At 59.8% G+C, this 115,343-nt stretch carries 98 protein-coding genes and 2 pseudogenes (1 of these 100 running past the window's edge); 48 read left to right on the top strand and 52 right to left on the bottom strand.

What is annotated here, in order from left to right; genetic code table 11:
- A protein-coding gene (locus AC1RQB_RS13985) for an AAA family ATPase (RefSeq protein ID WP_063343495.1) crosses the window boundary here: on the top strand, window positions 1-516 show its end. 3,126 nt of this gene lie to the left of the window's left edge; only the last 516 of its 3,642 coding nucleotides appear in the window; its start codon lies beyond the left edge, outside the window; the stop codon is at window positions 514-516.
- Window positions 513-1,109, top strand: coding sequence for a glutathione S-transferase (locus tag AC1RQB_RS13980; protein ID WP_207267315.1), 597 nt, complete (start codon window positions 513-515; stop codon window positions 1,107-1,109). Before AC1RQB_RS13985 ends, AC1RQB_RS13980 begins: the two co-directional genes overlap by 4 nt.
- A 118-nt stretch (window positions 1,110-1,227) precedes the next feature.
- On the opposite strand, the gene AC1RQB_RS13975 is transcribed toward AC1RQB_RS13980, so the two are convergent.
- The 9 genes from AC1RQB_RS13975 to AC1RQB_RS13935 all read right to left on the bottom strand — a co-directional run bounded on the left by AC1RQB_RS13975 (window position 1,228) and on the right by AC1RQB_RS13935 (window position 8,200).
- Window positions 1,228-1,485, bottom strand: coding sequence for a hypothetical protein (locus AC1RQB_RS13975; protein ID WP_063343494.1), 258 nt, complete (start codon window positions 1,483-1,485; stop codon window positions 1,228-1,230).
- Window positions 1,482-1,694: a hypothetical protein gene (locus AC1RQB_RS13970; protein ID WP_063343493.1), complete on the bottom strand. Its 213-nt coding sequence runs from the start codon at window positions 1,692-1,694 to the stop codon at window positions 1,482-1,484. The genes AC1RQB_RS13975 and AC1RQB_RS13970 overlap by 4 nt, the downstream gene beginning before the upstream one ends.
- A gap of 115 nt (window positions 1,695-1,809) precedes the next feature.
- Window positions 1,810-1,935: a hypothetical protein gene (locus tag AC1RQB_RS13965; RefSeq protein WP_007901166.1), complete on the bottom strand. Its 126-nt coding sequence runs from the start codon at window positions 1,933-1,935 to the stop codon at window positions 1,810-1,812.
- A gap of 207 nt (window positions 1,936-2,142) precedes the next feature.
- The gene (locus AC1RQB_RS13960) at window positions 2,143-2,322 is read right to left on the bottom strand and encodes a hypothetical protein (protein ID WP_007901164.1); all 180 of its coding nucleotides are present in this window, start codon (window positions 2,320-2,322) and stop codon (window positions 2,143-2,145) included.
- A gap of 156 nt (window positions 2,323-2,478) precedes the next feature.
- Entirely contained in the window at window positions 2,479-3,654 is a 1,176-nt protein-coding gene (locus AC1RQB_RS13955; protein WP_207267317.1) for a lactonase family protein, read from the bottom strand.
- Window positions 3,641-3,937: a DUF5629 family protein gene (locus AC1RQB_RS13950; protein WP_007901160.1), complete on the bottom strand. Its 297-nt coding sequence runs from the start codon at window positions 3,935-3,937 to the stop codon at window positions 3,641-3,643. Before AC1RQB_RS13950 ends, AC1RQB_RS13955 begins: the two co-directional genes overlap by 14 nt.
- A gap of 199 nt (window positions 3,938-4,136) precedes the next feature.
- Window positions 4,137-5,717 carry an aldehyde dehydrogenase (NADP(+)) gene (locus AC1RQB_RS13945; protein ID WP_063343492.1) on the bottom strand — a complete coding sequence of 527 codons (1,581 nt, stop codon included), beginning with the start codon at window positions 5,715-5,717 and terminating at the stop codon, window positions 4,137-4,139.
- Window positions 5,718-5,727: 10 nt separating this feature from the next.
- Window positions 5,728-6,720 carry an AraD1 family protein gene (gene araD1, locus AC1RQB_RS13940; RefSeq protein WP_063343491.1) on the bottom strand — a complete coding sequence of 331 codons (993 nt, stop codon included), beginning with the start codon at window positions 6,718-6,720 and terminating at the stop codon, window positions 5,728-5,730.
- Window positions 6,721-6,877: 157 nt separating this feature from the next.
- Window positions 6,878-8,200 carry an MFS transporter gene (locus tag AC1RQB_RS13935; RefSeq protein WP_063343490.1) on the bottom strand — a complete coding sequence of 441 codons (1,323 nt, stop codon included), beginning with the start codon at window positions 8,198-8,200 and terminating at the stop codon, window positions 6,878-6,880.
- Between the two features lie 194 nt (window positions 8,201-8,394).
- Between AC1RQB_RS13935 and AC1RQB_RS13930 the strand changes: the two genes are divergently transcribed.
- From AC1RQB_RS13930 to AC1RQB_RS13920, 3 genes are all read left to right on the top strand, one after another.
- The gene (locus tag AC1RQB_RS13930) at window positions 8,395-10,131 is read left to right on the top strand and encodes an IlvD/Edd family dehydratase (RefSeq protein ID WP_063343489.1); all 1,737 of its coding nucleotides are present in this window, start codon (window positions 8,395-8,397) and stop codon (window positions 10,129-10,131) included.
- 186 nt (window positions 10,132-10,317) lie between these two features.
- Window positions 10,318-11,034, top strand: a complete 717-nt coding sequence (locus tag AC1RQB_RS13925; RefSeq protein ID WP_032830095.1) for a FadR/GntR family transcriptional regulator — start codon at window positions 10,318-10,320, stop codon at window positions 11,032-11,034.
- Window positions 11,035-11,160: 126 nt separating this feature from the next.
- Window positions 11,161-15,966 (top strand): dermonecrotic toxin domain-containing protein, encoded by a 4,806-nt coding sequence (locus AC1RQB_RS13920; RefSeq protein WP_207267319.1) that lies wholly within the window; start codon window positions 11,161-11,163, stop codon window positions 15,964-15,966.
- A gap of 79 nt (window positions 15,967-16,045) precedes the next feature.
- On the opposite strand, the gene AC1RQB_RS13915 is transcribed toward AC1RQB_RS13920, so the two are convergent.
- The 8 genes from AC1RQB_RS13915 to AC1RQB_RS13880 form a co-directional block, all read right to left on the bottom strand.
- Window positions 16,046-18,430 (bottom strand): efflux RND transporter permease subunit, encoded by a 2,385-nt coding sequence (locus AC1RQB_RS13915; RefSeq protein ID WP_007901145.1) that lies wholly within the window; start codon window positions 18,428-18,430, stop codon window positions 16,046-16,048.
- A gap of 28 nt (window positions 18,431-18,458) precedes the next feature.
- Window positions 18,459-19,526, bottom strand: coding sequence for a WD40/YVTN/BNR-like repeat-containing protein (locus AC1RQB_RS13910; RefSeq protein ID WP_063343488.1), 1,068 nt, complete (start codon window positions 19,524-19,526; stop codon window positions 18,459-18,461).
- 1,246 nt (window positions 19,527-20,772) lie between these two features.
- Window positions 20,773-23,430: an aminopeptidase N gene (gene pepN, locus AC1RQB_RS13905; protein WP_063343487.1), complete on the bottom strand. Its 2,658-nt coding sequence runs from the start codon at window positions 23,428-23,430 to the stop codon at window positions 20,773-20,775.
- Between the two features lie 10 nt (window positions 23,431-23,440).
- The gene (locus AC1RQB_RS13900) at window positions 23,441-24,271 is read right to left on the bottom strand and encodes a DUF2797 domain-containing protein (RefSeq protein WP_063343486.1); all 831 of its coding nucleotides are present in this window, start codon (window positions 24,269-24,271) and stop codon (window positions 23,441-23,443) included.
- Window positions 24,268-24,528: a YeaC family protein gene (locus AC1RQB_RS13895; RefSeq protein ID WP_008074411.1), complete on the bottom strand. Its 261-nt coding sequence runs from the start codon at window positions 24,526-24,528 to the stop codon at window positions 24,268-24,270. The genes AC1RQB_RS13900 and AC1RQB_RS13895 overlap by 4 nt, the downstream gene beginning before the upstream one ends.
- Before the next feature lie 30 nt (window positions 24,529-24,558).
- Window positions 24,559-25,431: a rhomboid family intramembrane serine protease gene (locus AC1RQB_RS13890; RefSeq protein ID WP_063343485.1), complete on the bottom strand. Its 873-nt coding sequence runs from the start codon at window positions 25,429-25,431 to the stop codon at window positions 24,559-24,561.
- Window positions 25,428-26,402 (bottom strand): metallophosphoesterase, encoded by a 975-nt coding sequence (locus AC1RQB_RS13885; protein WP_207267455.1) that lies wholly within the window; start codon window positions 26,400-26,402, stop codon window positions 25,428-25,430. Before AC1RQB_RS13885 ends, AC1RQB_RS13890 begins: the two co-directional genes overlap by 4 nt.
- A complete protein-coding gene (locus AC1RQB_RS13880) occupies window positions 26,399-27,289 on the bottom strand; it encodes an NAD(+) kinase (RefSeq protein ID WP_007906781.1) in 891 nt (296 codons plus the stop codon). Before AC1RQB_RS13880 ends, AC1RQB_RS13885 begins: the two co-directional genes overlap by 4 nt.
- Before the next feature lie 124 nt (window positions 27,290-27,413).
- On the opposite strand from AC1RQB_RS13880, the gene AC1RQB_RS13875 reads away from it, so the two are divergent.
- The gene (locus tag AC1RQB_RS13875; RefSeq protein WP_207267321.1) at window positions 27,414-28,364 is read left to right on the top strand and encodes a DUF1853 family protein; all 951 of its coding nucleotides are present in this window, start codon (window positions 27,414-27,416) and stop codon (window positions 28,362-28,364) included.
- A gap of 229 nt (window positions 28,365-28,593) precedes the next feature.
- Here the strand turns inward: AC1RQB_RS13875 and AC1RQB_RS13870 are convergent, their stop codons facing one another.
- The gene (locus AC1RQB_RS13870) at window positions 28,594-29,154 is read right to left on the bottom strand and encodes an NADPH-dependent FMN reductase (protein ID WP_063343483.1); all 561 of its coding nucleotides are present in this window, start codon (window positions 29,152-29,154) and stop codon (window positions 28,594-28,596) included.
- 184 nt (window positions 29,155-29,338) lie between these two features.
- Here AC1RQB_RS13870 and AC1RQB_RS13865 point away from each other — a divergent pair, with 184 nt between their 5' ends.
- Both AC1RQB_RS13865 and AC1RQB_RS13860 read left to right on the top strand, forming a co-directional pair.
- A complete protein-coding gene (locus tag AC1RQB_RS13865) occupies window positions 29,339-29,575 on the top strand; it encodes a hypothetical protein (RefSeq protein WP_052964268.1) in 237 nt (78 codons plus the stop codon).
- 88 nt (window positions 29,576-29,663) lie between these two features.
- The gene (locus tag AC1RQB_RS13860; RefSeq protein ID WP_008074399.1) at window positions 29,664-30,557 is read left to right on the top strand and encodes a LysR substrate-binding domain-containing protein; all 894 of its coding nucleotides are present in this window, start codon (window positions 29,664-29,666) and stop codon (window positions 30,555-30,557) included.
- Here AC1RQB_RS13860 and AC1RQB_RS13855 read toward each other — a convergent pair.
- From AC1RQB_RS13855 to AC1RQB_RS13835, 5 genes are all read right to left on the bottom strand, one after another.
- On the bottom strand, window positions 30,523-31,137 hold the full coding sequence (locus tag AC1RQB_RS13855) for a GNAT family N-acetyltransferase (RefSeq protein ID WP_008074397.1): 615 nt from the start codon (window positions 31,135-31,137) through the stop codon (window positions 30,523-30,525). The two genes, AC1RQB_RS13860 and AC1RQB_RS13855, sit on opposite strands and share 35 nt — an antisense overlap.
- Window positions 31,138-31,151: 14 nt before the next feature.
- Window positions 31,152-33,407, bottom strand: a complete 2,256-nt coding sequence (locus AC1RQB_RS13850) for an Orn/Lys/Arg family decarboxylase (protein ID WP_008074395.1) — start codon at window positions 33,405-33,407, stop codon at window positions 31,152-31,154.
- 294 nt (window positions 33,408-33,701) lie between these two features.
- Window positions 33,702-34,460, bottom strand: coding sequence for a DNA polymerase III subunit epsilon (gene dnaQ, locus AC1RQB_RS13845; RefSeq protein ID WP_008074393.1), 759 nt, complete (start codon window positions 34,458-34,460; stop codon window positions 33,702-33,704).
- Between the two features lie 228 nt (window positions 34,461-34,688).
- Window positions 34,689-35,141 (bottom strand): ribonuclease HI, encoded by a 453-nt coding sequence (rnhA, locus tag AC1RQB_RS13840; RefSeq protein WP_003180633.1) that lies wholly within the window; start codon window positions 35,139-35,141, stop codon window positions 34,689-34,691.
- Window positions 35,142-35,233: 92 nt separating this feature from the next.
- Window positions 35,234-35,992 (bottom strand): methyltransferase domain-containing protein, encoded by a 759-nt coding sequence (locus AC1RQB_RS13835; RefSeq protein WP_008074391.1) that lies wholly within the window; start codon window positions 35,990-35,992, stop codon window positions 35,234-35,236.
- 65 nt (window positions 35,993-36,057) lie between these two features.
- Between AC1RQB_RS13835 and gloB the strand changes: the two genes are divergently transcribed.
- From gloB to fabI, 8 genes are all read left to right on the top strand, one after another.
- Window positions 36,058-36,825, top strand: a complete 768-nt coding sequence (gloB, locus tag AC1RQB_RS13830) for a hydroxyacylglutathione hydrolase (protein WP_063343482.1) — start codon at window positions 36,058-36,060, stop codon at window positions 36,823-36,825.
- A gap of 99 nt (window positions 36,826-36,924) precedes the next feature.
- Window positions 36,925-38,379 carry a transglycosylase SLT domain-containing protein gene (locus AC1RQB_RS13825; RefSeq protein ID WP_063343481.1) on the top strand — a complete coding sequence of 485 codons (1,455 nt, stop codon included), beginning with the start codon at window positions 36,925-36,927 and terminating at the stop codon, window positions 38,377-38,379.
- Between the two features lie 282 nt (window positions 38,380-38,661).
- On the top strand, window positions 38,662-40,494 hold the full coding sequence (locus AC1RQB_RS13820) for an extracellular solute-binding protein (protein ID WP_063343480.1): 1,833 nt from the start codon (window positions 38,662-38,664) through the stop codon (window positions 40,492-40,494).
- Window positions 40,491-42,332: an extracellular solute-binding protein gene (locus AC1RQB_RS13815; RefSeq protein WP_063343479.1), complete on the top strand. Its 1,842-nt coding sequence runs from the start codon at window positions 40,491-40,493 to the stop codon at window positions 42,330-42,332. The genes AC1RQB_RS13820 and AC1RQB_RS13815 overlap by 4 nt, the downstream gene beginning before the upstream one ends.
- 4 nt (window positions 42,333-42,336) lie before the next feature.
- The gene (locus AC1RQB_RS13810) at window positions 42,337-43,410 is read left to right on the top strand and encodes a microcin C ABC transporter permease YejB (RefSeq protein ID WP_063343478.1); all 1,074 of its coding nucleotides are present in this window, start codon (window positions 42,337-42,339) and stop codon (window positions 43,408-43,410) included.
- A 1-nt stretch (window position 43,411) separates the two neighbouring features.
- On the top strand, window positions 43,412-44,431 hold the full coding sequence (locus AC1RQB_RS13805) for an ABC transporter permease (RefSeq protein ID WP_008074378.1): 1,020 nt from the start codon (window positions 43,412-43,414) through the stop codon (window positions 44,429-44,431).
- A 1-nt stretch (window position 44,432) separates the two neighbouring features.
- Window positions 44,433-46,043, top strand: a complete 1,611-nt coding sequence (locus AC1RQB_RS13800) for an ABC transporter ATP-binding protein (protein ID WP_008074366.1) — start codon at window positions 44,433-44,435, stop codon at window positions 46,041-46,043.
- A gap of 21 nt (window positions 46,044-46,064) precedes the next feature.
- Window positions 46,065-46,859, top strand: a complete 795-nt coding sequence (gene fabI, locus AC1RQB_RS13795; protein ID WP_090282903.1) for an enoyl-ACP reductase FabI — start codon at window positions 46,065-46,067, stop codon at window positions 46,857-46,859.
- Window positions 46,860-47,039: 180 nt separating this feature from the next.
- Here the strand turns inward: fabI and AC1RQB_RS13790 are convergent, their stop codons facing one another.
- Window positions 47,040-47,906, bottom strand: coding sequence for a LysR family transcriptional regulator (locus AC1RQB_RS13790; RefSeq protein ID WP_063343476.1), 867 nt, complete (start codon window positions 47,904-47,906; stop codon window positions 47,040-47,042).
- A 112-nt stretch (window positions 47,907-48,018) separates the two neighbouring features.
- On the opposite strand from AC1RQB_RS13790, the gene AC1RQB_RS13785 reads away from it, so the two are divergent.
- The gene (locus AC1RQB_RS13785; protein ID WP_063343475.1) at window positions 48,019-48,444 is read left to right on the top strand and encodes a VOC family protein; all 426 of its coding nucleotides are present in this window, start codon (window positions 48,019-48,021) and stop codon (window positions 48,442-48,444) included.
- Window positions 48,445-48,479: 35 nt separating this feature from the next.
- Here AC1RQB_RS13785 and AC1RQB_RS13780 read toward each other — a convergent pair whose 3' ends face one another.
- From AC1RQB_RS13780 to AC1RQB_RS13765, 4 genes are all read right to left on the bottom strand, one after another.
- Complete coding sequence (locus AC1RQB_RS13780; protein WP_063343474.1) at window positions 48,480-49,088, bottom strand: GGDEF domain-containing protein; 609 nt, start codon at window positions 49,086-49,088, stop codon at window positions 48,480-48,482.
- Window positions 49,089-49,161: 73 nt separating this feature from the next.
- Window positions 49,162-49,740, bottom strand: coding sequence for a hypothetical protein (locus tag AC1RQB_RS13775; RefSeq protein WP_063343473.1), 579 nt, complete (start codon window positions 49,738-49,740; stop codon window positions 49,162-49,164).
- A 1-nt stretch (window position 49,741) separates the two neighbouring features.
- Complete coding sequence (locus AC1RQB_RS13770; protein WP_063343472.1) at window positions 49,742-51,910, bottom strand: xanthine dehydrogenase family protein molybdopterin-binding subunit; 2,169 nt, start codon at window positions 51,908-51,910, stop codon at window positions 49,742-49,744.
- A 24-nt stretch (window positions 51,911-51,934) separates the two neighbouring features.
- Window positions 51,935-52,390, bottom strand: a complete 456-nt coding sequence (locus AC1RQB_RS13765; RefSeq protein ID WP_008014528.1) for a (2Fe-2S)-binding protein — start codon at window positions 52,388-52,390, stop codon at window positions 51,935-51,937.
- 501 nt (window positions 52,391-52,891) lie between these two features.
- Between AC1RQB_RS13765 and AC1RQB_RS13760 the strand changes: the two genes are divergently transcribed.
- From AC1RQB_RS13760 to AC1RQB_RS13740, 5 genes are all read left to right on the top strand, one after another.
- A complete protein-coding gene (locus tag AC1RQB_RS13760) occupies window positions 52,892-53,416 on the top strand; it encodes a sigma-70 family RNA polymerase sigma factor (protein ID WP_007906918.1) in 525 nt (174 codons plus the stop codon).
- A 4-nt stretch (window positions 53,417-53,420) separates the two neighbouring features.
- On the top strand, window positions 53,421-54,407 hold the full coding sequence (locus tag AC1RQB_RS13755; protein ID WP_063343471.1) for a FecR domain-containing protein: 987 nt from the start codon (window positions 53,421-53,423) through the stop codon (window positions 54,405-54,407).
- Window positions 54,408-54,513: 106 nt separating this feature from the next.
- Entirely contained in the window at window positions 54,514-57,003 is a 2,490-nt protein-coding gene (locus AC1RQB_RS13750; RefSeq protein ID WP_063343470.1) for a TonB-dependent siderophore receptor, read from the top strand.
- A gap of 131 nt (window positions 57,004-57,134) precedes the next feature.
- The gene (locus AC1RQB_RS13745) at window positions 57,135-57,638 is read left to right on the top strand and encodes a VOC family protein (protein ID WP_063343469.1); all 504 of its coding nucleotides are present in this window, start codon (window positions 57,135-57,137) and stop codon (window positions 57,636-57,638) included.
- A gap of 34 nt (window positions 57,639-57,672) precedes the next feature.
- Window positions 57,673-58,506 (top strand): AraC family transcriptional regulator, encoded by an 834-nt coding sequence (locus tag AC1RQB_RS13740; RefSeq protein ID WP_063343468.1) that lies wholly within the window; start codon window positions 57,673-57,675, stop codon window positions 58,504-58,506.
- A 144-nt stretch (window positions 58,507-58,650) separates the two neighbouring features.
- Here the strand turns inward: AC1RQB_RS13740 and AC1RQB_RS13735 are convergent, their stop codons facing one another.
- Entirely contained in the window at window positions 58,651-59,238 is a 588-nt protein-coding gene (locus AC1RQB_RS13735; protein WP_063343467.1) for a LysE family translocator, read from the bottom strand.
- 242 nt (window positions 59,239-59,480) lie between these two features.
- Between AC1RQB_RS13735 and AC1RQB_RS13730 the strand changes: the two genes are divergently transcribed.
- The 3 genes from AC1RQB_RS13730 to AC1RQB_RS13720 all read left to right on the top strand — a co-directional run bounded on the left by AC1RQB_RS13730 (window position 59,481) and on the right by AC1RQB_RS13720 (window position 61,182).
- Complete coding sequence (locus AC1RQB_RS13730; protein WP_008074349.1) at window positions 59,481-59,693, top strand: DUF1059 domain-containing protein; 213 nt, start codon at window positions 59,481-59,483, stop codon at window positions 59,691-59,693.
- A gap of 283 nt (window positions 59,694-59,976) precedes the next feature.
- Complete coding sequence (locus AC1RQB_RS13725; RefSeq protein WP_063343466.1) at window positions 59,977-60,267, top strand: hypothetical protein; 291 nt, start codon at window positions 59,977-59,979, stop codon at window positions 60,265-60,267.
- A gap of 294 nt (window positions 60,268-60,561) precedes the next feature.
- Window positions 60,562-61,182, top strand: a complete 621-nt coding sequence (locus tag AC1RQB_RS13720) for a LysE family translocator (RefSeq protein WP_207267323.1) — start codon at window positions 60,562-60,564, stop codon at window positions 61,180-61,182.
- Window positions 61,183-61,185: 3 nt separating this feature from the next.
- Here the strand turns inward: AC1RQB_RS13720 and AC1RQB_RS13715 are convergent, their stop codons facing one another.
- Window positions 61,186-61,599: a VOC family protein gene (locus AC1RQB_RS13715; RefSeq protein ID WP_063343464.1), complete on the bottom strand. Its 414-nt coding sequence runs from the start codon at window positions 61,597-61,599 to the stop codon at window positions 61,186-61,188.
- Window positions 61,600-61,725: 126 nt separating this feature from the next.
- Between AC1RQB_RS13715 and AC1RQB_RS13710 the strand changes: the two genes are divergently transcribed.
- The 4 genes from AC1RQB_RS13710 (at window position 61,726) to AC1RQB_RS13695 (ending at window position 65,043) form a co-directional block, all read left to right on the top strand.
- Window positions 61,726-62,808, top strand: coding sequence for a bifunctional transcriptional activator/DNA repair enzyme AdaA (locus AC1RQB_RS13710; RefSeq protein ID WP_207267325.1), 1,083 nt, complete (start codon window positions 61,726-61,728; stop codon window positions 62,806-62,808).
- A gap of 45 nt (window positions 62,809-62,853) precedes the next feature.
- A complete protein-coding gene (locus AC1RQB_RS13705) occupies window positions 62,854-63,666 on the top strand; it encodes an isocitrate lyase/PEP mutase family protein (RefSeq protein ID WP_492571487.1) in 813 nt (270 codons plus the stop codon).
- Between the two features lie 75 nt (window positions 63,667-63,741).
- Complete coding sequence (locus tag AC1RQB_RS13700) at window positions 63,742-64,359, top strand: DNA-3-methyladenine glycosylase family protein (protein WP_063343462.1); 618 nt, start codon at window positions 63,742-63,744, stop codon at window positions 64,357-64,359.
- Window positions 64,360-64,554: 195 nt separating this feature from the next.
- On the top strand, window positions 64,555-65,043 hold the full coding sequence (locus AC1RQB_RS13695) for a GFA family protein (RefSeq protein ID WP_008067850.1): 489 nt from the start codon (window positions 64,555-64,557) through the stop codon (window positions 65,041-65,043).
- A 107-nt stretch (window positions 65,044-65,150) separates the two neighbouring features.
- On the opposite strand, the gene AC1RQB_RS13690 is transcribed toward AC1RQB_RS13695, so the two are convergent.
- The gene (locus AC1RQB_RS13690) at window positions 65,151-65,759 is read right to left on the bottom strand and encodes a MiaE family protein (RefSeq protein ID WP_007906324.1); all 609 of its coding nucleotides are present in this window, start codon (window positions 65,757-65,759) and stop codon (window positions 65,151-65,153) included.
- Between the two features lie 161 nt (window positions 65,760-65,920).
- Here AC1RQB_RS13690 and AC1RQB_RS13685 point away from each other — a divergent pair, with 161 nt between their 5' ends.
- The gene (locus tag AC1RQB_RS13685) at window positions 65,921-66,784 is read left to right on the top strand and encodes a universal stress protein (RefSeq protein ID WP_063343461.1); all 864 of its coding nucleotides are present in this window, start codon (window positions 65,921-65,923) and stop codon (window positions 66,782-66,784) included.
- A 119-nt stretch (window positions 66,785-66,903) separates the two neighbouring features.
- Here the strand turns inward: AC1RQB_RS13685 and AC1RQB_RS13680 are convergent, their stop codons facing one another.
- Window positions 66,904-67,374, bottom strand: coding sequence for a DUF1289 domain-containing protein (locus AC1RQB_RS13680; protein ID WP_007906319.1), 471 nt, complete (start codon window positions 67,372-67,374; stop codon window positions 66,904-66,906).
- Window positions 67,375-67,781: 407 nt separating this feature from the next.
- Between AC1RQB_RS13680 and acnB the strand changes: the two genes are divergently transcribed.
- Window positions 67,782-70,382 (top strand): bifunctional aconitate hydratase 2/2-methylisocitrate dehydratase, encoded by a 2,601-nt coding sequence (gene acnB / locus AC1RQB_RS13675; protein WP_063343460.1) that lies wholly within the window; start codon window positions 67,782-67,784, stop codon window positions 70,380-70,382.
- A 52-nt stretch (window positions 70,383-70,434) separates the two neighbouring features.
- On the opposite strand, the gene AC1RQB_RS13670 is transcribed toward acnB, so the two are convergent.
- Both AC1RQB_RS13670 and AC1RQB_RS13665 read right to left on the bottom strand, forming a co-directional pair.
- The gene (locus AC1RQB_RS13670; RefSeq protein WP_063343459.1) at window positions 70,435-72,111 is read right to left on the bottom strand and encodes a SulP family inorganic anion transporter; all 1,677 of its coding nucleotides are present in this window, start codon (window positions 72,109-72,111) and stop codon (window positions 70,435-70,437) included.
- Between the two features lie 206 nt (window positions 72,112-72,317).
- Window positions 72,318-73,598 (bottom strand): serine/threonine transporter, encoded by a 1,281-nt coding sequence (locus tag AC1RQB_RS13665; RefSeq protein ID WP_063343458.1) that lies wholly within the window; start codon window positions 73,596-73,598, stop codon window positions 72,318-72,320.
- 275 nt (window positions 73,599-73,873) lie between these two features.
- Between AC1RQB_RS13665 and AC1RQB_RS13660 the strand changes: the two genes are divergently transcribed.
- On the top strand, window positions 73,874-74,452 hold the full coding sequence (locus AC1RQB_RS13660; RefSeq protein ID WP_178076720.1) for an NAD(P)H-dependent oxidoreductase: 579 nt from the start codon (window positions 73,874-73,876) through the stop codon (window positions 74,450-74,452).
- Between the two features lie 184 nt (window positions 74,453-74,636).
- Entirely contained in the window at window positions 74,637-75,020 is a 384-nt protein-coding gene (locus AC1RQB_RS13655; RefSeq protein ID WP_063343456.1) for a MerR family transcriptional regulator, read from the top strand.
- A 129-nt stretch (window positions 75,021-75,149) separates the two neighbouring features.
- Here AC1RQB_RS13655 and AC1RQB_RS13650 read toward each other — a convergent pair whose 3' ends face one another.
- The 12 genes and pseudogenes from AC1RQB_RS13650 to AC1RQB_RS13595 form a co-directional block, all read right to left on the bottom strand.
- Window positions 75,150-77,759 carry an efflux RND transporter permease subunit gene (locus AC1RQB_RS13650; RefSeq protein ID WP_063343955.1) on the bottom strand — a complete coding sequence of 870 codons (2,610 nt, stop codon included), beginning with the start codon at window positions 77,757-77,759 and terminating at the stop codon, window positions 75,150-75,152.
- Window positions 77,760-77,791: 32 nt separating this feature from the next.
- Entirely contained in the window at window positions 77,792-78,628 is an 837-nt protein-coding gene (locus AC1RQB_RS13645) for an outer membrane lipoprotein-sorting protein (RefSeq protein ID WP_063343455.1), read from the bottom strand.
- 82 nt (window positions 78,629-78,710) lie between these two features.
- Window positions 78,711-79,994, bottom strand: coding sequence for a DUF1302 family protein (locus tag AC1RQB_RS13640; protein WP_063343454.1), 1,284 nt, complete (start codon window positions 79,992-79,994; stop codon window positions 78,711-78,713).
- A gap of 2 nt (window positions 79,995-79,996) precedes the next feature.
- Window positions 79,997-80,761 (bottom strand): SDR family NAD(P)-dependent oxidoreductase, encoded by a 765-nt coding sequence (locus AC1RQB_RS13635; RefSeq protein ID WP_063343453.1) that lies wholly within the window; start codon window positions 80,759-80,761, stop codon window positions 79,997-79,999.
- On the bottom strand, window positions 80,758-81,495 hold the full coding sequence (locus AC1RQB_RS13630; protein WP_207267327.1) for a 3-oxoacyl-ACP reductase family protein: 738 nt from the start codon (window positions 81,493-81,495) through the stop codon (window positions 80,758-80,760). Before AC1RQB_RS13630 ends, AC1RQB_RS13635 begins: the two co-directional genes overlap by 4 nt.
- 9 nt (window positions 81,496-81,504) lie before the next feature.
- Entirely contained in the window at window positions 81,505-84,375 is a 2,871-nt protein-coding gene (locus tag AC1RQB_RS13625) for an aminotransferase class III-fold pyridoxal phosphate-dependent enzyme (RefSeq protein WP_063343452.1), read from the bottom strand.
- 46 nt (window positions 84,376-84,421) lie between these two features.
- Window positions 84,422-85,639: a beta-ketoacyl synthase N-terminal-like domain-containing protein gene (locus AC1RQB_RS13620; protein WP_063343451.1), complete on the bottom strand. Its 1,218-nt coding sequence runs from the start codon at window positions 85,637-85,639 to the stop codon at window positions 84,422-84,424.
- Window positions 85,639-86,934, bottom strand: coding sequence for a beta-ketoacyl-[acyl-carrier-protein] synthase family protein (locus AC1RQB_RS13615; RefSeq protein WP_063343450.1), 1,296 nt, complete (start codon window positions 86,932-86,934; stop codon window positions 85,639-85,641). The genes AC1RQB_RS13620 and AC1RQB_RS13615 overlap by 1 nt, the downstream gene beginning before the upstream one ends.
- On the bottom strand, window positions 86,931-88,013 hold the full coding sequence (locus AC1RQB_RS13610; RefSeq protein ID WP_063343449.1) for a beta-ketoacyl-[acyl-carrier-protein] synthase family protein: 1,083 nt from the start codon (window positions 88,011-88,013) through the stop codon (window positions 86,931-86,933). Before AC1RQB_RS13610 ends, AC1RQB_RS13615 begins: the two co-directional genes overlap by 4 nt.
- Window position 88,014: 1 nt before the next feature.
- Complete coding sequence (locus tag AC1RQB_RS13605) at window positions 88,015-89,283, bottom strand: beta-ketoacyl-[acyl-carrier-protein] synthase family protein (protein WP_063343448.1); 1,269 nt, start codon at window positions 89,281-89,283, stop codon at window positions 88,015-88,017.
- A gap of 10 nt (window positions 89,284-89,293) precedes the next feature.
- A complete protein-coding gene (locus AC1RQB_RS13600; protein ID WP_063343447.1) occupies window positions 89,294-89,863 on the bottom strand; it encodes an acyl carrier protein in 570 nt (189 codons plus the stop codon).
- Window positions 89,864-90,386: 523 nt separating this feature from the next.
- Window positions 90,387-90,500: pseudogene (locus AC1RQB_RS13595) on the bottom strand (NIPSNAP family protein); the annotation flags it as partial.
- Between AC1RQB_RS13595 and AC1RQB_RS13590 the strand changes: the two are divergent.
- Both AC1RQB_RS13590 and AC1RQB_RS13585 read left to right on the top strand, forming a co-directional pair.
- A pseudogene (locus AC1RQB_RS13590) lies at window positions 90,492-90,746 on the top strand (IS66 family transposase); the annotation flags it as partial. The pseudogenes AC1RQB_RS13595 and AC1RQB_RS13590 overlap by 9 nt on opposite strands.
- A gap of 458 nt (window positions 90,747-91,204) precedes the next feature.
- Entirely contained in the window at window positions 91,205-92,176 is a 972-nt protein-coding gene (locus AC1RQB_RS13585) for a 2-hydroxyacid dehydrogenase (RefSeq protein ID WP_008067857.1), read from the top strand.
- A gap of 8 nt (window positions 92,177-92,184) precedes the next feature.
- Here the strand turns inward: AC1RQB_RS13585 and tssA are convergent, their stop codons facing one another.
- From tssA to AC1RQB_RS13560, 5 genes are all read right to left on the bottom strand, one after another.
- The gene (gene tssA, locus AC1RQB_RS13580) at window positions 92,185-93,273 is read right to left on the bottom strand and encodes a type VI secretion system protein TssA (protein WP_207267336.1); all 1,089 of its coding nucleotides are present in this window, start codon (window positions 93,271-93,273) and stop codon (window positions 92,185-92,187) included.
- Window positions 93,270-97,106, bottom strand: coding sequence for a type VI secretion system protein (locus tag AC1RQB_RS13575; RefSeq protein WP_207267337.1), 3,837 nt, complete (start codon window positions 97,104-97,106; stop codon window positions 93,270-93,272). The genes tssA and AC1RQB_RS13575 overlap by 4 nt, the downstream gene beginning before the upstream one ends.
- Entirely contained in the window at window positions 97,103-97,870 is a 768-nt protein-coding gene (locus AC1RQB_RS13570; RefSeq protein ID WP_063343446.1) for a DotU family type IV/VI secretion system protein, read from the bottom strand. Before AC1RQB_RS13570 ends, AC1RQB_RS13575 begins: the two co-directional genes overlap by 4 nt.
- An 18-nt stretch (window positions 97,871-97,888) precedes the next feature.
- Entirely contained in the window at window positions 97,889-99,220 is a 1,332-nt protein-coding gene (tssK, locus tag AC1RQB_RS13565) for a type VI secretion system baseplate subunit TssK (protein ID WP_063343445.1), read from the bottom strand.
- Window positions 99,221-99,356: 136 nt separating this feature from the next.
- Entirely contained in the window at window positions 99,357-99,806 is a 450-nt protein-coding gene (locus AC1RQB_RS13560; RefSeq protein ID WP_063343444.1) for a hypothetical protein, read from the bottom strand.
- Between the two features lie 228 nt (window positions 99,807-100,034).
- On the opposite strand from AC1RQB_RS13560, the gene tssB reads away from it, so the two are divergent.
- The 11 genes from tssB to AC1RQB_RS13505 all read left to right on the top strand — a co-directional run bounded on the left by tssB (window position 100,035) and on the right by AC1RQB_RS13505 (window position 112,431).
- Window positions 100,035-100,583, top strand: coding sequence for a type VI secretion system contractile sheath small subunit (gene tssB / locus AC1RQB_RS13555; RefSeq protein WP_007906307.1), 549 nt, complete (start codon window positions 100,035-100,037; stop codon window positions 100,581-100,583).
- A gap of 28 nt (window positions 100,584-100,611) precedes the next feature.
- Window positions 100,612-102,099 (top strand): type VI secretion system contractile sheath large subunit, encoded by a 1,488-nt coding sequence (tssC, locus tag AC1RQB_RS13550; protein ID WP_008067879.1) that lies wholly within the window; start codon window positions 100,612-100,614, stop codon window positions 102,097-102,099.
- A gap of 74 nt (window positions 102,100-102,173) precedes the next feature.
- Window positions 102,174-102,671: an Hcp family type VI secretion system effector gene (locus AC1RQB_RS13545; RefSeq protein WP_007906301.1), complete on the top strand. Its 498-nt coding sequence runs from the start codon at window positions 102,174-102,176 to the stop codon at window positions 102,669-102,671.
- A gap of 15 nt (window positions 102,672-102,686) precedes the next feature.
- Window positions 102,687-103,130, top strand: coding sequence for a type VI secretion system baseplate subunit TssE (gene tssE / locus AC1RQB_RS13540; protein ID WP_063343443.1), 444 nt, complete (start codon window positions 102,687-102,689; stop codon window positions 103,128-103,130).
- Window positions 103,114-104,907: a type VI secretion system baseplate subunit TssF gene (tssF, locus tag AC1RQB_RS13535; RefSeq protein ID WP_063343442.1), complete on the top strand. Its 1,794-nt coding sequence runs from the start codon at window positions 103,114-103,116 to the stop codon at window positions 104,905-104,907. The genes tssE and tssF overlap by 17 nt, the downstream gene beginning before the upstream one ends.
- Entirely contained in the window at window positions 104,871-105,896 is a 1,026-nt protein-coding gene (tssG, locus tag AC1RQB_RS13530; protein ID WP_008067883.1) for a type VI secretion system baseplate subunit TssG, read from the top strand. Before tssF ends, tssG begins: the two co-directional genes overlap by 37 nt.
- A 2-nt stretch (window positions 105,897-105,898) precedes the next feature.
- Window positions 105,899-108,442, top strand: a complete 2,544-nt coding sequence (tssH, locus tag AC1RQB_RS13525; protein WP_063343441.1) for a type VI secretion system ATPase TssH — start codon at window positions 105,899-105,901, stop codon at window positions 108,440-108,442.
- Window positions 108,443-108,515: 73 nt separating this feature from the next.
- The gene (locus AC1RQB_RS13520; protein ID WP_063343440.1) at window positions 108,516-109,184 is read left to right on the top strand and encodes a hypothetical protein; all 669 of its coding nucleotides are present in this window, start codon (window positions 108,516-108,518) and stop codon (window positions 109,182-109,184) included.
- A gap of 98 nt (window positions 109,185-109,282) precedes the next feature.
- On the top strand, window positions 109,283-109,768 hold the full coding sequence (locus AC1RQB_RS13515; RefSeq protein WP_063343439.1) for a hypothetical protein: 486 nt from the start codon (window positions 109,283-109,285) through the stop codon (window positions 109,766-109,768).
- Window positions 109,769-109,866: 98 nt separating this feature from the next.
- Complete coding sequence (locus AC1RQB_RS13510; RefSeq protein WP_063343438.1) at window positions 109,867-111,876, top strand: type VI secretion system Vgr family protein; 2,010 nt, start codon at window positions 109,867-109,869, stop codon at window positions 111,874-111,876.
- A 12-nt stretch (window positions 111,877-111,888) separates the two neighbouring features.
- Window positions 111,889-112,431 (top strand): toxin-antitoxin system YwqK family antitoxin, encoded by a 543-nt coding sequence (locus AC1RQB_RS13505; RefSeq protein ID WP_063343437.1) that lies wholly within the window; start codon window positions 111,889-111,891, stop codon window positions 112,429-112,431.
- Between the two features lie 336 nt (window positions 112,432-112,767).
- Here AC1RQB_RS13505 and AC1RQB_RS13500 read toward each other — a convergent pair whose 3' ends face one another.
- Entirely contained in the window at window positions 112,768-113,163 is a 396-nt protein-coding gene (locus tag AC1RQB_RS13500) for a DUF4280 domain-containing protein (RefSeq protein ID WP_007899527.1), read from the bottom strand.
- Window positions 113,164-113,353: 190 nt separating this feature from the next.
- On the opposite strand from AC1RQB_RS13500, the gene AC1RQB_RS13495 reads away from it, so the two are divergent.
- Together AC1RQB_RS13495 and AC1RQB_RS13490 are read left to right on the top strand one after the other, a co-directional pair.
- Window positions 113,354-114,421: a phosphotransferase family protein gene (locus AC1RQB_RS13495; protein ID WP_063343436.1), complete on the top strand. Its 1,068-nt coding sequence runs from the start codon at window positions 113,354-113,356 to the stop codon at window positions 114,419-114,421.
- Between the two features lie 24 nt (window positions 114,422-114,445).
- Window positions 114,446-115,213: an SDR family oxidoreductase gene (locus AC1RQB_RS13490; RefSeq protein ID WP_063343435.1), complete on the top strand. Its 768-nt coding sequence runs from the start codon at window positions 114,446-114,448 to the stop codon at window positions 115,211-115,213.
- Window positions 115,214-115,343 lie beyond the last annotated feature (130 nt).

Genomic DNA, 115,343 nt, shown 5'->3' with positions numbered 1-115,343 from the left:
GATGCCTACGCCGAGTATCAGCGTTGGGCACGTCTGAATGCACTGATCGGTTCGGCCACCGGCGACACCTTCCGCAAGATCGCCCAAGCCTACAACCTCGACCTGCTGGTGCATCACGCCAACGTCCAGTTGCGGCAACTGGTGCGGCGCTATCGGTTGAAACGTGGCGGCAGCATGCTCGGGTTATTGGTGATGGACACCGAGATGGGCGATGAACTGCGCTCGGTGCATTCGCTGTCCGGCGGCGAGACGTTCCTGGTGTCACTGGCCCTGGCGCTCGGCTTGGCGTCGATGGCGTCGAGCACACTGAAAATCGAATCGCTGTTCATCGACGAAGGCTTTGGCAGCCTCGATCCGGAATCCCTGCAACTGGCCATGGACGCCCTCGACGGTCTGCAAGCGCAGGGACGCAAGGTCGCGGTGATTTCCCACGTGCAGGAAATGCATGAACGGATCCCGGTGCAGATCCAGGTTCACCGTCAAGGCAACGGCCTGAGTACGCTGGAGGTGAAATGAATACGCTGTATTCGTTCCGCCGCTGCCCCTACGCCATGCGCGCACGCATGGCCCTGCGCTATTCGGGCGTTGCGGTGCAGATCGTCGAGGTCAGCCTCAAGGCCAAACCGGCCGAAATGCTCGCACTGTCGAGCAAAGGCACGGTGCCGGTGCTGAGTGTGGATGGGCGGGTGATCGATGAAAGCCTGGACATCATGCGCTGGGCGCTGGCGCAGAACGATCCGCAGGACTGGCTGCTCAAGGATGATCCACAAGCACAGCAACACTGCGCCGCGTTGATCGAAGAGAACGATCAAGTGTTCAAGGTGCACCTGAATCGCTACAAGTACGCCGAGCGTTATCCCGAGCAACCGATGGCGTTTTACCGCTCAGAGGGCGAGGTGTTTTTGCGCAAGCTGGATGAATTGCTGGAGGGGCGTGACTACTTGCTGGCCGATCACCCGAGCCTGACGGATATCGCCGTGATGCCGTTCGTGCGGCAGTTCGCCCACGTGGATCGCGAGTGGTTCGGGCAGACGCCTTATGTGCGATTGCAGGCCTGGTTACAGCGCTTCATCGAGTCAGACCTGTTCACATCAATAATGAAGAAATAACCAGGCCCCCTGTAGGAGCGAGGCTTGCCCGCGAAAGCGGTGTGTCAGTCAATATCTATGCTGAATGTTATGGCCTTTTCGCGGGCAAGCCTCGCTCCTACAGGGGTGGGATGAACATTCACGCCAACACCGCGCACATCCCTAATGCCGAGCAATCCACCTGGAATGGCCCGAAGAATTCACCATTGGGTTTGATCGGCGGATTGCCCACCAACAGCTCCAGAGCCTTGGCGGTCTGAATGTTGTGGGCGATGTTGTGGTTGCATTCGATGGCCCGTGCCACTGACCCCGCCGAGCCCTGCCCGATCCCAAGCAAAGAAGCGCCATTGGTCATGAACGCCAGGAAGGCGATGACCCAGAGTTTGCGTCCTTTCATGCCCCCACCACTCCCGCCACGTCGGCGTGATCGACCATTACGCTTTGAGCTTGGTGTTCGAATTGAATGGCGGGATAAGCGACCTGAATCGGTGTTTGAAGGCTTTGTTGCGATTGAGCCGAAAGGCTGACGACCAACACCATGGCCACGTAAAGACCAATGGCCAGGTAGGCGCCGTATTTGGCAGAAGTAATGATTGCGCTGGCCATGGTGTTCTCCGTGGGCATGTTTCAGTGCCCACAGAATCGATCAAAAAACAGAAGTTAACTAGCAACCTTTATGCATAGTCGCTATCAGTTTTATTGATCCTGAACCCAGCGTGTTTCAGTCCTCGATAAAGCTCATCAAACGCTCGCGGGCCGCATCCGGCTCGTTGGGAACGGGCTGGGCAGCCGACAGAATCGGGGTGGAATAGAGAAACAGGAGAACCACTGCCAGACGCATCGCCATGCTGTCGATCCTATTAGGGAAGGAGTCAAAAAATCAGCGTCAAATTTAAACTCATGGCTATGTGATATCAAGCAATACATTGATAGCAATATGATGCTGTCGTAAACGCGTTATGCAGGAGCGACATCACTTCGATGCTTTTCGATGCGTTACAGCTCGATCGGCAAGTGACTTCGCTCCTGCATAAAAAGGTGCAGGGTCTACATTTCAGTGTTGGGTTTTGTGATCCAGCGCGGCGTAGAAGTTGGCGCTCTGTTGCAGGTATTTCTGGGTATAGCTTTGGGCGTGGGATTTTTTGTCGCTGATTTCAACGTTGGCGCTGGCAGGCAGTGCAACAGTGGCAGAGATAGCGGAAGCGGCGATGACGGAGAAGAGATTGAAGTTCATGGCGGTATTCCTCGGATTCAGTTGGCTTGCTTGCCCGGTGGGGCCGTGAAGCAAACTTAACGCCCGAGGGTCGGCGCCTTGAAATGCTTTGTAGCATTAGCCGATATCAGCCTCATTAATAGAAGGTTGCAGGCCCCATCAACCGGGGCCTGCGGTCTATTGACGCACCAGGAACTTGAGATCGCTCGGGGCATCCATCGGTAGTTTCTGCACGGTTTTACCCAACAAACCGGTCTTGGCATCGCGCTCGACGACGACAATCTGGTTGCTCTTCTGGTTGGCAATCAACACGAACTTGCCACTCGGGTCGAGGCTGAACTCGCGCGGGTGATCACCGTCCACGGAGCGACGCTGAAGCTCCTTGAGGTTCCCGGTCGCCGGGTCGATAGCGAACACCAGCAACTGATTGGTGGTGCCACGGTTGCTGACGTAAAGAAACTTACCGTCGGCCGAGGCGTGAAGCGCAGCCGCAGCCTTGCCCGACGTCGGCAGACCCGCCGCCAGATCGACCAACTGCGTTTGCTCGAGTTTGCCATCGCGGTAATCGAACACCGCGACCTGCGCGCTCATTTCCATGGTCAGCCAGGCGTGCTTGCCATCGGCACTGAACAGCAGGTGTCGCGGCCCGCTGCCAGGTGGCAACTGGACGGACGCGGGTTTGGCGGCGGTCAGCGGCAGTTCCGGATTGGCCTTGGGATCGAAGCGATAGACGAAAATCTTGTCTGCACCCAAATCGTTGGAAAACACGTATTGGCCGTCCGGCGATGAAACCACCGAATGCACGTGCGCCGACTTCTGCCGTTCAGGATTGACCCGGCTGGACGGATGACTGCTCATTTGCACAACGGGTTTTAGCTTGCCATCGGTGCCCACCGGTAACACTGCCAGGGTGCCACCCGGGTCTTCAGCCACCGAGTAGTTGCTGACAAACACGTGACTGGCATCACCGCTGACGCTCGAGTGCGTCGGCTCGTTGCCCAGGGTTTGCACCTGACTGATCAGGCTCAGCTCATTGGTTTTCGGATCGATTGCGTAACTGCTGACACGCCCTACCGGATCGGCCTGACCCGGGCCGTTTTCGTTGACCGCGAACAGGCGATGTTGATCCTTGGACACGACCAGCCAGGACGGGTTGGCGCTCTTCACCACTTGCAGGGGTTTGGCGTCGATCTGCCCGGTGCGGCTGTCGAAGTTCAGACGATAAATCCCTTGGCTCTGGCCGGCGGTGTAAGAGCCCACCAGCAATTCGTAACTGTCGACCGGGGCCGCTTGCACGCCCATCGCGCCGACGCTGCCGGCCATCAACAGTGGCCAGAAGTTACGCATCCTCATTCGTTTCGTCCTCGTCATCCTGACCACCGAATGCTTCCATAGGCACCAGCCGGTGCTCGCCGGAATCACCGGTAATGATCCAGCTCTTCAAGTCGGGATCGAACGTCGCCGCCGCGATCTGGGCCATGCTGAACTCCCAGCGCTTGAGCGCCCGACCGTCCATGCATTCGATGTGCAGGTTATCGTCTTCATCGAGGGAAAAGTCGAACGCGTGCAGCCCGTCGATTTCAAGCATGTCGCAGACTTCGAGGGCGCTGAGCAAGGTGTTGGTTACGGCAGTCATGGCAGTCAATCTTTGAATGGGAAAGGCGCAATGATAGCTCATCACACCGCAATGATCGTTCCCACGCTCCGCGTGGGAATGCAGCCAGTGACGCTCTGCGTCACATCAACAGCCGAACGCAGAGCGTCCGTTGAGGCATTCCCACGCAGAGCGTGGGAACGATCAGTTCCAGCGGACCGAGCCAATCAGTTGTGGGCGGCTAGAGAGCTTCGCGCGATGGCTTGCCATCGACCAAGCGCTGGATGCGCAGCGGATTACCATTTTTCAGCGCTTCCGGCAGCAGGCTGTCGGGGTAGTTCTGGAAGCACACCGGGCGCAGGAAACGATCGATGGCCAGGGTCCCCACCGAGGTGCCTCGTGCATCGGAAGTCGCCGGATACGGCCCGCCATGAACCATCGAGTCGCAGACTTCCACGCCGGTCGGATAGCCGTTGAGCAGGATCCGCCCGACCTTCTGTTCCAGCAATGGCGTCAGCTCGCCGAATTGTTCGAAGTCCGCCGGCTCACCGATGATCGTTGCCGTCAGCTGCCCATGCAGACCGTTCAACGCGGCACTGAGTTGCGCCTGATCCGCCACTTCGACGAACACCGTGGTCGGGCCGAATACTTCCTCTTGCAGTACTTCATCGCCATCGAGCAACAGGCTGACATCGGCCTTGAACAGTTGCGGTTGCGCCTGATTGCCTTGTTGCGGGTTGCCGGCCAAATGCTCGATTTTCGGATGTGCGAGAAGCTTCTGCAGGCCCTTGCCATAGCTGCTCAAGGTGCCAGCATTGAGCATGGTTTGCGCCGGTTGATCGCCAATCAGCCCCGCCACTTGCTGCACGAACCCGCTGAACTGCGGCGAACGAATGCCGATCACCAACCCCGGATTGGTACAGAACTGCCCACAACCCTGGACCACCGACGCCGTGAGGTCTCGGGCGACGCTTTCAGCACGAGCTTCCAGCGCTTGAGGCAGCACGATCACCGGGTTGATGCTCGACATCTCGGCAAACACCGGAATCGGCTGCGCACGTGCCGCGGCCATGTCGCACAGCGCACGGCCACCTTTGAGCGAACCGGTAAAACCGACCGCCTGAATCGCCGGATGCTTGACCAGCGCTTCACCCACCCCGCCGCCGTAGATCATGTTGAACACCCCGGCCGGCATGGCGGTTTTCTCGGCGGCGCGGATCACGGCGTCGGCCACCCATTCAGCGGTTGCCATGTGGCCGCTGTGTGCCTTGAACACTACCGGGCAGCCAGCGGCCAATGCCGAAGCCGTGTCGCCGCCCGCCGTGGAAAACGCCAGCGGAAAGTTGCTCGCACCGAACACCGCGACCGGGCCTAGTCCGATGCGGTACTGACGCAGATCCGGACGCGGCAATGGCGTACGTTCAGGCAGTGCGCGATCAATCCGCGCCCCATAGAAATCACCACGCCGCAACACCTTGGCGAACAGCCGCATCTGGCCGCTGGTGCGCCCCCGCTCACCTTGAATACGACCGGCCGGCAACGCGGTTTCGCTACAGACCACGGCGACAAAGTCATCGCCCAACGCGTCCAGTTCATCGGCAATCGCATCGAGAAATTGCGCACGTCGTTCGGCGCTCAGGCTGCGATAGGCCGGGTAAGCAGCGGCGGCAGCCTTCGCCGCGGCGTCGACTTCTTCAGGGGTGGCTTGATAGAAATCGTGAGGCAAGGCCTCGCCAGTGCTGGCATCGACGCTCTGGAGTTTGACCGCGCCAGCAGCGCTGCGCTGACCGCCAATGTAGTTGTGACCAAGAATCCGGGTCATGGGTGTCTCCTTAAAGTGTGCCGACGGTGCCGGGTTCGAACGCCGCTTCAACGGGTTCAATGCCGTTGATCAAAGGTGCGCCGAACTCGGCCTGGCTGATCTCGAACACGTCACCCGGCTGGGTGCGGATGCCATCGGCGAAGGACAGGGTCGCAGTGCCGAAGAAGTGAATGTGTACGTCGCCGGGGCGCAGAAACTGGCTGTACTTGAAATGGTGGTACTCGAGGTTTTCCAGGCTGTGGCACATGTTCGCTTCGCCACTGAGGAATTCGTTCTGCCACAGCACTTCACCATCGCGCAGGATCCGGCTGGTGCCGGCCAGATGCTGGGGCAATTCGCCAACCCGAAGCTCCGGGCCATAGCTGCAACTGCGTAGCTTCGAGTGGGCCAGGTAGAGGTAATTCTTGCGCTCCATCACGTGATCGGAGAACTCGTTGCCCACCGCGAAACCGAGGCGATACGGTTTACCGTCGTGGCCAATCACATAGAGGCCGCTGAGCTCGGGCTCCTCCCCGGCATCTTCGGCAAACGGCGGCAGCGGGAACGGTTTGCCCGGTCGCACAACGATGCTGCCGTCGCCCTTGTAGAACCACTCCGGTTGCACGCCGACCTGGCCGGTCGCGGGTTTACCGCCCTCCACGCCCCACTTGAAGATGCGCATGGTGTCGGTCATGGCGGTTTCGTCGCCGGCCTGCTGATGCATTTTGTCCCGGGCCGAAGCGCTGCCCAGATGGGTCAGGCCAGTGCCGCTGACCAGCATGTGCGCCGGGTCCGGGTGATCCAGCGGCGGCAGGATTTGCAGATTGGCCAGTAGCGCTGAATAGTCATGGCTGATGCCCAACCCCAGGGTTTGAACCTGTTGCTCAAGATTGACGCCCGCCTCAATCGCCGCCAGCGCCAGATCCCGCACCGAGCGCGCATCCCGCACTTCGCGCACCAGGCCGTCCTCGACCACGCCGACACGGCGTTCGCCGTGACTCAATTCGAACTGAACTAAACGCATGATTTTCTCCTGTAAAACAATTCTTCAAAACACGAAAAACCTGTGGGAGCGGGCTTGCCCGCGATGACGGCGGCACATTCACCATTGATGTGTCAGGTCGATTGCTATCGCGGGCAAGCCCGCTCCCACAGGATCGGTGGTGATCGCCAATTTCGTGTCAGGTGCGGGTAGCCCCACGCGCACTGGCCGCAAACTGGTCGGCCGGCAGCACATGCTTACGCTCCAGCAACCGATAAACCACACCTGTCAGCACCAGGCCGAACACCATCACGCAGGACAGGAAGTACAACCCTGACGCCAGATTGCCGGTGTATTCCTTCAATGCACCGATCACGAACGGACCGATGTAACCGCCGAGGTTGCCCACCGAGTTGATCAACGCGATCCCCGCCGCCGCACTGGCCCCGGCGAAGAAGCGACCCGGCAAGGTCCAGAACACCGCGGTGCAGGAAAACAGCGCGAACGCCACCAGGCACAGCGCCGCCAATTGCAGCACCGGCACTGTCAGCCAGGCGCTGAGGAACAGGCCGATGGCGCCCAATACATACAGCACCGCCAGATGGCCGTAGCGATCATTCAAGCGATCGGAACTGCGTGGAATGATCAGCAAACCGATGATCCCGAAAATGTACGGCACCGACGACACGAACCCGGTCACCAGGTCAGTGCCACCGAACTGCTTGATCAACGTCGGCAACCACAAACCGAGACCGTAGATGCTCAGGGTCACCGGCAGATAGAACAGCGCCAGCAGCAACACGCGTTTGTCCTTCAGCGCATGCAGCGGATTGCCGTGGCGGGTCTGGCCGTACACCTCCAGGTCCTTTTTCAGCTCACCGGTCAGCCAGTCTTTCTCAGACTGGTCCATCCATTTCACCTGTTGCGGACCGTCCGGCAGGTAACGCAGCACCGGCCAGGTCAGCAGGATTGCGGGCATCCCGATGACGATGAACAGCCACTGCCAACCATGCAGCCCAAAAATGCCGTCCATGCCCAGCAAGCCGCCGGACACCGGGCCGGTGATCATCATCGCGATGGGTTGGGAAAGGATGAACAACCCGAGAATCTTGCCGCGATGGCGAATCGGGAACCATTGGGTGATGTAGTACAGCACGCCCGGGAAGAAACCGGCTTCGGCCGCGCCGAGCAGAAAGCGCATCACATAGAAGCTGTTCGGTCCCTGGACGAACGCCATGCCGATGGTGATGGCCCCCCAGGTGACCATGATCCGCGCGAACCAGCGCCGGGCGCCGAAGCGGTCGAGCATCAGGTTGCTGGGGATTTCCAGCAGGAAATAACCAATGAAGAACAGCCCGGCACCCAGGCCGTAAGCCGCGTCACCCAGCCCAATGTCCGCACCCATGTGCAGCTTGGCGAAACCTACCGCGGAGCGATCCACATAGGCGATCAGGTACAGCAGGATCAGGAAGGGAATCAGTTTCAGCGTGATGCGACGAATAAGCCGCAGTTCCTGGCTCATGAGTTCGGTCTCCGATTGTTGTTGTTATAGAACCTCGGGGGACGCCTCTCGCAGAAAACTGCCAGGGCTCATCCCTCCGTTGAAAACGACTATATAGTAATACTATTTAACCAACAACACTTCCAAACAGCCGAAATTGCGCTTATGTTACGCCATAGCTCGAACAATATAGTCATACAATAAGAGAACCGATCATGTCTGATAAGAAACCCACCCTGCGCTCCGCCCAATGGTTTGGCACCGCCGACAAAAACGGCTTCATGTACCGCAGCTGGATGAAGAATCAGGGCATCGCCGACCACCAGTTCCACGGCAAGCCGATCATCGGCATTTGCAATACCTGGTCGGAACTGACCCCGTGCAACGCGCATTTCCGCCAGATCGCCGAGCACGTCAAACGCGGGGTGATCGAAGCCGGCGGCTTTCCAGTGGAATTCCCGGTGTTCTCCAACGGCGAATCGAACCTGCGCCCCACCGCCATGCTCACTCGCAACCTGGCGAGCATGGACGTCGAGGAAGCGATTCGCGGTAATCCGATCGATGGCGTGGTGTTGCTCACCGGCTGCGACAAAACTACTCCGGCGCTGCTGATGGGTGCGGCCAGTTGCGACGTGCCGGCGATCGTCGTCACCGGCGGGCCGATGCTCAACGGCAAGCACAAGGGCCAGGACATCGGCTCGGGCACGGTGGTCTGGCAGCTCAGCGAACAGGTCAAGGCGGGCACCATCACCCTCGATGATTTCCTCGCGGCCGAGGGCGGCATGTCACGCTCGGCCGGCACCTGCAACACCATGGGCACGGCTTCGACCATGGCCTGCATGGCCGAAGCACTCGGCACCTCCCTGCCCCACAACGCGGCGATTCCGGCGGTCGATGCGCGCCGCTATGTGCTGGCGCACATGTCCGGCATGCGCGCGGTAGAGATGGTTCGAGAAGACTTGAAACTGTCAAAAATCCTCACCAAGGAAGCCTTCGAAAACGCCATCCGGGTGAACGCCGCCATCGGCGGTTCGACCAACGCGGTGATCCACTTGAAAGCCATCGCCGGGCGCATCGGTGTCGAGCTGGACCTGGATGACTGGAGCCGCATCGGTCGCGGCATGCCGACCATTGTCGACCTGCAACCGTCCGGGCGCTTCCTGATGGAAGAGTTCTACTACGCCGGCGGCTTGCCCGCGGTGCTGCGTCGTCTCGGCGAAGCGAACCTGATTCCGAATCCGAATGCCCTCACCGTCAACGGCAAAACCATCGGCGAGAACACCAAGGACGCGCCGATCTACGGCCAGGACGAAGTGATCCGCACCCTCGACAACCCGATCCGCGCCGACGGCGGCATCTGCGTGTTGCGCGGCAATCTGGCCCCGCTGGGCGCGGTGCTCAAGCCATCCGCCGCGAGCGCCGAATTGATGCAACATCGCGGGCGTGCGGTGGTGTTCGAGAACTTCGACATGTACAAGGCACGGATCAACGACCCGGAACTGGACGTGGATGCCAACTCGATTCTGGTGATGAAGAACTGCGGACCGAAGGGTTATCCGGGCATGGCCGAAGTCGGCAACATGGGATTACCGGCCAAGCTGCTGGCCCAAGGCGTGACCGACATGGTGCGGATTTCCGACGCACGCATGAGCGGCACCGCTTACGGCACGGTGGTCTTGCATGTGGCACCGGAAGCCGCAGCGGGTGGACCTTTGGCGACAGTGAAGGAAGGCGACTGGATCGAGCTTGATTGCGCCAACGGGCGTTTGCACCTGGACATTCCGGATGCGGAGCTGGCGGCGCGCATGGCGGATCTGCAACCACCGCAACAGTTAATCGTGGGCGGTTATCGTCAGCTGTACATCGACCATGTGCTGCAGGCGGATCAGGGTTGCGACTTTGACTTCCTCGTCGGCTGCCGCGGAGCCGAGGTGCCGCGTCATTCTCACTGACAGCAAACATCCTTTGTGGGAGCTAGCCTGCTAGCGATTACGGTCTGTCAGTTGACGTTCATATTGACTGGCACACCGCAATCGCTAGCAGGCTAGCTCCCACATTTGCTTTGTATCAGCCTCAAGTCTGCGCCGCGCCTGCTATCATGCGCGGCACCCCATTTGCACAGGATCGCGCCGTTCCCCATGGATTACCGCAAACCCTCCGACCGCAAAAGCATGCACTCGCGCATCGTCCAGGAATTGGGCATGCAGATCGTCTCGGGACGGTTCAAGCCGGACGACAAACTGCCCGCCGAAGCCCTGCTGTGCGAGGAATACGCGGTCAGCCGACCGGTGCTGCGCGAAGCCACTCGCGTATTGGTGGCCAAGGGCCTGGTGTATTCCCGTCCGCGGGTCGGCACGGTGGTCAAGCCGCGCAAGGAATGGCACATGCTCGACCCGGACGTGCTGCACTGGCTGATGCAAAGCAGTCCGCAAAATGAATTCTTTGATCTGCTGACCAGCGTGCGCAGCATCATTGAGCCGGCCGCCGCCGCGTTGGCCGCGCAGTTCGCCACCGACGAAGACATCGCCTCCATCGGTGAAGCCTACCAACGCATGGAAGCGGCACCGACGCCTGAAGCCTTGCTGCAACCGGACCTGGATTTCCACAGCCGGATCGCCGACGCAACCCATAACGACTTACTGGCGAACCTGTGCAACATGCTGTCGGTAGCGATTGCCGAAGCCTTGAAGCATTCCAACCAACGGCCGAATCTGCATGAACTGGCGCTGCCACGGCACAAGGCGATCCTGACCGCTATCGAAAACCGTGACGCCCTCGGTGCCCGGCATGCAACGCTGGTGCAACTGGATGATGCGCGCAGTGCGCTAAGCACGGTACTCGGTCAAGTCTTGTAACCACACGCCATAACCCATTCCGCACAGGCGGTGACAGAATGAGATTTCCTGCTCAGGGCCGATGATCCGGCCCAGAGGCACGGACGCTATGACAGCGCCGACCTATAACACGAAAAGGATTTCGTCATGCTCACCCCTGTTGCACCGGTATCTCCTCCATTCAGCCAATTGCCCGCCCGGGCGGTTCAGCAGCGATTCGCCAGTCGACCGACACTGCTTTCTGTGATTATCAATGCATTACGCGACAGGTTGCTGGAGCATTACCCCACACTGGATTTCGATCCGATAAAGATCAAGCTGGCCAGCCCCGCTGTCGGTGGCCATTGGGATCTGAAGCCGTTGAGCCAAGTGGTTCTAGACCATCTGGTCAACCCGCAGATGCTGGACTTCACCCCACAGGACTCAAGGGCGTTTTTCCTCACGCAAGTACCACCCAAACGCCTGGACACCGCAGCCCCTCACGTGGACATGCAAATCATTGCCAGCATCATTGCCGAGCTGCCATCGACGCTTTACCTCGATTATCAGCAGGCATTGGCTGACTACTGGAGCCTGACCGACGACAGCGGCATCAGCCTCTGGCAATGGTTCAGCGAGTTCCTCCATGACCAGTTGAAAGCCGCAGCCTTATACGCCTCGAATCTGAGTGACGAGCAGCGAGACATGGTGCGGCGGGTCACGGACTGGCCCGACAGAGTCGAGCGCTCGCCCAAGACCAGCAAAACCGTTTACGCCTACTTTCTGGAAACGACACTCGGCAAAGACAATAGCGAAATACTTCTGCTCGGGCCTGAAATTCTGCTGATGCGTGAAAAACAAGTATTGCTGTGCAGCGTTGACGGCCGCGTCCAACCTTTCGATTCCCTGGATGACTTCGGCAGCGCCTGGGGAAAGAAGATGCAAAGCGAGTTTTTGATCGACCGTCTCACCTGGAAACGCTATGAGCCCAATGGCGATCTGTTCGAGCTCCAGGCGGGTCTGATCTTTGATCGGCAGCTCAAAGACCTGGCCACATTGCCCTTTTCCGGCGCCACGAGCGAGAAAGACCTGACGCAACGTCTGGACACCCTCACAGACCCGACAACGTTATTCATCCGACAATCGACAGCGCAACCAGCGATGCTGGCACAGCTACACTCGCAATTGCCCGATTGGCTGAAACAGGCTTCGGTCACTGATCGCTTCGCCTATCGACAGCACCTGCTCGACCTCGCAAACGTCACCGCTCAAAGCCATGGACAGTCATTTAATGAAGGCATCGAAGATATCCGAAGCTTCAGCCGCGAGGCACTACGAGCGCAGATAAAGCAGGATCACGACGTCGACTACAACCCCGACGATCTGGTGCTGGACTTCGCCGTCGCTGCTGGCTATCCGGGAGGTGCCGGTTTTATCGAACATGTGCGCATGTCCCTGACTGACCTGGCCCTGAAGAATCTCGCCGGCAAGCCCCGTGGCCGCCTGCGGGTTTTGCGCAAGGACGGACAGACTCCCGAAGACTGGTTGAACGAGGACTATATACTCGGCAGCAAAGGCCTTATCCAGCGCGTCGACATCGGTACGGTCTATCCGCAAAGGATCAAGACGTTATTACTATCGGACACCGTGGATGCCCGGCGCCGAGAAGCCCTGTTTACCCGCGAACTGCGAGTCCAGCTACCGATGCGCGCGCTGGAGTACAAGGTCAGAAAACAATGTGGCTTGACCGACAAGGGTTATCGCTACGTCAAGGCGCTGATGGGGGAGACACCTTCTGAGCGCAAAGTCGACGAACAGGACATCGTCATCCGCCCGCTGGCGTTTCACAGAAAGTCCGGTGCCAAACCCGATACGGTGGACAATATGTTCCTGATCGAACCCCTTGATCCGAACGTTGGCCCACATCTTCTTTATCGTCCGTTGTACGCCGAAGCCCTGCTGGAGTACCCGTCGCGCCAGGCCGTCCTCGCGGCCATTGCCGAATCCGGCGCATTGCAAGCCAGCGTGCTTACATGGATGGAGGACAATGTACGAGACATTTACGACAATGACGGGTTCAAGGAACCGCACATTGTTCGCTTTCACTTGGGTGACGAATTCGAACGCCCACGAAAACCTGCCCCCACAACCTTGGCCAGCAATGAGGGTGCAGAAGCATTGCGCCAGTCGCTGCACGACGGTCGACTGCTCAACTACCTGTTCACCAGCACCGCTCGCACCTTGGTCGATCTGGCCGAGCGTGAATCGGTGTCCAACAGTGAAAGCCGTTGGGCCGTTCTCATGGAGGGTGCATGGTTACTCTTCAATACGCTGCTGCTACCGCTGACGCGAGGGCCGCTGATGCTTGCCGGATGGATGATGGTACTGATCACCAGCCTCAAACAGGACCTGCCCGCCCTCGACAGCGACGATCCGAAAGCCAAAGAGTTAGCGCTGATTGATCTGCTACTCAATACCGCGATGGTGCTGTTGCACCTGGGAGCCAGCTCGGAAAACGTCCATCAGCCATTGCCATCGAACCCCCCTGAAAAAACCGCCCCGCGCCTGAAACCCTGGCGCAGACTGGCAAATCACGCAGAACCGATGCCTGCAGCCCTTGTTCATCAAGGTTCGCCGGGCATCCCACAGGAACCGGTAGGTGGCAGCCATACGGTGCTGGATTTCACCAGCTCCATTGCCACCTCTAAAGCGGCCGACAAGCTGCTCAATGCCTTGTTGGACTTTCACGTGCCATGGCCGCAGAAGTTGCCACCGGCCGAGAAAAACGGTTCTCTGAAGGGACTTTTCCGGATCGACGATACCTGGCACGCCAGCATTGGCGGACTTTTTTTCCAGGTCAGCGTCGTGCCGGGCTTCGCAGAGGTCTACCTGATAGATCCGGCCCATTCCGATCGCCCCGGTTTCAAACTCGCCAGCGACGGCAAGGGGAACTGGCGACTGGATCGGGGATTGAAGCTTGAAGGCGGCATGAGGGGGCGACTCCAGGCGGTGCGCGATGAAAACCGGCTCCGGCTACATGAACTGACCACTAATAAGGATCGCCTGAAGCAGGCCCTCGCGCCACTGGTACTCTCTCAATCAGAGGCGAGGAGATCATTGTTTTCCGCGAGGGAAATGCTCGATGCACAAAAGAAAAAGCTCAGGATCATATGGGAGTTGCTCGGCAAGGCTACACCAGAGCAGAAGGTCCTGTTGGCCTCGCGTCATAGCCAGGAAGTGCTCAAGACAGCAGAGGCCGCAGCGATACATGACAGAGAGCTGAATATTTACAAGGAGCGCATTGACACGTTGAACGCCGAGATGCCGAAGTTGACCGACGCGTACAACGCCTTGATCGAAGTCGACAGAACCAGGCCTTACGAGAGCGAACGTGATAATGGGCTTTTACTCATCTGGGACGCTCTGGATATCGTTCATGAGCAAATAAAGCTGTTGGGGCGCGATCTCCTTCAGACCAGGAATGGGGAACACCTCAGTGAACTCGTCGCCCGTTTTCCTGAAGAATTGGGTCAGGAAATAACGACAGCCTATTTCGAATTTGTCGACAACCGGCGGGCAGAAATCGAGATAACCAACAGGCTCATCGAGTCCGCCAAAACACTTGAAACGACTCAGGAACAGGCAGGTGAAAAACTGCGCAGTCGAAAAATAGTGAAGCACTTGTTCAATGCCGAAAACTACCTCCCCGCTTCAATCAAGCTACACCAATTGCTGTCGCTTAAAGAACTGGTTCTGGAACGCAGTTGCAGCTCCAGAGACCCGGCAGAGTATCCCTTTGTGATGCGACTCGTCGGCTCTCCAATGGACAGCACAGTGCTGTCCCACATGGAGATCTGCAGCAGCTCCGGCTACGCAACCACCGAGCAGATAGCCGTCCTTGAAAACATCCTCAAGCACTACGAGGAAATCGACAATGCTGTCCGTTCGTTGAATGAAATGGCATCTGGCTTTGTGCGCACTGAATATCAAACACCGTTTCTGAAGCAACTCAATGAAGCGCACGTCAGCGCCGAAGAGCAACTGGCGGCACTGATTCGAGAAAACGAAGGGGTCGCGCCACAGTCCGCACATATCAAACCGATCAGGGCCAAGCCGTCCACCAAAAGGGTATTCAAGTCCCGCAACAAAGGCACCCTGATCGGCGACATCAGACCCTCTCGGGAAAACAACCAAGGTAGTTTCATCGATGTTCAAGATCCGATTACCGAACAGAAGATTGCCAGCTACATGGAACACCCCGAGGAAGGTGTCTGGGTTGAAGTCGTGCAGGGCACGCCCACTCAACCAACATTGCCGCCAAGGTCGCGACCTTTATCGGCAATAAAAAAGGAAATGCATGCGCTGATTGGCCAACGGGCGGGTATCGAAAACTCGATACGCTTCCAACAGAAAAAGCTACAGGATCCTGGTCGGCTCGAAAGCCTCAACCCCTTGGACTGGAATGACATGCTGGTCCAGTACGCCGAAAAGCTCAACGCCTTGGCCCATGAAATTGATAACACCCATCCTGCTGCGCCGCAGGCCCCCCAACTGAGTGAAACCCTTCGTAACGAGGCACTCGAAGCAACTCGCCAGGCACGTCTGTATTGCAGCGAGGGCTACAAAAAACAGCTGCCCAAGGCAGAAAACATCCACTACTTATGGAAGAACGGTTTCGTTGACATCAATCTGGTGGGGCGTTTGATACAGACGGCTGCCGGAGACTATCTCACCGAATATGCGGTACGCGAAAAGAACACATTTAACGTTTTATGGTATGCGCACTTTCATTACGCCAGCCTTGATATGCCTCGACCGGACTACAGCATTGGCCATTTAAAACTACCGGAGCAGCGCTTTCTGACACGCAAGGATCTTATCCGGCAAGCTGCCGCCGACAACCGTGCCGTGGCCAATCTGGAGAAATCGCTGATCAAACCGCCACTGGATGAAACACTGTTCTTAAAACTCTGAATCAAGTTTCCAGCCCTGAACAACACGCGATAAAAAAAGCCGCAACCCATGATTGCGGCTTTTCTGTTTCAGCCAAGGATCAGTGAGCAAACAGCGAGTTGCCCTTCTGCCCTGCCAGTTTCTCCGGTTTGATCAGGAACCGCGCCAGCGCTGGCAGCAGCCACAACGCGCCGAACATGTTCCAGAGCAACATGAAGGTCAGCATCAGGCCCATGTCGGCCTGGAACTTGATCGCCGAGAAGATCCAGGTGCATACACCGATCGCCAGGCACAGGCCGGTGAACAGCACGGCTTTACCGGTGGACTTCAGCGTCTGGTAGTACGCCTCTTGCAACGGCAGGCCGGCACGCAGGAAGCTTTCCAGACGGCTGTAGATGTAAATCCCGTAGTCCACGCCAATCCCCACCCCGAGCGCCACTACCGGCAAGGTCGCCACTTTCACGCCGATGCCCATGAACGCCATCAATGCGTTGCCGAGGACCGAGGTCAGTACCAGCGGCAGCACGATGCACAAGGTCGCCGCCCAGGAACGGAAAGTGATCATGCACATGGTTGCGACGCAGATGTACACCAGGACCAGAATGGTCAATTCGGAGCGTTTGATCACCTCGTTGGTGGCCGCCTCGATCCCGGCGTTACCGGCGGCGAGGATGAATTCCAGGCCTTCCTTGTTGTTCTCTTTGGCGAAGTCCTGCACCGCATGCACGGCGCGGTCCAGGGTTTCGGCCTTGTGGTCGTTGAGGAACACCAGCACCGGCGCCAGGGAGCAATTGTTGTTGTACAGGCCATCGGCACGGGCGATGGAGTTGTTCAGCACGTCCGGGTTGCGCGACAGGGTTTCCCATTTCAGGTTGCCCTCGTTCATGCCCTTGATCATCTGCTTGGACACGGTCACCAGGGAAATGGCCGACTGCACGCCCTCGGTGTTCTGCATCTTCCACATCAGCTCGTCGATCGGCGCCATGGCCTCGTAGCGCGAGCAACCTTCAGACTTGGTCTTGACCATCACCACCAACACGTCGGAACTGGTGGAGTAGTTATTGATGATGAAGCTGTTGTCCTTGTTGTAGCGCGAGTCCGGACGCAGTTCCGGCGCGCCCTGGTCGAGGTCACCGATTTTCAGGTTCTGGCTGTACCAGAGGCCGCCACCGAAAGCGATCAGCGCCAGGGCAATGGAAATCGGTGCAACTTTGGGGCTGGCAAAATTCGACAGCAGGCGCCAGAAAGGATGCTCGCGGTGCGCGTCTTTCTTGCTGCGTTCGACGGCGCGCTTGCTGATACCGACGTAGGAAATCGCCACCGGCAGCAGGATCAGGTTGGTGAACACGATCACCGCCACGCCGATGGACGCGCCGATGGCCAGTTCACGAATCACCCCGATGTCGATGATCAACAGCGTGATGAAGCCCACCGCATCCGCAAGGATCGCGATCATACCCGGCAGAAACAGCTGACGGAATGTGCGCCGCGCTGCGGTCAGAGCGTTCTCCGCCTCGCTGGACTGCAAGGCGATACCGTTGATTTTCTGCACGCCGTGGGAAATCCCGATGGCGAAGATCAGAAACGGCACCAGCATTGAGTACGGATCAAGCCCGAAGCCGAAGAAGTGCATCAGGCCCAGCTGCCAGACCACCGCCACCAGCGTCGTGCTCAACACCGCCACGGTGCTGCGCATGCAGTTAGTAAACCAGTACAGCAGGATCAGGGTAATGACGAAGGCGACGCCGAAGAACATCACCACCATGACCAGCCCATCGATCAAGTCGCCGACTTTCTTGGCGAACCCGACAATGTGGATCTTCACGTTGGGGTTTTGGGCTTCGAACTTGTTGCGGATCTTGTCTTCAAGTTCGTGGGAGAACTTGCGGTAGTCCAGCGCCAGCAACTTGCCCTGATCCTGTGGGTCCGGGTAGGACTCCAGTAGCGGGATGTCGACGATGCTCGACTTGAAGTCGTTGGCCACCAGGCGCCCGACTTGCCCGGACTTGAGCACGTTATTACGCAGCAGGTCGAGGCTTTGCTGGGAGCCGTTATAGCTCTGGGGAATCACTTCACCACCGGCGAAGCCCTCCTCCGTCACCTCGGTCCAGCGCACGCTCGGGCTCCACAACGATTTGAGGCCGGAACGGTCGACGCCGGAAATGTAGAACACCTCGTCGTTGATCTGACGCAGGGTCTCCATGTATTCCTTGGAGAAGATGTCGCCGTCGGTGGCTTCCACGGAAATCCGCACCGTGTTGCCCAGGTTCGCCAGATCGTTGCGGTGCTCCATCATTTTTTCAATGAACGGATGCTCGAGCGGGATCATTTTTTCGAAACTGGTGGATGGCCGGATCAACGTCGCCTGCCAGAACAGGAAAACACTGACCAGCAGGCAGATGACGATGACTGCCGGGCGGTTGTTGAAAATCAGGCGCTCAAGAAACGTCGCCTTATCCTGATGAGGAGTGCTTAAGGATGTCATAGACCCGCCTTCTTGTTATTTGCCCGGCTCATTTGGACGACCCGTTTTTTCCATTCTCTGCGCCGGTGGGCGAAGTGACGCGAACGCCACCCTGTCCTGCCAGAATCAGATTGCCGTTGCCTGCCGCAGTCACCGCCGAGACGGAAATGCGATCCGGACGGTTGAACACGCTGAAGGTTTCGCCGTCGTCGGTGCTGCGAATCACGCTGCCGCCATTGCCGACGATCACGATGGAACCGTCATCGAGCAGCGTGGCGCCAGACAGGCCGAATTCCAGTGTGCCACGTGTAGCCTTGAGTTCGACCTGCTCCCAAGTGCTGCCGAAATCCGTGGAACGGTAAAGATTGCCGCGCAACCCGTAGGCCAGCAGCGTGGCCGGTTGCGCGGTGCCAATCACACCGAACAGCGAGCCTTCATAGGGGCCTTCAAGCTTTTCCCAGGTCTGCCCATCATCGGCGGAGCGGAACATGCTGCCTTGTTCACCGACGATGAAAGTGCCGGAATCTTTGACCGCGGCAATCGCGTTGAGGTGGAACTGGTCTTCGTTGTCGAGGCGATCGCTGACGTTTTCCCAGTTTTTACCGCCGTCGGTGGTTTCCAGCAAGGCACCGTAAGCACCCACGGCAAAACCGCTGTTAACGTCCTTGAACCAGACGTCGAGCAGCGGCGATTCGCGTGTCAGGTCTTCGAATTGTTTGGTCCAGGTGATGCCTCCGTCTTCGCTGGCGAGGATCTGCGCGTCATGGCCAACGGCCCAGCCGTGTTTGTCATCGACAAAAAACACCGCCGTCAGCAGTTGCCGGGTCGGCACCTTGGCCTGGGTCCAGGTTGCGCCCTGGTCGTCGGAATACAGAATGTGCCCGCGATCGCCGACCGCCACCAGGCGTTTGCCCGCGTGTACGACATCGAGCATCAGGCCTTTGCTGGCCTTGGTGGATTCAACGGAATAAACCACATCGGTGGCCGACGCGGCAGCGGCCAGCGCAGGCGCCGACAGCACGGTACAGCCCAACAGCGAGAGCGCTGTAGCCAGCAACGCGAACCTGCGTAACGCCGGCGGGCGGCCAATACTCACACCCATGACAGGCTCACTCATAGACCTTCCCCCACATTATTATTGTTAGGTCGTTCAACCCTTCAGGGCGCCGTAAGGGATGCTCATCGGGATTGACCTAATCAGGAGCATAGTCCTGAAACCCGCAATCCAGAGCCCCTTCGGAAGCTGGGCTTATCCTATCGGGGTTTGGAAAGGTCTGACAATCGACGCCACGTTATGTTTTGTTAACCTGGGGGATAAGGGGTGTGGGTGAATGGGGAGGCATTCGGAGGGGTGATTGGGGTTTGGGGTTTGGGGTTTGGGGTACATATCCGTTTCTGTGGTCACGGCGGCTATTGGTTCCGCTCTTACAGCGGGTCACTTTGGAAAAGCGCCAAAGTAACCAAAGCGCTTTTGCCCCTTTCGTTCGGTGCCTCGCCTAGGCTCGGCATGCCCTCGCTCCGGTCCTGCTCCGTGGGCCCGCCGCCATCGGCCATCCATGGCCGGGGGCGGCTAACCCGGCATCCATGCCGGGTTGCCCACTACGCAGAACCTCCACTCGGCCTCTCGAGGGGGCGGTGCGTCAAAATCAAAAGCTGCAGGCGAGCTAACGCTCGGCCTGTTGCGTGGTGAAAAGCAAGGCGGATGTGCTCTGATTTTTTGTGGGAGCTGACTTGTCGGGTCGCCGCATCGCTACGATGGCGGCCTGTCAGCCGACCAATCTTCCCCCGGATGCACCCAGTCCACTGTGGGAGCTGGCTTGCCTGCGATGGCGACCTGTCAACCGGCCAATCTTCCCCGGATGTACCCAGTCCAACTGTGGGAGCGGGCTTGCTCGCGAAGCTGTTGATCTTGCCGTTGCTTTGGCTTTTGATCTTGATCTGTTGCCCCTTTCCCAGAGGCCGAACGCAGGTATTGCGTAGGGGGCACCGCGGCAAGGATGCCGCGGTAGCCGCCCCCGGCCATGGATGGCCGATGGCGGCGGGCCCCCGGAGCAATGCCGGAGTGAGGGCATGCCGAGCCCAAGCGAGGCACCGAATGGCGGGGCAAGAGCGCTTTGGTTACTTTCGCGCTTTTCGAAAGTGACTCGCTGTAAGAGCGAAACCGCCAGCCGGCGCTACCGCAGAAACGGATATGTACACCATCAAAAATCCCGGTCGGCTATCAGGCCGCCATCGCAGGCAAGCCAGCTCCTACAATTTGATCGGTGTAAATCTGTAAGAAACAGGTCGCCTATCAGGCCGCCTTCGCGAGCAAGCCCGCTCCCACAGAGGTCCGAGTGAACTCTGCGGGAGCGAAGCCAAACTCAGGCCAGGCTTTTGCTGACCACTTCAAACACATCGCTGGACAGTTGCCCCGAAGCGCGAATCCGCTCCAGCTCGCCTTTCATCAACGCCTGACGAACGTCGTCGTATTTGCGCCAGCGTGTCAGCGGCGCCAGTTGGCGAGAGGCGATCTGCGGGTTAAATCCGTTCAGCTCGATCACCAGATCCGCCAGGAACCGATACCCGGAACCATCGGCCGCGTGGAAGTTGATCAGGTTCTGCCCGGCAAACGCGCCGATCAGTGCCCGCACCTTGTTCGGGTTCTTGATCGTGAATGCAGGGTGTTGCATCAAGGCTTTGACCCGCTCCAGACCGCCCGGCAATGTGCTGCCGGCCTGAACGCTGAACCACTGATCCATGACCAGCGGATTGTCCTTGAAGTGTTCGGCGAAGGTCGCCAGCGCCGTGGCTTTCTGCTCTTCGAACGGCGAGTTGACCAACACCGCCAACGCCGTCAGACGCTCGGTCATGTTGTCGCTGGTGTCGAACTGCTCGAGGGTTGCCGCCAAGACTTCCGGCTTGCCGCTGAGCATCAGGTACGACAGCGCAATGTTTTGCAGCGCGCGGCGGGCGAAATGCTCAGCCTCGGCCACATACGGCGTTTTCTTCGAGAGATCGCGATTGGCCTGATAACGCAGCCACAATGCCTCGAACAAGCCTTCAGCCAATTGCTTACGGGCAAACTCGCGGGCCGTGTGAATGGCGTCTACGTCAGCCACTTCACTGATCTCGGTCAGATACGCCTCGCCCGGCAACGAGAGCATTTCGGCGACCATCGCCTGATCCAGCGTCTCATCGGACAGCACGGTACGCAGCGCTGAAACCAGACGCTGATCCAGCACCAGCGCTTCACCCTTCTGTTGCTGTTCGATCAACTCTTGCAGCACCTGCACCGACAATTGCTGGCCGGCATCCCAGCGGTTGAAGCCGTCGCTGTCGTGCTGCATCAGGAACATCAACTGATCGCGGTCGTACGGGAAGCTCAGTTTCACCGGCGCCGAGAAGCCGCGCAGCAACGAAGGCAGCGGCTTTTGCGCAATGTCGATGAAGGTGAAGGTCTGCTCGGCTTCAGTCACCGAAATAACCCGCGAAGTGCCTTGAGCACTGGTTTCACCGGCAAGACGCAGGGCAATTTCGTCGCCCTTGCTGTCCAGCAGGCCCAGTTCCACTGGAATCACGAATGGCAGCTTTTCCACCTTGTCCGGGGTTTCCGGGCAGCTCTGGCGGAAGGTCAGGCTGTAGGTTTTTGCCGCGGCGTCGTAGGACTCGCTCACCGCCAAACGAGGCGTGCCAGCCTGGCTGTACCAGCGTTTGAACTGGGTCAGGTCGACACCGTTGGCATCTTCCATGGCCTTGATGAAGTCGTCGCAGGTCACGGCCTGGCCGTCATGGCGTTCGAAGTAAAGGTCGCTGCCTTTGCGGAAACCGTCGGCGCCCAGCAAGGTGTGGATCATGCCGACCACTTCCGAACCCTTTTCGTACACGGTCAGGGTGTAGAAGTTGGAAATCTCGATGAAGCTGTCCGGGCGTACGGCGTGGGCCATGGGGCCGGCGTCTTCGGCGAATTGGTGGGTGCGCAGGTACGCGACGTCCTGGATGCGTTTGACCGTGGCCGAGTTCATGTCGGCGGAGAACTCCGAATCCCGGAACACGGTGAAGCCTTCCTTGAGCGACAGCTGGAACCAGTCGCGGCAGGTCACACGGTTGCCCGACCAGTTGTGGAAGTATTCGTGGGCAACGATCGCTTCTACACGCTGGTGCGCGGCGTCGGTAGCGGTTTCGGCGCGGGCCAGCACGGCGCTGGAGTTGAAGATGTTGAGGCCCTTGTTTTCCATGGCGCCCATGTTGAAGTCGTTGACTGCGACGATCATGAAGATGTCCAGGTCGTACTCTCGACCGTAAACCTCTTCGTCCCAGCGCATGGACTTCTTCAGGCTGTTCATCGCGTGCTGGCACTTGTCGATGTTTTCCGGCTCGACATAGATGCGCAGCGCCACGGAGCGCTCGGTCATGGTGGTGAAGGTGTCTTCGACGCACCACAGGTCACCGGCCACCAGCGCGAACAGGTAGGCCGGTTTCTTGAACGGGTCTTCCCAGGTCGCCCAGTGCCGGCCGTCTTCGCCGGGACCCGAGGCAATCGGGTTGCCGTTGGACAGCAGCACCGGATAGCTGTGCTGCTCGGCGACCACCGTGGTAGTGAACGTACTCATCACGTCCGGGCGGTCGAGGTAATAAGTGATTTTGCGGAAACCTTCGGCTTCACACTGGGTGCAGAACATGGTGCCGGATTTGTACAAGCCTTCCAGGGCGGTGTTGGTTTCCGGGTGGATCCTGACGCTGGTGTCGACCGTGAAGCTTGTACTGGCCGGGTGCAGGGTCAGGTGATTCTCGGTCAGCTGATAGTCGGCAGCGCTGAGTTCGCGATCGGCCAACGTCACCGACAACAGATCGAGTTGCTGGCCATCCAGCACCAGCGGCGGCAGGCCCGGGCCACGTTCAGGGTTGCGGCGCATCACCAGTTGCGCATGGACCAGGCTGTGGTCCTCGAACAACTCGAAGGTCAGGTGCGTCTCGTCGATCAGGTACTCGGGCGCCTGATAGTCCTTCAGGTAGATCATCTTCGGTTGTTCGGTGCGCATACTGGAATCCTTACTGATGCACGGCGAGCTGGTAGGCCGTGTATTTACGAATATTGATCACGCCGGTGTCGAAAATCAGGTACTGGCCCTTGATCCCCAGCAGCGTGCCTTCGGCAATCGGGTTCTTGTCCAGGTTGAAGCTGACAATCTTGGCCGGGTATTGCTCGACCGGATAGCGGATCTCGAGCGGTTCGACATCGGTAATGGTCTGGATTGCTTGCAGGCCAAATCGTTCCTGCAAACCTTGCAAACCTTGCGCACAACTTTCAAACAACTGATCGCGAACCTGCGCCAGATCCACCGATACCGCATCGCCCTTGAGTAAAGCACGCCAGTTGGTCTTGTCGGCTACCTGGCTGCGGAACAGGTCTTCGACGAAGCCTGACTGCTGACGGGTCGCGACGCGCATGATCGGCAAGGCCTGGCTGGCGCCCTGATCGAGCCAACGGGTTGGCAGCTGGGTGGCGCGGGTTATGCCGACCTTGATCCCCGACGAATTGGCCAGATACACCACATGATCGGTCATGCAGAATTTTTCGCCCCACGCAGGCTCACGGCAGGTGCCGGCGTCGTAGTGGCAACGCTCCGGGCTCATGATGCAAAGGTCGCATTGGGCCAGTTTGGTCATGCACGGGTAGCAGTAACCCTGGCTGAAACTGGTTTTGGTCTTGCGTCCGCAATGGGTGCAGTGGATCGCTCCCAGGTATTCCAGGCGCACCGTGGTGCCGATCAACGGATTGACCGGTACCTCGGCGTCGCCCAGACGAAAAGCGTACTGAACGTTCGGCCCGTCAAGGCGCGCCGACATTTTGCTGATTGCACCGCGGCCAATCTCGATCAATGGACAGCATCCGATTTGAACAGAATGTTTGGCACTTCAATCGACTTCGACTCGCATTCCTGCGGGCCCATGTAGCCGGTGCGTTCTTCCTCGGGCAGGTTCTGGATTTCCCAGGCGATCATCGCTTGCAGGGACAGTTCGCGCTGCTCAGCGGTGAGTTTGCCACCGTCGGACCATTTGCCGATTTCCACCGCCAGTTTCAGGCTCTGGTAGATATCCGGGGTGATGTTTTTGATCATTTCGTTGAAAGAGGACATCAAGGGCTCCGCGCTCTTTAATCACATAGCTTATTTGGAAGTCAGTTTACGGCGGTTGTACAAACCGCCCAACAAACCGGTGAAGCATCCGATGAGTAACCCGCTGACGTGGGCGGCATTGGCAATCTGGCCGAAACCGATCATCGAGACCAGCCCGGACAGGCACACCAGCAACCACACCAGCATCATCACCAACACCCCTCGAGGCAGGCGATACGCCGGGTTCGGCGACAGAAGCTGGAAGATCCAGCAATGCCCAAGCAAACCGTACAGCACGCCGGACAACCCGCCAAACAGGCTCGGGCCGCTGAAAAGGAACTGGACATAGTTGGACACCAGGCTGAACAGCAGCGTCAGGCCGATCAGGTTGATGCTGCCCTGCCGCGATTCGATGCGCCGCCCCAGTTCCCAGTACCACATGCCGTTCATGGCCAGGTGCAGGATGCCGAAGTGGATCAGCATCGGCGTCACCAGACGCCACCACTGCCCCGCCGCCAGGCTGTCGGCCAATGGCGTGAAATGGATGTACTCGCCGACCACACGGAAATCGAGGAAGGTCAGCCAGCGTATCGTGTCGAGGTTATCGCCCAGCAGCGTCACCATGGCGACGATCAGGGTCAGCAACAGCACCAACGCCGTGGCCTTGCTGTGACGCAACTGCTCGACTAAGCCCGGACGCTGCAGCGTCTGCGCGATCGGGATATCCAGTTGCTGATCGGGGTCACCCGCCGGAAAGCGTTCGTACAATGAGCGCACGTCTTCGCTGATGTTGGCCGGGACCCATAGCACCTGCTCGCCCGCCTCTTCGCTGACCCGGTGGGGCACTTGCATGCGTTGCAGCAGTTTGACGAACCCGCTCAAATCCACCGCCAAAGGCAGACGTAATACCGCCACCGCCGTCATTGCAGCACCTCCGGCCGCTCGACATCGACCCAGACAAATTTATGCGGGTCGAGACGGGTTTCCTGATCCAGACGATAAGCGACCAGTTTGCCATAGAGCACCGCACTGTAATCCAGGCACGCCAGGTTCGGGCGGATCGGCGCCGGTTTGCCGCTGCGCCAGTAGTGGCCGACGAACAACAGCGGCTCATCGACGCCGTAGCGCAGCAAGTTGTCTTTTTCGCTGGACGACAGCGGCGTGCGGGCCACCGGTTCAGGCAAGGCGTCGGGCTGGAACACGATGTCTCCGTAGGTTTGCGGGTCGTCTTCCCAGAACTTGGTGCGGAAAAACGAGCGCGTCAGGCCGTCGCCGCTGGTCATGGTCAACCCGTGGGGCAAGCGCATGTCGGTGCCGCGCAACAGGCGATCGAACACGGTGCAGGCAAAACTGCCCGGCACCGCGGAGGCCTGGAGGAAGTGCTCATCGATGCAGCCGTCGGGGAACAGGCCGCGCAAAGGCTCGATCAGGCCGGCGTCCCAACAGGCATGCACCACCCGGAAACGCCCGGCATCGACGAACAGAGGCAATTCATAGAACCATTGCAGGAAGTCGTGCCATTCCGCGGGATGGTCTTCGAACTGGGTCAGGGTTTCCTTGAGCAGGCGACCGTGGCGCGGCGTATGTTCACGCACGAACTGCTGACCGCTGCCCGGCAACGCCGGCGTGCTCCAGCCGAGGGCGTTGAATTCATGGTTGCCCATGATGCACAGCGCCTGGCCGGCCTCGACCATGTCGTGGACGATGTGCAGCGCCTCGCGAATCCGCGGGCCGCGGTCGATGATGTCGCCGAGGAACACCACCATGCGCGACGGATGCCGCCAGACGCCAGCCTGTTTGTGATAACCGAGCCGGTCGAGCAAGTGCTCAAGGGTCAGAGCGCAACCGTGCACGTCACCGATCAGGTCGTAGCTACGCGCGGGATCGAGCATCAGTCGCCTCCACCACCCAACTTGCTGCCCCAGCCGAGCTTGGTCCGACAGACTTCATAGTAGTTGTGGTCCAGCGGGTGAATCAGCCGCAGTTTCTGCGCTTTCTTGCTGATGGTGATGGTGTCACCGGGCGCGCAGGTGAAGTGATTCTGCCCGTCACAGGAAACTTGCGGGTAAATCTGCATATCTTTGGACACGACGATTTTCAGCTCACTGTTGCCATCGACCACGATCGGTCTACCTGACAAGGTATGGGGGTACATCGGCACAATCACAATAGCGTCGAGCTTGGGATGCATGATCGGGCCGCCCGCCGACAGTGCGTAGGCGGTTGAACCGGTCGGCGTGGCGACGATCAGGCCGTCGGCCTTCTGGCTGCAGACGAACTGGCCATCGATGTACAACTCGAACTCGATCATCCGCGTCGATTTACCGGGGTGCAGCACTACATCGTTCAGTGCATCGCCCTGACCGATGGCCTCGGCGTGGCGCCGGACTTCGGCTTGCAGCAGGAAGCGGTTTTCCACCAGGTAGTGGCCGTCGAGCACTTCGGCGACTTTGACTTCCAGTTCATCGGGGCGAATATCGGTCAGGAATCCCAGGCTGCCCCGGTTGATGCCGAGCACCGGAATATTGTGTCGGGCCAGCGCCCGGGCGGCGCCCAGCAGGCTGCCGTCACCACCGACCACAATCACCATGTCACAGACTTCACCGAGCATCTTGCGCGACGAAGTTTGCAGGCCATGACCCGGCAGGACTTCGGCGATGGTGTCTTCGAGGATCACGTGCAGGTGACGATCGAGCAGAAACCGTTTCAGTCGGCGGACGGTATCCAGCACCTGAGAACTGCCCAGGCGACCGATGATGCCGATATTACGAAATTGCTCCATGGGGCTCCTATTAGGATGCGGAGGGCCTGCGACGGCGAAAAACACGATTATGGGCGAAAGCGCGGCGTAGACAAAACCCTTTCAGCCACAACGGTGCGCTCGCGTTTCGGGCTATGCTCGCAAGATGATCCTATTTCCAGATTTGCTCCAGTTACCTCACCAGTTGCGCCACCCTGAAGTGCGCGACCTGGCTTGGGTCATCCTCGCGCCGCCGATGCTCAGCGTCACCCCGTGGCCGCAGCGTCATCCGCTGGCGGGCAGCGACTGGGTGCAGGCACCGGAGCGCCTGGAACACTGGCTCAGGCAACTGGATCGCGACAGCTACGACTTGCTGCACTGGCTGGCCCAGGCCAGGACCCGGCGACTGGGCCTGTACTACGAGCGGCTGTGGCAGTACGCCGTGCGGCACGCGCCGGGTATCGAACTGATTGCCGCCAACATGCCGATCCGCCGTGAAGGCCACACCCTGGGTGAGCTGGACATGCTGCTGCGTGATCGCGATGGCGTGCATCACCTGGAACTGGCGATCAAGCTCTATCTGGGGCCACAGAACGGTGACGGCCACGACACCGCGCAGTGGCTCGGACCGGGCTGTCATGATCGGCTCGACCGTAAACTCAAGCACCTGAGCCAGCATCAATTACCGATTTCCGCGCGGGCGGAAAGCCGTGCAGTGCTGGCGTCGCTGGATATCCAGCAGTTCAGTGCGCATCTGTGGCTGGGCGGTTATCTGCTCTATCCGTGGCCGGGACAGTCCGAATCACCCAGCGGCGCGCACCCTCAACATTTGCGCGGTAGCTGGCTGCATCAGAAGGACTGGGCGGATTTTGTCGTGCAGCGTCCGTTCGGCCGTTGGCAACCCCTGCCCCGCCATGCCTGGCTGGCGCCGGCGCACTATCCCAAAGAGCAAACCTGGAATGCTGAACAGCTGAGCGCATGGCTGAGCGATCTGGACCCGCTGGCACCTGCGCAATTGATGGTGCGGCTGACAGAGAATGGCGAAGGAGATTGGGAAGAAGCCGAGCGCCTGTTTCTGGTGTCCGATCTTTGGCCGAATGTGCCGGGTAATGGTTGAGTTTTTGTGGTGAATGGACTGACCTCTTCGCGGGCAAGCCTCGCTCCTACAAGGACGCTTGCCATAAGCAGATCCAATGTGGGAGCGGGCTTGCTCGCGAAAGCGGTATGTCAGGCGCCATCAATGTTGACTGTGCCGCCGTCTTCGCGAGCAAGTCGAATCGTCGCACCGCCGCTCCCACAGGGAATTGTGGCTGGCCAGAAGAATTAATCAGCACCACGTACATGGTTCATTGCTTTTTATGCTGCTCAACCCACAGCGCATACGCATCGATAAATTTTTGCAAAAACGGTCTGACCGACTCCGACAACTTGCCCGCCTCGTCGAACGCTGAACCGGCGCCGCCCAGGTAGGCTTCCGGTTGCTGCATGCACGGCACATTGAGAAACACCATGGACTGGCGAATATTGTGGTTGGCGCCAAATCCGCCGACGGCGCCCGGTGAAGCGCTGATCACCGCACCTGGCTTGCCGTTCCAGGCGCTCTTGCCATAAGGGCGCGACCCCACGTCGATCGCATTCTTCAATGGCGCCGGTACCGAACGGTTATATTCCGGGGTCACGAACAGCACCGCGTCGGATGAACTCACTTGTTGTCGGAAAGTGCTGTAGGCTGCCGGCGGTGATTCGCCATCGATGTCTTCGTTGTAGAGCGGCAAATCGCCGATTTCGACGATGTTCAGTTTCAGATTGGCAGGCGCCAGCTCGGCCAGCGCCAGCGCGACCTTGCGGTTGATCGATGCTTTTCTCAGGCTGCCGACCAGAACGGCGATCTCGTAGACGTTGCTCATGGAAGATTCTCGACTGTCCGATGGGAAGAGCTTCTAGTTATAGATGATCAAATGACGATTCAACCAGCGGGCGACGGAAAAACGCCGCCCCTGACTATTTTTTTCCTGTAGGAAAACTTACCTCGCCCAACCACGGTCTACAGAACCGCAAATTGAGTGATTTATCTCCAGAGGTTCTAAGCAGATGGCAGCAGTACTCGTCGGTCAGTTCCATGCAAGAGACGCGGAAGGCCGCGTTTATTCCGTGCATGAGTTCCAGGAATCCACCCCGTCACACGACGGCCTCGCCGGCTCGGTGCCTGTCACCACCTATAAACTGGCCATTGGCGACCGGCTCAACAAACTTGACGACAACGAATTTGTGCTGGTGCAATCGGGCGTCACCCTCACTCGCGAACCTGAAACGAACGTGGCCTCATAACTCGCTGTTATGAGCAGAAGTCATATGCGCGCACTTGAGTTAGGATTCAGTGACTGACTCCCTCACCTGCTGAACATGGACTTCACGCATGCGTTTACGTCATATCGAAGTGATCCAGGCGCTCCTGCAGACCGGTCACCTGGGCACCGCCGCCGAATGGCTGCAGCTGCCGGTGGCCGAGGTTGAACGCACCCTGCGTGATGCCGAGGATCAGTTGGGTTTCATGCTGTTTGCCAGCGTGCGTGGTCGTCTGCAAGCCACGCGCGAAGCACGGGAGTTGCAGGTCGAGATCGCCCACGTCTACGAAGCCCTCGAGCCGGTCCAGCGACTGGCCAGCAGCCTCAAACAATATTTGGCCCCGCCCCTGCGCATCATCTGCACCCCGCCGTTGGCACAACACCTGTTGCCACACAGCATCGCGGCCCTGCGCCGACGCCTCCCCGACGCACCTTGCACCCTCCTGAGCCAGCCGACCGGCGCGATTGTCAGAAGCCTGCTGCTGCGTGAAAGCGATCTGGGGCTGAGCCTGCATGACCCGGAGCACGCTGATATCCATTGCCAGGTCATCGCTCAAGGCAAGCTCCAGTTGCTGGCGCCCCATGGCTGGCTGCAACCGAAACAGAAGTACATTTCGCTGCAGGACCTGGCTGGCCAGTCGATGGTCGGCCTGGAAGGTCACGATCCGTTAAGCCCGGCACTGGACAACAAGCTGCATGCGCTACGCCCTGCCCCGGTCATTCAGACACGGGTACAGACTCATCAGATGATGCGCAGCATGGTCGAGGCCGGTGAAGGTCTGGCGATCGTCGACCCGTTTACCGCCCTCGGCGCCAAATCGGCCGGGCTCGATGCCTGCCCCCTGGCGCCTGCCGTGCCGATCAGCGTGTATGCCTTGAGCCTGAAGAGCGCCGAGCCCTCTGCGGCCGTTCAAGCGCTGCTGGACATCATCACGGAACAAGCCGTGGCGATGCTGGCGAGCTGAGCGGGTTTTCCAGCGGATTATCGAATAATCGATACCAGAACAGCGCCATTTCAGCGGTATTCGGATCGATTCCGCGGTAGCGCAGGTGATCGATTCCGCCGACCACATAGCCACAGCGCTCATAAAGCCGACAGGCGCCCAGGTTGTTGTTCTGGGTTTCCAGCATGATGCCCGGCAGTTTTTTCTTGCGACTCCAGAACTGCGCCACGTCCAGCAACGCCTTGGCCACGCCATGACGGCGCGCCGGCGCATGCACCGCCAATTCATCGATATGGGCGAAGCCGTTCCAGTTGGTGCTGACCACTAAATGCCCCACTGGCTCGTCATCCAGATAGGCCATGAAAATCGCGCTGTCAGCGGCATCGCGAAAACTGCTGAATTCCTCGGGATCGATGCCGTAACACTTGCGATACGGAGTGATTGGCGTCACCGGCCACTGCGCCACCGGCTTGCCGATTTGCGCGGCACCATAGGCGGCGACTTCAAAACTGAAATCACTGCCCCAGATATAAGCCGCAAACCCCTCATCGGCGACACGCACCGAGAGGCCCGGGTATTTGGGATTCATGACGGGTTGCATAGTCGCAAAGGTCCTCATTCCTTGATGCAATCGACGGTGTAATGCCGTCCATTGCCCTCGTCTTCGTGTTGCAAGCCATGCACATCGGCGACAAATCCGGGAAAGCTGCTGTCGAACGTACGGGCAAACTTCAGGTAATCGATGATCGAACGGGTCGACTCGGTGAACCGCTCGCCGGGCATGATCAACGGGATCCCCGGCGGGTATGGCACCAGCATCACCGCTGCGATCCGCCCGTCCAGAGCATCGATCGAAACAGCCTCAACCTCCCCGCGTACCAATTGATCATAGGCGTCCGCCGGCTTCATCGCGACTTCCGGCAGTACGGTGTACATGCGTTTGAGGTGTTTGGCCGTGGCATTGCTGCGATAACAGGCGTGCAATTGATCACACAGATCGCGCAAACCCATGCCTTGGTAACGGGCAACATTGTGTTGTGCCACGCACGGCAGGCAGGTGGCCAGGCTGACATTGGCGTCGTAACTGCGCTTGAACTCCAGCAACTCGGTCAGCAGCGTGCTCCATTTGCCCTTGGTGATGCCCATGGAGAACAGCACCAGGAACGAATACAGCCCGGTCTTTTCCACGACCAGCCCACGTTCCCAGAGGAATTTGCTGACCACCGCCGCCGGAATCCCGCGCGCGCTCAGGGCACCGCCCGCCGTCAAACCCGGCATCACCAGCGTGACCTTGATCGGATCGAGCAGTACGTAATCATCGGTTACGCCGCCAAAGCCATGCCAATCGGCGTCGGGTTGCAGCAACCAGTCTTCGGTGACTACCTGTTCGATACCTTCGGCCGAGGGTGGTTGCCAGATGGAAAACCACCAGTCATCGGCGGCGATGTGTTGGCGCAGATTGGCCAGGGCCCGGCGAAAACTCAGGGCCTCGTCGAACATTTCCTGCAACAGCGAACGGCCAGCCGGCCCTTCCATCATCGCCGAGGCCACGTCCAGCGAAGCAATGATGCTGTACTGCGGCGAGGTCGAGATGTGCATCATGAACGCTTCGTTGAAACGGTCGCGGTCGAGCTGCCGCGCACCGCCGTCCTGAACGTGAATCATCGACGCCTGACTGAACGCCGCCAGCAATTTGTGCGTGGAGTGCGTAGTGAACACCAGCGGGCTGTCTTCACTGCGAGAGGTGCCCATGCCGTAACGACCGGCGAAGAACTCGTGAAACGCCGCGTAGGCGTACCAGGCCTCGTCGAAATGCAGCACCTCGACGCTGTTGCCCAGGCTCTGCTTGATCAGCTCGGCGTTGTAACAGAGGCCGTCGTAAGTCGAATTGGTCACCACCGCCAACTTGACCTTGGGTTCGCGGCCCTTGGTCAGCGGGCTGGCGTCGATCTTGGCCTGGATCGACTCACGACTGAATTCGCTCAACGGAATCGGGCCGATAATTCCCAGTTCATTGCGTTCCGGGCACAGGTACAGCGGGATCGCGCCGGTCATGATGATCGAATGCAGCACCGACTTGTGGCAGTTGCGATCCACCAGCACCAGGTCATCGCGGGCCACCATGGAATGCCAGACGATCTTGTTGGCGGTCGAGGTGCCATTGATCACGAAAAAGGTGTGATCGGCGCCGAAATTACGCGCAGCTCTCGCTTCCGCTTCGGCCAGCGGGCCGGTGTGATCGAGCAGCGAACCGAGTTCCGGTACCGACACCGACAAATCCGAACGCAGCGTATTTTCCCCGAAAAACTGATGAAACGCCTGCCCCACCGGGCTCTTGTGATACGCCACGCCGCCGCCATGGCCGGGGGTATGCCAGGAATAATTGGAATCGGCGGTGTGCTGTACCAGCGCCTTGAAGAACGGCGGCAACAGACCGTCCAGATATTTGCGCGCCGCGCGGGCAACTTGCCGGGCAAGGAAGGGCACGGTGTCTTCGAACAAATAAAGAATGCCGCGCAGTTGATTGAGCTCGGCCATGGCGTCAGCCGGGGCATTTTCCAGGGTCACCTGTTCGCCCAAGGCAAAGATCGGCAGGTCCGGCGCCCGAACCCGTGCCAGACGGATCAGCTCCGCCATGTTATGCAGAAGATGAGCATGGGTGCTGGCGTCTTCGGCGGCAATTAACATGCAAGAGAGGCCGTGATGAGTCGAGGCGACCAGACGCCCTTCGTTGTAATCGACCGCCGAGACGATGCTGAAGCCTTCCTGCTCAAGCTCCCGGGCGATGCCACGCACACGATCACCGGCAACGGTGTCGGCCTTGATGTCGCGGTGGACGATCAGGACCGGGAATTTCAAATCTTTATACATGGGGCTCGGTGTCCTGAGGCGGCAGACCGTAGCCTGCCAATAACCTCAGGGTAGAGGGTTGGAGCGCATGTGGCGAGGGGGATGCCCTGAAGTGGGTCGGCGGGCGCACCAGCAAGTGGCCAGCAAACCCATTGTTCAGAAAGTTTACCTGTGGCGAGGGAGCTTGCTCCCGTTGGGCTGCGAAGCGGCCCCCTGCATTCGCTCCGATACACCGTGTTGGCAGGATTTGCGACTGCTGCGCAGCCGAGCGGGAGCAAGCTCCCTCGCCACAAAAGCCCTTCCGCTCGAAGGGGCTCAGGCCTGAGCCTTGGCCTCAGCCAATTGCTGCCACAACGACGGAGCACCAGCGGATTTTGCGATGGCTTCAAGGCGCGCAACGTGCTGGGCCAAATCTTCTTCACTCGCACGGATGATCCGGATCGGCTGACGATCGGCCGGCAGGCGACGGATTTCGGTGGCGGAGTTATCCGCGCCCTCACCTGAACCATTGCCATCGGACGCGTTACCGGCCAGCGACAGGCTGGTCTGGCCGCCGGTCATGGTCAGGTAAACGTCGGCGAGAATCTCGGAGTCGAGCAAGGCGCCGTGCAGCTCACGGCCAGAGTTGTCGACGCCATAGCGTTTGCACAAGGCGTCGAGGCTGTTGCGCTGCCCCGGGTGACGCTCCCGGGCCATCATCAGGGTGTCGAGGATCGAGCAGTGTTGCGTGATGTCCGCGCGGTCGTGATGGCCCATCAGGGCGAATTCGTTGTTGATGAAGCCAACGTCGAACGCCGCGTTATGGATGATCAGCTGCGCACCCTTGATGAACTCGAAGAACTCATCGGCCACTTCGGTGAAACGCGGCTTGCCCACCAGGAATTCATTAGTGATGCCGTGGACACCGATGGCGCCTTCGTCACTCTCGCGATCCGGTTGCAGGTAAACGTGGAAATGCCGGCCGGTCAGGCGCCGACCGATCAACTCGACACAACCGATTTCGATAATCCGGTGGCCGTCGGTCACCGGCATGCCGGTGGTTTCGGTATCGAGTACAACGGATCTGGTGGCCATCAGTGCTCAGCTCTCAACGGGTCAATCGTGCAAAAGCGGCGATGTTAACACGCTCGCCGGGGTCTTTCAGGTACACCGTGTTGCACCCATCGCGAGCAGGCTCGCTCCCACTGATCGTTCCCACGCTCTGCGTGGGAATGCAGCCCGGGACGCTCTGCGTCCCATTGGAACGCGGAGCGTCCCTTGAGGCATTCCCACGCGGAGAGTGGGAACGATCATCAACCGAAATCAAGCCTGCTTGTACCCACGCACTTCATCAACGCCACGGTTGGCCAGTTGGTCGGCCCGTTCGTTGCCGTGATGGCCGATGTGCCCGCGCACCCATTTCCAGGTGACGTTGTGGCGGTTGACCTGCTCGTCGAGCAGCTTCCACAGATCGGCGTTTTTTACCGGTTCCTTGGCCGCGGTTTTCCAGCCGCGTTTCTTCCAGTTGGCCATCCACTCGTTGATGCCTTTCATCACGTACTGGGAGTCGGTCACCAGCAGTACGTCACAGGAGCGCTTGAGCTCTTCCAGGCCACGGATCGCGCCCATCAACTCCATACGGTTGTTGGTGGTGTTGGCTTCGCCGCCCCAGAGTTCTTTTTCAACGCCCTTGCACACCAGCAATGCACCCCAGCCGCCCGGGCCAGGGTTGCCCTTACAGGCGCCATCGGTGAAGAGTTCTACGCTATCGCTCATGCCAATCTATCCAGAAAATGCGGTGGCTCGCCGATCGGTGACCGACGATGCCCGAGGCCGGGGCGAACCCGGCCGGGAAAATAAAATGTGTATTACGGTTCGAGGTGGCGACGGTTGACCTTGGCCATCGGCAACGGAATCAACTTGCCCATCGGTTCGCGCCGTTCCTGGCGCACCGGCCGCAGGCCTACCACGATCTTGCGCGCGACCAATAAATAGAAGCCACCACCGGACAATTGCCAGTCACCGGCCTTGCGCTCCCAACCGGCCAGACGGGCTTGCCAGGCAGGCGACGCAAGCGGCGGACGATAGCACCCGAAGCGGCGTTTCTCCAGCGCGAAGCCCAGCAGGTTCAGCCAGTCGGCGACTCGCGATGGCGAAATACAGCGGGCTTTGCGCAAGGCGTCATGGGCGAACACATGACGCAGCCCCCAGCTGCTCCAGGGGTTGATCCCGACAATCAGCAGATGCCCGCCGGGCCGGACACTGCTCGCCGCTTCGCGCAGCAAACCGTGGGGCGACAGGCAGAAATCCAGCCCATGCTGCAACACCACCACATCAGCGGCGTGCTCGCTCAAAGGCCAGGCCTGCTCTTCGCAAACAATCTCGACCCCCGGCAACGGCGCACCGAGCCGCACATTGCGCTGGACCTGCGGCGCCGACGGCGGTGTCTGCGCCGAGGGGCCGTAATGCACCAGATAGCCGCCGAAGAAGCGCCCCAACTCGTCTTCGAGCATGCGTCGTTCTTCGTCCAGCAGAAATTGCCCGATGGGGCCGGACAGCCATTCACGGGCCGCGCTGATCAATGTCAGCCACTCAGGATCGGCCTGAGCGAACGCTTTATCGGTCATTGCATTCTCCAACGCGCCAGGAAGTTCTAAGATGCGCCAATGTTTTCCGCTTGGCGAATCCGACGATGATACAGATCAGTGCCCTGCCCGCCTTCACCGACAACTACATCTGGTTGTTACAAGACCACAGCACCCAGCGCTGCGCCGTGGTCGATCCGGGCGATGCCGCGCCAGTACAAGCCTGGCTCGCCGCGCACCCGGGTTGGGTGTTAAGCGATATTTTGATCACTCATCACCATCATGACCATGTCGGCGGCGTCGAGCGGCTGAAAAAAGCGACAGACGCGACAGTCTATGGCCCGGCCAGTGAAAGCATCCCGGCGCGGGACGTGGCGCTCAAGAACAATGACCGCATCAGCGTGCTGGGCTGGGACTTCGATGTCATCCAGGTGCCGGGGCATACCCTCGGACACATCGCCTTTTATCACCAGGGCCATTTGTTTTGCGGCGACACCCTGTTCGCCGCCGGTTGCGGACGCCTGTTCGAAGGCACGCCGGAGCAAATGCATCACTCGTTGAGCCGCCTCGCGGCGCTGCCCGAAGACACGCTGGTGTACTGCACTCACGAATACACCTTGAGCAACCTGAAGTTTGCTGCTGCGGTCGAACCGGGCAATCCGGACACCGCCGCACGTCTGGAAAAAGTCACCGCACAACGTGAAGCCGGACTCATGACGCTGCCCTCTACACTGGCGCTTGAAAAGCGTACCAACCCGTTTTTGCGTGTTGACGAAACATCCGTTAAAGAAAAAGTGGACGAACGGAATGGAACCCAAAACCGGGCTCCGAGTGCGGTTTTTGCTGCTCTACGTGCTTGGAAAGATAAGTTCTAAGTAGCCATCACGTTGGTACAAAAATTCTGAATGGTTGACCGCAGGGGGTACGCTTTCTAGAATCGCCCGACATTTTTGCCCGGAACTTACTTCCAGCCAATGTCGTCACCTATTCGTAAAGCCATCAATTCAGACGCATTGACCCGCTTGGCTCAAGCCATTGCGGTGGCTGTGTCCGCCACTCTGGCGGGCTGTTCCAGCCATGTGCCGCAGACCGAAGCGACACACACTCCGAATATCGCCGCTCGAGCCAAGCAGAAACCTGTCTGGCTCAGCGAAAAACCAACACCGCAAATTCCACAGGACGTCTGGGAGCGCATGCGCCAGGGCTTCCAGTTGCAGGACAACCTGGGCGTCAACCCGCGCATCGAGCAACAGCGCCTGTGGTTCGCCAGTAATCCGTCCTTCCTCGAAAACGCCGGCGAACGCGGCAGCCTCTACATTCACTACATCGTCGAACGCCTTGAAGAACGCAACATGCCGCTGGAACTGGCGCTGTTGCCGGTGATTGAAAGCGCCTACAACCCGATGGCCTATTCCCGGGCCGACGCGGTGGGTCTTTGGCAATTCATTCCGTCCACCGGGCGTTACTTCAACCTCCGTCAGACCCGCTTCTATGATGGCCGTCGCGACATCACCGCCTCGACCACCGCGGCCATGGATTACCTGAGCCGCCTGCACGACATGTTCAACGGCGACTGGCTACTGGCCCTGGCGGCCTACAACGCCGGCGAAGGCACGGTCAGCCGGGCCATCGAGCGCAACGAACGACTCGGCCTGCCAACCGACTACTGGAACCTGCCGCTGCCAGCGGAAACCCAGGCCTATGTGCCGAAGCTGCTGGCCCTGTCGCAAGTGGTCCTCGCACCCGACGCCTATGGCGTGAACCTCAACCCGATCGCCAACGAACCGTACTTCCAGGTCGTCGAAATCAACCAGCGCATGGACCTGTCCAAGGTTGCCGCCGTCGCCAACATCGACGAAGACGAACTGTTCCAGCTCAACCCGGCCTTCAAGCAGCGCACCACCATCGACGGTCCCCAGCATCTGCTGGTGCCAACGTCCAAGGCGCAACTGCTGACTGCCAGCCTGTCGACCATGCGTCCTGAAGAGTTGATCAGCCAGCGATCGCTCAAGCCGGTGTTCGAAGGGGCAGACGACAGCGAAATCGCCAGCCTCAAGCGCGCCTATCGAGTCAAACGCGGCGACAATCTGGGCACCATCGCCAAGGCCAACAAGGTCGAGGTCAAAGACCTGCAACGCTGGAACAAGCTGAACGGCAAAGACCTCAAGGTCGGCCAGACCCTGGTGATGCAGGACACCACCAAGCGCAAATCCGGGCGCGTCAACACCGTGGTCGCGGTGAACAGCAAGACCAACGGCAAGGTAACCAACAAGACGCAACAGACCCAGTACAAGGTCAAGCAAGGCGACTCGCTGTACATGGTCGCCAAACGCTTCAACGTTGAAATGCAGCACCTCAAGCGCTGGAACCCTCGGGTTGGCCAGGCGCTGAAACCGGGGCAGATGCTGACGGTTGCTTCGCCGCATTAAGCAGCTTCGGGCAATGGGGCTTTTTTGTGGCGAGGGAGCTTGCTCCCGCTGGGTAGCGAAGCAACCCCAAAACCTGAAACCCGATGATTTCTGACTCCGCGCAGTCAGGTTTACGACTGCTTCGCAGCCGAGCGGGAGCAAGCTCCCTCGCCACAGGTTCTGCAATCCACCGGACCATCACCTCACAATTAACAACGCATTAACCCCCCGTCTTTTTCCTGTCGATACAAGCTGTTACTGTACGGCCCACAAAGCCCAAGCCGCCTGGATCGGATCTCTGACTTGAAGCGTCCCCTCCTCCTGCTCCTGATCAGCCTGGCCTTGAGCTCCCCCGCAAGCGCGACGATCAGCGAAAGCCATGGTTATGCGCAGTTCGGCACGCTCAAGTACCCGGCCAGATTTACCCACTTCGACTGGGTCAACCCGCAAGCGCCCAAGGGCGGTACGTTGCGGGTGATGGCGTTTGGCACCTTCGATACGCTCAACCCTTACACATTCAAAGGCTCAAGCCCGGTTTCCACCGCCAACTTCCTGCAGTACGGCATCAACGAACTCAATGAACCGTTGATGGTCGGCACCGGTCAATACGCGCCGTCCGGCGATGAGCCGACCTCCAGTTATGGCCTGATTGCCCAATCGGTGGAATACAGCGAGGACCGCAGCTGGGTGGTGTTCAACCTGCGCCCCGAAGCGCGTTTTCACGATGGCACGCCGATCACCGCTTACGACGTAGCGTTCTCTTACCGTTTGCTGCTCAAGGAAGGTCACCCGCAATACCGCACCAACCTTCAGGAAGTGTCGCGGGTGGATATTCTCAACCCACGGCGCATCCGTTTCGTCTTCAAACGCTCCGGTAATCCGCTGCTGATCCTGCGCCTGGGCGAGTTGCCGGTGTTGCCCCAGCATTACTGGAAAGGTCGCGATTTCAAGGCCACCACCTTCGAGCCGCCATTGGGCAGCGGGCCGTATCGCATCACCTCGGTAACGCCCGGGCGGCAGATCGTCTTCGAACGGGTCAAGGATTACTGGGGCAAAGACCTGCCAGTCAATCGCGGCAAGTACAACGTCGATCGCATGGAAGTCGAGTTCTACCGTGACAGCGACGTGGCTTTCGAAGCGTTCAAGGCCGGTGAGTTCGACATCTACATCGAACACCAGGCGAAGAACTGGGCCAACGGCTACAACTTCCCGGCCGTGCGCCGTGGCGATGTGATCAAGGCGCAAATCGCGCACCAGATCCCGACCCAGAGCCAGGGTCTGTTCATGAACAGCCGGCGGCCAACTTTCGCCGAGGCCAAGGTCCGAGAAGCGCTGGGGCTTATGTTCGACTTCGAATGGACCAACCGCACGCTGTTCAGCGGCGCCTACAAACGCGCCATGAGTTATTACCCCAACAGCGAGTTCTCTGCCACCGGGCTACCGGTCGGTCATGAGTGGCTGCTGCTCAAGCCCTATCGCGATCAGTTGCCCGCCAAGCTGCTCACCGAGCCGTTCAGCCTGCCGCAGACCGAAGGCCGCGGCATTCCGCGGGAAACCATGCGCAAGGCCCTGGAGCTGCTCGCCGAGGCCGGCTGGAAGCTCAACGGTCAACGGCTACAGAACACCATCGGCCAACCGTTGCGTTTCGAGATCCTGCTGGTCAACCCGAACCTGGAGCGCATCCTTCAGCCTTACGTCGAGAACCTCGCCAGCATCGGCATCGACGCACGGCTGCGCACGGTCGATCGCGCCCAGTACAAACAACGCCTCGATCAGTTCGATTTCGACATGATCCTGATGACCCTCAACCAGACCCTCAGCCCGGGTCTGGAGCAATGGCAGTACTTCCACTCCAGCCAGGTCGGGGTCAAGGGCAGCAAGAATTACGCGGGTATCGCCAACCCGGTGGTCGACCATTTGCTTGAACAACTGCTCGCCGCCCAGACCCGTGATGCACAGGTCGCCGCCGGCAAGGCGCTCGACCGGGTACTGCTGTGGCAGCACTACATCATTCCCAACTGGTACCTCAATTATCACCGCCTGGCCTACCGCAACCGGTTCGCCTTCGTCACCACGCCGCCCTACACCCTGGGCCTGAGCGCGTGGTGGCTGAAATCTTCGGAGAAAGATCGATGAAACCCGTACTCGCCCTGCTCTTGCAGGCCAGCGGTCTGTTGTTTGCCGGGCTGGCCTGCGCCGCCCCGCAACATGCCTTGACCCTGTACAACGAGCCGCCGAAATACCCGGCCGATTTCAAACATTTCGATTACGTAAACCCCGACGCGCCCAAGGGCGGGATCTTTCGCCAGGCCGGGTTCGGTGGCTTCGACAGCCTCAACCCGTTCATCAACAAAGGCGTGCCGGCCGACGACATCAGCATGATCTACGACACCCTGGCCAAACAGGGTCTGGATGAGCCGTTTACCGAATACGGCTTGATCGCCGGCAAAATCGAAAAAGCCCCGGACAACAGCTGGGTGCGCTTCTACCTGCGTCCCGAAGCACGCTTCCACGACGGCCATCCGGTACGTGCCGAAGATGTGGTGTTCAGCTTCCAGACCCTGATCAAGGACGGCGCCCCGCTCTTTCGCGGCTATTACAGCGACGTGGAGGACGTGGTCGCCGAAGACCCGCTCAAAGTGCTGTTCAAGTTCAAGCACAAAAACAACCGTGAATTGCCGCTGATCCTCGGCCAGTTGCCGGTGCTGCCCAAGCATTGGTGGGCCACCCGCGATTTCAACAAGGGCAACCTGGAACTGCCGCTGGGCAGCGGCCCGTACAAGGTCAGCGAAGTCAAGGCCGGGCGGTCGGTGCGTTATGAGCGAGTCAAGGATTACTGGGGCAAGGACCTGCCGGTTAATCGCGGTTTCTACAACTTCGACGTGATGACCACTGACTACTACCGCGACAACACCGTCGCGCTGGAAGCGCTCAAGGCCGGTCAGTTCGACTTCTGGCTGGAATCGGCCGCGAAAAACTGGGCCAAGGCCTACAACATTCCGGCGGTGGCCGAAGGTCGGCTGATCAAGGAAGAAATCGCCAACGGCAACCCCACCGGCATGCAAGGCTTCGTGTTCAATCTGCGCCGCCCGGTGTTTCAGGATGTGCGCGTGCGTCAGGCACTGACCCTGTTGCTGGACTTCGAATGGACCAACAAGCAACTGTTCAACGGCGCCTACGCGCGCACCCGCAGTTACTTCGAAAACTCGGAAATGGCCGCAACCGGCCTCCCCGACGCCGATCAGTTGGCGATCCTGGACCCATTTCGCGGCAAGATTCCCGAGCAAGTGTTCAGCGAGGCGTTCCAGAACCCGGTGACCGACGCCAGCGGCATGATCCGCACTCAGCAGCGCAAGGCCTATCAACTGCTGCAAGAGGCCGGCTGGCGGATCGTCGACGACAAAATGGTCGACGCCACCGGCAAACCGGTGACCATCGAATTCCTGCTGGCCCAGACCGAGTTCGAGCGGGTGCTGCTGCCGTTCAAGCGCAACCTCAGCGACCTGGGCATCGACCTGGTGATCCGCCGGGTCGACGTCTCGCAATACATCAACCGCGTGCGCTCCCGGGACTTCGACATGATCGTCGGCAGCTTCCCGCAGTCCAACTCGCCGGGTAACGAACAGCGCGAGTTCTGGATGACCGCCGCGGCCGACAAACCGGGCAGCCGCAACTCCATGGGACTGAAAGACCCGGTGGTGGATCAACTGGTCGAGCAACTGATCAACGCCGACTCACGCCAAAGCCTGGTGGCCCACGCCAGGGCACTGGACCGGGTGCTGCAATGGGGCTACTACGTGATCCCCAACTGGCACATCAAGACCTGGCGCGTGGCGTACTGGAGCCACATCGGCCACCCGAAGGTTTCGCCCAAATATGACATCGGCATCAATACCTGGTGGGTCAAGCCCAACGCGACATTGCCGATAGAAGTCGAAACCAAACTGCAAGCCGACCCTGCGGGCACGGAGTAATCAGATGCTGGCGTATATTTTTCGGCGACTGCTGCTGATCATCCCGACCCTGCTCGGCATTTTGCTGATCAACTTCGTGATCATCCAGGCCGCCCCCGGTGGGCCGGTGGAACAGATGATCGCCAAGCTCGAAGGCTTCGAAGGCGCCACCAGCCGCATCGCCGGCGGCGGTGCCGAGGTGTCGGTGGCCGGCTCGGCCTATCGTGGGGCGCAAGGCCTGGACCCGGCGCTGGTCAAGGAAATCGAGCACATGTACGGCTTCGATAAATCGGCGCCGGAACGTTTGTGGATCATGATCAAGAACTACGCCACCCTGGATTTCGGCGACAGCTTCTTCCGCGACGCCAAGGTCATCGACCTGATCAAGGAAAAGTTGCCGGTGTCGATCTCCCTCGGGTTGTGGAGCACGCTGATCATGTACCTGGTGTCGATTCCGCTGGGGATCGCCAAGGCGACGCGACACGGCAGCCACTTCGACGTCTGGACCAGTTCGGCGATCATCGTCGGTTACGCGATCCCGGCGTTCCTGTTCGCCATCCTGTTGATTGTGGTGTTCGCCGGCGGCAGCTATTTCGACTGGTTCCCGCTACGGGGCCTGACCTCGAACAACTTCGATGAGCTGAGCACTGGCGGCAAGATCCTCGATTACTTCTGGCACCTGGCGCTGCCGGTGACCGCATTGGTGATCGGCAACTTCGCAACCATGACGCTGCTGACCAAAAACAGCTTCCTAGATGAAATCAACAAGCAATACGTGGTCACCGCCAAGGCCAAGGGCCTGACACGCCATCGCGTGCTCTACGGCCATGTGTTTCGCAACGCCATGCTGCTGGTGATCGCCGGTTTTCCTTCGGCGTTCATCGGGATCTTTTTCACCGGATCGTTGCTGGTGGAAGTGATTTTCTCCCTCGACGGCCTCGGCTTGATGAGTTTTGAGGCAGCGATCAACCGCGATTACCCGGTGGTTTTCGGCACGCTGTTTATCTTCACCCTGCTGGGGCTGGTGGTGAAATTGATCGGTGACCTCACTTACACCTTTGTCGATCCGCGCATCGACTTCGAAAGCCGGGAGCATTGAGATGAACCTGTCCCCTCTCAATCGCCGACGTTTCGAACTGTTCAAGGCCAACAAGCGTGGCTGGTGGTCGTTGTGGCTGTTCCTGATTCTGTTCGGCGCAAGCCTGGGTGCCGAACTGATCGCCAACGACAAACCGCTGGTGGTGCACTACGACAACGCCTGGTACTTCCCGGCCCTCAAGCGCTACCCGGAAACCGCGTTCGGCGGCGAATTCCCGCTGGAAGCCAACTACAAGAGCCCGTACATTCGCGAGCTACTCAAGGCCAAGGACGCCTGGGTCTTGTGGGCGCCGATCCCCTACAGCTACCAGAGCATCAACTACGACCTGAAAGTCCCGGCCCCCGCGCCGCCTTCGGCCGATAACCTGCTGGGCACCGACGATCAGGGCCGCGATGTGCTGGCCCGGGTGATTTACGGCTTCCGGATTTCGGTGCTGTTCGCTTTGACGCTGACCATTCTCAGCTCGATCATCGGCGTGATCGCCGGGGCCTTGCAGGGTTTTTATGGCGGCTGGGTCGATCTGGCCGGGCAGCGTTTTCTGGAGATCTGGTCCGGGTTGCCGGTGCTGTACCTGCTGATCATTCTGGCCAGTTTCGTGCAACCGAACTTCTGGTGGCTGCTGGGGATCATGCTGTTGTTCTCGTGGATGAGCCTGGTGGATGTGGTGCGCGCCGAGTTCCTGCGCGGGCGGAACCTGGAATACGTGCGCGCGGCCCGGGCGCTGGGCATGCAGAATGGCGCGATCATGTTCCGCCACATCCTGCCCAACGCCATGGTCTCGACCATGACCTTCATGCCGTTCATCCTGACCGGCGCCATCGGCACGCTGACCGCCCTGGACTTCCTCGGCTTCGGCCTGCCGCCGGGCGCGCCGTCTCTGGGTGAACTGGTGGCCCAGGGCAAATCCAATCTGCAAGCGCCGTGGCTGGGTATGAGTGCGTTTGCGGTGCTGGCGTTGATGTTGAGTCTGCTGGTGTTCATCGGCGAGTCCGCTCGCGATGCCTTCGACCCGAGGAAGTGAAATGAATCAGGACAATCTGATCGAAGTGCGCGACCTGGCCGTCGAATTTGTCGTCGGTGAACGCGTGCAGCGGGTGGTCGAGGGCGTCAGCTTCGACATCAAGCGCGGCGAAACCCTGGCGCTGGTGGGCGAAAGCGGCTCCGGCAAATCGGTGACCGCCCACTCGATCCTGCGGCTGCTGCCCTACCCGCTGGCCCGGCACCCGTCCGGCACCATCACTTATTCCGACCGGAACCTGCTGGACCTGAAAGAGAAAACCATCCGCCACATCCGCGGCAACCGGATTGCGATGATCTTTCAAGAGCCGATGACCTCGCTCAATCCGCTGCATTCGATCGAAAAACAGATCAACGAAATCCTGGGCATCCACAAAGGCCTGACCGGTAAAGTCGCGACCAAGCGCACGCTGGAACTGCTGGAAATGGTCGGCATCCCCGAACCGCAGAAGCGTCTCAAGGCCCTGCCCCACGAATTGTCCGGCGGCCAGCGCCAGCGGGTGATGATCGCGATGGCCCTGGCCAATGAGCCGGAATTGCTGATCGCCGACGAACCGACCACGGCGCTGGACGTGACCGTTCAACTGAAAATTCTCGAACTGCTCAAGGAATTACAGGCCCGTCTGGGCATGGCGTTGTTACTGATCAGTCACGATTTGAACCTTGTACGAAGAATTGCGCATCGGGTATGTGTCATGCAGCGTGGTTGCATCGTCGAACAGGCATCGTGCGAAGAATTGTTCCGCGCGCCGCAGCATCCGTACACGCGGGAACTGCTGGCAGCGGAGCCCAGCGGCAAACCGGCGACCAATGTGATTGGCCCGCCGTTGCTTGCGGTCGAGGACTTGAAAGTCTGGTTCCCGATCAAGAAAGGCTTGCTGAAAAAGACCGTGGACCATATCAAAGCGGTCGACGGCATCAATTTCAGCCTGCCTCAGGGCCAGACCCTGGGGATTGTGGGAGAAAGCGGTTCTGGCAAGTCGACGCTCGGCCTGGCGATTTTGCGGCTGATCGGTAGCAAAGGCGTCATCCGTTTTGAAGGCAAGCAGCTAGACTGCCTGACGCAGCAACAGATTCGACCGCTGCGCCGGGAAATGCAGGTGGTGTTCCAGGACCCCTTCGGCAGCCTGAGCCCACGGATGTGTGTGAGCCAGATCGTCGGCGAAGGCCTGCGGATCCATAAGATGGGCACCGAGGCAGAACAGGAACAAGCGATTATTGCGGCACTCAAGGAGGTAGGTCTGGACCCGGAAACCCGGCACCGCTACCCCCATGAATTTTCCGGTGGGCAACGGCAAAGAATCGCCATTGCCCGGGCATTAGTGCTAAAACCGGCGTTGATTCTGCTGGACGAGCCGACTTCGGCCCTCGACCGCACCGTGCAACGCCAAGTGGTGGAGCTGCTACGTTCACTGCAAACCAAGTACAACCTGACGTATTTGTTTATCAGCCATGACCTGGCTGTCGTCAAAGCGCTGAGCCACCAGCTGATGGTGGTCAAGCATGGCCAAGTGGTCGAACAGGGAGACGCGCAAAGTATCTTTGCCGCCCCCCAACATCCGTATACACAGCAGTTGCTGGAAGCCGCTTTTCTGGCACCAGCCACTGCGCAATAAACCTGAAAAGAGGAGCAACACATGGGTTTTCTCGCCGGTAAGCGCGTACTGATCGTCGGTGTCGCCAGCAAGCTGTCCATCGCATCCGGCATCGCTGCCGCCATGCATCGCGAGGGCGCTGAGCTTGCCTTCACTTATCAGAACGACAAACTCAAGGGTCGTGTCGAAGAATTCGCACAAGGCTGGGGCTCGAGCCCTGAGCTGTGCTTCCCGTGCGACGTGGCCAGCGATGAAGAAATCGCCAAGGTCTTCGAAGAGTTGAGCAAGAAGTGGGACGGCCTGGATTGCATCGTGCACTCCGTCGGCTTCGCCCCGGGCGACCAACTGGACGGCGACTTCACCGAAGCCACCACCCGTGAAGGTTTCCGCATCGCTCACGACATCAGCGCCTACAGCTTCGTGGCCCTGGCCAAGGCTGGTCGCGAAATGATGAAAGGCCGCAATGGCAGCCTGCTGACCCTGTCGTACCTGGGCGCCGAGCGCACCATGCCGAACTACAACGTAATGGGCATGGCCAAGGCTTCTCTGGAAGCTGGCGTGCGTTACCTGGCCGGCTCCCTGGGCCCGGATGGCACCCGCGTGAACTGCGTATCGGCTGGCCCGATCCGCACCCTCGCCGCTTCCGGCATCAAGAACTTCCGCAAAATGCTGGCCGCCAACGAAGCGCAAACTCCGCTGCGTCGTAACGTCACCATCGACGAAGTCGGCAACGCCGGCGCCTTCCTGTGCTCGGACCTGGCCTCCGGCATCAGCGGCGAAATCATGTACGTAGACGGCGGCTTCAACACCACCGCCATGGGCAACATCGAAGAGTGATCTTCGGTTAGCCATTAAAAAACCCGCCTCTTCAGGCGGGTTTTTTTATGGCTTCAATTCCAGGATTGACGCGGTCAAATGTGGGAGCGGGCTTGCTCGCGAAAGCGGTGTGCCAGTCGACACTCTCTGTATGCCGTACACCGCCTTCGCGAGCAAGCCCGCTCCCACAGGGGTTAGCGTTTAGTCATCGATCTGTGTCAAACACCGCGCAAACAATTGCTGGATCGGTTGTGTTCGCTGGCTGTAACGCTGCAGCAACACGATCTCCCGATAGAACGTCAGTTCGCCCAATTCGATCACCCTCACCCTGGCGCCGTGTTCAAGCCAGAGCCCTGCCTTGGGCAGCAATGAAACGCCCAATCCGCACTCAACCATTTTCACGATGGCTTCCAGCTCATCCAGTTCCAGCGCGACCTGCACGTCGATCCGCTGCTCGCGCAGAAACCGCGTCACCAAACGCCCACCGAACGAATTGCGGTCGTAACGCACGTGCGGATGCGCGGCGAGCAATTGCAGCGGATCATCCCCCTCAAACGCTGCCGGAACGACCAGCACGAACGGCTCCTTGCGAATCACCTGTGCCGACAACTCCTTGGGCAAGTCGAACGGCGGCTTGATCAGGATGGCCAGATCCACTTCGCCGGTATCCACCTGACTCAACAGATTCAGCGACACACCGGGCACCAGCTTCGGCTCCAGCAGCGGTGCCTGTTGACGCAATCGTAACAGCGCCTGGGGCAACAGCCCGGTCTGGGCCGTGGCTACCGCACCAATCTTCAACGCGCCGCGATACTCGCTGACATCATCGCTGACGGCCATGCGGCTGAAAGTTTCCAGCATTTCCCTGGCCATCGGCAACGCGCGCTGCCCCGCCGCATTGAGAATCGCCTGACGTCCGGTGCGATCGAACAAGCGGATGCCCAGCACCTGTTCCAGATTGCGAATCTGCGCACTGACCGCCGACTGCGTGAGGCCGATGTGCATGCCCGCCGCGGCGAAGGTGCCATAGCGCGTCACGGCGATGAAAGTTTTCAGTTCTCGCAGCATAGACTTCTCAACTGATCGAAATAATTTGAGCTCGCTGCAAAAACTATCGTCTTTTAATCAAAAAGCACAGGACTAGACTGAGCTTCAACTTTCGACCGTTGAGGCAAACCCCATGCAACTCTCCCCTTTTCACCTGGCCATCCCGGTTTATGACCTGAGCGCCGCTCGCAGCTTTTACGGCACGGTATTCGGTCTGGAAGAAGGTCGCTCCAGCGACCATTGGGTCGATTTCAGTTTCTTCGGCCATCAACTGGTCATTCACCTGGCGCCGAAAAACGCCTCTCAGGAAGCGGCCCACACCAATGCCGTGGATGGACATAACGTACCGGTTCCGCACTTTGGCGTAGTGCTGGGAATGGAGGAATGGGAAAACCTGGCCGAGCGTTTGAAGTCTCTGGGCACCCGTTTTGTGATCGAGCCGGGTATCCGCTTCCAGGGGCTGGTGGGCGAACAGGCCACGATGTTTCTCTTCGACCCCTGCGGCAACGCCTTGGAGTTCAAGGCGTTCAAGAACATCGACCAGTTGTTCGCCAAATGATCCGGGCACGTTGCAGCGGACTCTCAAGACGCCATTCAACAATGACGGGCGTCGCGCAGCACCTTATCAACCAAGGCCAACAAGCCTTCCGCTGTCTGGTGTAGCCGAGGATCAAACTCGATCTGGCCGATACTGAAGCGAATGTCATAGCCACGATGCACCGTGGCATTGCGTTCATCGAGTATTTCTTCGAGGCGCGCTCTGATCGCGGCGATTTCCACGGTATCGGCGCCGGTCAACAAGGCAGCAAATTCATCGCTGCCCAGCCGGCCGATCACATCGCTCTCGCGAAAGGCGATGCGTAGCACATCGGCGAAGGTTTTCAGGGCATCGTCGCCCTCGGCACGACCGTACAGCTGATTGATGTGCTTGAAGTGATCAAGGTCGAAAAACAATAGCGTCGCGGGTATGCCCAACTCCTGGCAGGCCTCCAGCCCTAACTGAGCCAAAGCCTCGAAGCCATGTCGATTGGAGAGCAGCGTCAATTCATCCATGCTCGCCATCTGCACGCCCATCAACTCTTGCTCGGCCTTGCGCGCCAGGTCCCGCAATACATCGCGATCCTGCACTGCGCTGTCGAGAACGTTCGGCGCACGCAAGTCTGCGCCAGCGCCGGGTTTGATCGGTTTGCCTGGGGTTAACATCACTCGCTCCTTGATGGATATGAACGTTAGAGTCGTTCACACCCGGTATGACTCCCTATAAACGCGCCGCTGGTCAGCTACCTGCCAGCGGACACGGCCCTCCAGCGTCGGCCCAGAGTTTGAACTGGGTGACGAAAATATCGTGGGGCACCGGCACCGGCGCCCGTCCCTCACCCGGACGCCAGCCCCAAAGCACCAGCTTGTCCTCGCTAACATGCTTGATCAGTGCCGCAAAATCACGGTCGCCATTGCTGGAACGGTCCTTGATCATCGCGCACAACTTGTCGGGTGGCAGGCCGATCCAGGCCATTTTGTGCGCGGCCGGCGGCAGGCTCCAATGCGGCGCTCCGGGTGGAGCGTTGGGGCCATAACTGGCCGGCGGATTGCGTTCGGCATGACAGGTAGCACATGGCAAACCGGCCGAACCCTTGCCATCCATGCCGCGAACCACGTTCATTGCGTGAGGCATGCCCGCGTCGAACTGCAACGGCGAATCGCCGGGGATATGACAGTTCTGGCAACGCGGGCTCTGGAACACCTTCTGCACCGTGTCGAACGCCTTCACCGCCGCTTTATCGTCAGCGAACAGGTCCGAGGCATAGCCACTCAGCCCGATCAACACCACCGCACCAAGAACCAGATGTCGTCTCATCTCACACCCCCGACAGTTGCAGCGGCAGTTCCCGCAGGCGCTGCCCGGTCAGGGCAAACACCGCGTTCGCCACGGCCGGCGCCACCGGAGGCACACCCACTTCGCCAATACCGCCCGGTTTGTCGCTGCTAGGGACGATATGCACCTCGACCACCGGCATCTCGTTCAGGCGCAGGACCTGATAGTCGTGATAATTGGACTGCTCCACCTGACCGTCCTTGAACGTCAGTTTGCTGTGCAAGGTAAAACTGAGACCAAAGGTGATGCCTGACTCCATTTGCGCGGCGATGCTCTGCGGATTGACCGCAATGCCGCAGTCCACCGCGCACACCACCCGGTGTACGCGAATCGCCAGGTTGTCCTGCGACACCTCGGCCACCTGAGCGACATAGCTGCCGAACGATTCATGCACCGCCACGCCCAATGCGTGGCCGTCCGGTAACGGTGCTTTCCAGTTGGCTTTCTCCACCGCCAGATTCAGCACGCCCAAATGCCGTGGATGCGCCTTGAGCAGGGCTCGTCGGTACTCCACCGGATCCTTGCCGGCCGCGTCTGCCAGTTCATCGATCAACGACTCCATGACAAATGCCGTATGGGTGTGCCCCACCGACCGCAGCCACAGCACGCTGATGCCGGTTTGCGGTGAATGCAGTTCGACCTGGTGGTTGGCCAGGCCCTCAAGGTAAGGGCTGTCGGCCACGCCTTCGACGGAGGTTTTGTCGATGCCATCCTTGACCATGGTCGCCGCGAACGACGTGCCCGTCAGAATCGACTGCCCGACCAGCACATGCTTCCAGGCCATTGGCATGCCGTCGGCACCCAGCCCGATGCGCGCCTGATGCAGGAACGCCGAGCGGTAGTAACCGCCGCGAATGTCATCCTCTCGGGCCCAGACGGTTTTCACCGGCCCGCCCGCCGCTTTGGCGACGTACACGGCTTCGCTGACAAAATCCGAGGTCGGGTTGGCCCGACGCCCGAAGCCGCCGCCGAGGAATTGGGTGTGGATCTCGACCTGTTCGGGTTTGAGCCCGGTGATCTTCCCCGCGATCATCTGATCCAGCGTCTGAAACTGCGTGCCGGTCCAGATTTCGCATTTGTCCTTGGAAATTTTCACCGTGCAATTGAGCGGCTCCATCGGCGCGTGGGCCAGGTACGGCACACTGTATTCAGCCTCAATCGTCTTCGCCGCTTTGCCTAGCGTCGCTGTCGCATCCCCGGCCTGACTGGCGGAAGTGCCGGGGGTGGCGGCGAGTTTACGGAAGCTTTCCAGCAGTTTCTGACTGTCGAGCCCGGCGTTCGGCCCCAGGTCCCATTCAACCTTCAGCGCATCGCGCCCCAGCTTCGCCGCCCAATAATGATCGGCAATCACCGCGACACCCGTGGGTACCTGCACCACTTTGTGCACGCCCGGCACCGCCAGCGCCTCGGCGCCTTCGAAGGATTTGACGCTGCCGCCGAACACCGGCGGGCGAGCGACCATCGCCGTCATGAGTCCGTCGAATTGCACGTCCATGCCGAACTTCGCCTGCCCGGTGATTTTCTCCGGGGTGTCGAGGCGCTTGGTGGGTTTGCCGATGATCTTCCAGTCTTTGGCCTCCTTGAACTTGATCGAAGCCGGATCCGGCACCGGTAACTTGCCGGCGTCATCCGCCAATTCGCCGTAAGTGGCGCGCTTGTCGCCGGCCATGACCACACCCGATTCGGTGCGGATCTGCGAAGGCGCGACGTCGAATCGCTTGGCCGCCGCCTCAATCAGCATCAAGCGCGCCGCCGCTCCAGCCTGGCGATAGCGGTCGAACTCCATCCAGGTCGACGTTGAACCGCCGGTGATCTGTATCCCGCCAAACGCCGGCAAGCCGTAATCGGCCGCCGAAGCCGGTGCATGTTCGACACGAATTTTCGACCAGTCGGCGTCCAGCTCCTCGGCGATCAACATGGTCAGGCCGGTCCAGATGCCCTGGCCCATTTCCGAATGGCCGAGCAGCACGGTGATGCTGTTGTCGTTGCCAATGCGTAAAAAGGCATTGGGGGCGAAGACGTTTCCTTGATTCTCGGCGCCGTGGGCAAAGCGATTGGCACCCGGGATGACAAACGCCACCACCAGACCGCCGCCCAACACTGCGCTGCCCTTGAGAAAACCGCGACGCGAGACAGGGTTGATTCTGTTCATGGGTCAGCTCCCTTCGACGTGGTATCAACCGATCTCGGCGGCACGCTTGATCGCGGCGCGGATTCTTGGGTAGGTGCCGCAGCGGCAGATGTTGCCGGACAACGCCTGGTCGATATCGCTGTCGGTGGGCTTGGGGATCTTCGCCAGCAGCGCGGCCGCCGACATGATCTGCCCCGACTGGCAATAACCGCACTGAACCACGTCGAGTTCGGCCCAGGCTTGCTGGACCGGGTGCGAGCCATCAGCGGACAAGCCTTCGATGGTGAGAATTTTCTGCCCGTGGGCCACCGCCGTGGCAGGCGTGATGCAAGAGCGCAGCGGCGCGCCGTCGACGTGTACGGTGCAAGCGCCACACTGGGCCATGCCGCAACCGAATTTGGTGCCCGTCAGGTGCGCGACATCGCGCAGCACCCAGAGCAACGGCATGTCCGCCGGGACATCCAGTTCCTGGTCCTTGCCATTGATATTAAGGGTCAGCATTGCGGGTTTCCTCAGACTCACGGTGTTCTGAAGGGGCGCCTCTGCCTCGACGCCATCATTTTTTTTGTAGGAGCGAGGCTTGCCCGCGAAGGCGTCTTTGCTGTCACACCGCGTTATCGTTCTTCGCGAGCAAGCTTCGCTCCTACAAGGTCGGCGGGTTACGCGCGCCTTGGGTTATCCCTACAGCTAAGCGCAATTTGACCCGCAAGCCATGTTCATCGACCACCGGTCGCTGCCGCCACGCCGTAGCAGCTGCCGAGCCTGCGAGGCTGCGTTCGGCGGCGCAGCCGTCGTAAACCCTACATGCACGGTATTCCTGACGCACCGCGACATCTGATTCACGACTGCTTCGCAGCCGAACGTAGCCTCGCAGGCTCGGCAGCTGCTACGGCCACCTAAAAGCAAACCAATATCATTTGCGAGACTTCCGGCCATTTGCTTTAATCGCGACCAATTCTTATTTGCACCCGCGACGCCGGTCGCCATGGACGTGTGCTCCCAATGACAATCGCCGACTTTTCTTCGGTTCAAAACCTCTATACCTGCCACCACCAATGGCTGTACGAGTTGTTGCGTCGACGCCTCAGCAATGCGATGGATGCCGCGGATCTCGCTCATGACACCTTCATGCGAGTACTCAAGCGGCCACAGGCGTTTGACTGCGACGTTCGAGAGCGCTCCTACCTGGCGACCATTGCTCGCGGTTTGTGCATTGATCACTGGCGTCGTCGGCAGTTGGAACACGCCTGGCTGCAGACCCTCGCCGCACGCCCTCCCGCCTTGCAACCGTCACCGGAACAACGGGCGATCATTGTCGAGACCCTGCACGAAGTGGACGCCCTGCTACAGCGCTTGCCCAAACGAGTCAGCGATGCATTTATCCTGGCTCAGTTGCACGGCATGCCCTATCGACTCATCGCCAGCGAGATCGGCGTGAGCGAGCGCATGGTCAAGAAGTATCTGGCCCAGGCAATGATGCACTGCGCGATCCTCGAGGCTGAACTCGATGGGTTGCTGATTGAATAACCCCATGCCCGCCGTCCCCTTGAAAAAACTCAGCCATGCCAGCCTCGAGCAAGCGGCTCAGTGGTATGTGCAACTCCACGACCCACAAGTAGCCGACCATGAACGCCTGCGCTGGCAGGATTGGCTGGCTCAAAGTGCTGACCATCAGGACGCCTGGCGCTACATCGAACGGGTCGGGCAACGCTTCACCCCGCTGCAACACGACAGCGAACAACAGGCTGTAAGCCAGGTCCTGCGCAGCACCGGGCGCTCGCCAATCAGTCGCCGCCAGACCCTCAAGAGCCTGTTGATCCTCACCGCTGGCAGCCTGACGGGATGGGCCGCCTGGCGCGGCACGCCGCTGCCGGAAACGCTCGGGCGGTTCACTGCCGACCTCGCGACCGGCACCGGGGAAACCCGCGAAACCGTGCTCAACGATGGCAGCCGGATCTGGCTGAATGCACTCAGTGCACTGAATATCCGCTTCGCTGCCACGCAACGTTTGCTGCAGTTGCAGTGCGGCGAAGTGTTGATCGATACCGCCAAGGACCCCGACCGACCGTTTTTGGTGGAAACCGCCCAAGGGCAACTGCGGGCGCTGGGTACCCGCTTCAGTGTTCGCCAGGAGGATCGACAGACGTTGCTGAACGTCTATGAAGGCGCGGTTGAAGTTCGCACCCGCCAAGGCGCGGTACAGGTTGTCGAGGCTGGTCGGCAACTCGCGTTCAGCGACAGCGCAATGGCGCTGAGCACCGCCGCCAGCCCCTCACGGGAAGCTTGGCGCCATGGCCTGCTGCTGGCAGACAACCTGCCACTGGGCCAGTTGATCGACGAATTGAATCGCTACCGTCCGGGGCATTTGCACTGCGATCCGGAAGTCGCCGAGCTGCCGGTCATGGGCTCGTTCCCGCTCAAGGACACCGATCAGGCATTGCGCCTGCTGGAAGCGGCATTGCCGATCCGGGTGCAAAAAACCTTCGCCTGGTGGGTCAGCGTCGGCCCGAAAGTCTGAGTGGAAAAAACTCTTTTTCGGCAACGGGTTCCCTTTTGCCTTTCTCGTTCGGTTAACCCCTCAGAAGCACCTCACATTGCCGATCGAACTGATTCCAGGGAACGCCATGTCACGCAACGCCTTCACCCGCACTCGTTTTGCCCTGCGCCCCTTGGCGCTGGCTCTCCCGGCTGCATTTCTGAGCTTTTCGGCACCGTTCGCTCAAGCAGACACCACCGGCGCCAGTGAACAGTCCAGCCCCCGGACACGCCATTACGCGATAGCGGCGGGACCGTTGGCCAGCGTACTCAATCGCTTCGCCGAGCAGAGCGGAGTCTTCCTCGCCGGTCACAACGACCTCGCGGCCGGCAAGCGCAGCCCCGGCCTCGATGGCGACTACACCGACTCGCAAGCGTTGCAGCGACTGTTGCAAGGCAGCGGCCTGCAAGCCAACCCCCAGGGCAACGGCGGCTATGTGTTGCAAGCAGTACCTGCCTCGCAAGGTGCGCTGGAACTGGACGCCACGAACATTTCCGGTCAGGGGCTGGGCGCCACCACTGAAGACACTCATTCCTACACCACCGGTTCGACGTCTTCGGCTACAGGCCTGCCGCTGTCCCTGCGCGAAACACCGCAGTCGGTGACCGTCATCACCCGTCAGCAAATGGACGACCAGGGTTCCACCAGCATCGCCGACACCCTGCGCCGCGCCCCCGGCATCAGCGTGCAGAACTACGACAGTGAACGCTGGGAATTTTCCAGCCGTGGCCTGCCAATCACCAATTTCCAGTACGACGGCGTCAACACCGACTACGACGGTGTCTACGATTACGGCACCACCAGCACCGACATGGCGACCTTCGACCGCGTGGAAATCATCAAAGGCGCAACGGGCCTGATGACCGGTTCGGGCGATCCCTCGGCTACCGTCAACCTGATCCGCAAGCGGCCGACCAAGGAATTCAAGGCATCGATTGCCGGCACGGTCGGCTCCTGGGACAACTATCGCAGCGAAGGCGACATTTCCGGCCCGCTGACCGAAAGCGGCAACGTGCGCGGGCGGTTCGTCGGGGTCTATCAGGATCGCAGCGCCTACATGGATCACTACCAGAACACCAAGGACATCGCCTACGGCATCCTCGAAGTGGACCTGACCCCGGACACCCTGCTGACCTTCGGCATGGACCAGCAAAATACCCGCTCGCGCGGCGCCAGCTGGACCGGTTTCCCGATGTACTCCAGCGACGGCTCGCGCACCAACTTCTCTCGTTCCTTCAACCCGGCCACCGACTGGAGCCGTCGCGACTTCACCAACCAGACGATTTTCGCCTCCGTGGAACAACGACTGGCCAACGACTGGACGCTGAAAGTCAGCTACGACCGCAAACACCGCCAGCACGACACCCTGCTCGGCTCGGCCAGCGGTGGTAATCCGGACCCGGTCACCGGTAACGGCATGTTCATGTACATGGGCAAGTTCAAGGGCGATCAGGTTCAGGACAACATCGACATCAACCTCACCGGCCCTTTCAGCCTGTTCGGTCGCGAGCATGATTTGATCGCCGGTTTCATGTCGATGAACGCCCGCCAGGACATTCCAGTGCACGGTTCGGTCTATCCGGCCCTGGACGGCAGTATCTTCGACTGGCGCGGCGAGTTCCCCAAACCGGACATCCCGCGCGTCGGCGATAACGACATCGTCCAGCGCCAGACCGGCGCCTACCTGGCCACCCGGCTCAAGCCCACCGATGATCTGTCGGTGATCCTCGGCGGCCGGGTCAGCGACTTCAAGGGCAGCGACCACCTCGACTACAGCGATCCGAACACGCCCGACGTGCGCGACGGTTATCGCCAGACTGGCGTAGTCACCCCTTACGCCGGGCTGATCTACGACCTCAACGATACTTACTCGCTGTACACCAGTTACACCAGCATCTATCAGCCGCAAATGAGCAAGGACGCCGCGCGCCAACTGCTCGACCCGGTGGAAGGCGACAGCTACGAAGCCGGCATCAAGGCCGAATACTTCGGTGGGCGCCTCAATGCCAGTTTCGCGGTGTTCCGCATTGAACAGGACAACATCGCCCAGTATGTCAGCGGCTTCGAAACCGAGTCGGTGTACACGGCCGTTCAGGGCGCGACCACCAAAGGCTTCGAGTTCGAACTGGCCGGTGAAGTGATGGAAGGCTGGAACCTGTCGGCCGGTTACACCTACAACCATACCCGCGATGCCAAAGGCGATTACGTCTACGGCTCGGTGCTGCAAACCACCGCCCCGGAACAAGTGGTGCGCGTGTTCAGCACCTATCGACTGCCCGGCGCATGGGAAAACCTGACCGTCGGCGGCGGTGTGAACTGGCAAAGTGAGTTTTTCGGCAACGTGTTCCAGCCCAACCCCGCCGACACCGTCAACTTCGGCCAGTACTCACGCATCACCCAGGACAGCTACTACCTGGTGGACCTGATGGCACGCTATCGCTTCAACGATCACCTGAGCGCGACCGTCAACGTCAAGAACCTGTTCGACAAGACCTATTACACGGGGCTCGGCAATTTCGGCACCGGTTTCTACGGCGAACCACGCAGCTTGCAACTGACGACCAAATGGGATTTCTGAGCCCTGCTTCAACGGCTGCCGAAGGATCGGCAGCCGTTTTCTTGCGAGTTGTCGATCTACGGCACAACCGGGCAACCACAGGCTGACTACGCTGATAATCCAGAGTGATTAACCCGCAGAGGAGCACCGCCATGCACCGCGTTCAAAAACTCACGCCTTGCCTGTGGTTCGACGATCAGGCCGAGGAAGCTGCGAAGTTTTACTGCGCGATCTTCGATCATTCAAAAATTGCCGGCATCACCCATTACGGCAAGGCCGGTCAGGAAATCCATGGCCGGCCGGAAGGTTCGGTGATGACCGTCAGTTTCGAGCTCGATGGGCAGAGCTTCACAGGCCTTAACGGTGGCCCGGTGTTCAAGTTCAATGAGGCGATCTCATTCCAGGTCAATTGCCACACTCAGGAAGAAGTCGACCACTTCTGGGGCCGCCTGTCTGCGGGCGGTCCCGTTGAAGCCCAGCAATGCGGCTGGCTCAAGGACAAATTCGGCGTGTCGTGGCAGATCGTGCCGGTCGCTCTGATGGACATGATGAAAGACCCCGACACAGCCAAATCCCAGCGCGCCATGGCGGCAATGCTGCAAATGAAAAAACTCGACGTCGCCGCGCTGCAACGAGCCTTTGACGGCGAGAACTAATACACTCCAAAGCAGAACCGCCGAGGACACCGAGATGAAGCACACCGTCGCCAAAGATGCAGACAAAGCCCCGCGCTTCTGGCGCGACGACGCCCTGCCCTTCATCGAGGCCCGTTCCATCGCCGACGGTCGCGAGGTCTGCTACAGCCGCCATTCTCACGCGCATTTTTCCATCGGGGCGATCACCGCCGGGCGCAGCACCTATATACACGAGCAATCGGAATTTCAGGTCAGTGCCGGCACCGTGGTGTTGATGAACCCCGGCGATGTGCATGCCTGCAATCCGATCGACGACCAGCCGTGGTCGTACCTGATGCTGTACGTCGAGACGCCCTGGCTGACCGATTTGCAGCATCAGCTCGGCTTCAGCCAGGACTCGGCGTTTCGCCGGTTCTCCATCACCCACAATCGTGACATCGAGCTGTTCGCCGGGCTGAAGAATCTGTACGAGGTATTGGTCGATCCGCAGCAAGATGTGTTGTACAAGCACAGCGCGGCGGTGGAGTTTTTCACCGAGGTGCAACAGCGGCTCAACCCCGTCGATCAACCGCTGCGCGAACCCAATTTCAAGCTGGAACGGGCTGCCGACTATATCCGCGACAACTGCACGCATATGCTCAAACTCGAGGATATTTGCGAGGCGGCTCAACTGTCGCCGTCGTACCTGATCCGCTCGTTCAAGCAGCATTACGGCATGACGCCCCATGCGTTCCTGGTCAACCGGCGCATCCAGTTCGCCCGGGATCGACTGCGCAGCGGCAAGTTGATCGCCGATGTGGCGTTGGAAGCGGGGTTTGCCGACCAGGCGCATTTTCAACGAGCGTTCAAACAGCATCTGGCGGCGACACCGGGGCAGTATCGCGGCTAAGTCAAGCGACTCAAAACCCTGTGGGAGCGGGCTTGCCCGCGAAGGCGTCAGGTCAGTCGACATCAATGTTGAATGACACACCGCTTTCGCGGGCAAGCCCGCTCCCACAGGGAAAACATTGGCAATAAGAGTTGTGCCGGGAACCTACGGCAACAGCAAATACCCCGCACTCACCGCCAGCAACAACGCCATGACCCGATTGAACAGGCGCATCCCCGCCGGATTGCTCAGGTAGCCGCGCAAAAACGTGCCGGCATACGCCCAGCACCCCACCGACAAGTAGCAGATCACCAGATACACCGCCGCAAACTGCCACACCAGCCGCGCTTCGCCATCGGCGACAAACGCGCCCATCCCCGCCACGCAGGCCAGCCAGGCTTTCGGATTGAGCCATTGCATCACCGCGCCATACAGCATCGATGGCGCCCGCCCCGACTCTTTGGCATCGAGTTGACCGTTATCAGTGGCCAATTTGAAAGCCATGAACAACAGAAACGCCACCCCCGCCCATTGCACCACCCGCGTCAGCGCCGGCCAACGCTGCAACACCTCATGCAATCCCAACCCCATCAGCACCAACAGCAGAACAAACCCCAGGGTCGCCCCGGCCACATGCCGCTGACTGGCGCGAAAGCCGAACTGCGCTCCGGAGCTCAACGCCACAATGTTCACCGGTCCCGGTGTAATCGAAGCTGCCAGCGCAAACGCGGCCATGGAAAGAATCAGACTCATTGCATACCTTCTTCAATTCAGTTGAACCAGGCTCCAAGGTAATGAGCAGCCTGAACGCCGTATTGAAGAAAACGCCCCTCTGCGTCATTGCAAGCCTGCCGCGATGCGCCTTGTGGCGAGCCTATACTCTAAGAGTTGGCACACTCGAAGCGACCTGCAATCGTGTTTGATCTACGGGGTATCGCGTTGAGTGATCATTCACGCAGGCCACGGCCTGCCTTCGTCGTAGGGAGGAAAAGATCATGGCGCGCAAATACATCGACTGCCGCGAGTTTCCAAGCGATTCCAAATGTTCGGTCGCGCTGTCCGCAGACTCTGAAAACGAACTGCTCGAGGCCGCCGCACAGCATGCGGTCAGCGTTCACAAGCACACCGACTCACCGGAACTGCGTGCGCAACTGAAGACGATGTTTCACGACGGTACTCCGCCTGTTGAAGCACCGCGTCCCGCGTAGGAGCTGCCGAAGGCTGCGATCTTTTGATCTTGATCTTCATCAGGACCGCCGGGAACATAAATAGGGACAGACCACGACTTAAGGCATATGCCGAGCAATCGTGGTCTGCCCCCAGTTTTTCTGTCACGTCAACAGGCCGAAAAGTGGCCGATGGTCGTTGCATTTCGCCCGTCCCCAGCGTTTGGCTAAGCTGAATAAACCGGGACGAACTGAAACCTTGGTAATGGCGACCATCAACGGATCTGGATTGGCATCAAGACGGTAACTCCCAAAGGAGACGACCATGTATGCGGTTATAAGAACCTACCTGGGTGCTGGAGCAAAGCAGCTTTTCGAGCTTTTGGAAGAGCGCAAGGCTGACGTCGAAGCTACCCTGCGGACAGTGCCTGGCCTGGTAAGCTACACACTGCTGAATACGGGTGATGGCGGTACGGCGGTGACTGTTTGCACGGACAAGACCGGCAGCGATGCGAGCTTGAAAGTCGCACGCGACTGGATTCAGAAAAATGCCTCGAATATTCACGCAAACCCGCCGATCGTGACGGAAGGTCCGGTGATTGTGCAGATCAAATAGCGCGTCTTTCCGGTTGATCGCATTAAAAGGGACCAGCATTCAATGCCAGCCAGTTAAGGCGCAGAACCTGTGGGAGCGGGCTTGCTCGCGAAGGCGTCAGGTCAGTCGACATAAATGTTGAATGACACACCGCTTTCGCGAGCAAGCCCGCTCCCACATGGATTGCGCTAACCGACTGGCATTAGCGCTAACCAAGCCGGCACAAGTGTACGGCGATTTGCGTACACCGCTGTATGGGCCGGGCCACTCGTCACTCATGATAAAAATACGGCTCTCGTTACTGGAGCCGTCGTCATGGACCTCGCCACCCTCACCCTGTTTCTCCCGGCCTGCTTCGCCTTGAACATGGCTCCCGGCCCGAACAATCTACTGTCGGTCAGCAACGCTACCCGTTATGGCTATCGTCGCGCCTGTGTGGCCGGCGTCGGTCGCTTATTGGCGTTTGCCGGGATGATCGCCCTGGCCGCCGCCGGGTTGTCGGTGGTGCTGAAAACCTCGGAATGGCTGTTCTACGCGATCAAAATCATCGGCGCGGCTTACCTGTTATACCTGGCCTGGCAACTGTGGCGCGCCAATCCCGAGGCCGAGCAGCTTGTGACCGGCGCGCCAATTGGCATTGTCGCTCTGGCGCGGCAGGAGTTTCTGGTGGCAGCGGGCAATCCCAAGGCTATTTTGCTGTTCACTGCATTCCTGCCGCAATTCGTCGACCCGACTCGACCGATTGCCGCGCAATTCGTCGTGCTCGGCGCGTTGTTCCTGCTGCTGGAATGGATCGCCATCAGCGCCTACGCCTACATGGGCCTGCACATGCGCCGCTGGTTCGCCGAGCCACGGGGCAAGCGGATTTTCAACCGTTGCTGCGCGGGGTTGTTGTCGGCAGCGGCTTCGGTGTTGTTGATGGCGAAACGGGCCTGAACTTTACCCTTGGGACGGCCCTTTCAGTTCGACCTGATTGCCGTCCGGATCGAAGCAATAGATCGACAGCCCGTGGCCTTCGGCGCCGAAACGCACGGCGGCTTTCTCGGGTGTCAGGCCGAAGGACTGCAAGTGACTGACCAGCGCTTCCTCGTCGAACGGTTCAATGCGCAGGCAGAAGTGATCGACGTTGCGCTGTTCTCGGCCAGGGGCAGCACCACCCTTGCGGCCGAGTTCGCCCTGGATGTCGACGAGGTCGATCATCGAGGTGCCCGCACGCAGATGCACCAGGCCCAGATCGTCACGGCGCTTGACCAGTTCGGCGCCGAGTACCTCGCCGTAAAAAGTGATACTTCGATCGAGATTTTCGACGCGCAGGACGATGTGATCGATGTGTTTGATTGTGAACGCTTGCATGGGGTGGATTCCTGTAAATATCGTTTACAGCATGACCGGTGACCCGATGACTGTAGCGCAGGGCCACAAAAATTCACTGTCGATTTTCCGGTGGAGGCGCCGGGCGACGCGACATATGCTCAGCCCATGAACCTACAAAACGCTGTGCTTCCGCCCCACGCCGAGATGGTTCGCGCCATGCTCGAACGCGACACCGCCTACGAGGGGGTGTTCTTTACCGCGGTCAAAACCACTGGCATTTTCTGCCGCCCCGGCTGTACGGCGCGCAAACCGAAGCCGGAAAACGTCGAGTTTTTCGCCCATGCCGATGAGGCAATGTCGGCGGGCTATCGGGCCTGTCTGCGTTGCAAGCCACTGGACGCCGCGGCCATTGCGCCGGACTGGGTGCAGCGACTGCTCAAATCCGTGGACGCCGACCCCGACCTGCGCTGGACCGATGCCCAGTTGCTCGCCGAGGGCATCGAACCGTTGAAGTTGCGCCGCTGGTTCAAGCAGCATTTCGGCATGACCTTTCACGCCTGGCTGCGCAGTCGGCGCCTGGGCATCGCCCTGGGTGGCATCAAACAGGGCGAATCCATCGACAACGCGGCGTTCGACTCCGGCTACGAATCCCTGAGCGGCTTTCGCGATGCGTTTCAAAAGTCGTTCCACATCACGCCCGGCCGCGCCGCCCACAGCGAGCCACTGCTGTTCACTCGCCTGACCACGCCGCTGGGGCCGATGATCGCCATGGCCGAACAGCGTGGGCTGGTGCTTTTGGAGTTTCTCGATCGACCGGCACTGACCAAGGAAATCGAAGAACTGCAGAACCGTTATGGCTACGCCGTAGCACCCGGACACAACGGGCATTTGCAGCAGACTGAACAAGAACTGGCGCAATACTTCGCTGGCAAACGGACCGAATTCAACGTGCCACTGCACCTGCCTGGCAGCGCGTTCGCCCGGCAAGTGTGGGCCGAACTGATGAAAATCCCCTATGGCCAGACCACTACTTATGGCGCCATCGCCGCGCAACTGGGCAAGCCCGGTGCCAGTCGCGCCGTGGGCCTGGCCAACGGACAAAACCGCTTGGCGATTATCCTGCCCTGTCACCGGGTGATCGGTGCAGACGGCTCGTTGACCGGCTATGGTGGAGGACAACCGCGCAAGGCGTTTCTGCTCAGGCTGGAAAGCGCCGCGGTGCAAATCACCGAACAACTCGCGTTCTGATCACTCCGCCATTTCTTTTCAGAAAGTCAGAAGGAAGGACATTCGATGGACACACTCGACAACCAATTCCACCAACTGCATCAGAGCGGCCTGCTGATTCTGACCAACGTCGCCGATGCCACCGGGGCGCGATTGGTGGAACAGCTGGGCAGCAAGGCCGTCGCCACCAGCAGCGCGGCAGTGGCTTGGGTTCATGGTTACCCGGATGGCAATACCTTGCCGCTTGAACGTCTCGTTTCCACCGTTGAATCCATCGCCCGAGTCATCACGGTGCCGTTGACCGTGGACATTGAGGCCGGTTATTCCGATGACCTGGGGCGGGTCGCGGAAGTGATCGACGCCGTCATCGCTGCCGGGGCCGTGGGGATCAATATCGAGGACGGTGCTTCGCCGCCCGACCTGCTGGCCCGCAAGATCGAAATCGCTCGCCAGGTCGCCGATCGCCGGGACGTGAAGCTGTTTATCAACGCTCGCACCGACGTGTACCTCAAGGGCTTGGTGCCGGCCGAAGATCGCGTCGCAGAAACACTCAAACGGGCCGCGTTGTATCAGGCCGCCGGTGCCGATGGGTTGTTTGCGGCGGGCGTCACGGCGGCGTATGAGATTGATGCGCTGTGCCGTGGCACGACGCTGCCGGTGAACGTGCTGGGTTTCGCGGGCCTGCCTTCGCCTGAAGAACTGCAAACCCTCGGCGTGCGCCGTTTGAGCTCTGGCTCGAGCATCGCCGAATTCCTCTACGGCGCCATGGCGTCGGTGGCCAAAAGCTTTCTGGAAACCGGAAAGCTCGATAGCAGCGACCTCAAGGCCTTCACTTATGGCCAAGTGAACGCCCTGCTGGCCCCCGCCGGCAAAGTTTGACCGCAAGCAATGGAGTGCGGCGCTGCGGGGTGAGGGCTAATCTCCCCCGCAGTCACCCGCGCTTCAGGAAGCTCCATGCCCGACACCTATCGACTGGCCAGCGAATTTCTCTCGGCCCTCGACGCCGACTGGCAACGCCACATCAGCGCCATCGGCCCCTGCCTGCATCAGCCCCATGCGGCCCGCGATCCTTACGAGTCGCTGGTACGGGCGATTGCCTATCAGCAACTGCATGCAAAGGCCGGCGATGCGATTGTCGGCCGGCTGCTGGCGTTGTTTCCTTCAAGCACCTTCCCAAGGCCTGAGCAGATTCTGGCGACAGACTTCGAACAGATGCGCGGTTGCGGGTTTTCCGCCAGCAAGATCGCGACCATTCAGGGCATCGCCCAGGCGGCTCTGGACGGCGTGGTGCCGGATTACGCCACCGCCCTGGCCATGGACGATGAAGCGTTGATCGAGCGCTTGATTACCTTGCGCGGGGTGGGTCGCTGGACGGTGGAAATGCTGCTGATCTACAGCCTGGAGCGGCCGGACATTTTACCGGCCGATGACTTTGGCGTGCGTGAGGGTTATCGGCGGCTCAAGGGGCTGGAAGTACAGCCGACTCGTAAGCAGATGATTGAAATCGGAATGGCCTGGAGTCCATATCGGACGGCGGCGGCTTGGTATTTGTGGCGGGTGCCCGGCCGGTAGACCGCGTTATCGTTCTTCGCGAGCAAGCCCGCTCCCACATTAGATCTTCAGTGAACGCAGTTTTTGTGTGCGAAAACGATCAAGTGTGGGAGCGGGCTTGCTCGCGAATAGGCCCGCACATCCAGCATAAATTCAAGTCCAGGAACACGGACAGTCTAGGCTGTCCTGAGTCATCCCACCCCCATTGGAGGCCCCATGCAGCTCGAAGGCTCCTGCCATTGCGGCGCGGTGTCGTTCAGCCTGACCAGCGCCCACCCCTACCCTTATCAACGCTGCTATTGCTCGATCTGTCGCAAGACCCAGGGCGGTGGCGGTTATGCGATCAACATCGCTGGCGATGCCGTCAGCCTGAAGGTGCGCGGTCGCAAGCACATCTCGATTTACCATGCGCGGCTCAAGGAAAAAGGTGACAAACGTGCCCACCGCAGCACCGCCGAGCGGCATTTCTGTTCCGTTTGCGGCTCAGGACTATGGCTGTTCAGCCCTGAATGGCCAGAGTTGATTCACCCATTTGCCTCAGCCATCGATACCCCGTTGCCGGTACCACCGGAACACACGCATCTGATGCTCGGCTCCAAAGCACCGTGGGTAGAGGTCGAGGCGCATCCGGGCGACCAGCAGTTCGACGTCTATCCAGAAGAATCCATCGCCCAGTGGCATGAGCGCCTGGGATTGAGCCGTTAGGTCACTTTACAGTCTTTGACAGTTTCCCGACGCAATTGCAGGAGCACGGCTTGCCGGCGAAAGCGTCCTTGAGATCGCCTTCGCGGGCAAGCCTCGCTCCTACAAGGTTATGCGGCGGCGGGCACTCCACTGTGAAAGCGAAACTCCACATCCGGCGACTCGATCAGCGCCTGCTCGGCGTCACGAACCTTGTCGATCACCTGGGCAATGTCCTTGGCGTCACCGTACTGATAGGCCAGTTTCAGGTAACCCTGGAAATGCCGGGCCTCGCTTTTCAGCAGACCGAAGTAGAACTTGCCCAGTTCTTCATCAAGATGCGGCACCAACGCCTCGAAGCGCTCGCAGCTACGGGCTTCGATGAAGGCGCCGACCACCAGCGTGTCCACCAGCTTCACCGGTTCGTGGCTGCGCACCACTTTGCGCAGCCCCGAGGCGTAACGCCCGGCGGACAGCTGACGCAGCTCGATCTTGCGCTTTTTCATCAGGCGCATGACCTGTTCGTGGTGTACCAGCTCTTCCCGGGCCAGACGCGACATCAGGTTGATCAGATCGACGTGGGAGTGATATTTGGCAATCAGGCTCAACGCCGTGCTGGCCGCCTTGAATTCGCAGTTTTTGTGGTCGATCAGCAGGGTTTCCTGATCGGCCAGCGCGGCCTGGACCCAGCCATCGGGCGTGCGGCAGCCAAGGAATTCGTGAATTTCGGGAAGGATCATGGGGCTCACGGATAAAAGGTACAGAACGAAGGGCGCCGATTATACCGGCCTGCCGACAGACCACCAGACGCCAACCGTTGATATGCATCAAGTCGCCGAATGGCGGCCAGCAACTATAGTTGTCCAACGCAGTGTTTTTTATCCTCACGGAGATCCCGATCATGCAAGCCATTCGCAGCATCCTGGTGGTCATCGAACCCGAACACTCGGAAAGCCTGGCGCTTAAACGGGCCAAATTGATCGCTGGCGTGACCCAGGCCCATCTGCACCTGCTGGTCTGCGATAAAAAGCACGATCACGCCGGCATGCTTGGCGTGCTCAAGGCTGCGCTGGTGGTGGACGGCTACAGCGTCACCACCGAACAAGCCTGGAACGACAGCCTGCACGAAACCATCGTCGATGTGCAGCAAGCCGAAGGCTGCGGGCTGGTGGTCAAGCAGCATTTCGCTGACAGCCCGCTGAAAAAAGCCCTGCTGACCCCGGCGGACTGGAAACTGCTGCGCTACTGCCCTACCCCGGTGCTGCTGGTGAAAACCTCGAAACCCTGGACCGGCGGCGTCATCCTGGCGGCCATCGATGTCGGCAACATCGACGGCGAACACCGTACCTTGCACGCCAGCATCATCGATCATGGCTACGACATCGCCAGCCTGGCCAAGGCCCATTTACACGTGATCAGCGCTCACCCATCGCCGATGCTCTCGGCGGCCGACCCGACGTTTCAGCTCAAGGAAACCATCGAGGCCAGTTACCGCGAGCAGTGCAAGGCGTTCCAGGCCGAGTTCGATATCGATGACGACCATCTGCATATCGAGGAAGGCCCGGCGGATGTGTTGATTCCGTACATGGCCCATAAGCTGGGGGCATCGGTGACGGTGATCGGCACCGTGGCGCGGACCGGGTTGTCCGGGGCGTTGATTGGTAATACGGCGGAAGTGGTGCTGGATGCGCTGGAAAGCGATGTGCTGGTGCTCAAGCCGGATACGATCATGGATCATCTTGAAGAGATCGTGACCCAGCATTGAGATTTTCGGCGTCAAGTAGATCGCCTTCGCGGGCAAGCCTCGCTCCCACAGGTTTTGTGTTGATCACGCCCTTTGTGTACGACACAAAACCTGTGGGAGCGGGCTTGCCCGCGATGCTTTTAGGCGCCGAAGGCGTCTTTGAGGAAACCAGGCGCAATGTAGCGCTGGTAATGCGCCTCAGACAGCAGAAAAAATTCCCGATCAATGGCATCGCGCAATTCCGGTAGGTTCCAGTCGCGGAACTCCGGCAGCAGCACCATCCCGTAGGCTTCCAGATTGTTGATGACCCGCGCCCCCCGGGCGATCAGCTGATAAGCCCAGCAATATTCCGACTGATGGGGCACAAAGCGGATCTTGCGCTGCTCCAGCTGCAGACGCAGCAACGCGGGATCGAAAATCTCTACCTTGCTGGCCATCACCTGCGACAACAACTGCTCAAGACGCAGCCATACCGCGCGTTTTTCTTCCTCGTTGTAACCGTTCCAGTGAATCACTTCATGGTGGAAACGCTTGCAGCCACGGCACACCAGATCACCGTAAACAGTGGAGCAGAGGCCGACGCAGGGGGTCTTGATGGTCTGATTGGGCATAGGTAGGCAAAACACGGGAAAGCAGAACAGGTCGGCATGTTAGCCCTTTGTCTAACATTCATCACCCCTCAAAATTTTGGGGCTAACTTACCTTTAATTTTTTTTTGCCGTAGAATCAGCCAGCCTTTTAAGGCGCCAATGTCCGTTAGAAGCTGTTTTCAAAGCGTCACGAGCACAGTCGTTCCTTCAGAGCGGTGTTGGCGAAGGGTTTTTCAGCGGTGAAAAACCTGACGCCAACCCTCATCAGCTCCCCGTTCTGCAGGCGTAAAACTTTGAAAGCAGCTTCTGTAAGGAATTGCCGGTAATTCTGGCTAAGCGGCCCACAACGCCACGCAGCGCATGAGTACGGCAATTTCGGGATGAGCGTCCCGGACACCCATTTGGGACCACTGATGAGGGTAATAACTGTGCTTGAAGCCTACCGCAAACATATCGAAGAGCGTGCAGCACTGGGTATCGTTCCCCAGCCGCTTAACGCCGAACAAACTGCAGGCCTGGTCGAGCTGCTGAAGAATCCCCCGGCTGGCGAAGAAGCCTTCCTCGTTGACCTGATCACCAATCGCGTTCCGCCAGGCGTGGACGAAGCTGCCTATGTAAAGGCCGGTTTCCTCTCTGCCCTCGCCAAAGGCGAAGCCAAATCCCCTCTGATCGACAAGAAACGCGCTGTTGAACTGCTCGGCACCATGCAGGGCGGCTACAACATCGTGACGCTGGTCAATCTGCTGGACGACGCCGAACTGGCACCAGTGGCTGCCGAAGAACTCAAGCACACCCTGCTGATGTTCGATGCGTTCCACGATGTTGCTGAACGCGCCAAGAACGGCAACGTTCACGCCAAAGGCGTTCTGCAGTCCTGGGCCGACGGCGAGTGGTTCAAGAACCGCCCTGTGCTGGCCGACAAGATCAGCCTGCGCGTGTTCAAGGTGACTGGCGAAACCAACACCGACGACCTGTCCCCTGCTCCTGATGCCTGGTCCCGCCCTGACATCCCGCTGCACGCCCTGGCCATGCTGAAAATGGCTCGCGACGGCATCGTGCCGGACGTGCAAGGCTCCATCGGTCCGATGAAGCAGATCGAAGAAATGCGCAACAGCGGCTTCCCGATCGCCTACGTCGGTGACGTGGTCGGTACCGGTTCGTCGCGTAAATCGGCCACCAACTCGGTGCTGTGGTTCTTCGGCGATGACGTTCCTTACGTGCCGAACAAGCGTGCTGGCGGCTTCTGCTTCGGCAGCAAGATCGCTCCGATCTTCTACAACACCATGGAAGATGCCGGCGCACTGCCAATCGAATTTGATGTGACCAACATCAACATGGGCGACGTGATCGACCTGTACCCGCACGCTGGCAAAGTCTGCAAGCACGGTACCGACGAAGTCATCACCACCTTCGAAATGAAGACCCCTGTACTGTTGGACGAAGTCCGTGCCGGCGGTCGTATTCCGCTGATCATCGGCCGTGGCCTGACCGAGAAGGCTCGCGCCGAACTGGGTCTGCCAGCATTCGACCTGTTCAAGAAACCGGATGCCCCGATCGAAAGCACCAAGGGTTTCACCCTGGCGCAGAAAATGGTCGGCAAGGCGTGCGGCGTAGCCGGTGTGCGTCCAGGCACCTACTGCGAACCGAAGATGACCACCGTGGGTTCCCAGGACACCACCGGTCCAATGACCCGTGACGAACTGAAAGACCTGGCGTGCCTGGGCTTCTCCGCTGATCTGGTGATGCAGTCGTTCTGCCACACCGCGGCTTATCCAAAGCCGATCGACGTGACCACCCACCACACCCTGCCTGACTTCATCATGACCCGCGGCGGCGTTTCCCTGCGTCCGGGCGACGGCATCATCCACAGCTGGCTGAACCGCATGCTGCTGCCGGACACCGTCGGTACCGGTGGTGACTCGCACACCCGTTTCCCGATGGGCATTTCGTTCCCGGCCGGTTCCGGTCTGGTCGCATTCGCCGCTGCCACTGGCGTGATGCCGCTGGACATGCCGGAATCGATCCTGGTGCGCTTCAAAGGCGAAATGCAACCGGGCGTCACCCTGCGTGACCTGGTTCACGCCATTCCTTACTTCGCTATTCAGGCTGGCCTGCTGACCGTCGAGAAGAAAGGCAAGAAGAACGCCTTCTCCGGCCGCATCCTGGAAATCGAAGGCCTGGACAACCTGAGCATCGAACAGGCTTTCGAGCTGTCCGACGCCTCGGCTGAACGTTCGGCTGCCGGTTGCACCATCAAGCTGTCGAAAGAATCGATCACCGAATACCTGCAATCGAACATCACCCTGCTGCGTTGGATGATCGGTGAAGGCTACGGTGATGTGCGTACCCTGGAACGTCGTGCTCAAGCGATGGAAGCCTGGATCGCCAACCCTGAGTTGATGGTTGCCGATGCTGACGCCGAATACGCTGAAGTCATCGAAATCGACCTGGCCGACATCAAGGAGCCTGTGCTCTGCGCGCCAAACGATCCGGACGACGCCCGTCTGCTGTCCAGCGTTGCTGGCGAGAAGATCGACGAAGTGTTCATCGGTTCGTGCATGACCAACATCGGTCACTTCCGCGCTGCCGGTAAACTGCTGGATCAGGTCAAGGGTCAGCTGCCAACCCGTCTGTGGCTGTCGCCGCCGACCAAAATGGACGCTCACCAGCTGACCGAAGAAGGCTACTACGGCATCTACGGCAAGGCCGGCGCACGCATGGAAATGCCAGGCTGCTCGCTGTGCATGGGTAACCAGGCACGTGTCGAGCCGAACTCCACCGTGGTGTCGACATCGACCCGTAACTTCCCGAACCGTCTGGGTGACGGCGCGAACGTCTACCTGGCTTCGGCCGAGCTGGCGTCCGTTGCGTCCATCCTGGGTCGCCTGCCGACCGTCGAGGAGTACATGGAATACGCTGGCAAGATCGACAGCATGGCGGCCGACGTTTACCGCTACCTGTCCTTCGACCAGATCGCCGAGTTCCGTGAAGCTGCTGCGAACGCCAACATCCCGGTCGTTCAAGCCTAACGTTACAACGCCATAAAAAACGCCGCCCATCGTGAGATGAGCGGCGTTTTTTTTATGCCTGTGACACCTGCCTGGCCAACGTGAGCGCTTGGTGTACGGCAACGTCGACACTCAGGTCGCTGAGAATGACCTTTTCGCGCTCCTGGGCGGGCAATATCGAGAGTACCGCCTGGGCCTGGTCCTTGAGCCGCGCCAGGATCAACAACATGTTCAACGCCCGCACCTGCAAAAAGAACGCTTCCAGCGCTTCGATGCTGGTGCCGTCCAGATCGGGCGACTCTTCGAGACTGAGAATAATCGTATGCACCCGTGGCTCTGAGTGCCGGGCCAGGTGCAGCGCACCACCCAGAATGCGTTCCACATTAGCGAAAAACAGTGCCTCGCTGGGTCTGAGGATCAATATGCCGGGGGTTTGCAGGGCGTGAGGATGACGTTGCAGATCGACGTAATCATGACCGCTGCCCATTTGCCCCAGCACTTGAATATCCGCCGAAGACATCTGTTTCAGCATCAGCATCACGCTGATCACCACCGCCACCAGCAAGCCGTCCAGCACCCCCAACACCAGCACCGCCGCCACCGCGCAGATCACCAGCAAGCGGTCGCGGCGCCAGATGAAATAGCGCCCCAATGGCTGCAGGCTCAAACCGCGCGCCAAGGCATGAATGACGATGGCGGCCAGCACCGGCTCGGGAGTCAGGGCGATGTAGGGCAGTACCGTCAATACGATGAGCAAGACCACCCCCGCCGCCACCGCACCGGCCAGACGCGAACCGGCCCCCGCTGCCTCATTGGCCGACGTCGCGGAGTAACCGGCACCCGCCGGCATGCCATGGAATAGCCCGGACAGCAGATTGGCCGCACCGAGGGCCAGCAGATCACGGTTCGAGGAGACGCGAGCACCGTGCTTGATCGCAAACGAGGTGATCGATCCATAAGACTCGGCATACAGAATCATCACCATGGCAAACGCCAACTCCCCCAGACGTAGCCAGTCGGTAAACGGCAATACTGGCAGCCGAGGCATTTCAAGGCTCAGGTCGATCACACCGATCAGTTTCACCCCGTAGGCCGGTAAGTTCAGCCACTGGCCGGCCGCAATGCCGAGCGCCACGACCAGTAAACCTCCGGGCAAACGCCGGACCCGCGCGCACAGCCACAGCACCACCAATGACACAGCCGCCACCAGCGCGCCGACGCGATTCCACTGTGGCAACTGCTCCAGCAACTGCGGCATGAGGTGGATCAGATTGCCGCTGTTCAAGTGCACGTCGACGGCGCTCGCCACCTGCTTGAGAATGATGGTCATCGCCAGGCCCAAGGCAAAGCCGCGCAACACCGGTTTGGCAATGAACGAAGTCACGCTGCCGAGCCTGAGCAGACTGGCCAGCAAAAAGAACCCACCGGTCACCAGCACCAGACCGATCGCCAGGCTCATACGCAGGGCGGAATCACCGTTGGCCAGCGTGGCGGTGGAGGCAGCCAGAACGGCGGCGGAGGAAGAGGTCGCGGAAACGATGGCAAAACGGCTGGTGCCTAACAGCCCGTAGCACAGCAGACCGGCAAACAACGCAATGACCCCGGCCTGTGGCGGTAACGCAGCAATGCTGGAATAGGCGACCGCCTCGGGCAACAACAAACCGGCAATCGACAAGCCGGCCAATACGTCCAGCCAACGATTGGGTATATCGGCACGGGGTTGCGCCGTTGCGCCAGTGACACCTGCCATAAAGCGTCTCCAGAGAAAGCGCTCCACGATGATGCGCTAATGCAACCCGCAGCTTAGCCGTTAATACCCTGGAATGGTGTGCTCTGGATCAGGTTGCCCTGAACCCCGTAGGTGCGAGGCTTGCCCCGCGAAGAACGAAAACGCGGTATGCCTGATGGACCGAGGCGACTGATTCGCGGGCAAGCCTCGCTCCTACGGGGTATGTGTCAGGCCGTCAGGGAGTAGATCAACGCCGAAATCGCCACCAGGCCCACCGCCGTCACGAAGACGTTGGAGGCCTGACCACGAAAACGCGCCATCGCCGGAACCTTGCGGACTGCGTACATCGGCATCAAGAACAGGATCGCCGCGATGATCGGGCCACCGAGGGTTTCGATCATGCCGAGAATGCTCGGGTTCAGGGTCGCAACGATCCAGCAGACCACCAGCATGAACGCCGCGGTCATGCGGTCCAGCGTCTTCGGTGCAGGGCGTTTGCCGCTCTTGATGATCAGGCCCTTCAAGCCTTCGCTGGCGCCGATGTAGTGGCCCAGGAAAGACTTGGAAATAGCCACAAAGGCAATCAACGGCGCCGCGAAGGCGATGGTCGGGTTGCTGAAGTGGTTGGCCAGGTACGACAGGATCGACAGGTTCTGCGCCTTGGCTTCCGCCAGTTGCGCCGGCGACAGGGTCAGCACGCAGCTGAAGACGAAGAACAGCACCATCACCACCATCAAGAGGTGGGCGCGGGACAGGATCTGCGAGCTGCGCTCTTCGGCATGCGCGCCGTAGCGACGCTTCTGGTCCACCGCGAACGCCGAGATGATCGGCGAATGGTTGAACGAGAACACCATCACCGGAATCGCCAGCCACAGCGTGTGCAGCAGCGCCGACGACTCAGGCAGCGTGGATGCGGTGCTGAGGATGCCGCCATTCCAGTGCGGAACCAGGAACACCGCCAAAAACAGCAGCGCGACGATGAACGGATACACCATCAGGCTCATGGCCTTGACGATCACCTGTTCGCCGCAACGCACCACCGCCAACAGGCCGAGAATCAATACGAACGACAGCACGGCGCGCGGTGGCGGCATGATGTGCAGTTGATGTTCGAGGAAACTGCCCACGGTGTTGGTCAGGGCCACGCTATAGATCAGCAGGATCGGGAAGATCGCGAAGAAGTACAGCAACGTGATCAACGCGCCGGCCTTGATGCCGAAATGTTCTTCCACCACTTCGGTGATGTCGGCGCCTTCGCGGCCGGACAATACAAAGCGGGTCAGGCCACGGTGGGCGTAAAACGTCATAGGGAATGCCAGCACCGCCAGGATCAGCAGCGGCCAGAAGCCGCCCAGCCCCGCGTTGATCGGCAAAAACAGGGTACCGGCCCCGATTGCCGTGCCAAACAGGCCCAGCATCCAGGTGGTGTCATGGCGATTCCAGCTTTCTAGGCTCGCTGGTGTTGCCGCTACATAGCGTTCGTCGACGCTATTGGCCTGATCATTCATCCGGTCGGATCTCCGCTTTCCGGTCACTTGCCACCCGGTCAGGACGAGTCGGAAAAACCCGACAGGCAGCGCCCTGGCCGAAACAGGGGCGCGATTGTCCGGGATTAATCAACAGAAGCAAAGACTTAGCTGAGGAATGGTTATGCGGATCAGATGCAGCGAAACACGCGTTCTCCTGTAGGAGCGAGGCTTGCCGTAGTTTTTCAGATCAGCCCCCATTGACTCTCCCGTTAAGGGCAGACTCTACCCTGAAGGTTCCATTTTCAGGAGCAAGTCTGATGAGCAAACGAGTACTGGTGATTCTGGGTCACCCCTCAACCGATAGTTTCTGTGGAGCGCTGACCGATACATATGTCGAGGCTGCAAAAAGTGCCGGACACGACGTGCGCCTGTTACGACTCGATGCTCTGAGCTTCGACCCGGTGCTACACGATGGTTACAACCTGATCCAGATGCTGGAGCCCGATCTGCTCAAAGCCCAGGCCGATATCACCTGGGCTGAACATCTGACGTTTGTCTATCCGATCTGGTGGGGCGGTATTCCGGCCTTGATGAAAGGCTTTTTCGACCGGGTTTTCCTGCCCGGTTTTGCCTTCAAATACCGCAAAGGCAAAGCCTTTCCAGACAAACTCCTGAAAGGACGAACCGCTCACCTGCTGGTGACCATGGATACTCCTCCGTGGTACTACAAGTGGGTCTACCGCATGCCCGGACTGCACCAGATGCGCAAGACCACGCTGGAGTTCTGTGGCATCAAGCCATTGAAGACCCTGACGTTTGGCCCGATCCTCGGCTCGAAGCCGACGCAAAGGGACGCCTGGCTCAGGCAAGCCCAGGCGATCGCCAGCAACTGAAGCTCTCGCACTGTGCAGCATCGCCTTGCAGCGGGCGATGCCGGCTTCGACCCATCCTGCGCCCTACACACCCCGCCATTTGACCCGTCCGGGTTCCAGTCTCGGCATGCTTGTGTAAAGATGCCGCGCCCGCGGCCAGACGCGTGAATGCTCGGGCTCTTTCTGCACATAAAAAGGACTTTTCATGTATATCGGCAAAGCCGCCCAGCTGTCGGGCACTACGGTCAAGAGTATCCGGCACTATGAAGAAATCGGCTTGTTACCGCCGCCACAGCGCGAAGGCAAATATCGAATCTATAGCCAGCAGAGCGTTGAGCTGCTGACGTTCATCAAGTGCGCCCAGCAACTGGGTTTCAAGCTCAAGGAAATGCAAGCGATCCTGCAGGACCACAGGGGCCAGGAGCTGCCATGGGACCTGGCGAACAAAGCTATAGCGGACAAAAAACAGGAATTGATGACCCAGATTGAAGCGTTGCAGCAGGTGCATGCGGGGTTGGTCGAATTCGAAGTCAACCTCAAGGACGCTCAGAATCAATGCCAGTTCGAACACATCACTAAAATCGCCTGAACACCATCAACCCATTGCACAGATCCGAGACGGCTATTAGCCCGCTTTGTGCTGCCAAGGCACGCCGGCAATGAGTGGTTCCTGAAAACCGAATGCCGGCGTAACCCGTTGCAACAGCAGTCCTTGCGCTTAACTCAAAGCGCCGTCACGCAATAGGTACTCGCGTTCACCCTCCGGCGGCTCAGGAACGATTGCCGCGAAGAACCACGGCGATATCAATGTCACCAGCAAGATGGTCATCACCCCGCTGGAGAATAGCGCCAGCGCCACCAGCGTTCCCAGGTCAATGACCGGCTTGTAGGCGGAAAACAGTAACGCGAGGAACCCCACCGAAAAAATCACCACATTGACCACGGTCGACCGCCCGACGCTGTGCATGGCCGTGAGAATAGCCTCATCGACATGCACGCCTTGCTGAACCAGCAACTTGATCCGCGACAGCAGGTGTACGGCGTAATCGACCACCCCCACCACCAGGAACGTCACCAGCGTCGTGCCGATATTCAGCTCGATGTCCAGCAGATACATACAGCCATAGACCGTCACCGAGGTGGTCAGCAGCGTGAGCATGCCAAGAATGCCCAGGCGTACCGACTTCAACCAGTACATCATCATCAGCGTGACCACCAGCAGCGCCAGAGAGAAGCTCAGCACCTGGCCCTGGGTGATTTCCTGCAACACTCCGGTCCAGATGTAAGGCGTCCCGGCATGAGTCACCTGCAGGTTGGCCGGCTTGTTCACCAGCAACCAGGCATCCAGGCGATCGAGCATGTCCTGGTAATCGCTGGCGACCGAAGAGGTCATGGTGTAAAGCGTCAGCGCCTTGGAATAGTCGGCATTGAGCACGTTCTGCAAGTCAGAGCCGCCGCCGTTCTCGAACATCATGATGTGTTGCTCGATCAGCGAGTTGCCGTCCACCTCAAACGTTTCTGTCTGCCCCTCATCGTTGACCGACTTCACATGCTCCAGCACTTGCGGCACGCGCAGATAGTCAGGATTCATGTCATTGAGCACCAGGTTCATACGCTTGACGTAAGTCGCCACCGAATAGGTGTAACTGACGTTCGGCTGGGACTTGATGAACTGGTCGAGCCGGTCGAGGAACTGCACCACCTCGGTGGTCAGGACACCTCGCGGGGTCTTGCTATCGAAGGCGATCCAGCCGGGAGACGTGCCGGCGACATGAGCCCGGTTGATGAACTCATCCGAGACCCGGACCGGGCTGTCCTTCTTGAAGTAGGCAATCCCTGAGTCCTCGATATTGACCAGGAAGGTGAAAACCGTCATCAGCGCCAACAACGGCAAGGTGACAATCAGGACTGGCTTGCGCCAGCGGATCAAGCGCGCACAGAACGCTACCAGGTATCGCGAGATGATCGACTCTTTGTGGACGGTTTTGCGCCGCGGCTGATCCTTGCCCCAGATGGAAATCCACGCCGGGATCAACAACAGGGAAATGATCAAGGCCGCCGTCAGCCCGATGGACATGAAGAGGCCGAAATTGCGAATGCTGACGATATTGTTGGTGGTGGAAATCATGAACGTAGCGATGGTGGTCACTGTGGTCAGCACCACCGGAGTAACCATCATCCGCATGGTCTCGCGGTTGGCCTCGCGATAAGACTTGCCGGCGTTGAGCTGCTCGTAATACTCGGCCATCACATGGATCGCATCGGCGCAGCAAATGGTGAACAAAAAGACCGGCAACACGCTGGTCAGCAGGTCCATCGGTACCCGAAACAGCGCCATCAGGCCCAAGGTCCAAATGGTGCAGAAGAGGATATTGAACAGCGGCAGAAGCACACCCAAAGGCTTGCGGAAAAAGAACACCAGCAGCGAAGTCACCAGCAGGAACACGATCGGGAACAACAAAGCCAGGTCATGATCGATGATCTCCTGCTGTGCCGCGATAAAGATCGGCATCCCGGCGATGAATACCTCATCGGTGAATTGCGGATGTTTGGCCTGGTAGTCCGCGACGATCTGACGAACCTGGTGATAGGCGCGTAGTTGAGCCTGGGCGTCGTCCTGTTTGGTCCCGAGTTCGGCGACCACCATGGCGACTTTCTTGTCGGCAGAGACGACCCCACCGACCATCTGTTCGTTGCCCATGATCTGCGCTTCGACGACCTTGGGGTCCATGTCCAGGCCATGCAGGGTCTTGTGAATCCACAGTTCGCCATCGGGGCTCAGGCTGATGTTTTCCAAGTCGGCCATGGAGGCCATTTCCTTGATCGGGTTGATCCGCTCGACGAGAAAACCGAGGAACTGCTGGTCACGCGGATCCCAGCCCTGGCTACGGGCGTGATCGCGCAAAACCTGGGCCTGGGCGTAATCGTTCTGGGAAAAACCTTCGCTGAGGATATCCGCGGCCAACAGCTGGGCGCGACTGTCCGCCCCATGCTTGCCAACAATGCGCTGCAGTTCGACTTCATCCTGCGCGTTGGCCAGCATTAGGCGCCGCAGGGCTTGCGAGAGCTCGAACTGGGCATTGAGCGATTCACTGTTGAAGACACTCTGCCGATTGTTCAGCGCCACCATGACCGAGTCGTAGGTACCGGTGAATTCGTGCTGAAGGTCGAGAATGGTTTTGCGCGCCGGATGGGATTCCTTGAGTAAATAAGGATTGGTATCCGACATCAGCGAGCCGAGTGTGTAGGTGAAGTAGGCGGTGATCGCCACTAGCACAAACACAATCGCCCGCGCATAGCGCTCAACGAAGTTCAGGTATCGTTCCATGATCATGCGTTCCAGAAAGGTCGGGGCAGCTCTTAGCGAGCGGACACGGAAAACTCAGGCAGGTCGCCGGACTTCAGGCCGCGTTTGATGGCGGTCTGGATAAACAGCCGGTCGTCCAGCTCGACGTTGTACTGCAACTGGTTGAAACGCAGCTGGGAGCGAGTGCCCGCGATGAAGTCTTCGGTTTCGCTCAGGGTGATGCTGTCGATCTGATCGACAGTCTCGACTTTCAGTGTGCGCATCTGTTTGAACATCACGCCTTTGACATCGAAGAAATCCTGACGCATGACCAGCAGATTCTTTTTGTCGATCCAGACCTTGAGCATGTTGTAGCCGGTCTTGGCCAGGACTTGCGCAGACGCTGGCGCGCGCTCGATGACATAACAATCCCGGCCGGCAATGTTCTCCTCCGCGACCAGAGTCTGGCGGTAATCGTTGGCCCGGATCTTGTCCAGGTCAGCATAGGAATAATCACTGCCCATGAAGGCGCCGCGCTTGTCGGTGGTGGAGATGCGCCGGGTCTGCCGGCTGACCGGCAAGTACATCCATTGACTGTCTTCGGCGCCCAATGCTTCGTGGGGGTTTTCAATGTGGAAGGCGACATCGCGCACGTCGTTGGGCGCCGAGAAATACATGGTGAACTTGTCGCTGTCCGGATAATCCTTCTGCAGGTAGCTGAACTCGCGCACCCGGCTGTTGCCCTGCTTATCGAGCAGGACCAACGACACCTGCGACATGAAGCTCTTGCCGTCGTTGCGGTCTCTGGCCTGGCGGATGATTTCATCAGCGCTCTGGCCCTGGGCGGCAAACACCGAAGCACTCGTCAGCATCAACACACCAACCGTCAGGCTCTTGAATAGCGGCAACATAGAAATTTCCTTTTCATCATGTGAGTGAGTGGCTCGCCGGCGCACTGTGCACGCAGGCGCTGTAGGTTCAGAACCTGTATGTTTAAAACAAATAACCTGCCGAAAGCCGAACCTGATCGCGCTGGTCGTATTCGCCAAAGGGTCGGTCCTCCTTGCCAAAAAACACATCCACCTCCAGCCCAAGCTTGAGCCAGTCGGCCGGTTTGTAGGTGAAGATGCCCTGCAGCAACGCGTCGTCTTTGGCCGGCGGTGACATGACCAGCGCCAGCCGGCTCTTGAGTCGGTCCCGCAGGTGGGTGCCTTCGGCGGACAGGGTGAATAGATCGTCACGTTTGTCCTGCAACATCCCGACTTGCCAGTCGAGCAGTTGCTGTTCCTGCCATTGCACGGAGATCAGCCAGTTGCGCAGCAGATAGTCGACGCCAAGCAGCGACTTGATCATCGGACTCTCATCACTGCCGTACTGACGGTAGGGGTTGGTCACTCGCCAGTCGTCGAAATAGGCCACCTCGCTACGCACGACAATACTGTGCCCGGCATCGATCGCCAGGCCGGCACCGCCCATGCTGTAACGCGGGAACTGTCGTTCCAGGCGAATTCGCTGATCGTCGGCCACACCCTCGACCGCATACACCGGATCTTGCTGACGGGCATTGAGTGCGACGAAGCTGGCGTCCACCGCGCCGATCTGGCCGTTGGCGCTCACACCATAGGAGAAACCATGTGGAGCGATGTAGTCGGGCGTGGAGTCGACGATGAACGTCGCCGGGTCCGGCCGGGCGAACAGCGGAGCGTCGAACTCGCTGCCTTGGGCCGGTGCCTGGTTTTTCACAAAGTCGGTAACCCACAGAGCTTCCAGTTCCCACTCGCCCACCGGCTGGGTCAGGCGCACCATAGGCACCGCAATGCGGCTGTCTTCAAGCAGGGCAGTCAGGCCCTCGCGGAAGTCGAGCGGGTTGATCTGATCGAGCACTCGTAGTTCATCCGCGCGGCCCCAGACCACCTGCTGCCAACCCACTGTCAGCTCACCGTCACCGACGTATTGTCCCCAGTACAAATGCCGCCAGTCGGCGCTGAAGCGGTAGTCTTCCCGGGCTTCCTGGCTGTAGGGGTTATTGCCGTCATAGCGGGCGTCATAACGCACCCGGCCTTTGGCCTTGTAATAGCCGCTGTCCCAGTTGTCCTCCAGATTGGCCTTGAAGTAGACGGCCTTCTGGGTGATCTGGTCGTCACCGTGCAAACGCAGCGCGGTGGCCACGCCGACTTCAGCATCGGCATGGGCCGGCGTGATGTCGGCCCTGGCCAACTCCGGGCCCAGGCAGACCAGCACGGCAGCCAGCCCCTGCCTGAATCGCTCTCTGGCCATGACTACATTCCCAACCCGACGCCGCCATCGATCATCAGGCTCTGCGCCGTGACGCCTCCTGCTTCGGGGCTCGCCAGGTAACGCACCATCGCCGCCACTTCATCACCCTGGATGAAACGTCGCAGCGGCAATTTTTTCTTCGCGTTGCGCAAGATCTGCTCTTGGCTGATCCCCGCAATACGGGCTTGAGCCGCCAGCTCGCCCTGCAACATCGGTGTGTCGATCCAGGCCGGCAGGATTGCATTGACGGTGATCTGGCGGGGCGCCAGATCCATCGCCAACGCCTTGGTCAGGCCGATGATGCCGTGCTTGGAAGCGCAGTAAGCGGTGTTACGCACCTTGCCGGCGCGCCCCAGAATCGACGACATATTGATGATCCGCCCGCGGTCCGCCATCAGCGGCAGGCACAGTGAGGTGACATAGAACGTGCCGTTCAGGTTGACCGAAATCACCTTGTGCCAGTTGTCCAGATCCTCGGGCTCGTTCTCGTCGCAGACACCGGCACTGTTCACCAGTACATCGACATAACCGAGACGCGTGGCCAGCGTCTTGAACAGCACTTGTAAACTGGCAAGGTCGGCAATGTCGGCCCTATAGGTTTCGATGCTCGCGGCAAACACCTGCCCCGCCACCCAGTCCTGTAACTGCGGCAGATCCAGATCGAGCAGAATCAGACGGTTTCCAGCATCGGTGGCAAAGTTTTCCGCCACCGCCCTACCGATACCTTTAGCCGCCCCCGTGATCAAAAGCGTTCGTGGCGAGCTCATGGCATTTTCAACCCGCCGTTGACGGACAACACTTCGCCCGTCAAGTAATGCCCACGCTCGGCGATGTACAGCACCGCCTCGGCAATTTCCTGGGGCTCGGCCAAGCGTTTGATCAACAGTCGCGACTGGACTTCCTGCTCGTGAGCCCCCAGCAACGCCGCCGTCATGTCGGTATTGACGATGCCTGGGGCAACTGCGTTGACGCGGATGTTACGCGGCGCCAGCTCAACGGCCAGGGCGCGGGTCAGCCCCTCGACCCCGCCCTTGGCGGCGGCATAGTTGCTTTGGCCCTTGCCGGGCTTTTGTGCGGCCACAGAGCTCAGGTTAATGATACAGCCGCTACGTTGGCGCATCATGCCGGGCACGACCCGCTGACAGCAGAGCAAGGTGCCGATCAGGTTGGTCTGGATCACTTCGGTGATGTCATTGATCGACAGCGTTGCCAGCAAACCATCGCGCGTTATCCCGGCGTTATTGACCAGCAAATCAATGCGCTCGAACTGCTGTTCGACGCGCTCGAAAAAGCCCTTGATGCTGTTGCCGTCCTTGACGTCGCATTGCGACGCCAGGCACTCGCGCCCCATGGCCTCGACCTCGGCACGCAGCGCCATCGCAGCCTCTTCGTCACGCACATAACTGAAAGCAATCTGATAACCGGCGCCGGCCAGTGCCAGGACAATGGCTTTGCCGATGCCGCGACTGCCCCCGGTCACTACCGCTATTTTGTGGCTCATGGCCGTTCCTTAGAGTGAGTTGTTGGTCTTGAACTGAGCGAGGCCGAAGCCATGGATCGCCGCCAATGCGCGGATCTGCTGCACTTGCTCACGGCTGATATCGCCGTAGGAGTAATGCTGCTTCATCCCCGACAACCCCATCAGGACCGACTCAGCCATGCAGGCATACAACTGCCCCTGTTTCAGATACGCCCGGACATTCGGCGCGAGCCCATCGCCGAGCGGTGTCTGGACAATGCCGCCATGCATGTAAAGAACATCCGCACGCTGACTGCAAAGCGCCTGATCAACGTTCAACGGCACCGCGATATCGCAGATCACACTGTTCTCGGCAAAATGCCCGGCATCCAGGAACGGCTGCGCAGCGTTTGCCGCACATAGCACGATGCGGGCTCGCTTGAGTGCTTCCAGATCATTGGTGACGGTGATGAACGCATTCACTCCGACATGCTCCTGCACCAGCCGCGAGACACGTAGACCCAGGTCCGGGCTGCTGCCATGGTCCTTGAGCAATGTCTCGATGCCGTCGAGCTTGAGCAGACGCATCGCCAATCGGTCCTGTTCGGCGTTGCCCTCGAGGATCGACCGGGCGGCGTCGGCATAGATCAACTGTGCGGTTTTCTCCAGACGACGCACCGAGCCGTCGCGACCGCTGCCGATCAGGATCAGGTGATCGACCGTGGCCGACAGCATGGACGCGTAGGTTGAAGCCACGTTGCCGGAAGCCCCGACCACGGCCGCGGTTTGCTCATGCAACTCAAGTCGTTGTTGCTTGCAGCCTTGCTCGATGGCCTCCAGCCCCATGCCGATGGTCAAGGCGTTGCCGGATGTCAGGGCCATATCCGGGATCTTCAGCGCCTGACAGTTGTTGGTCACGATGGAGGTGTACATCCCCAGTCCGGCGACGCTGTAACCATCGGCGCGCGCATCGAGAATGCGGTTGCCGACCTCTTCGCGAATGACGTCCAGATCACCGCTGACGATGTAGTCCGCCATGGCGTTGGAGTCCATGCACAATGGATACAGGGTGAACTCCACCGCAGTACCGAGCCGCGAACGAATGAGCACCGGCCCGATCGGCGCAGCCCGTCGTTCTGGTGCAGTGCGCTTCATGAAAGCGCTTTTCTGTTCGGTGCTCAGCTGTCCTAACGACGGGTCGACATCGCCAAGAATGTCGGCATCGATCAGGTGGTTGATGAAAGCGACACGAGCGACGACCCGTGAGCCTTGGTCGGCTTTGATTTCGTCGGCGCACACCTGGAAACTGTCGTCACGCACCGGCACAACAGGGATCGAATCGGCACAAATAGTCGCCGCCAGCGCAAAGGCATCGCCTCGGCGAAGCATGTCGAAGACTTTTTGCAGCGCGCTGATCAACCCGTCGATTTCAGCGAAGGTGATGCAGGCCGGCGGCTCCAGGCGGATCACGTTGGAGTTGCTGCCCGATGGCGCCACGCGTAACGCTTCGAACTGCAGCAGGTAGCCGGCGATGAGATAACCCAATGCATCGTTGTACTGGGCCGAGGCCTGTACCAGTGAGCTGTTACCGCTTTGGTCGTGCAGTTCGAAGCCGAGCAACAATCCTCGGCCGCGGACATCGGCGATCACATCGGGATAGGCAGCCTTCAGTTCGAGCAACGACGTCTTGAGGTATTCGCCCTTGTTGTGCACGTCCTTGAGCATGGCATTGTCGTCGGCGAACAGACGATTCAGCGCCGACAGCGCGATATGACAAGACGCATCGTCTTCGGCGAACGTCGAGCTGTGGATATAGCTGAAGTCGTTTTCATAGTGACTGCTGCGGATCACGGTCGCTGCAATCTTCATCAAGCCACCGCCCAGTGCCTTGGACAGGCAATAGTAATCGCCTTGTAGATTGAAATGGCTGCTGGCCAGGAAGGTGCCGGTACGTCCGAAACCCGACTGCACTTCGTCGACGATCAACGGACATTGCTGTTCGTTACACAGACGTCGCAACGCGAGGTAGAAATCCGCGGCGAACTCGATGATTCCGCCTTCCCCCTGAATAGGCTCAAGCAACACCGCGGTGATTGCACTGAACGCCTGCCGACCGACCAGTAACTGCTCACCGCTCCACTGCAGGGTCAGCCAGTGACGGGTATGGCGAGCCGGCAGTTCCTGGAGTTGATGCGGCTGTTGCGGATCGATGAACTCGACGTTCAGACCGAAACGGGCGAACGGTTGGCGATATTGCTTGCCGTAAGTCAACTGCACGGTGTTGACCAGCTTGCCATGGAAGCTGCCGCGCAGCGCGACGAACACAGGCTCCACATGCAGCTGCGCCAGGTTGTGCTGACGCACCGCCTCGACCACCTGACGTACCGTTACACTCTTGAGGTGGGCCGGTAGCAGGCCTTTGGGCAGATCAAGGTCATCGACATCCAGTTCCCGGTAAGCCCTGTCACTGGCTGTCAGTTTGGCTAGGGCAAAATCCAGGTCATCGAACTGCTTTTGCAGGGTTTTCTGACGACGATACTCAGCATGCTTGACGGCGATTTCCACCGCTTCGGCACCGCTGTTGGAGAAGGTCGAAATGTACCGTTCAGTGTTCTTCAACTCGCGATTGAAGGCTTCGCTGAGCGCACGACCCAACTCTCCCGCCGTACCGCGTATCGACATTTGCGCATTGAAAGGCACGTCGTTGCGCAGCAGGGTGCAGAGCTGGTCGACGAACTGCGGATCGTTGTGTCCGAACAAGGCTGCGCCGTAGCCACCGAGAAAGTCGGTAACGGTGACTTGTGCGCCGTTGCGGTCGCGATAGAACAATTTACTACCCAGAGCCCGCTGGAACTCGCACTCCAGGCCCAGCGCCTGCAGCAGTTCAACGAACTTGGGGCGAACGAAATTACGGTAATCCATGACAGTCATATCCCTTGAAAGAAGAAAGCGGTTCACAAAAAAAGCGTCAGGCGCTGGCTGCCTGGGCGCTGTACTGGAGTTGGTAACAAGCACTGAAACCGTTGTCGTCGCGGTTGATGACCAAACAGTCGCGCAGGATCGCCGAGCGACTGGCGTCCATCACAAAGGGCAAGTGCGCAGCGACTGGCCGCTGCAAACCGAGAATCGGCGGTACGCTTTGGGCCTGCAGGGCTCCGCGGGCCAGGATCAGGTCGACCAGACTGGGGGCCGCGCTGAGAATCCCGGTCACCGGCAGCCCACTGGTGATATGTGCAGCACCTGCACGGGCCAGGGTTTGGCTCAACTGACGATCCTTGCGCGGGTCGCCACTGCCCGCGCACACCAATAGATCGACTTGCTTGTCGGGCAGGCTCAACGCGTCAAGATCGACATGCGCGGTCATACCCAGCAGGCACGTCTGCGGGGCATCGCCCAGATCCTCGCGTCGGCGCAGGATCAAGGCCGCCGCGCCCTCTCCGGCAATGCCGCCCGTACCTTGCACATCGAAAGGTCGCAACGTTTGCGAGCCGTCGGCGTTAATGACACCCGCCTGCACCAGCGCGCCAAGGGCCAGTGCGTCGAGCTCACTCCCGGAGCCGACGATGATAGCAGCGTCGATTCGCCGGCTCTGCAGTGCCGCGCTGGCCTCGCGCAGCGCCGCCAGATTGCCGGAGACGCCCTGCATATAGGCATTGCATTCGCACTCCAGCTTGAGGGCCAGACTGACCACACCCAGCAAGATATTACTCAGGCCTTTGAGCACCAGAAAAGGATCCTGCACCCGCTCCTGCAAAATCCGTCGAGCCAACAGACGCATATCGGCGCCCTCGCCCCCGCGACACTCGTGCAGCAATTCACCATAGGAGGCCAGCGATGGATGGGTGAATCCGCCCTGGCAGCAGTAGAGGCCATAGCGCAAACCGTCCTGGCCCGGCGCAAGATTTGCTTCGGCCAAGGCCTGGCGTACCGCACTGACGCCCCAGATCACGGCCGGCGAGCAGTAGCGCTGCAGATTCTGTGCAAGGTCCTGACGGCTGCGCTCGTGATCTTCATCCAGAATTTTTCCGAAGGCCGTCACCCGCTCGCTGTGAAACTGCCTGGAGTGCAACGGCGCAATTCCACTGCGCGACTCACAGACCGCCGACCAGAAACTCTCGACGCCCAAGCCGCTGGGCAATACGCAGCCAGCACCGGCAATCGCGACCTGGGTGTGGGAAGCCCTCATCATGCGTGCTCCCTATATTTGCCAAGCACTAGCGAGGTGTTGAGACCACCGAAACCGAATGAGTTACTCAGCGCCACATCGACCCGGCGATTGACCGCCTGATGGGCACAGTAGTCCAGGTCGCACAGTTCATCGGCGTCGTGCAGGTTGATCGTTGGCGTAATACGGTCGTGCCGACAGGCCAGTGCCGTGACGATAAATTCCGGTGCGCCGGCGGCCGCGATCAGATGCCCGAATTGCGACTTGTTGGCGCTGATCGCCAACCGTCGATAGTGCTCGCGTTCAGCGAACACAGCCTTGATCGCCAGGGTTTCGGCGGCATCGTTGAGAGGCGTCGAAGTCCCGTGAGCGTTGATCAGATCTACCTGTTGCGGCGCGATCCCGGCGTCGTGCAACGCAGTCTGCATCGCCAGGGCCGCGCCACGTCCTTGCGGGTCTGGCGCGGTCACCTTGTAACCGTCCAGACTGCTGCCAAAACCAAGCACTTCGGCGTAGGGGATGGCGCCACGCGCCAGCGCCCGCTCCAAAGTTTCGAGTACGACAAAGGCACCACCCTCGCCCGCAATCAAACCACTGCGATGGCGATCGAAAGGCCGGCAAAGCTCGGTTCCCCAGCGCTGCTCACTGCTCGCCGCGCCCAACAGATAAAGCGCGGTCATGGTGTCCAGGCTCAACACAGAGTCAGCCCCACCTGCGATCGCCACCTCGACTTCGCCACGTCGAATCATCTGAAAAGCATTTCCGATGGCCTGGGATGCGCCGGCACAGGCACTGCTGATGTTGATTACCGGGCCTTCGCAACCGATTCCGTCGGCAATGAGCCGCGCCAGCCGGTCGTTGCTCTGGCACAACGAACCGGCAGGATTGACTTGCTCAACCCGGCCCATCAAGTGGCGCCAGGCCGGGGTCTCATGAGGTTCGTCGGAGAATGTGAGCAGCATGTCCTGGAGCATATGCGCAGGCGCGCCAGAGGCACACAAGACGGCAGCTTCACGCAGCTGAGCGAGATGCAGACCACTGTCAGTGACTGCCTGGCTGGCGGCAACCCAGCCAAACCGACTGCGTTTTTCCAGGGGCATCTGCCAGGCTGGATGGCCCTGCAAATAATCAGGCAACAGGCCTGAGTCCACTGGAGCCGCATAGCGCACCGGAAATGCTCCGTCCTTCACGCCTTCGGGCTGCCACGGGCGTATGCAGTGCTCACCGCGTAACATCTTTTTCCACATGGACTGCCATTCGAAACCGAATCCGGTCACTGCGCCCATACCGGTTATCACGATCCTTGTCGCGCTCATGCGTGCTTCTCCATGACTTCATTGGCTAGCAGTAGCGCACCCCAATGCCCTGCACGACTGTGATTGAGCAGCAGTGTGTAATGCGCTTGCGCCCGTTCACTACGATCGTCGTGAAACGTCAGGGCGACCTCCGTCAGCAAGGCACTCGCCCCCAGATCGCCCGTCATTTGACGGGAACTGTGAATAACCCGTCCTGTCTCTGCGAACAGGCTCATGAGCCGCGAATCCTGGGTATCCGCCACGATGCGTTCGACGTCGCTCAGGCAGAGTTTTTCCTGACTCAATGCCTGCTTGATGACGCTGTTCGCCACCGCATTCGAGCGCTCGGGCGACGCGCTATAACCACGGCCGAACCCAGCGACACGCAACGCCATCGGGCCGGATGTCGGCGCAGAGGACGTCAACAACACCGCGGCCGCGCCTTCCCCGTAAAGCTGCGGACCGGCGTTGACCGGGCACTCGGCATTTTCTCGCAGGTATAACGCCGGAGAGATGTTAGGACTGCTGCTGACCACGACAGCCGCTTCAGCGCGACCGTCGGCAATGTGATGAAAGGCTTCGATCAAGGCGTCGACACCGGCATTGCCCTGCGAACAGAAGCCACCCATAGGGCCATTGCAGTGCAGCGCTTGCGCGACGTGAGCCATGACGCTGCTATTGAGCATCATCAATGCATGCAGGGGTGGTGTATGGGCAAAGAGCTGCGCGAGTAGTGCGTCGGGTTGCTCGCCGATGGCCTGCACCGCATCCCAACAAGAGCTGGGGCCATCTACTTCAGGGATGGCCGCCATGAGTGCGATCCGCTGCGAAGGCAGATTCAAGGCACTCAACGCCGGGGCGATACGCCCTGCACAGTACAACAAGCGTGCGCCTTGAGGCTCGACACCGCGCTGAATCTTGCGATCGAAAACGTCGGCGGGCAATCGCGGCGTTTTCACGCAATAGGCCAATCGAGCAGGGTCGAAATCCAGGGGTTGCGCGATCGTCAGCGGGCCGTGCAAGTCGGCGCACTCGCTGCCGGCAGCGTTGAACACCGAGGCGGCCGTGAGGTAAACGGGTCTTGTATCAAGTGTATTCATCTCATGCCCTCCCCAGAATCAGTGAACTGTTGACGCCACCGAAGCCGAACGAGTTGGAAAGCACGACATTGATCGGCTGATGCAACGGCTCGCTCAGAAAGTTCAGCTCGGGAAACTCAGCCTTGTCCGGGTCATAGTTGAGCGTTGGCAATAACACGCCATTGTGCAGGCTGATCAGCGACAGGACCGCCTCAATGGCGCCACTGCCCGCCAGGGAATGACCAATGGCCGATTTGTTGGCGGTGAACGTCACGTTGCTCACCGCGTCGCCAAATACCTGCTTGAGTGCCAACGCTTCGCTGCGGTCGTTGGCCTGTGTCGAGGTTCCATGGGTATTGACGTGCTCGACTGCGCGGCTCGTCAGGCCGGCATTTTCAATAGCGGCTGCCATGCATTCGGCGTACTTGCTGCCATCCCGGCTGCTGGAGGTGATCTTTTGCGCTTCGCAATAATTGGCGTAGCCCAAAATGCGGCCGATCGGGGTGGCCTTGCGACGCTCGGCATGCGACCTGGATTCGAGAACGATCAGCGCCGAACCTTCGCTGAGCACAAAGCCACAACGATCCGGCATGAACGGGCGGCTCTGTTGATCCGCAGCAAAATCGGAGCGTTGGCACACGGCGCCAAGGCCGTCGAAGCTGTAGTACGACAGTTCGTGGGCCATCAACTCCACGGCGCCACAAATGGCCAGATCGATTTCACCGCGCTCGATGGCGCGATACGCGCTGCCTATCGCCATGGTCCCGGCAGCACAGGCATCGGAGTGAGTAGAAATGTGATCGCGAATGCCGAGAAATCGGGCAAGGTGCAGGGTCTGTTGGTCGACCCGACGAGAAAACGCTCCGCCCACTGGTTCGTGGTTTTGCAGATACAGATCAAGATCCACACTGCCTGCTTCGTCCATGTATCGACTGGCCTGCTGCAGATCCTGGCTCACACAGTATTTATTTGAGCCGAGAAACAACCCGCTGGCCACTCGAGCAAAGGCCGAAGGGGTCAGACCTGCATTCTGCAAAGCCTGCCTGGCGACGTACTCGGCCAGCACACTCTGTCGCGGTAATGCATCGCTCTGAACCTCAGCGGTCATTTCCTGCCACTGATGGTGATCGATATAACCGGCTGCGGTATTTGCAAATCCAAGCTCGGCAAACACCGGATGTTCACGAATACACGAACGCTTCTGGCTGATCCGCGAAAACAGCATGGCAGCGTCCAGCGCCATGGGCGCCACCAGTCCGTATCCAGTGACATAAACTTCTCGCAGCCGCATGAAGAAACTCCTAGGCCGTTTCTTGCAAGCGGGACGCGGCATGCTTTTCCACCAGTTGGCGAGAGATTTCGTCCCCTTCCATCGGGACCAATCGGGCGCTGCAACCGGAACAGACCACCTGCCGACGGTCATTGAGACGTGCTTCGACGGCGCCACACTCGGGGCACGTCAGGGGCAAGTAGTTGAAGACGCTGTGGCACTGTTGCGCCCAGTTGCGCACCGTGGTGGCAGCGAACACATCCGCTGGCTGCATACCGACCCGCAGTTGACCCGGGGCATAGGCGCTCAGGCTCTGTTCGAGAAGCACCACACCGGCTTCGGTGATACGGCCATTGTCGACAAACAGGGTGACGTCGCCAAAAACCGCTACCGCGTGATCCAGCACGCTGGTTTTCGGCAAGGTGCAGCCATAGGTGCGGCCCAACTGAAAACTCAGGTCGACGATATCCAGAGAGTCGGCGCTGAGGTCTTCCACGATACTGCTATGCTCATCGATAGCATCGACCTCCATCACCAGCAACTGCGCAAGCATTTCGCGAGTACTGGTAATAACGCTCTCCAATTCCAATGGATTGTTCATCATCTATCTCCTTTAAAGTGTGCGCTTGGGTATTAAGTAGTACCGCAAGAGGCTTGATTTCCTACAGCCTTTCCCTGCGGCGCGGGAGTGTAAACTCTCCCCTGGAGGGGAGAGTCAACGCGCCATCACGGTTTTTAGACGAACTTTTTTCCGCTCGGGACCGGTACTTTGAATACCTGTTTGATGCACAGAGAAAGTTGGCGGCTGAAAGAGTCTAGATGGAACGGAAGTTCCATCTTTTCGCACTTTTTAAAGAGAGTTGGTTAACTAATGGGGGCAGGTTATGGCCATGCGCCAATCATCAAAGTGCTCAGGAACAATGCCGGCTCGGCAGCCCCCGCTTGCGTGAGAGAAAGCGTGGCAAAACAACCTGCTACCTGTACGACACTGGTGGAAAACCGTGCAAGGAAATCCCTTGGGCACTGACTATGGCCCGGATCGCAAAGACCTTGGAAATGCCATTCATTGGTTGAAGGGCATCAACCCTCTTTAGCGCGCCGCACGCGGCCGCAAACTCGTCGGTTTAATCAAGAATGGGACGAAGGAAACTACGCTCGTAGCTCAGGATGAATTTTTGCTCGGTAGCCTACGTCACCAATTGAACACACTCAGGATCTACTCCGGCCTCCTGGCGGAACAGGCGCTGCACTCGATTGGCGGTTTGTACGAAGTTGAGCGGCAGGCCCGAGACATGAGCGATGAGGATCGTTGGCGAATACGCCAGGAAAAGGCCGCGCCGATAATCAACACGCTGCATGACTGGATGTTGGCCCAGCGCGATTTGGTGCCCAACGGCTCGGCCACTGCCAAAGCCCTCAATTACAGCCTGAAACGCTGGGTAGCGCTGACGCGCTACCTGGACGATGGGGCTGTGCCCATCGATTTTTTGTCCTTTGCGATGGCGATGGGCAGCTAAGGTCGGTACAGAACTCGCGAGAAAACCGCATCGACGCGGTCGCCTGCTACGGCGCACCAGACAAAAATGCTAAATCAAAGGCTTGTACCAGTTTTCCTGAAAAGAAAAACCAAAGTGAATGACAGGTATCGCCATCTAGGTCCCTAATTTCGGAGAGTTCGTGCCAACAAATAATGGAACCCTATGCTTGCCCGCGAAGAACGATAACGCGATTCAGCGGTTTGTCTGCGTGATGGCCTTCGCGGGCAAGCCTCGCTCCTACGAATCGCGGGCAAATGATCTAGTGTTGTCATTAGAAGGATCGCAGGCTTCGTCTGCTCCGACACCGGGGAGCCAAAGCCCCTGACCATTGCCAAACCGCTCTGGAGTCAGCAACCTGAAACGACGTTCAACCCCCGACATTCCGCTGCCCACAGGAGCCCAGCATGACCGCAACTGTTCTGGTACTGGTTGAAACCATCAATGAATACCTGCCGATTCTCGAACATCAGGGGTTTCATTTGATCCTGGCCCCGACCCCGGCGGAGCGCGCCGCCGCCATTGCCCGACAGGGCAGCCAAATCGATGCGGTGCTGACGCGCGGTCCATTGGGCCTGCGTGCCGATGAAATGGCCGCCCTGCCCAATCTCAAAATCATCTGCGTAATCGGTGCCGGTTACGAACACGTCGACCTGCAAGCCGCCGCCGACCGTGGCATCACCGTCACCAATGGGGCCGGCGTCAATGCCTCTTCCGTCGCCGACCACGCCATGGCGTTGCTGCTGGCACTGGTGCGCGATATTCCTCGGGCCGATGCTGCCGTGCGTCGGGGCGAGTGGCCGAAAATCATGCGCCCTTCCCTGGCCGGCAAACGCCTGGGCATCCTCGGCCTTGGGGCTGTCGGCATCGCTATCGCCAAACGTGCCGCCAACGGCTTCGATATGAGGGTGAGTTACCACAACCGCCAGCATCGCAGCGACGTGCCCTACAGCTTTTGCTCGACGCCGACCGAACTGGCACGCCATTCGGATTTTCTGATCGTTGCCGCGCCCGGCGGGCTCGGTACTCAGCACTTGATCAACAGGCAGGTACTCGACGCTTTAGGGCCCAACGGATTTATCGTCAACATTGCGCGGGCCAGCGTGATCGTCACGGCTGACCTGATCAGCGCGCTGGAACAACGACGAATTGCTGGCGCCGCGCTGGATGTCTTCGATAACGAACCCCAGGTGCCGGACGCCCTCAAGGGGCTGGCCAACGTGGTTCTGACCCCGCATGTTGCCGGGTTGTCGCCGGAGGCCACCCAAGGCACTGTGGAATTGGTCGGCAAAAACCTGACGGCGTTTTTTTCCGGTCAACCGGTACTCACCCCCATTGCTTTACCGCCGCCGTCGGCAGCCGCCCGCAACACTCATTAAAGGACGCACTAAAGGACGCCCAACAGCGTCCAGAGTCGCCGGGATTCGGCATCGGCGCTGATCAGTTCGCCAAGCAGTTCGCTCAGAGGCTTGTTGCCCCACTCCACGCCCCGTTTGATCAAATAGGGCACCGGGCTGTGGGGTTCGGTGCGCGCCAGGTACTCGGCGATCAACAGCAATTGCCGGTACGCCTCTTCACGATTCGCCGGCTCGCTGAACACCTGAGGCGTCGCAATGACAGGCGGCACGTCGGCCGGGCTCGATGCCACCACCGCTGGAATTTCGACAGGCGCCGGGGTCGGTTTTCGTGGGTGCATGGCGATGAACTCCTGAACCAGCGTCAACAACGCTTCAATCACGTCCTGCAACGCTTTGAAGCCTGGGGCCTGATTGCCGAGATAAGCGTCGCTCCACACCTCCAGGCGTTGCAGGTGCTGCTGGCTGAGCAGCAGCGTGCCCTGGCTGCGCAACCAGAATGACAACGGGGTGGCGCGAATCTGTTCGGTGAGTTTTTTCTGTTCGTTACGCGCGTTCTCCGCCGAGGTCTTGGCCGTTTTACTGTCGCTGGCTTGTACCTGTTGCAGCTGCAACCGACGCCAGGTATCCAGACAGAAACTATCGAATTCATTGTTGCGCGGCTCGAACAATGGCACGCGGGTCAGCAACACTTCAGCGTAGCGTCGAGCCAGCCATTCGAGCGGAATCACCCGCCATGACTGATCGCCGTCCTCGGCCTGGGGGTGCAAGTGCTCGGGGTAGCGCTCGCATAACCCGGCCACCAGCGCCAGGCTGCCCGGCAAACCTTCGAGCCCGTCCTGATGCAGCCAGGCCTCACCCAGCCAGGCACTGAGCATCAAATCCTTGCTGCGTTCACGCAGCAGGCTGGTGGTCAGCTTTTCCAGTTCTGGCCATTGGGCGCGTTTGATCGACGACTGCCACACCCCCGTGGGCAAACTGGTGTCGTCCTCGCGGCGCAGTTCGCGCAACCGGTCGAACTCGGGGTCATAACGCAGGTCCTGGCCACAGGGAGCCTGCTCGCTGATCGGTTCGAGCAGTTGGCTGATCAGTTCCGGCAACGGCGTTGAAGGTTGATTCACAGGCCCTCCTTTTGGGATTCGATGTCATGGGCTTCAATGCCCGCGGTCGATCGCGTCACCATGAACGGAGAGCGTGGGGCCCGGGTTGGCAAGGGCTGAATGGACAGCGGCAATTTCGAGCCCTGGGTCATCAACGACAGGCGCACAAACATCAGGGTTTGCTCGGCGGTAGTGGTGCTGGACTGAGTCGTCACGGGCAGGCGCAAGGTCAACGGAAAGTCCGTGTAGTCCATGTTCGGCTGGCGTTGCACCGACACGTGCGAACGCATCAAGCGTAATAACGACCACGGCCCGCTGTACTCCCAGCCCGCTTCCAGATCCCGTACCACCAGGCTCGGCTGCAACGGATCGTTGGCCGGGCGCTGGTAGCCATTTCGGGCCCAACGCAAGGTCAGCCGGATCGGTTGGCCGACCATCCAGCGCAGGTTCTGCTGCGGCTCGCCGGGATAGCTGAGCTGTTGATTGCCGGCATTCAAGCCCCAGGCAATCACCTGATCGGCACCGCGCTCTTCCTCTCGATCGGTGCGCCAGCGCACGTCCATCTCCAGTCCCAACACACCGCTTTTGTCGCGTACAAACATCGGGCCCAGCCACGTGCTGGCTTGCTTCAGACGATTGAGAAAGTCCTCGGCGGCCAGGCGCTCCGGGGTCTGGCTCAGCAACAATCCGGCCTGCGCCACCGGCAAACGCTTGTCGATCAGCTCCAGCAAATGCTGAACCCGGGCCGGATCGGCGTCGGCGGCCTGAAGGCCATTGGCAAACGGAAAGCGCTCCGCCAGGTACTGATTGAAATAGTTGGCCAGGTCGTTCCACGCCGCCGCAGCCTGTTGCTGTTGCAGAAACTGGCAGCGCTGCATGGCGGTTTGTTGCAGATCCACCGCCCGCAACGCCAGTGTTCCGCGCCCGCCAGACAGGTTGGCGGTTTGCAGGATCTGGCCGCAGGACGTGGCGTCCATTTCGATGAAGTCGCGACTGACCAATTGCTCGATCTGCGCCGGCGAACTGGCGGGGTTCTGCTCCTTGTACTTGAGCAGTTCGTCGTTGAGCGCACTGAACTGCGTCACGCGTTCATAATCCAGCGCCGAGAGGTTCTGTTGCTGGACTTTCAGCCATTCCAGCGCCGAGGTGCGGCGCTCGGTGATGCCGAGCATGGTGTTGAATTGCTGCTTGAGGCTCAGTTTCAAATCCTGCACGTCGTTGGCGCCATACAGTTGCAGGCCGAGGTTTTTCGAGCCGTCCCACTGGCTGATTTCGGTGCGCCCGCTGAACAGCGGCTGGGCGACGATTTCGTCGAGGCCGCTGACGATTTCGGCCAGGGCACGGCGGTTCAAGGCCGTTTGCAAACGCGTGGCCAGATCGCTGCGACGCACCTCGATAAAGGCTTTCTGCAAGGCAATCGCCTGGGAGGCCTGCACATTGAAGATACCCCTATTGGCCTGCGCATTGTGCTCGCGCAGGCTCGACAACATGGCCTTGACCACTGCGCCTTCGGCCGCTTGCAACAAGGCGCCGCGATACGCCGGGGGAATGCGTGGCAACTCTTCGGCGGCGTAACTCTTGTAGCTGGCGAAATAGTTCAGCGCGCTGTCGAGGTCGTCGCCATCAACGCCCTGCCCTTGCCCATCCGGGGCTTCAGAGCGATCCGCCTGTAAAGCGATGGCCACAAAGTCACGCTTGAACAGCGCCTGCACCGCGTTGTTGAGTTGCACCACATGTTCCTGCAAGACCAGTTGCCCGCTGCCTTGCTGAATCAATAAATTGTCCCGGGAGCCGGCCTGGACGATCCATTGATCGCGAAAACTCTGTTGCAGCTTGGCCGCCTGCATTTCCAACTGTTGTTCCAGTTGCGGTCCGAGCAAGGCGCTTTTGCGCACGTTGTCCAGCAACTCGCGGTAGCCAGGCACCAGGTCCTGACCCTTGCCGCGGCCCCACGCCGAATTGGTCAATCCGATCACGGTTTGCAGGTCATCGACCAGTGCGCGCAAATCTTCGAGCTCGGTGAGGGAGTTGCCACTGCCGGCTTCCAGCCGTTCCAGATGCAGCTTGAGATAACCGGCCTGGCGCACGAAATTGTCGGCCAGGAAATACTGGTCCAGCCAGCGTTCCATCAGCCCGAGGAAATTTTCCTCGATCAGCGGGCGCTCGACGGTCAGATCCAGCGGTCGCAAATCGCTGCCATCAGCATCGAACAACGCCCGATTGTAAAAACCGGCGCGGTGCAACGTGCCGACGTTGAGGTTCAGCGACAACGCGTTGTTGCTCAACAACACCAGGTCTTCGAGGGGCGCCTTGGGGTTGTTCAGCGCCTGACTGAACCACTGGTTCTGCTGCTCCAGATTCACCGCGCGCTCCACCAGATCCTTGGCCTTGACGTAGTTTTGCCATTGGGCCGGATCTTCGCTTTCGACGTTGCCCCGTCGTTCGGTGTTGCGGATGGTCTTGAGTTGCGCCAGCTCCGCGCTCAACAGGTCGCGTAACGGCAGCATCAAATGGCTCTGGGCGGTCAGGCGCAACTCGCTCGCCAACTGCGCATCCAGCGAAGAGAACCAGGAGGTTGGAAATACCACTGAAGAGAAGCTCCAGCCCGGCGCCTTTTCCAGCACCCGCCAGAAACCCTGGACGTTGCGCCGGGTCGACTCCAGCCGATGAGATTCATCCGTGACCGCCGCGTAGTTTTTCTGCGCCCCTTGCAGCAGGCGCGACAGTTCATGGGCCTCCTTGACCGAATCCTGCCAGACCCACAGCATGCCCACGCCCCAGACCAACGCAACCACCAGCGCCACCCCACCGATCACGCGCTGCCAGCGCTGACGCAGGCGTAACAGACGCGACACCACCTGGGCCAGACCGCGCTCGGCGACCACCCGCCGCTGCCACAATTGCCGGGCAAAGGCGCTCTGCTGCAACCCGGTGTCGTAGGCCGAAAATCCGTCGGCGCTGTCTTCCGAGGGCTGATTGGCCGTGAAATAAATACCGCGAAAACGCGGCGCCTCACCTTGCGCATTGCCCTGGAAAACCGGCTCCAACAAGGATTGCAGATGGCGCCGCAAGGCTTCGAAACGTTCCGGCAAGCCATACAATTCAGTGCTCAGTTGCCCGGATAAGGCGCCGATTTCGATGATCGATTCCGCCAGGGCCCGAGTCACCTGATCCAGCGCCTGATCGCTCCACTGCGCCTGCCAAACCGCATCGGTTCCGTGGGGCGACGACCAGCCCAGCGTGCGTTCGCGGGCCTCGACCGGCAGCGCGGTGATCAACTCCTGAAAGCCCGGCAACTCTTCCATGCCGGTAATCACCACGTACACCGGCAGGCTCAGCCCGAACCGTTGCAACACATCGATGAAGCGTCGACGCGCCGCCAACCCGAGGGTCGCGGCTTGCTCGACGTTGCCCAGTCGACTGACCGGCACCGTCCAGATCACTCCGTCCAGCGGACGTTGACTGCGCAAGCGCAGGATCAATCCCAGCAAGCGCCACCAGCCGCTGCGTTGCAGGTGCATGCCTTCATCCGGCAAAAACAGCGCCTGTGGCACCACCAATACCGCCCCTTCAGGGTCCGACCACCAGCGACCGAACCAGGCTGGTTTGTCCGTCGGCTGCAAACGCCACTGGGTACACAACTGCGTGCCCTGGGTTTCGTTGCCGAGCATCAGCAGCCATGGAATCTGATAACGGTCCTGGGCGCCCTGCTCTTGCTCCATGTGCCGCACCGCCAGGTAAAAACTGCGAATCGCCGCACCGCTTTGCGTGCGCAACCACCAGACCGCCACCCCGACAATCGCCAGCAGCAACAGCACGGCGATGATGAGGCCGATAATCCCCAGCGTGCTCATGAGTCTTGCTCCGAGGCGGCCACGGAATCGGTCATCTGCAACACCGGTTCGAGCTCCAGACGAATGTCACGCCAGAACAACTGCCCCAACCCGGTCAGCAGCAAAACCATGGCGAGAATCCCCAGGCCCAGGCGAAAACCATCGGGCAACGAAAGACGCACCGGCAATTGCAGCGGCGGTACGGCCGAAGGTTGTTCGAGCCGGGCACTGACGTCGGCATAATCTGCCTCGTGCTGCCAGGCAAAGGTGAACAGCGCCAGGCGCCATTTTTCATGTTGAGTCTGATTCTGTTCGCCACGCAGACGTCCCTGAAACCCCAGCACCAGACACTGCAAATAGACATTGGCCAGATCGCGAGTGGTGGGGATCTGCTCGTCCAGCAATTCCTTGATCGCCAGCGGTATCCGCTCACCGGCCTGACGGCTGGCGTACAAGCGCGATTCCAGCGGTTTTTCCTGCCAGGCCGACTGGCCCGGCCACGGCGTGAACAGCAAGGTTTCATCGACCAGCGCGACGAAGGCATAGACCAGCGCTTTGACTTGCTCGGTGGCGGCGTCGCCGACTTTGGCGAATGCCGTTCGCCACAGTCGTTGGGAGATTTGCGTGGACAGTTCGACCACCGCCTCCACCAGTGCCTCGTCCTCGCTGTCCTTGGGCAACTGGTTCCAGTCCTGGGACCATTGCTGCCAGGCCTGGCGAAAAGCACTGCTCAGCGGCGCTTCGTGGAGGCCTCGTGTACCCGACCCGACATTGCCCTCAGACATAGGACGTTCCTTCCTTGATCAAGCACTTTCACTCGCCTGTGCGACAAACAACACCACTTGCCAGGGACTGCTGGCCAGCCTGGAAGCCGGTGCGGCAATCAGCAACGGCAACTGCCCGTCGAACCATTGGCCTTCGGCCGTCACCACAAACAACCGCGTATCGTCGCCAACGCTGTAGGCCACTTGTTCATTGCGACTCATGGCCTGATGGGACAAACCGCTCATGCGCTGGCGACTGAGCAACGCGATGTGCGGCTGCGACGCAATGATCGCCCCGCGCAACCATTCGCTCGCGGCCTGCTCGCTGGCGCCGTTGGGCATGCGCAAACCGATGACCAGCCGTTGGCTCGGCTGATCGTCGGGCAATTGAATCGAGAAGGTCTGTTCGTTGCGTTCGAACGCCAGGCTGCGATAACCGGCGCGGATCAGTTCGAGGGTCTTTTCAAGCCAGTCGAGCACCGCTTCATAGCCGCGTTGCAGCTCAAGAAAGTCCAGCGGCGCGAACGCTGGAACGCCAGCCAATGGATCGAGCGCCGACCACGCGCCGGCGAGCCCTAGCAGCAAGCCATACAGCGCTTGAGGCGTCGCCACTCGACTGTTCAGCAGGCCTTCGACTTCCGGCAGCCGCGCCCAGAGCGCCGTCAACTGGCGGCGAATTTCCAGCGCGTCGTCCTGATTGCCGGCCTGCTGCGCCTGGCGCAAACGACCGGCGAGGAACATGCATTTCTCACGCGCCCTGGCGCACAGCCCCACCACTCGACGCCCCAACACCGAGTCGGGCAACAGGCATGGCGTTGGCGGTGTGTAGGGCAACGGGAGAAAACCGCCGCCCTCCTTGCGAATTCTCAGCAGTGGCAGGCAGACGGAATCCGCCTTGTTCAGTTGCGTGCATAAGCGCGGGTTCGGACGCCAGACCGTGATCGATTCGGGGTACTCGCCGCTCGTGAGGTCCGGCAACGCATCGCCGACCACCGATTGCAGTCGCCCCTTGAGCGGCAGCAACTGCCCGGCGCGCCACAGCGGGCTGATTGCCAGGTACACGGTGACGGTGGCGTTGTCGGTGGCGTCGATCGCTTCACTGACGTCGAGCTGCAGCATCGGCCCGACACCGGCCTGCAGATTGACCGGCAAACCGTCCGGCAAGGTCGCCTGCAAACTGATCAGTCGTACCAGCCCGGCGCTCAATGCAGAGGGATCGAATTCGACGCGGGTCACGCCCCAGAACCACGGATTACAGGCCTGGGCGAAATGCGCCACCAGCGCCTCGGCCCGCAGCCCTTGCAACTGAAAATGCTGGGGCAACAACTGCATGCCCTCATGCCAGCAAACCGCGTCAGGTAGCAGACTCATACGACTCCTTTCGACCTGTGGCGAGGGGGTTTACCCCCGTTTGAGTGCGTAGCGCTCACAAGATTTTTGGTCCATCAGCGATTTTGGGGCTGCTTCGCAACCCAACGGGGCAAGCCCCCTCGCCACAATCCTGTGTTCAGTTCGGGTGATCGCTGACCAGCGTCATCTCGCGACTGTCGAACTTGAGCCAGGCGCTGTTCTGATCGTCCAGCCGTAACCGGTGTGCTCCGGGAGTGTTATAGCTGGCGAAGACTAAAAGTCCAGCCGCCCGCTTGCCCCCCAGCGGGAAGGGTTGTTTGTCGATGAATTGACCGGGCACCAGCTCCAGTCCCCAGACCGTCATCAGCTGTCGGTAGTCGCGCTGAAACTGCTCGCGCTCGGCGAACCACTGCCGGGCAGTAATACCCGACAACTGCTTGAGCAGATCCGCGTCGTTCACCGCAATGAAGTCCACCGCGATCGGCGTGTCATCGTTGGCGCGGGGCGCGACGTCCAGCGTCAGGTTATCGAGGTCGACACGAGGTCCGAACAACGAACACCCGGCGAGTGACAGGAGCAGAACCACAGAAAAAAAACGTGCGTACAAAATGAATTTTCCTTTTCTGGATACAGTCCAAAAATGCTTTTTGTTTGCTTTTTTATAGACCTGTTCTAGCGTCTTGGGTAGTTCGGTCGGCACGACGAATGTGGAAGGTTCGTCAAAGGAATGACAGGTCCTCTGCCCTCCCTTTCTAACCTACGGTCCAGTAAGGGAATGCGATGAAACGGGCCTCCCGATGCATTGCACCCGCCTCATGCATCGGAGTCAGCCACCATGGCAGAAAGTACTCAGCACAAGCTCGACAGGGTCCGCCCGCCCCGGGTGCAAATCACCTACGACGTCGAAATCGGCAACGCCATCGAGAAGAAAGAATTGCCATTGGTGGTCGGCATTCTTGCCGACCTCTCCGGCAAGCCTCTGGAGCCACTCCCGAAATTGAATGAACGGCGCTTCACCGAAATCGACCGCGACAACTTCAACGAAGTGCTCGCCTCGATCGGCCCGCGCGCCACCTTGCAGGTCACCAACACCCTCAGCGGCGACGACAGCAAACTCAACATCGAGCTCAACTTCAAACACATCGACGACTTCGACCCGGTCAAGGTGGTTGAGCAGGTCACGCCGCTGCGGCGTCTGTTCGAAGCCCGTCAGCGTCTGCGCGATTTGCTGACCAAGCTCGATGGCAACGATGATCTGGACAAACTGTTGCGTGACGTCATCGCCAACACCGAGGGACTGCAAGAGATCAAGTCTGCCCGCCCGGAAACCGCCGCCCCCGCCCCCGCAGGCGATGCAGAAGTACCGGCCGAACCGCAAGCCTGATCGTTCATCCACTTAGGGAGAATTTGCCATGCCCGCCTCATCCGCCGCCCAGAGCCAAGCCAGCGATAGTACCGCCCAGACCTTGTCTCTGCTTGATGAAATCATCGCCAAAGGCCGCATGGCCCATGACGACAGCCAGCAGGATTACGCCCGCGACATGCTCGCGGAATTCGCCACCCAGGTACTCGACGAAGGCATGGCCATCGACAAGGACACCGTGGCGATGATCAACGATCGCATCAGCCAGATCGACGAGCTGATCAGCGCTCAACTCAACGAAGTGTTGCACCACCCGGACCTGCAAAAACTCGAAGCCTCCTGGCGCGGCCTGCACCTGCTGGTGAAAAACACCGAGACCAGTTCCCGGCTGAAATTGCGCCTGCTCAACGTGACCCAGAAAGAACTGCAGAACGATCTGGAAAAAGCCGTCGAGTTCGACCAGAGCGCGCTGTTCAAGAAGATCTACGAAGAAGAATACGGCACCTTCGGCGGCCACCCGTTCAGCCTGCTGGTGGGTGACTACACCTTCGGCCGGCACCCGCAAGACATCGGCCTGCTGGAGAAACTCTCGAACGTCGCCGCGGCCGCTCACGCGCCGTTCATTGCTGCCGCCAGCCCCCGGCTGTTCGACATGAACAGCTTCACCGAACTGGCCGTGCCGCGTGACCTGTCGAAAGTCTTCGAGAGCCAGGAGCTGATCAAGTGGCGCTCGTTCCGCGAAAGCGAAGACTCGCGTTACGTGTCGCTGGTGCTGCCGCACTTCCTGCTGCGTCTGCCCTACGGCCCTGACACGTCACCGGTGGAAGGCATCAACTACGTCGAAGACGTCAACGGCAGCGACCACGGCAAATACCTGTGGGGCAATGCTGCGTGGGCCTTGTCGCAACGAATCACCGAAGCCTTCGCCAAGTACGGCTGGTGCGCGGCGATTCGCGGTGCCGAAGGCGGTGGTGCGGTGGAAGGCCTGCCGGCCCATACCTTCCGCACCACCTCTGGCGATCTGTCGCTCAAATGCCCGACCGAAGTGGCGATCACCGACCGACGCGAGAAAGAGCTCAACGACCTCGGCTTCATCGCCCTGTGCCATAAGAAAAACAGCGACGTGGCAGTGTTCTTCGGCGGCCAGACCACCAACAAGTCCAAGCTCTACAACACCAATGAGGCGAACGCCAACGCGCGGATTTCGGCGATGTTGCCGTACGTGCTCGCGGCCTCGCGTTTCGCCCACTACCTGAAGGTGATCATGCGCGACAAGGTCGGCAGTTTCATGACCCGCGACAACGTGCAGACCTACCTCAACAACTGGATCGCCGACTACGTGCTGATCAACGACAACGCGCCGCAAGAGATCAAGGCGCAGTACCCGTTGCGTGAAGCCCGGGTGGATGTGACCGAGGTCGCCGGCAAACCGGGTGCCTACAAGGCCACGGTGTTCCTGCGGCCGCACTTCCAGCTCGAAGAGCTGACCGCGTCGATCCGCCTGGTCGCGACCCTGCCGCCACCGGTAGCCGCCTGACCTGCCTCCCGCCGGCCAACCCGGCGGGATTCCCCCTGCTTATCTAGCACGATTACTTTCAGGAGTTTCATGCGATGGATGCAATCATTCTCGACCTCGGCGGCGACATCAAAGGCGATAGCCTGCTCGAGGGTTACAAGGACAAGATCGAAGTCATGTCCTACAGCCACAACGTGGCGATGCAGGTGACCAACGACGTCAGCAACTCGGAGCGTACCTCCGGCAAGCCGCACATCGGCGAGTTCACCCTGACCAAATTCGTCGACAGCTCGACGCCCTCTCTCAACGAGTATTGCTGCGCCGGCAAACCAATCCCGGAAGCCAAAATCACCATCGGCCGCAACGCCGCCGAAGGCAGCGGTCAACTGATGCCATTCATCATCTACACCCTGACTAACGTGGTGCTGTCCAACGTCAGCGTCAGCGGTGGCACAGGTGGTAAACCGGTGGAAACCCTGTCGCTGAACTTCACCAAGATCAAGTGGGAACTCACCGCACAGAAAGACGACGGCACCAAGGAAGGCACGGCCGCCTCGACCTGGGACATGGCCGCCAACAAGCTCGTCAAGTAAGCGGACGCGTCGGCCATGGCAGGCACCGGCATACTCCCACCGTTGTTCGAGCGCCTCGCTTCAAGCGAGGTCGACACCGTGCAGGTGTTCGATCGCCAAGGGCTGCTCGACTCGGTACACACGGAGTTGTTGCGCCTGTTCAATACCCGACGCGGCCAACGTCCACTGACCTCCCCGCCGAGCATTCTCGACTACGGCATCGCTGACTGGACCGCCTTGCAACAGCAGCGCAGCGATGACCGTCGTCAGTTGGCGCGGGAAGTCCGCGAGGCCATCACCCACTTCGAACCGCGCCTGCAACTGGGCGAGGTCCAGGTCAATCCGGTCCCCGGCCATCCGCAGCAACTGTGCATTCGGTTACTGGGCGAGTTGCGCAGCGGCCAGCAGCACTGGCCCGTGGCATTTGTCATCGAGAAGGCTGGCGATGGCCTTGAGGTGCGTCATGAGCGACTCGATTGACCCGCAACTGCTCGATTACTACCAGCGCGAACTGACCTGGCTGCGGCACGCCGGGAGCCTTTTTGCCGAGCGTTATCCCAAGGTCGCCAGACGCCTGGAATTGTCCCCCGGTGAATGCCCCGACCCGCATGTCGAACGACTGCTCGAAGGTTTCGCCTTGCTCGCGGCGCGCCTGCAACGACGGCTCGACGACGACTACGCCGAATTCAGCGACGCCTTGCTCGAACAGCTTTACCCGCTGGCGATGCGGCCATTACCGTCCTGCGCGATCGTGCAGTTCGAGCCGGACCCGAGCAAGGGCAACCTCGCCGGCGGTTACCCGCTGCCACGAGACACGCCGCTGTTCGTCACCACCCGCAAAGGCGAAAGCATCCATTTTCGCACCAGCGCCGCGGTTCGCTTGTGGCCAGTGGAAATCAACGAAGCGCTGTTGCTGGGCAGCGACGAAGCGCAGGCCCTGACCGGCGTTGCACAGGCGCGCTCGGCCCTGCGCCTGAGCCTGCGTTGCCTCGGTGAAAGCCAGTGGCCGGAGTTGGCGATCAAACAGTTGCGCGTGCACCTCGCCGCCTCCCCGGTAATCAATGCCTGCCTGTATGACCTGCTCGGCGCCCATGCCGTGAAGGTGCTGGCCGGCCCCGTCGGCAGCGTGCCGAAAGTGTTGGCGGGGTTGCCGGACATTGTCGGTTTCGCCAGCGACGAAGTGCTGTTGCCGGACGAGGACGGCGTGCATCCGGGCATGCGTCTGCTCGCCGAATACTTTGCCTTCCCGGACAAATTCAATTTCTTCGATATCCCGTTGGCCGGTGCCACCAGCGACAGCCAGACGCTGTACCTGTACATCGTCTTCGACCGCGCCCCGGCCAACCGTCTGCACCTTCAGGCCAGCGACTTCGCCTTGGGCTGTGCGCCGGTGATCAATCTGTTTCCACGAACCTCGGAGCCCCTGCGCCCGGACGGTACCCGCAGCGAGTACCGCCTGGTCGCCGACAGTCATCGGGAAAACAGCGTCGAGATCCACAGCATCCGGGCGATGCGCGCCAGTTCCAGTCAGGGTGTGCTGCGCGTTCCCGCTTATTACGGCAGCCAGCATATCGGCGGTGAAAAGCAATGTTACTGGCACGCGCGACGGGTCAGCGGCATGACCCCGAATCGTCTGGGCACCGACCTGATGGTGAGCCTGGTGGACACCCGGCTCGATCCATTGTCCGAGGCCGCCGAATACAGCCTCACCGCCGAACTGCTGTGCACCAACCGACACTTGGCCCAGAGCCTTCCGGCCGGGACACCACTGGGTTTCGAACGACCGGGGCCAGTGGCCTGGGCACGCCTGCGCAATCCACCCAGCCCGCAGAGCTTGCCGCGACTGGATGGCGAATCCCGTTGGCGGCTGGTATCGCAACTGACCCTCAATCATTTGTCGCTGGTCGAGGGTTCGCAGGCGCTGGATGCCCTCAAGGAAATCCTCCAGTTGCACAACCTGCGTGACGAGGCCAGCGCCCTGCGGCAGATCGAAGGTTTGCTAAGTCTTGGCTGCGAACGAGTGATCGCCCATGTTGGCGAAGATGCCTGGCGCGGCTGGCGCAATGGGCTGGAAGTTCAGCTGCAACTCGATCCGCAGCATTTCGTTGGCAGCAGCGCTGTGTTGTTTTCAGCGGTGCTGGCGCAATTCTTTTCACTCTATGCCACGGCCAATCGCTTTGTGCGCACGGTCCTGGTCCAGTCAGACAAGGAGGTCAAGACATGGCAACCCCAAGCCGGCATGCCACTCTCCCTCTGAGCCTGAGCCAGAAGCTGCGGTGCGATCCGCAGGCGTTCGAGTTGTTGCAAGCATTGCTGCTGCTGGAGCGTGAACACCCGCAAGCCGAATCCCTGGGCAGCGGCACCGCGCCTCAAGCGGAAGCCCTGCGCCTGCGCGGGCCGTTAACGCCACTTTTTTCCGCCAGCGAAATCGAAAGCCTGACCCAGGAACCCGGTCAGCAACCGACACTCAGTACCCCGGTGTTTGGCCTCGGCGGGCCCGACGGCCCCCTGCCCTACGCCTATCAGGAATGGCTGCAACAGCGGGCTCGCGCCAAGGATCATGCGCCGGCCGAATTCCTCGACCTGTTCCAGCATCGCCTGCTCAGCCTGCTGTACAAGGTGATGCGCAAACACCGGATTGCCGTCGGCTTTACGGCTCCCGGCGCGTCCCCGGTGCAGGCGCAACTGCGGGCGCTGACCGGGTTGTTGCCCAAAGCTTTGCAAGAACGTCAGGCCGTTCCCGATTCCGCCGTACTGGCATGCAGCGCGCTGTTTGCCGACGGTCGTCGCTCCCTCGCCGGCTTCGCCGCGATCGTGCGCGAGCACTTCGAACTGCCGGTCGCACTCAGCGCCTATGAAGGTGCCTGGCGGGAAATCCCACCCGCCAGTCGCAGCCGCCTGCAACCGGGAGGCCGCAACCTGCAACTGGGCCGCAGCGCCGTGGCCGGCACCCGGGTCTGGGATGAACACGCCGGCATCCGCCTGACGCTCGGCCCGCTGACCTCGGCGCAGGCTGCGCGGTTTCTGCCGGACGGCGAATCCCATCCGGCACTGGCAAGCCTCAGCGCGTTGTATTTCGGCCCCGATCTGGATTGCACGCTGGTGTTGTTGGTGCGCGGTGCCAGCCCGATAAAACTCGGTCGCCAGGCCCCGCCCTTGCTCAGTTGGAACGGCGGCCTGCAACGCCAGACCAGCCTCGCCGTGCAACAGATCGAAACCCGCCTTCGTCAGCTGGAGATCACCTGAACATGGAACTGGCCAGCCTGATCGGACGCCTCAACCCGGACAACCGCCGCGCCCTCGAACGGGCCGCGCAACGCTGCCTGCAACGGGGTCATCATTACGTCGAAATCGAGCACCTGCTGCTTGAGCTGCTGGACATCGAGGGCGGTGACTTCGCCTACCTGCTGCCGCGCTTCGGCCTGGAGCGCGATGCCCTGACGGCGGAAATCAACAAGGCCCTGGAACTGTTCAAATCCGGCAGCACCCGCACCCCGGCGCTCTCGGCGCAAACCATCGGCCTGCTCGAAGACGCGGTGGTTCAGGCCAGTGTGCTCGGTCTCGACAGCATCCGTTCCGGCTTACTGCTGCTGGCCTTGCTCGACCGCGATGAACGCCGCAGCCTGCTGCTCAATAGCGCCTCGTCGCTGTTGAAAATTCCGCGGGAAGCCTTGCGCAGCAACCTGCTGGAGTGGACCGAAAACTCTCGCGAACACGTCGGCGGCACGCGGCCTGTCAATGCCGGCAAGCCGCAGCCGAAACAGGATTCGGTGCTCGATCAGTTCACCCAGGATCTGACCGCCGACGCCCACGCCGGGCGCATCGACCCCATCGTCGGGCGCGACGGCGAGATTCGCCAGTGCATCGACATTCTGCTCAGGCGTCGACAGAACAACCCGATCCTGGTCGGCGCGCCGGGCGTGGGCAAGACGGCCGTGGTCGAAGGCCTGGCCCTGCGCATTGCCGCCGGCGATGTACCGCCGTCGCTGCAGGAAGTCAGCCTGCGGGTTCTCGACCTCGGTTTGTTGCAGGCCGGGGCCGGGGTCAAAGGCGAGTTCGAACAGCGGCTCAAAGGCGTGATTGACGCGGTGCGCAGCGCTGATAAACCGATCATTCTGTTCATCGACGAAGCCCATACCCTGATTGGCGCTGGCGGCGCGGAAGGCGGCAGCGACGCGGCCAACCTGCTCAAACCGGCGCTGGCCCGTGGCGAGTTGCGCACCCTCGCCGCCACGACCTGGCTTGAGTACAAAAAATACTTCGAGAAAGACCCGGCCCTCGCCCGCCGTTTTCAATTGGTGCAAGTCGAGGAACCGGACGAAACCACCGCGGTGGAAATGCTTCGTGGCGTGGCCGCGAAACTGGAACAGCACCACGGCGTGCAGGTGCTCGACGCGGCGATCCACGAAGCAGTGAAACTGTCCCATCGCTACATCTCCGGGCGCCAGTTGCCGGACAAAGCCATCAGCGTGCTCGACACCGCCTGCGCCCGGGTCGCCCTCGGCCAGCACGACGTGCCGCCGCCGCTGGAAAGCCTGCGCCATCGCCAGCAAAGCCTCAAAGACGAAGTCGAACGCCTGCGTCGCGAACAAGCCACCGGGCTCGATCACCGTGAGCGCATCACCCTGCTGGAAACCGAATCCGTCGGTAACGTGCAAGCCATTCGCGACCTGGAAATCCGCTGGAACGAAGAACGGATCGCCGTGCGCGAACTGCTGGAAACCCGCCGCGAGTTACTCACCTTGAGCGAGCGCGCCGACAACGACAAACCGGACGAAGCCACCGACAGCCGCATCGATCATCTGGCCGCCGAACTGGTACGACTCGAGGCCGGTCTGGACGCCATTCGCCAGGACGATCCGTTGGTGCCGGAACAGGTCGACGCGAAAACCGTGGCCGCCGTGATCGCCGGCTGGACCGGCATCCCGGTGGGCAAGATGCTCGCCGACGAAGCCCACGCCGTGCGCACCCTCGGCCAGCGCATGGGCCTGCGGGTCATGGGCCAAAGCACCGCGCTGAACACCATCGCCCAACGCCTGCAAGCCTACCGCGCCGGCCTCACCGACCCGCAAAAACCAGTCGGGGTATTCCTGCTGGTCGGCCCCACGGGCGTGGGTAAAACCGAAACCGCTTATGCGTTGGCCGACGCGCTCTACGGCGGCGAACGCAACCTGATCAGCATCAACCTTTCCGAATACCAGGAAGCCCACACCGTCAGCCAACTCAAAGGCGCACCGCCCGGCTACGTCGGTTACGGCAGCGGCGGCGTGCTCACCGAAGCGGTACGGCGCAAGCCCTATTCGGTGGTGCTGCTCGACGAAATCGAAAAGGCCCACCCGGATGTGCTCGAAGCCTTTTACAACGTCTTCGACAAAGGCGTGATGGAAGACGGCACCGGGTTGGTGGTGGACTTCAAAAACACCGTGATGCTCGCCACCAGCAACGTTGGCGCTGAGTTGCTGCTCGATACACCGGTCGCGCAACTGGGCACCGATGCCTTCAACGAAGCGTTGCATAAAGTACTGCTGAAAGCGTTTCGACCAGCGTTTCTGGCGCGCATGACGGTGGTGGCGTATCGGCCGCTGGATGAGGCGACGCTGGAAGGGATTGTGTTGGCGAAACTGGAGAAATTGCGTGGGCGCTACAAGGCTGCGACCGGGAAACAGTTTGAATTTGATGCAGGGATTGTGCAGGCGGTGTTGGCCAAGTGCAGTGCTGCCGGGGCAAGGGATGTTGAGAATGTGTTGATGACGCAGGTGACGGGAAAATTAGCGGAGTGGGTGTTGGAATAAGGAGTACATACCGAACAAATGAGTTAATAAAAACAAACGAACCAAGACATCATAATATCAAAAGGAGCTTACCATGCCACGCTCACTTGACGACTCAGACATCAATCAACACTTCAACAATGCAGCCAATAACACCGCAACGCTCATTAATAACAACCCTGGAGCAGACGCCTATAACCTCGCAGCTTACACCATAGGTCTAAAAGCAGCCGTACTAAATTACACAGGTCCAATAATTCACGCAATCCTGAGCGACGCAAGGATAGTGCAGGCTTTCAATCAAGGCACACAACAGTTGACAAGTAATTTGCTGCTTTCAGGGCAATGGCTATTAACCGGAAGCAATGCATATTGGGTTCACTACTACAGCAATAACATGCCGCTAATTTCTCAATATAGATGTTACATCTGTTGTAATCTGGCAAACACTGGAGCAATGCTTTCAGCTTTATTAAATGGCTATGCCGGCCATCTCTACTTCAAAGTAGCCACTCATGACGAAGCAACCATGCGCAACGATACAATCGTTTCATGGCATGACACACTGGCGGAAGCCATTACATGGGCACGCATAGCGGAACATAACCTGGCCTGGCTGAATGGAACAGCTCCAGCAGGTACTTTCGGTGCGGCCATCAGCGACTCTATCGGCATAGCCTCCGAGGTCGCAGGAGAAACATCGACCAATAATATTGCGAAAAAAGCGATGGCAAAGGTTATTAGTAAAAACCCTTATGTTTGACCCACTGTAAAATAGGCACAAAAAGGGGACAGATTTACTTTTTATAAATCAAACAAATCTGTCTCTTTTAACTCCGACAACTCAAACAAGGAGGTAACATGGCCGGGGACCTGATTCTAGCGAGCGTCAACGACGCGACGTTGACTACCCTCACCAATGCTGGCGGTGCGGTAGGTGGGGAAATTTTTCATGCCGACAAGTACACCCAGCAAAGTTGGGATCTTCTGAAAGCCAGAGCCAAAGAAGCGAAAGTTGGGATCAAGACCAATAATCGAGTGGGGTTACCGCCCCACTTTTACATTTCTTTCAAATTATCGGATTATAAAGGAAGCGGCCTTGCCGACTTCAAGAAACTTATACGCTATGCCGTCCGACCATTGACAATAGTCACTAGTCACCCTGGGCTGACGAACTGGGGGGAATGCGTCGGTGATGAAGTAACTGCAGAAAACTGCTTTCGAGAAGCTCTTCAAAAAGGCTCGATAACACTCGAGATATACAAGTACGACAAGCAGGATTTAATTGACAAATCCAGTGGAAAGGCAAACGCAAATGTGGCTTACATGAAATTAATTAATGAATAGGGACCCAGTATGCCAAACCTGAAATTAAGTGGAACCAGATGAACCGGTGTCATACCTCCATGACCCGGCTGAGTGATTTACCATACTGAGGCCATTCAATGCCCCGCACCACCGACAGCAACAGCACCCTCTCCCTCACTGCCACCTCGCTGTCGGCGCTTTACCCTGAGTCGCTGTCCGGTGATGAAGCGCTCAATATGGTGGGCACACAAACCCTCAACGGCCTCAACGACGGCACGTCCCTCACCCTGACCACCGCCGTCGCCACCCACGTCACCACCACCCTGCACAACGACGCCCTCACCCGCCCGATGGATGCACTGGTGGCCGAAATCCGCCAACTCCCAGCCGATGCCACCGCCGAGCGCTATCAACTTGTTTTAAGGCCATGGCTCTGGTGGCTGACCCTGGCCAGCAACAATCGCGTGTTCCAGAACCTCAGCACTTCGGACATCGTCGCCACGATTTTCAAGGCTCACGCCTTCACCGACTTCAAGCTCTCACTCACCGGCACTTACGCCCCGCGCGAGTACTGCGTGCAGTACGGCGAAACCGATTTCGCGTTCGTTTCACGGTTGCTGGAAGAGGAAGGGATTTTCTGGTTTTTCACCCACGAGGACGGCAAACACACGCTGGTACTGGGTGACAGCAACGATGCGTTTGTGCCAATCCCCAATGGACCCAAAGTGAACTATCTCGGCCAGCAGTTGGGTGAGCGAGAACTGCACGGCATTCGCTCCGGCCAGGTCTGCGTACAGGCGGTGGCCGGGGTGTATCAGGCGACGGATTACGAGTTCACCACCCCGACCACCTCGCTCTACAGCAAGGCCGAAGCAGTCGCCGGGCCACGGTCGATGTACGAGCATCCGGGCGGCTATAACGCCAAGGCCCGGGGCGATGCGCTGACCAAGCAGCGCGTCGATGGATTGCGCAGTCAGGAGAAGCGTTTTGTCGGTGAAAGCGACTGCCGCTGGCTGGTACCGGGGCATTGGTTCACCCTCGCTGGGCATGATGATTCGACGTTGAATATCGATTGGGTGGTGACGGCGGTGACTCACGAGGCCAGTCACGACAGCTATCGCAATCGTTTCGAAGCCATCCCCAAGGCCACACCTTTTCGCCCGGTGAGAACCACACCGAAGCCGCGAATGCACACGCAAACCGCCATCGTGGTCGGCAAGTCCGGCGAAGAAATCTGGACCGACGAATACGGCCGGATCAAGTTGCAGTTCCCGTGGGATCGCGATGGCAAGAACGACGAAGCCAGTTCCTGCTGGGTGCGGGTGGTGTTGCCCTGGAGTGGCAAGGGTTTTGGCATGCAGTTCGTGCCACGGATCGGCCAGGAAGTGATCGTGACGTTTATCGATGGCGATCCCGATCGACCGCTGGTGACCGGTTGCGTCTACAACGGTGACAACGCCCTGCCCTATGCGCTGCCAGCGAATCAGACCCAGTCCGGGATCAAGACCCAATCGTCCAAGGGCGGTGGCGGTTTCAACGAGCTGCGATTCGAGGACAAGAAGGACGCCGAAGAGGTGTTTTTGCAGGCGCAGAAGGATCTGAAGATCAACGTGCTCAACGACACCACCGCCACTGTCGGCCACGACGAAACCCTGACCGTACAGAACGCCCGTACGCGCACGGTGAAGGAAGGCGACGAGACCGTGACCCTGGAGAAAGGCAAACGCAGCGTGACCATCCAGACGGGCAGTGACAATCTCGATGTGAAGGACAGTCGCACGGTGACCGTGGGCGCTGACCAGACCCACAGCACCGGTGGCAACTACACGCACAAGGTCACCGGCGACTACAGTCTGACGGTGGATGGCAACCTGACCATCAAGGTGACCGGCACCCTGACCCTGCAAAGCGGCGGCAGTTTCACGATCAAGAGCGGCGCGGATCTGGCGGCCGAGGCCAGCACCTCGATCAGCCAAAAGGCAGGTACGTCCCTGAGCAATCAGGCCGGCACCTCGTTGGAGAACAAGGCCGGCACGACCATGACCAACGATGCCGGGATCAGCCTGACCAACAAAGGCGCCGCTTCGCAGACCGTGGACGGTGGCGGCATGCTGACGATCAAGGGTGGTCTGGTGCAGGTCAACTGACAAGGAGAACCCATGGCCATCACGCCGCTGGATTTGCAGCAGAACGATAAACAGCTCAAAGGTCGCTTGCTCGATGGCCATCTCGACGGTGCGCTGCACATCAAGGATGACGGTCGCGCGCAGGCCGATTTGCACTACAGCCAGGGCGAGCTGCAAGGCACTACCCTGCTTTACCACCCCAATGGCAAGGTCTCGGCGCAGCTGCCGTTTGTTCGTGACAAGCTGCAGGGGATAGCCAGTTTTTATGCGCCGCAAGGCTGGCTGCAGTGCAAGGCGACTTACCGCCGAGGGCTGCTGCATGGCGAGGCGTTCAATTACTTTCCCGATGGGCAACTGGCGGAGGCCGAGTTCTATCGCGATGGCGTGCGCGAGGGCCGGTATCAGCGTTTTCATCCCAACGGCAAACCGGCCGTCGAGGCTCGATATCTCAACGGTCAACTGCTGGAACCAGAACAGGGTTTTGCTGCTGATGGGCGACCGCTGGACGCCGAGGGCAAGCCGATTTCCAGGGTTCGCTGGTGGTTCAGACGCTGGAGCGATCCGGCCCAAGCCTGAAGCCTTGTATTGGCTGAGATGCCCCCATCGCGGGCAAGCCCGCTCCCACAGTGATCACTGTTGTTCACAAATACTGCATTCACCGGAAATCCCCTGTGGGAGCGGGCTTGCTCGCGAAGAGGCTGGCACATTCAACATCGATGTCGCCTAACACGCCGCCTTCGCGAGCAAGCCCGCTCCCACAGTTTGATCGCAGTAGTACACGAATCCTCTGTTCAGCCGAAATCCCCTGTGGGAGCGGGCTTGCCCGCGATGAGGCCCTCACATTCAACATCGATGTCGCCTGACACGCCGCTTTCGCGAGCAAGCCCGCTCCCACAGTTTGATCGTGTGCGGTCAGGGAATGAGCATCTGCATTTGCCCCGGCATCACGATTTTTATCACCCCTGCCCAATTGCACATCAGGGTGCTGTTGGCATCGATGGCCGGCATGCCGCCCAGCAGCAGGGTCGGCGCGCCTCCGGGAATCCAGGGGGTGGCGGTGGCCGGGATGCAGGGCATCGGCGTCAATACGCCCAGCGCTGCGGCAGTGGCGGCCGCGACCATCGGGTTGGCCATGCTCATGCACGTGCCGAACGGCATGACGTTGACCAGCGGAATGTGATCCATGATGTTCGCCGCTGGCATGCCCCCGGTCAGCGTGCGATTCACCGGCAGCACGTTGAGTACTGCTGGTGCCGCGCCGAAACTGCATTGCAGGGTCGCGGTGGCGCAAACTTGCGGACAACCCATGTCGAATCTCCTTCCTGGAAGCGGCGCTCCCCTGAAACCATAGTCCGCCGAGCCCGTTCGCGCACATCAGGAACGCTGATTATCCGGCAACACGCTAACCTATAAGACCGTGCCGCGCTTGTGGCCACCCCGGCGCACCATTAGATTAGCCAATGATGTCTGGCCTCCAAAATAAGTAGAAGGGATAAGCATGGCGCTTACTGACCAGTCCACCCGTATCCGCTCCGGCGAAGAACTCGATGCCAGCCTGATCGATCCGTACCTCAAGGCGCACATTCCGGGCCTGAGTGGCTTGCCGAAAGTCAGCCAGTTTCCGGGCGGTGCGTCGAACCTGACTTACCTGCTGGAATACCCCGAACAGGAATTCGTCCTGCGTCGGCCACCGTTCGGCCACAAGGCCAAGTCCGCCCACGACATGGGCCGCGAATTTCGCATTCTCAATCAGTTGCGGGACGGCTTTCCCTATTGCCCCAAAGCCTATGTGCACTGCACCGACGAATCAGTGATCGGCGCAGAGTTTTATGTGATGGAACGGGTCAAGGGGATCATCCTGCGCTCCGAACTGCCACCGGAACTAGGGCTTGATTCAGCGAAGACCGAAACCCTGTGCAAGAGCTTCATCGACAAGTTCGTGGAACTGCACCGGGTCGACTACAAGGCCTATGGCCTGGGCGACCTCGGCAAACCCGAAGGCTATGTGGCACGGCAAATCAAAGGCTGGAGCGAGCGCTACGAAAAAGCCCTGACCCCGGACGCGCCTAAGTGGGAAGCGGTGAAGGCCTGGCTCAATGACAAGATGCCGGCCGATCACCCGACGTCGAGCATCGTCCATAACGATTACCGCTTCGACAACGTGATCCTCGACCCCGAGAACCCGATGCAGATCATCGGTGTGCTGGATTGGGAGCTGACCACCCTCGGCGACCCGCTGATGGACCTGGGCAATACCCTCGCCTACTGGATCGAAGCTGACGACCCGGCGCCGGTGCAATTGATGCGCCGTCAGCCAAGCCACGCTCCCGGCATGCTGACCCGCCGTGAGTTCGTCGATTACTACGCCGAGCGCGCGGGCATCCAGATCGACAATTTCGACTTCTACTACACCTACGGTCTGTTCCGCCTGGCCGGCATCGTGCAGCAGATCTATTACCGCTTCTTCCATGGTCAGACCCAGGACAAGCGCTTCGCACAGTTCATTCACATGAACAAACTGCTGGAGCAGATGAGCCTGCAAGTCATCCAGAAATCCAGCCTCTGATCGCGCCCATAACAAGGAAAAAACATGTCCAAGACTCAGTTGTTCGACCTCGACGGCAAGATCGCTTTCGTCTCCGGCGCCAGCCGCGGCATTGGTGAAGCCATCGCCAAACTGCTGGCGCAGCAAGGTGCCCACGTCATCGTTTCGAGCCGCAAACTCGACGGCTGCCAGCACGTCGCCGACGCGATCATCGCCGCTGGCGGCAAGGCCACCGCAGTCGCCTGCCACATCGGTGAGATGGAGCAGATCACCCAAGTCTTCGCCGGCATCCGCGAACAGTTCGGGCGCCTGGACATTCTGGTCAACAACGCGGCGACCAACCCGCAGTTCTGCAACGTCCTGGACACCGACCTCAGCGCCTTCCAGAAAACCGTCGACGTGAACATTCGCGGCTACTTTTTCATGTCGGTGGAAGCCGGCAAGCTGATGCGCGAACACGGCGGCGGCAGCATCATCAACGTCGCCTCGATCAATGGTATTTCGCCGGGGATCTTCCAGGGCATCTACTCAGTGACCAAGGCAGCGGTGATCAACATGACCAAAGTCTTCGCCAAGGAATGCGCGCAATTCGGCATCCGTTGCAACGCCTTGCTGCCGGGCCTGACCGACACCAAGTTTGCTTCGACGCTGGTAAAGAACGACGCCATCCTGAAAACCGCGCTGCAGCAGATTCCGCTCAAGCGCGTGGCGGACCCGAGTGAAATGGCCGGCGCGGTGTTGTACCTGGCCAGTGATGCGTCGAGCTACACCACTGGGGTTTCGTTGAATGTGGATGGTGGGTTCTTGTCCTGATTGGGTTCACCAGATACACAAAAGGCAGCCGCGGGGCTCAATGCCGGTAAGTTAAGACGCAGAACCTGTGGGAGCGGGGGGGGGGGGGGGGGGGGGGGGGGGGGGGGGGGGGGGGGGGGGGGGGGGGGGG

This window comes from Pseudomonas sp. GW822-FHT02E03, assembly GCF_058802325.1.
Note: the sequence above shows the minus strand (reverse complement) of the source record. Positions and strands in the feature narration are given on the sequence as shown.

Excerpts from the sequence above, each read along its gene's own strand:
- AC1RQB_RS13890 (WP_063343485.1), bottom strand. The coding sequence starts at position 25,431 with ATGACGGCGGTGGCGGTATTACGTCTGCCTTTGGCGGTGGATTTGAGC.
- rnhA (WP_003180633.1), bottom strand. The coding sequence starts at position 35,141 with ATGAGCGATAGCGTAGAACTCTTCACCGATGGCGCCTGTAAGGGCAAC.
- AC1RQB_RS13605 (WP_063343448.1), bottom strand. The coding sequence starts at position 89,283 with ATGCGGCTGCGAGAAGTTTATGTCACTGGATACGGACTGGTGGCGCCC.
- AC1RQB_RS13765 (WP_008014528.1), bottom strand. The coding sequence starts at position 52,390 with ATGCTGACCCTTAATATCAATGGCAAGGACCAGGAACTGGATGTCCCG.
- AC1RQB_RS13670 (WP_063343459.1), bottom strand. The coding sequence starts at position 72,111 with ATGGCAGGTGTCACTGGCGCAACGGCGCAACCCCGTGCCGATATACCC.
- AC1RQB_RS13630 (WP_207267327.1), bottom strand. The coding sequence starts at position 81,495 with ATGAGCCACAAAATAGCGGTAGTGACCGGGGGCAGTCGCGGCATCGGC.
- tssE (WP_063343443.1), top strand. The coding sequence starts at position 102,687 with ATGGCAGGCACCGGCATACTCCCACCGTTGTTCGAGCGCCTCGCTTCA.
- AC1RQB_RS13665 (WP_063343458.1), bottom strand. The coding sequence starts at position 73,598 with ATGAATGATCAGGCCAATAGCGTCGACGAACGCTATGTAGCGGCAACA.
- AC1RQB_RS13750 (WP_063343470.1), top strand. The coding sequence starts at position 54,514 with ATGTCACGCAACGCCTTCACCCGCACTCGTTTTGCCCTGCGCCCCTTG.
- AC1RQB_RS13965 (WP_007901166.1), bottom strand. The coding sequence starts at position 1,935 with ATGGCGATGCGTCTGGCAGTGGTTCTCCTGTTTCTCTATTCCACCCCG.
- AC1RQB_RS13865 (WP_052964268.1), top strand. The coding sequence starts at position 29,339 with ATGGCAGCAGTACTCGTCGGTCAGTTCCATGCAAGAGACGCGGAAGGC.
- fabI (WP_090282903.1), top strand. The coding sequence starts at position 46,065 with ATGGGTTTTCTCGCCGGTAAGCGCGTACTGATCGTCGGTGTCGCCAGC.
- AC1RQB_RS13625 (WP_063343452.1), bottom strand. The coding sequence starts at position 84,375 with ATGGATTACCGTAATTTCGTTCGCCCCAAGTTCGTTGAACTGCTGCAG.
- AC1RQB_RS13520 (WP_063343440.1), top strand. The coding sequence starts at position 108,516 with ATGCCACGCTCACTTGACGACTCAGACATCAATCAACACTTCAACAAT.
- AC1RQB_RS13970 (WP_063343493.1), bottom strand. The coding sequence starts at position 1,694 with ATGGCCAGCGCAATCATTACTTCTGCCAAATACGGCGCCTACCTGGCC.
- AC1RQB_RS13960 (WP_007901164.1), bottom strand. The coding sequence starts at position 2,322 with ATGAACTTCAATCTCTTCTCCGTCATCGCCGCTTCCGCTATCTCTGCC.
- AC1RQB_RS13950 (WP_007901160.1), bottom strand. The coding sequence starts at position 3,937 with ATGACTGCCGTAACCAACACCTTGCTCAGCGCCCTCGAAGTCTGCGAC.
- AC1RQB_RS13735 (WP_063343467.1), bottom strand. The coding sequence starts at position 59,238 with ATGAGTCTGATTCTTTCCATGGCCGCGTTTGCGCTGGCAGCTTCGATT.
- AC1RQB_RS13815 (WP_063343479.1), top strand. The coding sequence starts at position 40,491 with ATGAAACCCGTACTCGCCCTGCTCTTGCAGGCCAGCGGTCTGTTGTTT.
- AC1RQB_RS13910 (WP_063343488.1), bottom strand. The coding sequence starts at position 19,526 with ATGAGTGAGCCTGTCATGGGTGTGAGTATTGGCCGCCCGCCGGCGTTA.
- tssB (WP_007906307.1), top strand. The coding sequence starts at position 100,035 with ATGGCAGAAAGTACTCAGCACAAGCTCGACAGGGTCCGCCCGCCCCGG.
- AC1RQB_RS13800 (WP_008074366.1), top strand. The coding sequence starts at position 44,433 with ATGAATCAGGACAATCTGATCGAAGTGCGCGACCTGGCCGTCGAATTT.
- AC1RQB_RS13835 (WP_008074391.1), bottom strand. The coding sequence starts at position 35,992 with ATGACCGATAAAGCGTTCGCTCAGGCCGATCCTGAGTGGCTGACATTG.
- AC1RQB_RS13775 (WP_063343473.1), bottom strand. The coding sequence starts at position 49,740 with ATGAGACGACATCTGGTTCTTGGTGCGGTGGTGTTGATCGGGCTGAGT.
- AC1RQB_RS13585 (WP_008067857.1), top strand. The coding sequence starts at position 91,205 with ATGACCGCAACTGTTCTGGTACTGGTTGAAACCATCAATGAATACCTG.
- AC1RQB_RS13945 (WP_063343492.1), bottom strand. The coding sequence starts at position 5,717 with ATGACCCGGATTCTTGGTCACAACTACATTGGCGGTCAGCGCAGCGCT.
- AC1RQB_RS13615 (WP_063343450.1), bottom strand. The coding sequence starts at position 86,934 with ATGAGCGCGACAAGGATCGTGATAACCGGTATGGGCGCAGTGACCGGA.
- AC1RQB_RS13720 (WP_207267323.1), top strand. The coding sequence starts at position 60,562 with ATGGACCTCGCCACCCTCACCCTGTTTCTCCCGGCCTGCTTCGCCTTG.
- AC1RQB_RS13710 (WP_207267325.1), top strand. The coding sequence starts at position 61,726 with ATGAACCTACAAAACGCTGTGCTTCCGCCCCACGCCGAGATGGTTCGC.
- AC1RQB_RS13510 (WP_063343438.1), top strand. The coding sequence starts at position 109,867 with ATGCCCCGCACCACCGACAGCAACAGCACCCTCTCCCTCACTGCCACC.
- AC1RQB_RS13825 (WP_063343481.1), top strand. The coding sequence starts at position 36,925 with ATGTCGTCACCTATTCGTAAAGCCATCAATTCAGACGCATTGACCCGC.
- AC1RQB_RS13685 (WP_063343461.1), top strand. The coding sequence starts at position 65,921 with ATGCAAGCCATTCGCAGCATCCTGGTGGTCATCGAACCCGAACACTCG.
- tssC (WP_008067879.1), top strand. The coding sequence starts at position 100,612 with ATGCCCGCCTCATCCGCCGCCCAGAGCCAAGCCAGCGATAGTACCGCC.
- AC1RQB_RS13930 (WP_063343489.1), top strand. The coding sequence starts at position 8,395 with ATGTCTGATAAGAAACCCACCCTGCGCTCCGCCCAATGGTTTGGCACC.
- AC1RQB_RS13570 (WP_063343446.1), bottom strand. The coding sequence starts at position 97,870 with ATGTCTGAGGGCAATGTCGGGTCGGGTACACGAGGCCTCCACGAAGCG.
- AC1RQB_RS13915 (WP_007901145.1), bottom strand. The coding sequence starts at position 18,430 with ATGACATCCTTAAGCACTCCTCATCAGGATAAGGCGACGTTTCTTGAG.
- AC1RQB_RS13870 (WP_063343483.1), bottom strand. The coding sequence starts at position 29,154 with ATGAGCAACGTCTACGAGATCGCCGTTCTGGTCGGCAGCCTGAGAAAA.
- AC1RQB_RS13880 (WP_007906781.1), bottom strand. The coding sequence starts at position 27,289 with ATGGAGCAATTTCGTAATATCGGCATCATCGGTCGCCTGGGCAGTTCT.
- AC1RQB_RS13695 (WP_008067850.1), top strand. The coding sequence starts at position 64,555 with ATGCAGCTCGAAGGCTCCTGCCATTGCGGCGCGGTGTCGTTCAGCCTG.
- AC1RQB_RS13920 (WP_207267319.1), top strand. The coding sequence starts at position 11,161 with ATGCTCACCCCTGTTGCACCGGTATCTCCTCCATTCAGCCAATTGCCC.
- tssH (WP_063343441.1), top strand. The coding sequence starts at position 105,899 with ATGGAACTGGCCAGCCTGATCGGACGCCTCAACCCGGACAACCGCCGC.
- gloB (WP_063343482.1), top strand. The coding sequence starts at position 36,058 with ATGATACAGATCAGTGCCCTGCCCGCCTTCACCGACAACTACATCTGG.
- AC1RQB_RS13760 (WP_007906918.1), top strand. The coding sequence starts at position 52,892 with ATGACAATCGCCGACTTTTCTTCGGTTCAAAACCTCTATACCTGCCAC.
- AC1RQB_RS13955 (WP_207267317.1), bottom strand. The coding sequence starts at position 3,654 with ATGAGGATGCGTAACTTCTGGCCACTGTTGATGGCCGGCAGCGTCGGC.
- tssF (WP_063343442.1), top strand. The coding sequence starts at position 103,114 with ATGAGCGACTCGATTGACCCGCAACTGCTCGATTACTACCAGCGCGAA.
- AC1RQB_RS13705 (WP_492571487.1), top strand. The coding sequence starts at position 62,854 with ATGGACACACTCGACAACCAATTCCACCAACTGCATCAGAGCGGCCTG.
- AC1RQB_RS13515 (WP_063343439.1), top strand. The coding sequence starts at position 109,283 with ATGGCCGGGGACCTGATTCTAGCGAGCGTCAACGACGCGACGTTGACT.
- AC1RQB_RS13635 (WP_063343453.1), bottom strand. The coding sequence starts at position 80,761 with ATGAGCTCGCCACGAACGCTTTTGATCACGGGGGCGGCTAAAGGTATC.
- AC1RQB_RS13935 (WP_063343490.1), bottom strand. The coding sequence starts at position 8,200 with ATGAGCCAGGAACTGCGGCTTATTCGTCGCATCACGCTGAAACTGATT.
- AC1RQB_RS13805 (WP_008074378.1), top strand. The coding sequence starts at position 43,412 with ATGAACCTGTCCCCTCTCAATCGCCGACGTTTCGAACTGTTCAAGGCC.
- AC1RQB_RS13575 (WP_207267337.1), bottom strand. The coding sequence starts at position 97,106 with ATGAGCACGCTGGGGATTATCGGCCTCATCATCGCCGTGCTGTTGCTG.
- tssG (WP_008067883.1), top strand. The coding sequence starts at position 104,871 with ATGGCAACCCCAAGCCGGCATGCCACTCTCCCTCTGAGCCTGAGCCAG.
- AC1RQB_RS13755 (WP_063343471.1), top strand. The coding sequence starts at position 53,421 with ATGCCCGCCGTCCCCTTGAAAAAACTCAGCCATGCCAGCCTCGAGCAA.
- AC1RQB_RS13925 (WP_032830095.1), top strand. The coding sequence starts at position 10,318 with ATGGATTACCGCAAACCCTCCGACCGCAAAAGCATGCACTCGCGCATC.
- tssK (WP_063343445.1), bottom strand. The coding sequence starts at position 99,220 with ATGAGTCTGCTACCTGACGCGGTTTGCTGGCATGAGGGCATGCAGTTG.
- AC1RQB_RS13810 (WP_063343478.1), top strand. The coding sequence starts at position 42,337 with ATGCTGGCGTATATTTTTCGGCGACTGCTGCTGATCATCCCGACCCTG.
- AC1RQB_RS13730 (WP_008074349.1), top strand. The coding sequence starts at position 59,481 with ATGGCGCGCAAATACATCGACTGCCGCGAGTTTCCAAGCGATTCCAAA.
- AC1RQB_RS13620 (WP_063343451.1), bottom strand. The coding sequence starts at position 85,639 with ATGAGGGCTTCCCACACCCAGGTCGCGATTGCCGGTGCTGGCTGCGTA.
- AC1RQB_RS13650 (WP_063343955.1), bottom strand. The coding sequence starts at position 77,759 with ATGGAACGATACCTGAACTTCGTTGAGCGCTATGCGCGGGCGATTGTG.
- araD1 (WP_063343491.1), bottom strand. The coding sequence starts at position 6,720 with ATGCGTTTAGTTCAGTTCGAATTGAGTCACGGCGAACGCCGTGTCGGC.
- AC1RQB_RS13855 (WP_008074397.1), bottom strand. The coding sequence starts at position 31,137 with ATGCAACCCGTCATGAATCCCAAATACCCGGGCCTCTCGGTGCGTGTC.
- AC1RQB_RS13860 (WP_008074399.1), top strand. The coding sequence starts at position 29,664 with ATGCGTTTACGTCATATCGAAGTGATCCAGGCGCTCCTGCAGACCGGT.
- AC1RQB_RS13490 (WP_063343435.1), top strand. The coding sequence starts at position 114,446 with ATGTCCAAGACTCAGTTGTTCGACCTCGACGGCAAGATCGCTTTCGTC.
- AC1RQB_RS13545 (WP_007906301.1), top strand. The coding sequence starts at position 102,174 with ATGGATGCAATCATTCTCGACCTCGGCGGCGACATCAAAGGCGATAGC.
- AC1RQB_RS13715 (WP_063343464.1), bottom strand. The coding sequence starts at position 61,599 with ATGCAAGCGTTCACAATCAAACACATCGATCACATCGTCCTGCGCGTC.
- AC1RQB_RS13895 (WP_008074411.1), bottom strand. The coding sequence starts at position 24,528 with ATGTCCTCTTTCAACGAAATGATCAAAAACATCACCCCGGATATCTAC.
- AC1RQB_RS13725 (WP_063343466.1), top strand. The coding sequence starts at position 59,977 with ATGTATGCGGTTATAAGAACCTACCTGGGTGCTGGAGCAAAGCAGCTT.
- AC1RQB_RS13680 (WP_007906319.1), bottom strand. The coding sequence starts at position 67,374 with ATGCCCAATCAGACCATCAAGACCCCCTGCGTCGGCCTCTGCTCCACT.
- AC1RQB_RS13505 (WP_063343437.1), top strand. The coding sequence starts at position 111,889 with ATGGCCATCACGCCGCTGGATTTGCAGCAGAACGATAAACAGCTCAAA.
- AC1RQB_RS13780 (WP_063343474.1), bottom strand. The coding sequence starts at position 49,088 with ATGTTAACCCCAGGCAAACCGATCAAACCCGGCGCTGGCGCAGACTTG.
- AC1RQB_RS13500 (WP_007899527.1), bottom strand. The coding sequence starts at position 113,163 with ATGGGTTGTCCGCAAGTTTGCGCCACCGCGACCCTGCAATGCAGTTTC.
- AC1RQB_RS13875 (WP_207267321.1), top strand. The coding sequence starts at position 27,414 with ATGATCCTATTTCCAGATTTGCTCCAGTTACCTCACCAGTTGCGCCAC.
- AC1RQB_RS13700 (WP_063343462.1), top strand. The coding sequence starts at position 63,742 with ATGCCCGACACCTATCGACTGGCCAGCGAATTTCTCTCGGCCCTCGAC.
- AC1RQB_RS13850 (WP_008074395.1), bottom strand. The coding sequence starts at position 33,407 with ATGTATAAAGATTTGAAATTCCCGGTCCTGATCGTCCACCGCGACATC.
- AC1RQB_RS13790 (WP_063343476.1), bottom strand. The coding sequence starts at position 47,906 with ATGCTGCGAGAACTGAAAACTTTCATCGCCGTGACGCGCTATGGCACC.
- AC1RQB_RS13600 (WP_063343447.1), bottom strand. The coding sequence starts at position 89,863 with ATGAACAATCCATTGGAATTGGAGAGCGTTATTACCAGTACTCGCGAA.
- AC1RQB_RS13740 (WP_063343468.1), top strand. The coding sequence starts at position 57,673 with ATGAAGCACACCGTCGCCAAAGATGCAGACAAAGCCCCGCGCTTCTGG.
- AC1RQB_RS13645 (WP_063343455.1), bottom strand. The coding sequence starts at position 78,628 with ATGTTGCCGCTATTCAAGAGCCTGACGGTTGGTGTGTTGATGCTGACG.
- AC1RQB_RS13980 (WP_207267315.1), top strand. The coding sequence starts at position 513 with ATGAATACGCTGTATTCGTTCCGCCGCTGCCCCTACGCCATGCGCGCA.
- AC1RQB_RS13690 (WP_007906324.1), bottom strand. The coding sequence starts at position 65,759 with ATGATCCTTCCCGAAATTCACGAATTCCTTGGCTGCCGCACGCCCGAT.
- AC1RQB_RS13640 (WP_063343454.1), bottom strand. The coding sequence starts at position 79,994 with ATGGCCAGAGAGCGATTCAGGCAGGGGCTGGCTGCCGTGCTGGTCTGC.
- pepN (WP_063343487.1), bottom strand. The coding sequence starts at position 23,430 with ATGCGCACCGAACAACCGAAGATGATCTACCTGAAGGACTATCAGGCG.
- AC1RQB_RS13975 (WP_063343494.1), bottom strand. The coding sequence starts at position 1,485 with ATGAAAGGACGCAAACTCTGGGTCATCGCCTTCCTGGCGTTCATGACC.
- dnaQ (WP_008074393.1), bottom strand. The coding sequence starts at position 34,460 with ATGGCCACCAGATCCGTTGTACTCGATACCGAAACCACCGGCATGCCG.
- AC1RQB_RS13785 (WP_063343475.1), top strand. The coding sequence starts at position 48,019 with ATGCAACTCTCCCCTTTTCACCTGGCCATCCCGGTTTATGACCTGAGC.
- AC1RQB_RS13495 (WP_063343436.1), top strand. The coding sequence starts at position 113,354 with ATGGCGCTTACTGACCAGTCCACCCGTATCCGCTCCGGCGAAGAACTC.
- AC1RQB_RS13610 (WP_063343449.1), bottom strand. The coding sequence starts at position 88,013 with ATGAATACACTTGATACAAGACCCGTTTACCTCACGGCCGCCTCGGTG.
- AC1RQB_RS13655 (WP_063343456.1), top strand. The coding sequence starts at position 74,637 with ATGTATATCGGCAAAGCCGCCCAGCTGTCGGGCACTACGGTCAAGAGT.
- AC1RQB_RS13770 (WP_063343472.1), bottom strand. The coding sequence starts at position 51,910 with ATGAACAGAATCAACCCTGTCTCGCGTCGCGGTTTTCTCAAGGGCAGC.
- AC1RQB_RS13745 (WP_063343469.1), top strand. The coding sequence starts at position 57,135 with ATGCACCGCGTTCAAAAACTCACGCCTTGCCTGTGGTTCGACGATCAG.